The sequence below is a fragment of the Pseudotabrizicola alkalilacus genome, from assembly GCF_003443995.1.
Taxonomy (GTDB): Bacteria; Pseudomonadota; Alphaproteobacteria; order Rhodobacterales; family Rhodobacteraceae; genus Pseudotabrizicola; species Pseudotabrizicola alkalilacus.
Genome location: NZ_QWEY01000001.1, coordinates 451145 through 563218 on the forward strand (window position 1 = coordinate 451145; position 112074 = coordinate 563218).

A 112074-nucleotide genomic window follows, 5' to 3' on the forward strand; every position below is an offset into this window, starting at 1 on the left:
ACTGCCGACCGTGTGCAGTTCCAGCAGTTCACGCGCCAGATTTTCGTTGAGCCCCTTGGCCTGACGTTTGCCAATGCGCGAATTGGGGCCAAGGCTGCGCGACTGATCCAGATACCGCAGCATTGCCGGGTGCTGGACCACCGCTTTCAGCATATCGGCAAAGCGGTCGGTCAGGTGGGGGCGGATCGCCTCTTCCACCAGGGTTGCGGGCAGCGGGCTGTCACGGCGGGCGCGGGCAACGGTAGTGAAATGGTCGGCCCAGAATTGCACCAGACGTTCGCGAAAGCCGTCGGGGGCATCCAGCGCGCGGGCGATTGTGGTTTTGGCAGCCAGCAGGGTGACGCCTTCAAGCTGGGCGATGGCTTGACGGTAATCTTGCCGGGCCACCCTTGCCTCGGCGGCTTTGGCGCGGCGCCAGGTCTGCAGCAAGGTATCGGCCCGCGTCAGGGTGTCGTTCAGATCAGCCAGATGCGGGCCGGGCCAGGTGGCGGCCATGACATCGGGGCCGCGCAGGGCAGCCAGCATCGACGCGGGTTCGGCCGGCGCCTGATCGGGGAGGGGCAGCCCATAGCCAAAGCGAAAGGCGGCAGTGGTCTTGTCCTGAGTCATCGGGCGTCCTTGAGGTGCGGTCAGGATAAAGGCAAACGCGGGCCTTTGCACCGGGGAAAGTCAGTGTCAGAGCGATCCGTCAAAGCTGAACTCGGGGGGATAGCCATGAAAGCCATCGAAATCGCCCTTGCCCAAGGTGATGCCCGACGCACGGAGAGAGGCGTAACCCATTGTCACATGAAAGAAAAAATTCGGAAGACCGTAGAGGAACACGAAATCATGCGCAGGTTGCTGGAGGTCGGTAAAACCTGCGCGATGACTGATGATGCGGTCTGCGGCCCCATCAAACTCGGCGGGTTTCATCGCGCCGAGGGTGGCGCGGGCGACCGCCATGCGCGGGGCAAGGGCGGTGGGCAGGTCGGGCACCGAGCGGCCTGCCAGCGGGCAGGCGATGCGCAGGGTATAGCCTGCGGCAGAGGCAAAATGCTGGCTGGCGGTCAAGCTGTCGGCAATCTGCGCGGTCATCGCCTCCCGCCCCGCTTTGTCCACGATCCCGGCCATCTGGCCGAGGTAGTGGCGAAAAACGGGGACGGTGGCGTGATACATCAGGCGTCCTTGGGCAGCACGCGCAGGCGAAGCTCGCGCAACTGGTCGTTGGTCGGGTCGGAAGGCGCGTTCATCAGCAGGTCTTCGGCGCGCTGGTTCATCGGGAACATGATGACCTCGCGGATGTTGGTGGTGTCGGCCAGCAGCATCACGATGCGGTCGATCCCCGCCGCGCAGCCGCCGTGGGGCGGCGCGCCGTATTTGAACGCCTTGACCATGCCGCCAAAGCGCTTTTCGACCTCGGAGTTGGGGTAGCCCGCCAGCTCAAACGCCTTGAACATGATTTCCGGCTTGTGGTTGCGGATGCCACCCGACAGCAGTTCATAGCCGTTGCAGGCGAGGTCATATTGGTAGGCGTAAACGTTGAGCGGGTCACCGTTGAGCGCGTCCATCCCGCCTTGCGGCATCGAGAACGGGTTGTGGCTGAAGTCGATCTTGCCGTCATCAGTCTTCTCGTACATCGGGAAATCGACGATCCAGGCGAAACGGAAGGTGTCTTTTTCGGTCAGGCCGAGCTCTTCGCCGATCACGTTGCGGGCACGTCCTGCAACGGATTCGAACGCTTCGGGCTTGCCGCCGAGGAAGAAGGCGGCATCGCCGAGGCCGAGGCCGAGTTGTTGGCGGATGGCTTCGGTCCGCTCGGGGCCGATGTTTTTGGCGAGGGGGCCAGATGGCTCAACTCCCGATGCGATCATGGAGCGCAGTGTTCTTTCGCGCTGCAGATCACCCGCCTGAACGGCTTCTGCCAAAGCGTCAAACACTTCTCCCCAATAACCTATCTTGGGTGAGTCTTGGAACCAAATTTGCCACGCTACATCCTTGTAGTGGTTCGGTTCCAGCGCATCCAACTCCGCAAAGCGCCGCTTGGCCTCTTCAGATGTTACCTTCGCTCCAACCTCACGCCAGAAGATATACCCCATACCCGGCAAGCCCTGCTGCTGGGCAAAGGCGTTCATCCGGTCGCAGAATTTGCGGCTGCCGCCTTTGGGGGCGGGGATGGCGCGGATCTGGGTGCCCTCTTGCTCCAAGAGTTTGGCAAAGACGGCGAAGCCGGAGCCTGCGAAATGGTCAGACACGACCTGCATCTTGATCGGGTTGCGCAGGTCGGGTTTGTCGGAGCCGTACCACAGCAGCGAATCGCGATAGGCGATGCGCGGCCAGTTGGCATCGACCGGCTTTTCGGGGGCGAATTCCTGGAACAGGCCCTGAATGACCGGCTGCACCACGGCGAACACGTCTTCCTGTTCGACAAAGCTCATCTCGATGTCGAGCTGGTAGAAGTCGGTGGGCGAGCGGTCGGCGCGCGGGTCTTCGTCGCGGAAGCAGGGCGCGATCTGGAAATAGCGGTCAAAGCCCGCCACCATGATCAGCTGTTTGAACTGCTGCGGGGCTTGCGGCAGGGCGTAGAACTTGCCCGGATGCAGGCGCGAGGGCACGAGGAAGTCACGCGCACCCTCGGGGCTGGACGCGGTGATGATCGGCGTCTGGAATTCGTTGAACCCCATATCCCACATGCGGTTGCGCAACGAGCGCACCACGTTGGAGCGCAGCATCATGTTGCGGTGCATGCCATCGCGGCGCAGGTCGAGGAAGCGGTAGGTGAGGCGGGTTTCCTCGGGGTATTCGGTTTCGCCAAACACCGGCATCGGCAGCTCTGCCGCTTCGCCCAGCACGGTGATGCCGGTGGCGTAGACCTCGATTTCCCCGGTCGGCAGCTTGGGGTTGATCAGCGCGGCATCGCGGGCCTTGACCCGGCCCTCGACCTGAATGACCCATTCGGCGCGGACTTTTTCGATGTCGGCAAAGGCCGGGGAGTCGCTGTCGGCGATGATCTGGGTGATCCCGTAATGGTCGCGCAGGTCGATGAACAAGACGCCGCCATGATCGCGCACCCGGTGCACCCAGCCTGACAGGCGGATGGTGTCGCCGACATGAGCGGTGTTCAGGGCGGCGCAGGTATGGCTGCGATAGGCGTGCATCGGTAGTCCCCTTTCAAGGGTTCGGGCGTCTTCGCGCCGATACACCCCTATCGCCCGGCGAAGTCAAGCTAGTCCTGCTCGAACAGGGCCTCAACCGCCTGCGCATAGCTGAGGGTCGGGTCAAAGGCTCCGGTGCGCAGGAACAGGATGGTCTGGCGCAGCACGAGCGGGTTCATCATCAGGAATGTGTGGGTGGCAGGCAGGGTCAGGTGGGCGGTCATGCCGTCGATCATGGTCGATGCCACGCTGACCTTGCCATCATCTGGGCCGGGGATCAGGCTGGAATACACCGGGTTGAGCGACTGGTTGCCGGCGATGATGCCCAGCGGATAATCGGGCGCGGGCAGGGTGCGCGGGACCGAACCGGCCCCTGTGCCGAGCTGCTGGCCGGCGGGGCCGTTGATCCAGTCAAACACCGGGATGGTGCCGAGTGCATCGACCAGTTCCGAGCCCTGATTGGGCGGGGCCAGCATCACCACGCGGCCAAGCGCCTCGGGGCGGTGATCGGCCAGCAGATAGCGCACAAGGATGCCGCCCATCGAATGGGTGACAAAATGGATCTGCTCATCGGGCGCAAGTGCGCAGGCGGCGATGCCGTCATCGACAAAAGCGGCCAGATCGCGGATCGGCGCAGAGGTCGAGGGGTAGGACTGGTTGACGGTGCGAAAACCCGCGCCCTCCAGCGCCTGTGCCATCGGAATCAGTGACGCTTCGCTGCGTGCCAGCCCGTGCAGCAGCACCACGCAATCGGCCTGCGCGGGGGTGGCGAAAAGGAGGGCAAGGCCAAGGGCACGGATCATGGGCGCAAGATGGCCGCGACGCGCGGTGTTGCCAAGGGGGAGTGGACAAACGGCGCGCAACGTCACAGGCTGCGGGCATGTCACATCGAACCCCCCGTCTTGCCACCCGCGCGCTCATTCTGGCTGATGACCGGCTGCTGCTGGTCAACGCCTATCGCGGCGGGGTGTCGGATCTGTGGTGCGCGCCGGGCGGTGGTGCGGTGGTGGGGCAATCGCTGCATGACAATCTGAAGCGCGAGATCTGGGAGGAGACCGGGCTGACGGTGGCCGTCGGCGCGCCCTGTCTGGTGAATGAATTCCATGACCCAAAGCGCGGGTTTCATCAGGTGGATCTGTATTTCCGCTGCCAGATCGTGGCCGGGCAGATCAATGACGGCTGGCGCGACCCCGAAGGCGTGGTGACCGAGCGGCGGTTTTTCAGCCGCGACGCGCTGCGCGGCATCAGGTTCAAGCCCGACACGCTGCCTTCGGCGGCCTGGGGAGCGGGGGAGAGCCTGTATGATCCGCTGGAGCTGATTGTGCGGTGACGCTGCGCCGGTCCGGTCTGTGCAGCGCGGTCAGAGGTCCATCCAGATCGTGACCGGGCCATCATTGATCAGGCTGACGGCCATATCGGCCCCGAAGATGCCATTGGCGGTGGGGATGCCAAGCGCTGTGACCCGGGTGGTGAAGTATTCGTATAGGCGTTTGCCGGTCTCTGGCTTTGCCGCTGTGGAAAAGCCCGGGCGGTTGCCGCGCAGATCAGCGGCGAGGGTGAATTGCGACACGATCAGCGCTGATCCGGCAATGTCTGTGACCGAGCGGTTCATCTTGCCCTGATCATCCTTGAAGATGCGCAGCTTGGCGATCTTGGCGGCCATGGCATCGGCCTGCGCTTCGGTGTCACCCTCCATCGCGCAGAGCAGGATCAAAAGGCCGGGGCCGATCTCGCCGGTGAGGGTGCCGTCCACGCTGACCGAGGCTTGGGTGACGCGCTGAACGACCGCCCTCACAGCTCGTTGGCCCAGGGCGGGTTGGCACCGGGGCGGCTGACGGTGATGGCGGCGGCGCGGGTGCCGAGCGACAGGGCGGCGTCGAGCGTGGCATCGGGCAGGCTGGTCAGCGCGGCCTTGGTCAGGGCGCCCGCAGCGTGCAGAGCCGAAAGCGCGCCCGCGTTGAAGGTATCGCCTGCACCCACGGTATCGGCGACGGTGACCGGGGTGGCGGCAAAGAACCGGTTTTGCGTAGCCGTCAGGGCACGCGCCCCGGCGGCGCCTTCGGTGATGAACACCAGTTTCGGGCCGGTGGCGATGATCTGGCGCGCAAGGGTGCTGAGATCACCCGCGCCCATCAGCCAGTGCAGGTCTTCGTCCGACAGTTTGACGATGTCGGCGCGGGCGATCATCCGCTCGATGCGGGCGCGATATTCGGCTTCCTTTCCAGCGATGAAGCCGGGGCGGATGTTGGGGTCGATCATGGTGACGCGGGCGGCGGCTTCGCGCGCCTGCAGCGCCTCATAGGTGCTGGCGGCGGGGTCGTTGACCAGAGAGATGCCGCCGAAGAACAGGGTGCTGACCGTGTCGGGCAGGGTCGGAAGCTGACCCGGAGACAGCATGCGCCCGGCGGTGGCCTCGTCATAAAAGGCATAGGTGGCCTGACCGTTCACCAGTTTGACAAAGGCAACCGTGGTGGGCCGGTCAGAGCGCGCAAGATACTGCGTATCGACCTGCGAGGCGGTCAGCGTGTCGGCGAGAATGTCACCCAGCATGTCGGTCGAGACACCGGAAAAGAACGCCGAAGGCGTGCCGAGACGCCCCAGTGCAATGGCGGTGTTGAACACAGCCCCGCCCGCGTAGGGGGCAAAGCACGCCTCCCCTTGGGTCGAGGTGCGCGGCAGCATGTCGATCAGCGCTTCGCCACAGCTGAGAATCATCGGGGCCTCCGGCGGGGTGATGGGGTCTTGATGGGCGGGGACTATACAGGCGAAGGCAGTGTTAGCGCAAACATTCGTTCAGAGCCTCGACGCGGATCAGGAAGCTCAGACAAACCACGGCGACAGATTAGCACGGATGCGGTCCAGCGGGGTGGGGCCAGAGGTATCGCCGTGGAAACTCTGGCCGGTGATCGCCTCATAGGCCCCGACATAGACCCGTGCGGTCTGCGCAATGATCTCGGCAGGGATTTCGGGGATCGGGTCGGTATAGGGATCGCAGCGCGCGGCGACCCAGGAGCGGATGACATCCTTGTCAAAACTGGGCGGGCGGCTGCCAGACTCGAATGCGATGGCATACCCATCGGCCAGCCAGTAGCGGCTGGAATCGGGGGTGTGGATTTCATCTGCAAGCAGGATGCGGCCGCTGGCATCGGTGCCGAATTCGTACTTGGTATCGGCGAGGATCAGCCCGCGCTCTGCCGCCATCTTTTGCCCACGGTCAAACAGGGCGAGGGCATAGGCAGAAACCTGCTCCCATTGCGCGGGCGTCAGCAGACCCTGCGCCAGAATCTCATCAGCGGTCAGCGGCTCGTCATGGCCGCCGTCAAACGCCTTTGATGTCGGGGTGATGATCGGTTGCGGCAGGGGCTGATTGTCGCGCATCCCGTCGGGCAGGGTGTGGCCGTAGAGCTTGCGATGGCCCGCGCGGTACTGGGTCAGCACCGAGGTCGAGGTGGTGCCGGCCAGATAGCCGCGCACCACGATTTCCACCGGCAGGATGGTGACGTGCTGGCCGATCACCACATTCGGGTCCGGGTAGCCCAACACATGGTTGGGGCAAATGTCGGCGGTGTGGTCAAACCAGTAGCGCGCGGTCTGGGTCAGAACCTGCCCCTTGAAGGGGATCGCGGCGAGGATGCGGTCAAAGGCGCTGATCCGGTCCGACGAGATCAGGATGCGCCTGCCGCCGGGATGATCTGCACTTGGCGGCAGGTCATAGCAATCGCGCACCTTGCCGAAATAGGGGTTGGGCAGTTCGGGGATGCGGGCATGCAGCAGAACGCGGGTCAGATCAAGCATCAGAGCCTCCGGTCGGGATGACTAGCGCTATTGCGCGGTCAGCGCGGCAAGTCAACGCCCCGGTGATGCCCCAGTGGTGCCCCGGGGGCCAAAGGTGATCTGAAGGAGCGGCTGCGCCGCATTGTTTTTGTCTCGTCGCGCGCGTGCCGCGCGTCTCCTCGGGGCTGCGCTCCGCGCGGGAGTATTTTGAAAGCAGCAAATGTCAGGACGCGGTCTTGGCATTGCTGCTTTTGAAATACTCTCCGGGGGTTGCCAATTGGGTTCGCCATTGGTTCGAGAACCCAATTGGCTGGGGGGCGGAAAGCCCCCCGTACGCCGGTTCAGCCGCGCAGCATCTGCAGCAGAGAGAGCGTCGGTTCCCCCGTCACGGGCAGGCCGCGCGCGCGTTGAAACGCCTCGATCGCGGCGCGGGTTTTGCCGCCGATGACGCCGTCGCTGCCTTCGGTGTCAAAGCCTGCGGCGGTGAGGCGGCGTTGCAGCTCTTGCCGGTCGGCCATGGTCATGCCGGTGGCATCGGGCGGGAAGCTGCTGCGGATCGGGCCTGCGCCGCGCAGCCGGTCGGACAGGTGGCCGACGCCGATGACATAGTTCACCGCGTTGTTGTAACGGGCGATGGCGTTGAAATTGTTGAAGATCAGGAAGGCCGGCCCATTGGCCCCCTGCGGCAGGATGATCGAGCCTGCGCCGTGGTTTGGCAGGCGGCCGCCGTCGGCGGTGGTGACGCCAAGCGCCGACCATGCGTCAGAGCTGCGGCCCTTGCCGCGCCCGGTGACGGCGGTGTTGAAGCCGGCGGGCAGGCGGATCTCGATCCCCCAGGGCTGGCCCTTGCGCCAGCCGGAGCGTGACAGGTAGGCGGCGGCAGAGGCGAGCGCGTCGGTCGGGTCATCGGCCCAGATGTCGCGGCGACCATCGCCGGTGAAATCGACCGCATATTCCAGATAGCTGGTCGGGATGAACTGGGTGTGCCCCATAGCGCCTGCCCAGCTGCCGGTCATGTTGGCGGGGGTGGTGTCGCCATTTTGCAGGATGCGCAGGGCGGCGGTGAGTTGTTGTTCAAAAAACGCGCCGCGCCGTCCGTCATAGGCGAGGGTGGCGAGCGCCGAGATCACCGGCACGGTGCCGCGCCGTTCGCCATACTGGCTTTCCAGACCCCAGACGGCGGTGACCACCTCGGCCTCGACCCCGTAGCGCGATTCGATGGCCGACAGCGTGCTGCGGTGGCGGGCCAAAGCGGCGCGGCCCTTGGCCACGCGGTCCGGGCTGGCGGCAATGGCGAGGTAATCTTCGAGCGTGCGTTTGAATTCGGTCTGGTTGCGGTCACGCTCGATGACGCCGGGCAGGAAGCCCGCAGAACGAAACGCCGTGTCGATGGTGGATTGCGACAGGCCCCGGCCAGCGGCGCGGGACTTGAAGCCATCAACCCAGGCGTCAAACCCGGCATTGGGGACCGGCGACATGCCAGGTTCGGACGCGCGTGAGACGACAGAGCCGGTGCCGCCGCCGCCGACGCAGGCCGACAGCCACAGGGCACCCAATCCGAATGTGAACGCGCGCCGTTGTGCCTGCATGATCTGCCCCTGTGCTTTTGTGTTTTGCCAATGCTAAACCATTGCAGCCGGGTCCGAAAGGCGGCCCTCCGCTACATCTGGCTCAGATACGCAATCCCGCCGATCACGATTGCGGCGGCGATGACGGCAAAGGCGATTTTCCACGCCGACCAGGGGCGTTCACCCTGCACTTTGCCGGTCTGGCCGTTGACCACAAAGCGATAGCTTTTGCCGTTGTATTTATAGGCCGCCATCCAGATCGGCAGCAGGATGTGCTTGAACGTCTCGGCGCTGAAGTCGGTGTTGATCCGGTCGATGCGCTGCTCGTCCCCGCCGATGTCGTGGCGCACGTCCTGCGCGATCTGCGCCGCCATCACCTCACGCGCGATGGTCTGGCCATCGGTCAGGCTGACGGTATAGCCCTCGGACGTGAAGCCCGCCAGATAATCGGGGGAATAGGGCACAAGCGCGCCCAGATCCCAGGGTGCCAGCGCATCGGTGTAGCGGCGCGGCAGCGAGCCGCTGGCCAGCACCAGCACATCATCGAACCGGCGCGACACCCAGCCCGCAGCGGAATGCCAGCGGGTTTTGCGCACCTGTTCCTGCCGCCGTTCATTCTTGCCGTTGACCTGCACGGTCACGGTGCGGGTCTCATAGTAATACTCCCCCCGCGCCCCGGAATAGCGGCTGCGGGTGGCGGCGTCATAGGTCCAGTACGGCACATAAAGGCCGGACAAGGTGCGGCCCTTGCGGGCGTATTCGACCAGACCATTGGGCGCGAACCACAGGCTGCCGAGCCATTGGCCCATCGCCTCGCGGCCCTGACGTTCGGTCAGGGCAAAGGGCAGCACGGCCTGTGGCTTGATAAGGCGTTGGGTGCCGGTGCCGATGGCGACCGGGGTGGCGCAGAACGGGCATTCGGTGGCGTGCTCGGCCCCCTTGAACTCCACCTGCGAGCCGCAGGACGGGCAGGGCGTGATGCGCACGTCTTCCATGTCGGCGGGCGGCAGGTCGTCTTGCAGCGCGCGGTTCAGGTCAAGCTCTTCCAGCGCCGACTGGCGCGCGGGGAGCGCGTCGGGCAGGGCCTGCACATGGCCGCAATGGTCGCATTTCAGCGACAGGTCGCCGGGCGAGTAGCGCAGGTCTGCGCCACAGCTTTCGCAGGGCCAGCGGTGTTCCTGTTCTGCCATGATTGGTCCCGGTTACGGCGCAGGTGGCGGGGGCGGGACGGAGTCGAGCAGGCGTTTGAGCGCAGTGTCGGCGGCCATTTTCCAGCCGTCCTGTCCGGCAGTCCACACCATTGTCGCGCGCGACAACTCACCCGAGGCGGCCATGGTGGCAAGGGTTTGCGCGTCAAACGGGCCCTTGGTCGCGCCGTTTTCGGCCAGGTGCCAGACGGTTGTGGCGGGCGGCGGCGGTGGGGGGGGCGGCGCAGCGGTGGCGGGTGCGGCGGGGGCAGCTGGTGGTGCGCCCCACGGCCCGGCGGCTTGCGCCATGGCGGCCCCCATGCCAGCGGCCATCCCGGCCCCCATCATCGCGCCTGCGCCTGAGGCGGGGTTGGCGATGCCTTCGGCCGCGTTGAACTGCATGTATTTGTTCAGATCGCCCGCGATGCCGATAGAGGTGCGCTTGTCGAGCACCTTTTCGACGTCTTCCGGCAGGCTGATGTTTTCGATGTAGAATTCCGGCAGGGTCAGGCCGTATTCGGCCACCGTCGGGTTGATCGCGGTGGTGACGATCTGCCCCAGATCGCGGGTGTTGGCGGCCATGTCCAGCACCGGGATGCCGGACTTGGCGATGGTCTGGCTGAACTCCTGCACGATGATGTTGCGGATCTGCATCGACACTTCATCAGCGGTGAATTCGCCATCGGTTCCGACGATCTCGCGCAGGAACAGGGCGGGATCACTGACGCGCATCGAATAGGTGCCAAAAGCACGGATGCGGACCGGGCCGAACTCCGGGTCGCGCGTCATGATCGGGTTCTTGGTGCCCCATTTCTGATCGTTGAACCGGGTGGTGTTGATGAAATACACCTCGGATTTGAACGGGCTGTCAAAGCCGTGGTCCCAGTGCTGCAGGGTGGTCATGATCGGCATGTTGTTGGTTTCAAGCATGTAAAGGCCGGGCCCGAACACATCGGCCAGCTGGCCCTCATGCACGAACACCGCCGCCTGGCCCTCGCGCACGGTCAGCTTTGCGCCGTATTTGATCGCCTGCCCCCGGCGCTCAAACCGCCACACCATCGTGTCGCGGGTGTCATCCAGCCAGGAGATGACGTCGATGAACTCACCCTTGAGGAAATCAAAAACCATTGCCAACACTCCTTTTGCCCGTCAGGGCCGCTTAACTTTCGCCGCCCACAAGGGCACGTGCAAGGGATTCGATGATCGGCCGCGCCTCAGCCTCGGCCATGCCGGTGCGCAGGGCGGGGTTGTAGAGCATGCGCAGCATCAGCTCGTCCTGCCCGGTCAGCAGGGCGAACTCCTCGTCGTCGTTAAAGATCGACGGGCGCGCGCGCGGGCTGTCATTGGCAAGACCCATGGCCTGGGCGATTTCCTCGTGCATGCAGGACAGGCGCAACAGGTCGGGGTGTTCGGCGCGGATCACCGCAAAGGCGCGGCTGTAGCGGCCCGAACTGCCCTCGGACATGGCGTAGACCAGACAATAGGTCGACAGCGGCATGTTGGTGATGCCCCCCACCTCGCCCGACGACAGGCCCGGCAGGGCGGCGGCCACGCTGGGGCCAAGCGCGCGGCGCTCATCCTCGTTCACGATGTAGATGAAAAAGTTCGGGGACTGGTCGTTCAGGGCGATGGGATGGCCGGTCAGACGGCTGAGGCGGGCCAGATAGGACCGGATCCGTGCGGTATCAGTGGCGCGGCTGGACGGGCTGACCGAGGGGCCGAAGTGCAGACCGACGCGGACAGGCACCTCCCACCGGCGCAGGCGGCTGGGGGTTTCGCGCTGGATCGGGCCGCCGGGGCCCCGGACGTATTCATCATACAAAGCAACGCGGATGAAGTTTTCCGCCAGCATCCGGTCGGTAAACGGGGTGTCGCGCCCGCCGCCATCAGTGCGCAGCAGCCCGTTCGACAACAGATCGGCCTGCACCCGCGCGAAATGCTGGCGTACCGCCTGACTCGCGGCAGAGGGCGGCGTTTGCGGCACCGCCACCGCCGCCGGGGTGGGGCGGTTGGGGGCATTGGGCGATGTGCGCGGGGCCTGCGGGCTGGCCACGCAGCCCACAAGCGCCAGACCGCACAGGGCGGACACAGACAAACGAAAGGCGGCGGAAACGCGCATCGGAACGGGTTTATCCTTGAGGCTGCTGGACGGGGCGGCGCGCGGTGGCAGAGGCGAGGGTGTCGCGCAATTCCGCCTCCATCTTCTGCAGCTCGGCTTCGGCGGTGGCGCGGCGGGCCTTGCCCTCATCCGCGATCTGCAGGCTGTCGTTGATGGTGGCGATCAGCTGGTCATTGGCCTGTTTGACCGACGCGATGTCGAACACGCCGCGCTCCATTTCTTCACGCACCACACGGTTGGTTTCGCGCAGATTGTCGGCGTTTTTGGTGAGCAACTCGTTGGTCAGGTCATTGGCCCCGCGCACCGCTTCGGCGGCCTCGCGCGACCGCTGGATGGTGACGGCCTGCGCCAGCTGGGTTTCCCACAGCGGCACGGTGTTCACCAGCGTCGAGTTGATCTTGGTGACCAGCGATTTGTCATTTTCCTGCACCAGCCGGATCGAGGGCAGCGATTGCATGGTGACTTGCCGCGTCAGTTTCAGATCATGCACCCGGCGTTCCAGATCGTCGCGTGCGGCGCGCAGGTCGCGCAGCTCCTGTGCCTTTTTGACCTGATCATTTTCGGACGCTGCCGCCACTACAGCCTCTGCGGCGGGTATGGTGGTGGCATCCAGATCGGCCAGCTTTGCCTCGCCCGCCGCGATATAGAGCGCCAGTTCATCATAGAAGTTCAGCGTTTTCGCATAGAGCATATCCAGCGCGCGGATATCCTTGAGCAGTGTATGCTCATGATGCAGCAGCTCTTCGGTGACCTTGTCGATCTGGCTTTGCACCGTTTCATAACGGGCGACGAAATTGGCAAAGGGCGCGGCGCGCCCCGTCAGCTTTTCCCACCAGCTGCGGTCGCGGCGCAGGTCCAGCTCTTCGGCACCAAAGCCGCGGATGGTGGTGACGATCTTGCGCAGGCTGTCGCCCGCCGGGCCTGCGTCCTTGTTCTTCACATCGGCCAGCATTTCCTGAGAAATGACCTGCAACTCGGCTTGCGCCCTGGAGCCGAACGAGATGATCGACTGGGTGTTGGCCATATCCAGCTCTGCCATGCGGCTGCGGATTTCTCCGGCCTTGTCGCCGGTGGCCGCCGCCAGCGGCACGATCTCACCGCCCGGTTCGGGCAGGATGACGGCGGTGACTTCCTCGATCTGGGTCAGGGCGCGGGCGGCCTGTTCGCGGGTGGTTTCGGTCATGGCGTCATTCTCACTGTTTTCGGGCACTATTCGGGGAATGGATCAGGCTTCGGCTTTCAGCCGGTCGCGCAGGACCGAGATTTCGACATCCAGATCGCTGCGGTTGTCGCTCAGCAGGCGGCGCGAGCGGTCGGCAAAGGTGGTTTCCAGATCATCCAGCAGCGCCAGATAATCGCCGCGCGCCTGCGCATCGCGCGACCGGGCGTACAGATCGGCAAACTTGACCGTCGCATCACGCGCGCCCATCAAATAGACCGACAGGTACTTGCGGGCGGCGGTCAGATCGCGCGGATCTTCCTCGACCGTGCGGAACAGCTGGCGGGCGGCGGCGGTGAACCGGTCCACCCGGCCCTCCAGCTGGCGGTCATTCGCGCGCAGGATGGCATCGCGCATCGCGGTCAGATGCTTTTCCGCCTCATCCACGGCGCGGGCAACACGGTCGGTCTGAAAGGTATCAATCCCTTCGGCCCCCTTGTCGCGCAGCGGATCGGCGCCGAAGGTGTTGAAATGCAGCGCTGCCCCGGCCACGCCGAACAGCAGCGGATACAGCAGCCCGTCATGGTTCATCAGCCCGCCCACGACCAAGGCGGCCCCGGTCAGCACCGAGCCAAAGATCTTGCGCGGAAAGGCGGGGCGGCGGGCAACCTTGCGCTGGTCATAGGCGGCATGGGCCTTCAGCCCCTCACGGGTCAGAAAGGCGGCGGCCAGCAGCAGCGCTGTCGCGCCAAGGCCGAACATCAGCTGTCGCGGGCTGCCGGTAAAGGCGGCGGGCAAAAAGACCAGCGCCGCAATGCCCATAAACCGGGCACGACCCGCGCCTTTGAGCGGTTGCTTGCCGTCAAACGGATGCGCAGGGGGCAAATCCCCCTTTGGGTCGGGGGTGCCGGGGCTGAACTTGCCACCAAAACGCTGCGCCATCTACAGCCCCCCGCCAAAGGCCACATAAGCAACAAGCCCGATGAGCAGGACAAAGGACAGAGTTTGCATCCCGTTTCCGGTCATTTCAGCCTCATTCTGGCAGCGGCGCGGCGACGGGCGGGCCTGCTTCTTTAGTATAGGGTAAGCAAGACTGCCTTGCCAGAGGTGACGCAGGGGGGAACTCATGCAATGCGTTCCCCCCGCGACAGTCACCGGGGTCTACTTCCGGCGCGGCGGTGGTTTCGGGCTGCCACCGCGCGGTGCTGCAGGGCCTGCGTTGCGGGTGCTGGGCTTGGCCGCTGTGGTGGTGCGACCGCGCGGTTTCGGCGCGGCGGTGTCGCCCTCGATCTGCAACGAGGTGGGGCGGCGGGTGGGTTTGGCGGCAGCTTTGGTCGCAGGTTTTGTCGCAGGTTTGGTTGCGGTGGCCCAGCTGTCAGCCAGTTGCCCCAAGGCCTTGCGGCCCCGCGTGCTGGTCATCGCACCCGGAGCCTTGGCCGTGTTGCGGTCGGGCTTGCCCGTGGTGGCACGGGCAGGTTTTGCTGCGTCGTCGCGCGGGGCGGTGCCGCGCACCGGCCTGTCACCTGGCGTTGTCCGCATGGGCCGGGGGCCGGTGCTGCGCGCCGGGCGGTCGTCATCGCCTGCGGTGCGGCTGGTGGTGCGGACCCGCGATTTCGGTTTGGTCGGCACCTCGGAGGCGTCTTCGATCTGGCCCGAGATCAACGCGCCCAACTGGTCGCGCATCACCCGCGCCTTGATCTCCTCGACATCGCCCGGCTCCATCTCGTTCAGGCGGAACGGGCCGTAGCTGACGCGGATCAGCCGGTTCACAGTCATGCCGATGGCGAACATGGCGCGGCGGATCTCGCGGTTCTTGCCTTCGCGCAGGCCGATGGTCAGCCAGGCATTGGCCCCCTGATGGCGGTCGATCTTGACCTCCATCGGCTGAAACCGTTCGCCATCTATGGTGATGCCCTTGCGCAGCGGTTCGATCTCGGGTTCGGTCGGGTTGCCCTTGACCCGCACCCGGTACTTGCGCAGCCAGCCGGTCGAGGGCAGTTCCAGCTGCCGTTTCAGCGCGCCGTCATTGGTCAGGAGCAGCAGGCCTTCGGAATTGAGGTCGAGCCGACCGATCGACATGACGCGCGGCATGTCTTCGGGCAGGTGGTCGAACACCGTGTCGCGGCCCTTTTCATCCGAGGCAGAGGTGACAAGCCCCTCGGGCTTGTAATACAGCCACAGCCGCGCCGGTTCGGGCGCGCCGACCGGCTGGCCGGAAACGGTGATCTTGTCCGCAGCGGTGACGTTCAGCGCGGGGGAGGTGACGAGCTTGCCATTGACCGTAACCTCGCCCGCCTCGATCAGCCGTTCGGCCTCGCGCCGCGAGGAAATGCCGGCGCGGGACAGCACCTTGGCAATGCGCTCGCCTTCGGGCGATGCGGATTTGGGCGCAGCTTTCGGGGTGGCTTTCGGGCGGGGTGGCTTTTCATTTGCGGTCATGACTGTCATCCTTGGCACCGGGTGCCCAGCCTTGGGGGCTGTCTGCGCGCCCAGGCCGATTGGTCTTTCGGACCAATGGCGAACCCGATTGGCTGACCCCGAGAGTATTTGAGCCAGGATGAAAGAGCAACGCGGGTTTACCTCCTTTATGGAGCTGGCGCTGGAAGAGGCCCGGGCGGCGGCGCGGCGCGGCGAGGTTCCGGTGGGAGCGGTGGTGGTGTCGCCGGGGGGCGCAGTGGTCGCGCGGGCGGGGAACCGGACGCGGGAGCTGAGCGATCCGACCGCCCATGCCGAGGTGCTGGCGATCCGCGAGGCCTGCCGGTTGGCGGGGTCAGAGCGGCTGGTGGGGTATGATCTGTATGTGACGCTGGAGCCGTGCGCGATGTGTGCCGCTGCGATCGCGGCAGCACGGGTGGGGCGGCTGTATTATGGGGCCTCGGACCCCAAGAGCGGCGGCGTGGCGGTGGGCGCGCGGGTGTTTTCCCACCCACAATGCCATCATGTGCCAGAGGTTTATGATGGCATCGGGGCGGGCGAGGCAGAGGGGCTGTTGCGGGCGTTCTTTGCCGGGCGGCGGGGGGTGTGACCCCCTGTGTTACAAGTTTCGATTCCCTTTGAAATCAGGGGCTTGACCCATGGATTTCAAGGAAATCTTAACCGTTTGACGTCGGTGCACCACCTGTGAGCGGCGGGGCAATCAGAACCGGATCGGCTCCAGTACCTCTGGTTCGACCAGCCGCACGCCGGGCGGCAGGCCAGCCTTGAGCGCATTTGCATCCTGCGCGAGGATCGGGAAAGTCTTGTAATGGCAGGGGATCACGGTCTTGAAGTTGAAATACCGCCGGGCGGCATAGGCGGCGCGCGCCATATCCATGGTGTAATGCCCGCCGCAGCTTAGAATGCCGATGCTGGGTTTGTGATAATCGGCCATCCAGTCCATATCGGCCATGATGTCAGTGTCGCCCGACACATAGATCACCTGCCCCTCACCGGCGATCATGAAGCCCGCAGCTGAGCCGCCGGGGATCAGGGTGCCATCGGCAAAGTCGATGCTGGCGGAATGGGTGGCATTGACCATGGTGATCCTGGCGCCGCCCGCATCCAGCGTGCCGCCCTTGCCAAAGCCGGTGACGTTTTCCACGCCTTGCGCGGTGAGCCATGTCGCCAGCTCGTGAATCGCCGCAACGGCGGCGCCGGTTTCCTGCGCCAGTTTCACCGCCTCGGATGCGTGGTCGCCATGCGCATGGGTCAGAAAGATATGGGTGACGCCCGACAGCGCTTCGGCCCGGCGGGCATCAGGGAAAGACGGGTTGCCGTTGAGCCATGGGTCGATCAGCAGGACAGCGTTTTCAATTTCGATCCGAAAGCCGGAATGGCCAAGCCAGATGATCTGCATGGGATGCGCCCCTTGTTCTGTGATGTGTTGCAGGGAAACTGAGCGCTGCGCGCGGCTTTGACAAGGGCCGGGGCAGATGCGCGGGCTTGCAGCCTGAAAGACGCGGGGCTAAACGATGCGGGTTATTGCAGGGAAAGGGCCCAAAATGTCCATCGACATCGACACCGCCCGCAAGGTGGCGAAACTGTCCCGTATCCGGGTGGAAGAGGGCGATCTGCCCGCTCTGGCCGAAAAGCTGTCGTCGATCCTTGGGTTCATGGAGCAGCTGAAGGATGTGGATGTGGAGGGCGTAGAGCCGATGACATCGGTGACGCCGATGCGGCTGAAGCGCCGGGTGGACGAGGTGACGGATGGCAGCCAGCAGGCCGCCGTGCTGAAAAACGCGCCCGATGCGCGTGAGGGGTTCTTTGCCGTGCCGAAGGTGGTGGAATGAGCGCGAACATGACGGGTGCAAACGGCTGGACGATTGCGGCGGCGCGCGATGCGCTGCGCAAGGGTGACGTGACGGCGGTCGATCTGACCATGGCCTGCCTGACCGCGATAGATGCGGGCGACGGGCTGAACGCCTTTGTCCACAAAACGCCGGAGCTGGCGCTGGAGCAGGCGCGGGCGGCGGATGCGCGGCTGGCGGCGGGCGATGCCCCCGCGATGTGCGGCATTCCGATCGGCGTGAAGGATCTGTTTGCGGTCAAGGGCGTGCCGACTCAGGCCGGGTCGAACATTCTGCGCGGGTTCAAGCCCGAGTACGAATCGACGGTGACCACCAAGCTGTGGGGCGCGGGGGCGGTTTGCCTTGGCAAGCTGAACATGGACGAATTCGCGATGGGATCGTCGACCGAGTCGTCGTGCTACGGTCCTGCGGTGAACCCTTGGAAGGTGGACGCGCGCAAGCTGACGCCGGGCGGCTCGTCGGGCGGGTCGGCGGCGGCGGTGGCGGCAGATCTGTGTCTGGCCGCGACCGGGACCGATACCGGCGGCTCGATCCGCCAGCCTGCGGCGTTCTGCGGCATCACCGGCATCAAGCCGACCTATGGGCGGGTGTCGCGTTGGGGTGTGGTGGCCTATGCGTCATCGCTGGATCAGGCCGGGCCGATGACCCGGTCGGTGCGCGATGCGGCGATCATGCTGGGCGCGATGGCCGGGCATGATGCCAAGGATTCGACCAGTGCCGATCTGGCGGTGCCTGATTTCGAGGCGGCACTGTCCGGCGATATTCGCGGGAAGAAGATCGGGATTCCACGTGAGTATCGTCTGGACGGGATGCCGGGCGAGATTGCCGCACTGTGGGATCGCGGCATGGACATGATGCGCGATGCCGGGGCCGAGATTGTCGATATCTCGCTGCCACATGCAAAATATGCGCTGCCGACCTATTACGTGATCGCGCCTGCCGAGGCGTCGTCGAACCTCGCCCGCTATGACGGGGTGCGCTATGGCCACCGCGCCAGGCTGGCGCAGGGCGATGGCATCACCGAGATGTATGAAAAGACCCGCGCCGAAGGCTTTGGCCCCGAGACGCAGCGCCGGATCATGGCGGGCACCTATGTGCTGTCGGCAGGGTTCTATGACGCCTACTACAACCGGGCGCGCAAGGTGCGTGCGCTGATCAAGCGCGACTTTGAACAGGCTTTCGCGGCAGGGATTGATGCGATTCTGGCCCCGGCCACGCCGTCTTCGGCCTTTGGTCTGGGCGAGCAGGGCGGGGCGGACCCGGTCGAGATGTATCTGAACGACGTGTTCACGGTGACGCTGAACCTCGCAGGTCTGCCGGGGGTTGCGGTGCCGGTCGGGCTGGATGCCAAGGGCCTGCCGCTGGGGCTGCAACTGATCGGACGGCCATGGGAAGAGGCGGATCTGCTCAATCACGCCTATGTGCTGGAGCGTGCTGCGGGCTTTGTGGCCAAACCGGCGAAATGGTGGTAATTGCGGCGGTTGAATTCACATTTGGGTCTGTCAGATCATGCGCGTTTCCCTGATTTTGCTTTTGCCTTTGACGATCGCGGCCTGCGCGCCTGCGGTGCCCGACAGCGGCGCCGGGGTCGGGTTTCAGGATTACAATTCCTATATGCGCGACCGCGATGCAGCGGCGGGGCGTCCGCAAGCGATTGTCACGCCGGGCTTTTCGCCCGACCAGATCGGCGCTGCGATTGACCGGGCCGACGGGCAGGGCGGCATCGCACCTGCGACGGGGCCGGTGACAGGGTCGGTGATCGGGGCAAGCCCGGCACTGGGCGGCGATACGTCGGCCATCCGCCCGCGCGGCAATGCGCCTGCGGGCATCCGCGAAGAAACCGGCGAGGCGGCGCGGATTGCCAGCCTGGGCGGCGGCGCGCGGATCTCGGACGAGAATGACTTTGACGCCGTCGCCAGCCGTGAGACGATTGAGAGTGACCGCGCCCGCATCGACCGCAACCGCGCGCAGTATCAGGTGATCCAGCCCGGCGCGTTGCCGGTGCGACCGGGTGATGCCGGGCCGAACATTGTCGATTACGCGCTGGCCACCAACCACCCGCGCGGCACGCAGTTGTATAAGCGGTCGTCGTTTGGCGCGGGCAATGCGGCGGGCAAATGCGCAGGCTATGCCTCGCCCGATCTGGCGCAACAGGCGTTTCTGGCGCGCGGCGGGCCAGAGCGTGACCGGCTGGGGCTGGACCCCGATGGCGACGGCTACGCCTGCGCCTGGGATCCGAGCCCGTACCGGCTGCGGTGAGCAGGCTGTCGCCCGGAACGGGTGCGCAGTGGCCGTCGCCGAATTCCTCCGACCGGCGCGGCGGGGTAACCCCGTCGCTGATCGTCATCCATTACACCGCGATGGAAAGCTGCGCCGCCGCCCGCGCGCGGCTGTGTGACCCCGCGGCAGAGGTCTCGGCGCATTGGCTGATCTCGCGTCATGGCGCGGCGGAGGCACTGGTGGACGAGGACAAGCGGGCCTGGCACGCGGGCGCGGGGGAATGGGCGGGTATTGCCGATGTGAACTCGCATTCCGTCGGGATCGAGCTGGACAATCGCGGCAATGAGCCGTTTCCCGAGGCGCAGATGGCGGCGCTGGAGGCCCTGCTGGCAGGCATCATGGCACGCTGGCAGATTCCGGCCCATCGGGTGATCGGCCATTCCGACATGGCCCCCGACCGCAAATCCGACCCCGGCCCGCGCTTTGACTGGCAAAGACTGGCCCGGCAGGGCCTGTCGGTCTGGCCTGACCTGACCGGGACCGATCCCGCGCCCGACTTCCTGTCATCCGCACGCCGCTTTGGCTACCCGGCCCTGAGCAAAGATCTGGTGCTGCGGGCCTTTCGCTGGCGCTTCCGGCCCTATGCTACCGGGCCGGTCACGCCAACCGATGCCGCGCTGGCCGCCGCCCTTGCGTTGCGCTTTGGCGTTGACGCCCCCGCCGCACAGGCGTAAGCCCCGCAACGCGCGGATGGCTGGATGACCGCGGGGGCGCAAGCCTTCGAGGAAAGTCCGGACTCCATGAAGCAAGGGTGCCGGGTAACCCCCGGCGGGGGCAACCCCAGGGAAAGCGCCACAGAGAACAGACTTCCCTGTTGTTTGAGAGGTTCGCCTCTCGCGCGGCAGGGAACAGGTGAAACGGTGGGGTAAAAGCCCACCGCGGGACTGGTAACAGGACCGGCACGGCAAGCCCCACCCGGAGCAATGCCGAATAGGGGCCTTGTGTGGAAAGGTCTGCGACGGTCAAAGGCGCAAGCCCGAGGCGACAGCAGAGACCTCCACAGGGACGCTTCAGCCCAAAGGCCCGGGTTGGCAGCTTGACTGCATCTGGTAACAGGTGCGGCAGAGGAATGGTCATCCAGAGGCGAAAGCCTTGGACAGAATCCGGCTTACAGGCCATCCGCGCAATTCTTGCCAGCGTTGCAAGGGGGCTTTGCCCCCTCGGCTTCGCCTCACCCCCAGGATATTTAGAGACAGAAAATGTGCATTTTCTGTCTGAAAATATCCCCGCCGGAGGCAGTCTGCCCGCCGGTTGCGGCACCGCCGCAGAGGCGGGAAAACAGCGTGCGCGCATCGCGCGCTCCATTGAATCTGAAGAAGATCGGGGGACTTCGCGTTTGGCTGTTGACTCTGCGGTGCGCACGGGTAAAAGGCGGGCTTCAAGGATTTCGCGGGGCAACGGTGTTTCCCCGATGCAGGAGAGACGACTATGGCCAAACCGGCGACGATCAAGATCCGTCTGAACTCGACGGCTGGCACCGGGCATTTCTATGTCACCAAAAAGAATGCCCGGACCATGACCGAAAAGATGACGGTCCGTAAATACGACCCCGTCAAGCGCGAGCATGTCGAGTACAAGGAAGGCAAGATCAAGTAAGATCCTGCTGACCCGTGTCTGAGGGCCGCCTTTGGGCGGCCTTTTGCATTTCAAGCGATGGAGCAGGCGATGCGGCGCATCATGCCATGAATCGTATTATGATCGTCGGCCAGCCGGGGTCGGGGAAATCGACGCTGGCGCGGGCCTTGGGCGAACAGTCCGGGCTGCCGGTGGTGCATATTGATCACATCCACTGGATGCCGGGCTGGATCGAGCGGCCGCGCGATGAGAAGACCCGGCTGTGCCACGCGGCCGAGGCGGGTGAGGCCTGGATCTTTGAGGGCGGGCATTCGGCGACCTGGACCAACCGGCTGGCGCGGGCGGAGATGCTGATCTGGCTGGATCTGCCGCTCTGGCTGCGATTCGGCCGGGTGGTGTGGCGCACGCTGCGCTATCAGGGCCGCAATCGCCCCGACCTGCCCCCCGATTGCCCGGAGGGGTTTCACCGCGAAACGCTGCCGTTCTGGCGCTTTATCTGGCGCACGCGCCACACCTCGCGGGCGGGGATCCAGCGGCTGTGGGACAACGCCCCTGCGAGCAAGCAGCGGGTGCGCCTGACCTCGGCGCGCGCGGTGCGGCGGTTTGTGCGCGGCTTTGGCGATCAGTCGGGGGTGCGATAGGGCGAGTCGGCGGGCTGGCCCTGCAGGTCGGTATAGCGGCGCTGGAGCGGGCTGCGGGTGACGTGCAGCACGCGGTCGTGGTCGGGGTAGGTGACCACGTCCGCAGGGCTACGGGTGCCGATCACCAGATAGCGAGCCTCGGCTATGCTGTGGTTGTGCAGGCAATGGCCCAGCGGCGTACCCGCCTTGAAGGTGGCGGTGTCGCCGGGGCGCAGGAAGGTGGTGGTGTCACCCTCAACCAGCGTGACCTCACCCGCCAGCATATGGATCATCTCATCCTCATGCGCGTGCCAGTGCTTGAGCGAAGAGGCGGAGCCGGGGGGCAGGATTTCGATAAAGGCGCCGAACTGGGTCAGGTCGCCGGTGTCGGACAACAGCAGCGCGCGGTAGGGGCCGCTGGCGGAGTCGGTCCCGTCAGAGCTGTCGGTCAGGGCTTCGGCAAGCGGGAAGTGGGGCATCGCGGCTCTCCTTTGCGGCAGGATGGCCGGGGCGTGGGCAAAAGAAAAGGGCCGCCCGGAGGCGGCCCTGTCGCAGTCAGTTTCTATCGTGTTATTCGCGGTTGCCCATGAACGACAGCAGGAACATGAACATGTTGATGAAGTCGAGGTAGAGCCGCAGCGCGCCCATGATGGCGGATTTGCCGAGCCATTCCTGATCCATCGACATCGAATGCTGGATGTATTCGTTCTTGATGCTTTGCGTGTCATAGGCGGTGAGGCCGGCAAAGATCAGGATGCCGATCACCGAGATGGCGAATTGCAGCGCCGATGAGCCGAGGAAGATGTTGACGATCGAGGCCACGATCAGACCGATCAGACCCATCAGCAGGAAGGTGCCCATGCCGGAGAGGTCTTTTTTGGTGGTGTAGCCATAGAGCGACAGGCCGGCAAAGGCGATTGCGGTCGCAAAGAAGGTCTGCGCGATCGAGATCCCGGTGTAGATGGCAAAGATATAGCTGATCGACAGGCCCATCAGCGCGGCGAAGGTGTAGAAGAACAGCTGTGCTGCCGCAGCGGACAGGCGGTTGATCAGCGCGCCAAAGGCGAACACCATGATCAGCGGGGCGAACATCACCAGCCACTTCAGCGGGGTGCCGAAAATAGCGGCGAGCATCGCGTCATTGGTGCCAACAGCCCAGGCCACGCCGCCCGTCAGCACCATGCCGACGGACATCAGCCCGTAAACCTTGTTCATGTGGGCGCGAAGGCCCTCGTCCAGCTGGGCGGCGCGTACACCTGCGCCGGCTGTACGGATCGTTGTATAGTCAGCCATGTGATAGCCTCCGAATTGACCCCATGCCCCGCGCGGTTCGTCCGCACGGGATTTTATGGTCTTAATATCGGCAAGGATGCCGCCGGTTTCAAGGATTTCCGGTCCATAGCGGTGCCTAAAATCAGAGTTTTCGGCGATAGGTGTCGGTCAGGCCAGAATACGGCCGTTCCAGTTGGCGGGAATATCCCACATCGGGCGTTCGGCCTCGGTCACGGCCTGGTCACGGGTCAGGCCGATATCGGCCAAGGTGCGGTCGTCGAGCCGGGCGAGAAACTGGCGCTGGCGGTGCGCGGCAAGGGCCGAGCGCACGAGCGTCAAAAGGCGCGGGGCGCTGCCAGCCGACTGCACGCGCCGGGTGGCGATCGTGGCGGTGTGGAGCGAGGCAAACATGGTCTTTCCTTTCAGGGTCATCATCAACTGTGACGAAGCGCGCAGCGTTCTCAAATCACTTGCCTCTGATAGCCGAATCATCAACATTAGAAAAGTGAATGCTTTTGAACTCTCACATCAGGATTTGTGATATGGCCCGCAATCTGGACCTGACCGCGCTGCGGTCTTTTGTGGCGGTGGCCGATGCGGGCGGGGTGACGCGGGCCTCGGGGTTTCTGAACCTGACGCAATCGGCGGTGTCGATGCAGATCAAGCGGCTGGAAGAGATGCTGGGGGTCGACGTGCTGGACCGCTCGGGCCGGCAGGTGGCGCTGACAGCGGCGGGGGAGCAGTTGCTGGGCTATGCGCGCAGGATGCTGGCCCTGAACGACGAGGTGATGGAGCGGCTGACGCGCGACCCGCATGAGGGCGAGGTGGTGCTGGGGGTTCCGCATGACATCGTCTATCCGGTGATCCCGCAGGTGTTGCAGCATTTTGCCCGCAGCTTTCCCCGGATGAAAGTGTCGCTGATTTCCTCCTTTACCCGCGTGCTGAAAACCCAGTTTGGCCGGGGCGAGTGTGACATTATTCTGACCACCGAAGACGGGGTTGATCCGGGCGGGGTGACGCTGGCCGAATTGCCGCTGGTCTGGGTCGGGGCACCGGGCGGTGTGGCGTGGAAGGGGCGGCCGCTGAAGCTGGCCTATGAGCACAACTGCATCTTCCGGCAGGGCGTGCAGGCGGCGCTGGACCGGGCGGGCATCGCCTGGCAGATGGCGGTGGAAAGCGACAGCACCCGCACGATCGAGGCCAGCGTCAGCGCCGATCTGGCGGTGCATACCGTGCTGGCCGGATCGGAGCCGCCCTATGTGGAGCGGATCAGCCATGGCGGCACCTTGCCCGACCTGAAGCGGATGAAGGTCAACCTCTATGTCGCCGATCCGGCGCACAGCCCGGCGGTGCTGGAAATGGCGGCGATGATCCAGCGGGCGTATCAGGCGCGCGGCGTGGTGCGGGCGGTGGGATAAGCAGTCCGGGCGCTGCGCGCAGCGTCAGTCTTTGGCAGAGTCGTCCTTGGCAGGGCAGGATCGGCGGGATTTGCGCCACTGGTGCAGCGGCAGGGTGGGGTCGGGTGTCCAGCCCACACGCGTCTTGGCGACCGCGATCCGCTGTGTGCCGTAGATCGAGGCATGGCCCGAGGCGGCATAGGCGGTGAAACAGCCGATGGCCAACGGCACGGCATGGGTGGCGCCGAACAACTCGATCCCCATGATCATGCAGGCCAGCGGCGTGTTGGTCGCCCCGGCAAAGACCGCGACAAAGCCGATGGCGGCCATCAGGTCGGTGGGCACGCCCATCAGCGCGCCCAGTGCCACGCCAAGCGCTGCGCCGATGAAGAACAGCGGCGTCACCTCACCGCCCTTGAACCCGGCAGACAGGGTGATGACGGTGAACAGGAATTTCCAGAACCAGCTGGTGTAATCGGTCAGGCCCGGTTGCAGAAAACCGGTCAGTGTGGGATCGCCGGGGATCGCACTCCAGACGCCAAGGCCCAGATAGGCGCGGGTATCCAGCGCGTAGACCAGCCCGATGATCAGCGCCGAGGCGATGACAGGGCGCAGCGGCGCATAGGGCACAAAGCGCGTCCACAGCGCTGTCAGCCCATGCGACGCCTCGGCAAAGGCGCGGGCGCAGAGGCCAAAGGCCAGTCCGGCCACCGCGACCTTGGCATAAAGCAGGATGTCGACGCCGAACCAGCCGGTGATTTCGCTGGGGATAAAGCTGATCTCGTAATGCACATGACCGACGCCCCAGGCCAGCACGGTCCAGTGACCCACCAGCGCGGCCAACAGCGCGGGCAACAGCGCATCATACTGGATGCGCCCGATCATCAGCACCTCCAGCGCAAAGATCGCCCCCGCCAGCGGCGTGCCAAAGACCGCGCCAAACCCCGCCGCAATGCCGCAGATCAGCAGGATACGCATCGACGGCGCCTCCAGAGACAGCCGCCGCCCCAGCCCCCCGGCCAGCGCGCCGCCGATCTGCACCGCTGTCCCCTCGCGCCCGGCAGAGCCGCCGACCAGATGGGTCAGCACGGTCGAGACCAGAATAAACGGCGCCATGCGCAGCGGCACGCCGCCGCCGGGCTGGTGGATTTCATCCACGATAAGGCTGTTGCCACCACCCGACGCGCCGCCAAACCGCTGATAGGCCCAGACCATCGCAAAGCCCGCCACCGGCATCAGCCAGATCAGCCAAGGCAGATCAAAGCGGGTTTGTGTGGCCCATTCCAGCGACCACAGAAACAGCGCGACCGCCGATCCGACCGCGACCGACAGCGGGACCAGAACCGCCAGCCAGAATGCCAGACGGGACAGCTTGCGCCCTTGCCGGTGAAAAAAGCCGTGATCGCGCATACCCGTGTCTCCGCCGTTAGGTGCAGTCTTGTGCCAGATGGACCGCCGTTTTGTCTTACCTGCCCCATCTTGGCGGACAAGCCCCGGCTTTGGCTGGCGCGGGCCTTTGCGGCGTTCTGCGCAGAGCGGTCACGCCGGAGGAAGGCGTACGCAACTGTTTTGGGTCAGTTGCGGGCAAACGTAAACAAATCCCTAATCTCAAATGCCAAGGGGTTGATTTCAAAGGGTGCGAGCCTGTGTAACACAGTGGGCACGGGCTCTGCCATCACCCGTCACGCGATCCCGATCACCACCTTGCCCGTCGCCTTGCGCCCCTGCAGCAGGGCCAGCCCTTCGGGCAAGGCCTCCATCGGCAGGTGGTGCGAAATATGGGGGCGCAGGCCACCCTCGGCGTACCAGCCCATCAGGGTGGCAAGGCTTTGGGTGACCAGATGCGGCGCAAAGTCAAGGTAAGCGCCCCACCAGAAGCCGATGACCGAGATATTCTTGACCAGCAGGATATTGGCGGCGGGCTTTGGCACCTCACCCCCGGCAAAGCCGATGCAGAGCAGGCGGCCATCGGGGCGGGTGGCGCGCAGGGCGGCGTCAAAGCCGGGGCCACCGACCGCATCATAGACCACATCCACGCCGCCAAGCGCCTTGAGCTGGTCCTTCAGATCGGGCACGTCGCTGTCGATCAGGTGATCCGCCCCGGCTGCCCGTGCCACCGCCAGCTTCTCCGCCCCGCGCGCGGTGGCGATAACCCGTGCCCCCATGCGTTTGCCGACCTCCACCGCCGTCAGCCCCACACCACCTGCCGCGCCGGTGACCAGCAGCGTCTCGCCGGGCTGCAGGCGCGCCTTGTGCCAGAGCGCGAGGTGCGAGGTGCCGTAGGCGATCAGAAAGGCGCTGGCATGGTCATAGGGCATGGCACCCGGAACCGGGATCAGCCGGTCGGCGGGAAAGACGCCATATTCGGCCAGCCCGCCATGCCCGGCATAGCAGGCAACGCGGGTGCCGGGGGCAGGGCCGGTGGTGTCGGGGCCAAGGGCCACGACCTCTCCCGCCAGCTCCAGCCCTGGAGTAAATGGCAGCGGCGGTTTTGACTGATACTTGCCCTCGGCCATCAGCAGATCGGCAAAGTTCAGCGCGCAGGCGTGGATCCGCACCAGCGCCTGACCCGCAGCCGGGGTCGGGAGGGCGGCGTCAATCAGGCGGGCGGGGGTGGAGAGGCTGTCGATCTGCCAGGCGCGCATCAGGGTATCCTTTGGGGGGCTGAGGCAAGACTAATGCGGGGCGGCAGGCGGAACCAGTGGCAAGCGAGTCGCAGGGCTGACGGAGCCGCATTACCCGCCAATCTGCAAATCCGTCGCAAAATGCAAAGCAAAATGCAAAACACGCTGGGCGCGAGTGTCTGGCTTGCGTATTCTTCTGCAGGTAAGCCGGGGCCAATTTTGGTCAGTTGTGCAATTCAGGCAGCGTAATCGGGTTCACAAGGGGCAGACTGTGTAAAAATCTTGGCATGAACGGAAATTTCGTTGCGTTGGCACAAGAGTTGCTTGTGTATATGTAGGGGACTTACAGAGTCGGAGAGTCAAATGAAACACCCAGTCGACGCCCATGTTGGGAAACGGATCCGCCATCGCCGCTGGATGGTGGGTATGACCCAGCAGCAACTCGCGGATAAGGTCGGGATCAAGTTCCAGCAGATCCAGAAGTACGAAACCGGCATGAACCGCGTGAGCGCGTCCCGCCTGTGGGATATCGCCGAGACGCTGGGTGTGCAGATCTCGTTCTTCTTTGAGGGCCTGTCGGCAGAGGGTTCCGTGCCCGCCGCTGCACCCGCTGGCGATTTCTTTGCCGATAAGGAAGCGCTGGAACTGGTGCGGTCCTATTATGCGATTCCCGAAGCGCAGCGCCGCCGTTTGTTCGATCTGGCCCGCGTGCTGAGCGAAGCGGCCTGAGGCCGGGCCACAGTTGGCCCGGACCTGACGATGTTGAACTTGACCCCGGCATGGGGCGGCGGTAGCGCCTGTCATGCCGGGGGCGTGCATGCCCCGTGTGAATCGGGGACTTCATGGCCAATCTGAACACAGAGTTTCATCGTGATCTGATCGCAACCGCGCATGCGCTGGCAGATGCCGCGCGTGAGGCGACGCTTTTGCATTTCCGCAAGCCGGGCTTGCTTGCGGACAGCAAGGAAACCGCGCGGTTTGACCCGGTGACCGTCGCCGACCGGCTTGCCGAAGAGCGGATGCGGGCCATTCTGGCGCAGCGCCGGCCCGAGGACGCGATTCTGGGCGAGGAATACGGCGCAAAAGCGGGTACTTCGGGCCTGACCTGGGTGCTGGACCCGATTGACGGTACCCGTGGCTACCTGTCGGGCACGCCGACCTGGGGGGTGCTGATCTCGGTCGCCGATGAGAGCGGCCCGGTTTACGGCCTGATCGACCAGCCCTATATCCGCGAGCGGTTTGAGGGCGGCTTTGGTCTGGCCCGTGGGCAGGGGCCGTCGGGGGAGTTTGCGCTGGCCTGCCGGGCGGCGCGGCCGCTGGCAGATGCGATCATGCTGTCCACCTTTCCCGAAGTGGGCACGGCGGCGGAGCATCTGGCGTTCCGCCGGGTGGCCGACAGGGTGCGGCTGGTGCGCTATGGCATGGATTGCTATGGCTACGCGCTGATTGCTGCCGGGCAGATTGATCTGGTGATCGAGGCCGGGCTGCAGCCCTATGACGTGCAGGCCCCGATTGCGGTGATCGAGGCGGCAGGCGGCGTGATGACCGACTGGCAGGGCAACCCGTGTCCTCAGGGCGGGCAGGTGCTGGCGGCGGCCAACGCGGCGGTGCACGCCGAGGCGCTGGCGGCTCTGAACGGGTGAAAGGGGGCTTTCAGCCCCCTCGTCGCTGCGCTCCTCTCCCCCTGAGGATATTTTCAGACAGAAAATGGGATGGCTTGCGTTTTGTGAGCCGGTTTTGCTAATCTTTTCTTGCGGTGACCGAGTCCTTTCCCCTTCTGTCGGCCCGCCATAGGTTCCACCGAAGGGGCGGAGGAACCTGTTTTGCGTGATATTCTGATCAGGAATGCGGATGTCGTGGTGACGATGGATGCCACCCGCCGGGAGTTGGCGGGGGCGGATATCTTGCTGCGGGGCGGCGTGGTTGCGGCGGTGGGGCAGGGGCTGCCCGCCGATGGGGCCGAGGTGGTCGAGGCGCGGGGCTGCGTGGTCACGCCGGGGTTGGTGAACACCCATCACCATCTGTACCAGACCCTGACGCGGGCGGTGCCGGGCGGGCAGGATGCCCTGCTGTTTGGCTGGCTTAAGACGCTGTATCCGATCTGGGCGCGGTTCGGGCCGGAGGAGATGTTTGTCTCGGCGCAGGTGGGCTTGGCCGAACTGGCGCTGACCGGGTGCAGCCTGTCGTCGGATCATCTGTATCTGTACCCCAATGGCGCGCGGCTGGAGGATACGATCGAGGCGGCGGCCACGGTGGGTCTGCGCTTTCACCCGACACGCGGCGCGATGAGCATCGGCGAGTCGGATGGCGGGTTGCCGCCCGACAGTCTGGTGGAGCGCGAGGCGGCCATTCTGGAGGATATGATCCGGGTGGTGGATGCGTTTCACGATTCCACCGAGGGTTCGATGGTGCGGGTGGGGCTGGCGCCCTGCTCGCCGTTCTCGGTCAGCCGCGATCTGATGCGCGAGGCGGCGCTGCTTGCCCGTGACAAGGGCGTGATGCTGCACACCCATCTGGCCGAGAATGACGAGGATATCGCCTATTCGCTGGCAAAATTCGGGGTGCGGCCGGGGCAATATGCCGAAGATCTGGGCTGGACCGGGCCGGATGTCTGGCATGCGCATTGCGTCAAGCTGGATGCGGGCGAGATTGATCTGTTTGCCCGCAGCCGCACGGGCGTGGCGCATTGCCCCTGTTCCAATTGCCGCTTGGGCTCGGGGATTGCTCCGGTGCGCGCGATGCGCGATGCCGGGGTGCCGGTGGGCCTGGGCGTGGATGGTTCGGCCAGCAATGACGCGGGCAACCTGATCAATGAGGCGCGGCAGGCGCTGCTGTTGCAGCGGGTGGCACGTGGCGCTGATGCGATGAGCGCGCGTGAGGCGCTGGAGATTGCCACGCTGGGCGGGGCGCAGGTGCTGGGGCGCGGCGATTGCGGCGCGCTGGTGCCCGGCAAACGCGCCGATGTGGCGATCTGGGATATCAGCGGGATCGAGGCGGCAGGGTCGTGGGACGCTGTGGCGGCGCTGGTGCTGTGCGGGCCGGGGCGGGTGCGCGATCTGTTTGTCGAAGGCCGCAGAGTGGTTGCCGGGGGGCAGATGGTTACTGTAGAGCTTCCCCGGATCGTCGAGCGGCAGACCGCTTTGGCGCGCAAGCTGAGGGACTAGCATGGCACATGATTTCGAAGCGCAGCGGCGCGAGACGTTTGACAGTTTTGCCGAGATGAAAAAGGGCGGGGCCACGTTGCCGCAGATGTCGCTGGTGGAGTTCTATCTGCTGGCGGAAAGCGACGAGGCGAACTGGAAGGTTTGCGAAAAAGCGTTGCAGGCCAAGGGCTTTTCCACCCAGCGGGACACGGACGAAGACACGCTGATCGTCACCACCAAGACCCCGTTGCGCATCACCCCCGAGGTGGTGTGGGAGGAAGAGCGCAAGGTGAGTGAGATTGGCGTCGCGTATGATTTCCTGCCTGACGGCTGGGAATTCGGCTTTGACTGAGCGGTTGCGGGCCCCGGCATGTTCGGGGCCTGTGCCGACTTTTCGGGTGCTGATCGCCATTGACGCCGGGTGCATCGACAAAACGCGCTGACGGCCCGTCCGGGGTTTCGAAAGACCATTTTGCGTCAAGCGGTTGCGGCCGGCCTGCGTGATGGGAAGACGTGATGGCCTGCGCAGGCCTCTCTGCGTCTGGCCCGGACAGGTTGCTCTTTGTCGTGGGCGGGCGACAGAAGGGGGCTGGCAATGTGTCAGGGCGCCGCCTTTGGCCTAATCAGCCCCATCGCCTTTGTAGCGATGGCCAGCCGCATCGGTCATGATCTGGAGCCGGCACAGCGTGTTGGCCCCGGATGTTGTTGCAGGACAACGATGGCCCTTCGGGGCAGGGCTAGAGTCTCATCAACACCCACACTGATGAGGAAAGCCCGATGTTCACGCGACGCACTGCACTTTTGGGCGCGGCCCTGATTGCCGCTGCCCCTTTTGTTGTCAAATCCGTCAAGGCCGAGGAGGTGATGGACACATCCGGCGCCGCGCCGGTCGATCTGTCCAGCCTGCCACGCCGCAAGGTCAAGCTGGCAAGACCACCCTTTGTTCATCCGCATGAACAGGTGGCGACCGAAGGGCCCGCGATCATCGAATTCGAGCTGAAGATCATCGAAAAGGAAATGCAGGTCGACGAGGATGCCTGGGTACAGGCAATGACGTTCAACGGTTCGGTGCCCGGCCCGATGATGGTGGTGCACGAGGGCGACTATGTCGAACTGACCCTGTTCAACCCGCCCGAAAACATGATGCAGCACAACATCGACTTTCACGCGGCGACGGGTGCTTTGGGCGGTGGCTCGCTCACGCTGGTCAATCCGGGTGAAAAGGCGGTGCTGCGGTTCAAGGCGACCCGTCCGGGCGTGTTTGTCTATCACTGCGCGCCTGGGGGGCCGATGATTCCGTGGCATGTGGTGTCGGGCATGTCGGGGGCCATCATGGTGCTGCCGCGCGACGGGTTGAAGGATCATCTGGGAAATCCGGTGTCTTATGACCGGATCTATTACATCGGCGAGAATGACTTCTACATTCCGCGCGGGCCGGACGGTGCCTATATGCGGTTTGCCGATGCGGGCGAAAGCTATGCCGACACGCTGGAGGTGATGAACCGGCTGATCCCGTCGCATGTGGTGTTCAACGGGCGGGTCGGCGCGCTGACGGGCGACAGGGCACTGGAGGCCCAGCAGGGCGAGGCCGTGCTGTTTGTTCACAGCCAGGCCAACCGCGACAGCCGACCGCACCTGATCGGCGGGCATGGCGATCTGGTCTGGGAGAGTGGCAAGTTCAACAACCTGCCCGAACGCGATCTGGAGACATGGTTCATCCGGGGCGGATCGGCGGGGGCCGCGCTGTACACCTTTTTGCAGCCGGGGGTCTATGCTTATGTCAATCACAACCTGATCGAGGCGGTCAATCTGGGGGCCACCGCGCATGTGATCGTCGGGGGCGACTGGAACAACGACCTGATGGAACAGGTGGTCGCGCCGTCCGAATATGATGTTCTGCATGAAGGGCGCACAGCGCTGCCATAGCGGCGGGCGCATGCTGGCGGGGTGGCCTGTCGTTTCAGGCCGCCCCGTCATTTTTTCATGATCTGGAGGCGGTGATGAAACGCAGTCTGGCCTTCGGGCTTTTGGCCCCTGTCGTCCTTTTGGTCACTGGCACCATTCTTTATACGCCACAGCCAGAGCCGACAGTGGCTCTGCCCGAGACGGTGCATATCGCAGCAGGCCGGCAGGCCTATCGTCCGCCGGGCGAATTCCGTCAGGGCACCCGGATTGTCGATGCCCCGGTCGGGCAGATGGATGTCGCTGCGCTGGACATCATGAAACATCATGTGTCGCAGGCCGACTACGCCCGATGTGTCGCAGCCGATGCCTGCGCCCCCGCCCCGTCGAACGGGGTGAGCGGGGTGGCGCAAACCTTTGTCAATCATGCCGACGCCACCGCTTATGCCCGCTGGCTGTCTGACCAGACCGGCGAGGTCTGGCGCTTGCCGACCGATGCCGAATGGCTGCGGGCGGCAGCGGAGCGGGGTTTTGACGAAGGTTTTGCCGAAGAGGCCAGCGGGTCAGACCCTTCGCGCCGCTGGATCGCCAGCTACCGCCGCGAGGTTGCCCTGCGGGGTGAGGCCGATCTGGCGCTGCACCCGATGGGCCATTTCGGGGTGAACGCGCTGGGGATTGCCGACATTTCCGGCAATATCTGGGAGTGGACAGAGACCTGTTTTCAGAATGGCACCCTGACGGCGGATGGCAGCAGCATCACCGCGCAGTCGACGTATTGCGGCGTGCGGGCTGTGCAGGGCAAGCATCGGGCCTTTGTCATCGACTTTATCCGCGATGCCCGCTCGGGCGGCTGCGCCGCGGGTGTGCCGCCGGATTATCTGGGGTTCCGGCTGGTGCGGGACTAAGGTCGGACCGTTGCAGATACAGGAAAAGGCGGCCCGACCGGGCCGCCTTTTGTCTTGCGGGCGTTGGTGTTACTGCGCGACCTTACTGCGCGACCTGTTCGAACAGTGGTTCGAACCTTTTCTTGGCCTTGCCCTTTTGTATCACGGCAGCGGCGGCTTCCAGATTGACCGGGGCATCCGCCTGAATCAGCGCAATCATGCCCATGGAGTAGTGCGGCGTGCATTTCACGCCATAAAGCCCTTCGGCTGTCAGGGTCAGGACATAGTCATCGCCCATACCGCTTTTGAATGCTTCGACGCCTTCCGGAAGCATCCCTTTTATGCCCTCGACATTGTGGCCTTTGTCGGTGGAGACGAAGGTGATGGTGTCACCCACGGCGGCCTGCACAAAGGCGGGCTCATACACCATCGCGCCATCGTCCCCCTTGTTCAGCATCTTGACCTCGAAGTTTTCGGCATTGGCCGCCGAAGCCAGCATAAGGGCGGCAAGGCTGGCGGTGATCAGTTTCGGGAACATGTCCTGTCCTTTCAGGTGATTGGTCTTGCCCCCGTTCTAGGCTAAGCTTGCCCTTGGATCGTTGTGCTGTCACAACATTGGAGGCATCGCTTGCCCAAACTCGACGAAAGCCTTCTGGTAAATCTGCCGCCGTTCCGCAGGCTCTCGCGGCCCCAGATCCGCGAGATTCTGGATGCCGCGACACCGCTGCGGTTCGATACCGGCGTGGCGGTTTTCAGCGAGGGGCTGCCGGTGGAGCGGTTCTTTCTGCTGCTGGATGGCCATATCCGGGTGGTGCGGACCACGCCCGGTGGCGACCAGATCATCGCGTTGCACATCGCGCCGGGGCAGTTGTTCGGCATTGGCGCCGCCATCGGGCGCAGCACCTATCCGGCCACCGCGATGACGGCGGATGATTGCGTGGCGCTGGCCTGGCCCAACCGGATGTGGCCGGTCTTTGTCGAGACATACGAAGGCTTTGCAACCGAGACCTACAAGGTCGTGGGCGACCGGGTGGGCGAAATGAACAACCGTATCATCGAGATGGCGACCCAGCAGGTCGAACAGCGCATCGCCAATGCCATCCTGCGGCTGGTGACGCAGGCCGGGCGCAAGGTGGAAGGCGGGATCGAGATCGGCATGCCGATCACCCGGCAGAACCTGTCCGATATGACCGGCACGACGCTGCACACCGTCAGCCGTCTTTTGAGCGGGTGGGAGCGGGACGGGATCGTGCTGTCAGAGCGGCGCAAGATTACAGTGACCGCGCCGCACCGTCTGGTGATGCTCAGCGGGGGTGCGGGGTAGGGTTACGGCGGGCCGGGTTCGGCAGGGTCAGGACTGGCGCAAGACGGACCGCAAAGAGTGCGAAACCGGCGATCCACAGCGTGGCCGCCAGCCATAGCCCCGGCTCTGACGGCACGGTTACGCGCACCAGCGCCGCGCCCAGGACACAGACAAAGGCCAGGGTCAGCGCCCGGCCTGCCTTTAGCTCGCGCCCGGTATGGCCCAGCGAGGCGCGGCTCATCACCGCCAGAGTCATGCCGCCGATGGCACCTATCCCCAGTAGGTGCAGAGCCACGGCAATGGGCAGGTTGCCCAGCACCGCCATGCCAAGCGCCACCAGACCCGCCGGAATGAAGGCATAGGCCAGATGCAACATCAACAGGATCGCGGACCGCCAGACCCGCCACCCGCGCCAGCGTGCCAGACGCAGGATCTGACCTGCCCCGGCCAGAATCAGCGCGATACCCGTCACCTGCGCCTCGGGAAAGGCGACCCAGCACAGAAGCGCCGCCAGCATCAGCACCAGACTGGCAGCGTCGAACCGGCCAAACGGCAGGGGCAGGGGCCCCGGCCCGGCTTTGGCCAGCCAGTTGCGGGTGAAACTGGGAATGATCCGCCCGCCGATCAGCCCGATCAGCAGGACCACCATTGCAAACCCCAGCCGCCGTCCATAGCCGGCGGTGCCGGTCTGTATCACCTCAAGGTGAAAGGTGATATTCGCGGCGAGATACAGCAGCACCGGCACGACCACGCGCAGATTGCTCCAGTTCCGCCCGGCAATGATCTCGACCGAGACCATTGCGCCAATGGCCAGAAGGAAAGCGCAATCCAGCGCCATCACCGCCAGCGGACTCAGCCCGAAAAGCCCGGCGACCGCCAGCCGCCCGGCCATCCACAGGGCGGCCAGCAGCAGCAGCGGCCAGCCACGGGTCGGCATCCGCCCTGTCCAGTTCGGGATCGCCGTGAACAGGAACCCCGCGACCACAGCCGAAGTATAGCCGAACAGCAGTTCGTGGATGTGCCAGTCGGTCGGGGTGAACGGCCCGTCCAGCATCACGCGCCCGGTCCAGACTACCATCCACAACGGGATGACCAGCGCCGCAAAACAGCCGGCCAACAGGAACATCGGGCGGAACCCATAGCTGAACAGGGCAGGGCCGGTGTAGGTTTGATGGGACCGCATATCGGCTTCCTTTGTCAACTCAGGCCACGGTTGCCGCCTGCAGCGCGGCGCGAAAGGTGATCTCATCCAGCCCGTATTCGGCGCAGGCGTCGATCACTGTATGAAACGGCGCGATGGGGCAGCCAAGGCAGGCCATCCCGTGCGCGCGGAAGACGGCGGCCACCTCGGGCCAGTGTTGAAACACCAACCGCAGCGATAGGTCTGGGTCATCCAGTCTGGGCCCGCGCATCGCGCCTCCGTCTTGGCAGTCGTGCCATGCGGTCACTTTCCGGTGGCGAATGTCTTTCGTCTTTGTGCTGGCACAACGTTTGGCGACACGGGGGCCTGTAATCCGGCCCTATCCGCAACAATCGCCAGGACCGACCATGTCAGAGATCCTTACGAAGTCACGGGCCAGGAACATCTTTTACGGAGGCTCGTTGTTCTTCGTCGTGGTGTTCGTGGCCATGACGATCCACTCCCACCGCTATGTCGTGAATGTTTCCACCGCCGGAATGCCGCTTTCGCCCGAGGTCATTCTGGGCAAGCATGTCTGGGAACGGCACAGCTGTATCAACTGCCACACCCTGCACGGCGAGGGCGCGTATTTTGCGCCTGAGCTGGGGAATGTCATGACCCGGTGGGGTGTGATGGACGACCCGGAAACAGCATTTGAAACGCTGGATGGCTGGATGGCGGCCCAACCCAGCGGCATCGAGGGCAGGCGGCAAATGCCGCTGTTCAAGATCACCCCCGAAGAAATGCGCGCTTTGGCCGAGTTTCTGCGCTGGGCCGATCAGACAGACACCCAAGGCTGGCCGCCCACGGATGCGGGCTAGGAGCAAACCATGAAATATCAAACGCAAAAAGTGGCTTACGCCTATTTCCTTGTGGCCATGGGCCTGTTCGGCATTCAGGTGCTGGGCGGATTGCTGGCCGGGTGGGTTTATATCTCACCCAATACTCTGTCCGAGGTGTTGCCGTTCAACATCATCCGCATGATCCACACCAACGCGCTGATCGTCTGGCTGCTCTTGGGCTTTTTCGGCGCGGCGTATTTCCTGATCCCGGAAGAATCCGAGCGGGAAATCTGGTCGGTGAAGCTTGCCTATCTGCAACTGATCATTCTTGTCGTCGGCACGCTTGGCGCGGTCGGCAGCTATCTGGTCGGCATCCACGGCGGGCGCGAGTTTCTGGAGCAACCGCTCTGGGTCAAGTTCGGCATCCTTGTGGCGGCGGTGATCTTCCTTCTGAACATTTCGGTGACCGTGCTGGCGGGGCGCAAGACCGCGATCACCGGGGTTTTGCTGACCGGGCTGTGGCTGTTGTCGCTGTTGTGGATTTTTGCCTTTATCAACCCCGACAACCTGAGCCTGGACAAGATGTACTGGTGGTTCGTCGTTCACCTCTGGGTCGAAGGCACATGGGAGCTGGTGATGGCGGCCATCCTCGCCTTTCTGATGCTGAAGCTGACAGGCGTTGACCGCGAAGTGGTGGAAAAGTGGCTCTACGTCATCGTCGCCACCGCGCTGTTTTCGGGCATTCTCGGCACCGGCCACCACTTTTACTGGATCGGCCTGCCGGAGTACTGGCAGTGGACCGGCTCGATCTTTTCGGCCTTCGAAGTGGTGCCGTTCTTCGCGATGATGTCTTTTGCCTTCATCATGGTTTGGAAGGGGCGGCGCACCCACCCCAACAAGGCCGCTCTGCTCTGGGCATTGGGGTCGGCTGTTGTGGCCTTCTTCGGGGCGGGTGTCTGGGGCTTCCTGCACACGTTCCATGGCGTGAACTTCTACACTCACGGCACGCAGATCACCGCAGCCCATGGCCACCTTGCCTTTTACGGCGCCTATGTTGCGATGAATCTGGCGATCATCACCTATGCCATGCCGCTCTTGCGGGGCCGCGCGCCCTATAATCAGGTGCTGAACATGGTGTCGTTCTGGCTGATGACCGGCGGCATGGCGTTCATGACCTTTGTGCTGACCTTTGCGGGCACTATCCAGACCCACATGCAGCGCATTGTCGGCGACTATTACATGGATGTGCAGGACCAGCTGGGTCTGTTTTATGTGATGCGCTTTGGGGCGGGCATTGCGGTGGTGCTGGGGGCGATCCTGTTCATCTACAGCCAGGTCGTGGTGCGGCGTGAGGTGATCACGCCGAACACGATGCCCGAACCTGTGGGAGAGGCATCATGAACGCCTTGTCCCCGGACCGCTCGGCCCCGTTTTACCGACCCGTCGCGCAGGAGGTCGCGCTGTTTGAAGCGGCCTATGCCAACGGTCTGCCCCTGTTGCTCAAGGGGCCGACCGGCTGCGGCAAGACGCGCTTTGTGGAACATATGGCGGCCCGTCTGGGCCGCCCGCTGTACACGGTTGCCTGCCATGATGACCTGTCGGCTGCGGATCTGATCGGGCGTTACCTTTTGCGCGGTGGGGCAACCGAATGGGTCGATGGCCCTCTGACCCGCGCCGTGCGGGAAGGGGCGATCTGCTATCTGGATGAGGTGATCGAGGCGCGCAAGGATGTGACGGTGGTGCTGCACCCGCTGACCGACAACCGCCGCACCCTGATGATCGACCGCACCGGCGAAGAACTGGTGGCCCCGCCCGGCTTCATGCTGGTGGCAAGCTACAACCCTGGCTATCAGAACATCCTGAAACGGCTGAAACCCTCGACCCGGCAGCGGTTCCTGTCGATCACCTTCGGCTTTCCCGATGCGACAACAGAGGTGGCCGTGGTGGCGCGCGAAAGCGGTCTGGATGCCACGCGTGTGGCCCCCTTGGTGCGGCTGGCCGGGCATATCCGCGCGCTGTCGGGGATGGATCTGGAGGAAGGCGTCTCGACCCGTTTGCTGATCTACGCCGCCAGCCTGATCGCAGGGGGGATGCCGATCGAGCGGGCCTTGCAGGCCGCTGTGGTGGAACCGCTGACCGATGAGCCTGATGTGGCACAGGCGCTGCGCGACGTGATCGCAAGCGTGTATGGCTAAGCCATGACCTTGCATCCGATGGACCTGATGGAGCCGGAAGAAACGGTGGGCAACCTGTGGCACGGGGTTGCCCAGCGGCTGGCGCCGGTCGCAGGCTACCCGGCCCATGCCGTGGCACTGGAAACGGTGCGGCCCGGCGTCACGCTGCTGTTCCGCGCGCTTGGCGGCAAGCCGGGGGTCGAGATTGCCGTCAGCCCCGCCACCGCGTCGCGCCACCGTCGGGGGATGGGCGCATTGCTGGCCGATGCGCGGGTGATGGAGCATGTGGCGGCATTTGACGGCACAACCCTGCGTCTGCCGCCGGTGATGGATACTTTTCCGACCGCTGATCTGAACCGGGTGGCCTATCTGTGGCTGGCGGCTTTGGCTGCAGTCTCCGAACCCCATGCGGCTGCGGGCGATGCCTGTGTAGCCGACCTGCGCCATCTTGCCGAAATGGCAGCGGCAAGCGCGCGTGCGCTGGCGCTTTGTCCCGGCCTGCGCGCCACGCATGCCGCCTTTTGCGCGCATTTGCTGGGCGTGATGCCCGATTTTGCCGCAACAGCGCCCGAACGCACGGTGGCCGCCCATGCCCGCGCCGTGTTGTCTGGCGTGACGCCGCCAGCCATCAACCCCGGCCCGGCCCCGCGCGGTTATGCGCCCTTTGCCCCCGTGCCGATCTGGCTGCGGCTGGACCGTGCCGCACCGGGCCAATCTGCCACCCCGGCAGAAGAGGCGATCAGCGCCCCGCCCGGACTGGCGAGCGCCACCCGCAAACAGGGCAAGCGCGAGGAGAACGAACAGGCCAACCGCACAGACAGTTTCATCATGCACCGGTTCGAGTCGATTTTCTCATGGGTCGAAAGCATGGGCCTGAACCGTGCCACCGATGACGACGATCTGGAAAACGCCCAGAAAGCCGCCGAGGATCAGGACCATATCGCCCTGACCAAACACCACAAACGCGCTGCAACGCGGCTGCGCCTGCACCTTGACCTTGCCCCGCAGGACGCCGACCACGAACGGCTGTCCGATACCTTTACCTACCCCGAATGGAACCACCGCGCCCGCGCCTACATGCCAGACCATACGCGCGTGCTGGAGGTGGAGGGTACGCAAGGCGAAGGCTTTATCCCTGACCCGCATCTGATGGCACGGGTCAGGCAGCAGTTTCAGGCACTGCACCCCCGCCGCATTCTGCTGCCACGGCAGGTGGACGGGGCAGAGCTGGATCTTGACGCACTCATCGCGGCACAGGTCGCGATCCGCACCACCGGGCAGGGCAGTGACCGCATTTTTCGCAATCTGCGGCATGTGGAACGGGATCTGTCGGTGGCGATTCTGATGGATTGCTCGCGGTCCACCGAATCCGTTGTCGGCAGCCGCAGCATCATCGACACCACGCGTGAGGCGCTGGCGGCATTGGCGGGTGGCATCGACGCGGCGGGGGACCGGCTGGCGATCTGGGGGTTTTCCTCGCTGCGCCGTGACCGGGTGTTCCTGACCCGCTGCAAAGGGTTTGACGATTCCATGACACCCGAGGTTACAGCCCGCATCGGTGGCATGCGCCCCGGTCACTACACCCGGCTTGGGGCTGCGATCCGCCATGCCTCTGCGCAGCTTGCGCAAGAGACATCGGCCCGCAAGCTGGTGCTGGTTCTGACCGATGGCAAGCCCAATGATCTGGATCATTACGAGGGCACGCATGGCATCGAAGACAGCCACATGGCCGTGCGCGAGGCCCGCCGCGCGGGGCAGGCGGTGCATGGCGTGGTGGTCGATGCCGACGGGCAAGACTGGTTTGCCCGAATCTTCGGCCGCGCGGGGTTTACTCTGCTGCCCGACCCGGCCCGCCTTGGCCGCGCTCTACCCGACATTTACCGTTCCCTTACGCAGGAGACCTGACATGCGCCTTTTCCTTGTGCTTTTTACACTTGTTGCTCCGTCCGCTGTTCTGGCCGAAGCATTCCAGCGCCCGATCCCGCAGCCGCAGACAGCCGAGGCCGAACTGGCCTATCTTGCCGCCTCGCTGATTTTCCTCGCCGCGCTTGTCGCTGTGCAATGGCTGGTCAGTCGCAGATGAGCCTCGGGCGGCTGACGTTGATGCTGTATCCGTTCGGGGCGGGGGCGATGGCCGTGAACCTGTTCTTTGCCTCGCTGATCTGGTCATGGGTGGGCTGGCCTGTGCTGACGCCGGTACAGGCGCTGGCAGGCGGTCTGGTGCTGGGTGTTCCGGTAACAGTGGCCTTTGCGCGCCATATCCGCGCCCTGATGGCAAAGGCAGACCGACAGCCATGATGGCCTGGACGGAGTTTGCGCTGGCCTGGCTGATGTTCCTGCTGTCGCATTTCCTGCCGTCGCTGGGTCTGCGCGACAGGTTGATTGGGGCGATGGGGCGTCGCAGCTATTTTGCGGTTTATGGGCTGGTATCGGTGCTCAGCCTTGTCTGGCTGATCGGTGCCGCCGCACGTGCGCCGTATCTGGAGCTTTGGTCGCCTGAACCCTGGTCCCGTTGGGTGCCGGTCCTGATCATGCCCTATGCGATTTTTCTGGCGACTTTTGCCATCGGAAGCCGATACCCCTTCACGCTCGGTGGTCGTCGCGCAGCGTCGTTTGACCCTGCATCGCCAGGACTTGCCGCGCACAGCCGCCATCCTTTGCTTTTGGCGCTGGTGCTGTGGTCCGGCGCACATCTGCCCCCAAATGGCGATCTGGCACATGTGCTACTGTTTGGCAGCTTTGCCGCACTTGGTCTTGCCGCAATCCCGATGTTCGACCACCGCGCGCGCATGGCTTTGACTGCCGACGAAACCGCAGCCATGTTTCGCGCGGCCCCGATCCTGTCGCTGAAGGTGTGGATCACGGGCGCATGGCTTTGGGCGAACCGCAGGCCGCTTTTGTGGCGCATGACAGGGTCGGCGTTTGTGGTTGCGCTGATCACCCTCGGCCACGGACCCGTCATCGGAGTCTCGCCCTTGCCGTAACGTCAGGAGTTCGCCGCCTTGCTTTGCAGGTTTCAGCTGCCGTGAATGCGGGCCCCTGCGACCCACGTGGCGCGGATGGCGCGGTCGTCGCCCATCATGATGGTGGGGAACAGCGCCTGCCAGATGTCGTCTGCGCGGCGGGTGGCCTGTTCGATGGCGGGGGTCGAGGCGAGGTCGACGATGACCAGATCCGCCTCCATGCCTGGCGCGATGTTGCCGATGAGGGCATCGGCGTGCAGGGACCGGGCGGAGCCTTGCGTGGCCAGCCACCACAGTTCGGCCGGATGCAGGGCGCGGCCTGCGAGCTGGCCGACCTCATAGGCGGCGGCCATGGTGCGCAGCATTGAAAACGACGAGCCGCCGCCGGTGTCGGTGGCAAGGCCGATGCGCTGGCCTGCGGCCTTCAGCCCGCCCATATCGAACAGGCCGGAGCCGATGAAGGTGTTCGAGGTCGGGCAATGGATCAGGCTGGCCCCGGCCTCCTTGAGCCGGGATTTTTCCCGCTCGGTCAGGTGGATGGCATGGCCGTAGATCGCGCCTTCGCGCAACAGGCCCTGGGATTCGTAGGTATCAAGGTAGTCGCGCGACTGGGGGAACAGGTCTTTGACCCAAGCGATTTCATCGGTCTGTTCCGACAGGTGGGTTTGCATCAGGCACTCCGGATGCTCGCGCCAGAGCGTGCCGAGCGCGTGCAACTGTTCGAGCGTCGAAGTCGGCGAAAAGCGCGGGGTGATGACGTAGGAGGCGCGACCCTGTCCGTGCCATTTGTTCAGGAGCCGCTTGCTGTCGTCGTAGGCGGATTGCGGCGTGTCGCGCAGACCTTCGGGTGCGTTGCGGTCCATACAGGTCTTGCCGGCCCAGACCCGCTGGTTGCGGGTGGCGGCGGCGGTAAAGAAGGCATCGACGCTTTCGGGGTGGATGGTGCAATACGAGCAGACCGAGGTGGTGCCGTTCGAAACTGTCAGGTCGAAGTAGCGGTTTGCCACGTCTTGCGCATAGGAAAGGTTCGAAAACCGCATTTCCTCGGGGAAGGTGTAGCTGTTCAGCCAGTCGATCAGGCGCTTGCCCCAGGACGCGATGATGGCGGTTTGCGGGTAATGCACATGGGCGTCGACAAAGCCGGCGCTGATCAGGCTGCGGCCGTAATCGGTGACGCGGGCTTGTGGGTACTGGCGGCGCAGTGCCTCGGCGGTGCCGACGGCGATGATCTTGCCCGCGTCGATCACCAGCGCCTCATCCAGCCGGGCGGCGCTGAGGCCGTGGTCAAAGGGATCGGCGGTGAAGTGGAGCACCTGGCCCAGCAAAAGATCGCTCATGGTTGTCCCGCCGTTGGTTGACTGTGATTTGCGCAGCCTATCGTCTTTCATCCTTTGGGTAAATTTGCGAGGTGCCCCCTGTTTGCCGGAAACAGCTTTCGCTACTGTCGGGGTAATCGGACGGGGTTGGTATGGCAGATGATGGGCGCAAGGACGACGAGGATGGGCTGGACACGCGCCGCGTGGCCGCCATTCTTGAGGCCGTAGAGGCAGGTGATACGTCGGAGCTGACGCGGCTGCTGCAACGGATGCATGCCGCCGACGTGGCCGACCTTTTGGAACAGATCAGCGGCGAGCAGCGCCGGCAGTTGCTGGCGATGTGGTCGGGCGAGATCGACGGCGACATCCTGTCGGAAATCTCGGATGCGATCCGCGAAGAGGTGATTGAATCGCTGCCCGCATCGGTGGTGGCCGAGGCGATGCGCGATCTGGATACCGACGATGTGGTTGATATCCTTGAGGATCTGGAAGAACCCGCGCAAGAGGCGATCCTGTCGACGCTGGACAAGGCGGACCGGCTGGCGGTGGAGCAGGCGCTGGCCTATCCGGAATATTCCGCCGGGCGTCTGATGCAGCGCGAAGTGGTGACCGCGCCCGAGCATTGGACCGTGGGCGAGATGATTGACCATCTGCGCTCGGTCGACTGGCTGCCGGATCAGTTCTACCATGTGATTCTGGTCGATCCCCGACTGAAGCCGGTGTCTTATGTGACGCTGGGGCGGCTGTTGTCGGCGCGGCGCGATGTCGGGCTGAAGGCGATTGTTGAAGAAAGCTTTCGCATCATCAAGGCTTCGGACGCCGAGGCGGATGTCGCCTATCTGTTCAACCAGTATCACCTGATTTCCTGCCCGGTGGTGGATATGCATGGCCGCCTGGTCGGTGTGATCACCATTGATGACGCGATGAACGTGCTGGACGAGGAGCATCAGGAAGACATGCTGCGTCTGGCCGGGGTCAGCGATGATGCCAGCGTGGCCGATGGGGTGTTTGAAACCTTGCGCGGCCGGTTGCCCTGGTTGTTCGTGAACCTGCTGACCGCCAATCTGGCGGCCTTTGTGATCTCGCGCTTCGAGGCGACGATTTCGGCGATTGTGGTTCTGGCGGCGCTGATGCCGATCGTCGCCTCGATGGGCGGCAATGCGGGGACGCAATCGCTGACCGTGGCGGTGCGGGCGCTGGCGACGCGGGATCTGACCTCGTCGAACGCGCTGCGGGTGGTGCGCCGTGAGGCGACAGTGGGTCTGCTGAACGGTGCGGTGTTCGCGGTGCTGATGGGGCTGGTGGGCTGGCTGGTGTTTGGCTGGCCGATGCTGGGGCTGGTGCTGGGAATCGCCATGATCATCAACCTGTTGGTGGCGGCTTTGGCCGGGGTGGTTGTACCGTTGACGATGAACAAGCTGGGGGCCGACCCGGCGCTGGCGTCGGGAACTTTTGTGACCACGGTGACGGATGTCGTGGGGTTCTTTGCTTTTCTGGGGTTGGCGTCATGGATGCTGTTGTAAAGGCTGCGGCCCGACAGGCCGCCTTTGCCGTGCGCAAGGCGGCCTTTGCCGCCGGTCAGGGGCAGGCGGCGGAGTTGCTTGCGGATGTGCTGGCGGCGTATCGCGGCGCTGTGCTGGCCGGCTATATGCCGATGCGGACCGAGATTGACCCCTTGCCCGCAATGGCGGCGCATCAGGGACCGGTCGGGGTGCCGGTGATTCCGGGCGCGGCACAGCCGTTGCGGTTTCGCGAATGGTCGACAGGGTGCGCGATGGTGGCGGGGGCGTTCGGCGCGCTGATCCCGGAGGAGGGTGCTTGGCTGGAGCCGGAGGTGCTGATCGTGCCGCTGCTGGCCTTCGATGCGCGCGGCTATCGGCTGGGCTATGGCGGCGGCTTTTATGACCGCACGCTGGAGGGCTTGCGCGCGCGGCACAAGGTGCTGGCGGTGGGCTTTGCCTTTGCGGCGCAGGAGGTGGAGGCGGTGCCGATTGATGCGACCGATCAGCGGCTGGATATGATCGTGACCGAGCAGGGGGTGCGGCGGTTCTGACCGGCGCGCGCGTTTTCTGCGAAAACGCGTTGGGGCGAATTTTCTGCGAAAATTCAGGAAGGAGATCCTTCGCAGAAGGATCGTATCGGGATTTTTCGCAGAAAAATCGTCAGCGTGCGATTTTCTCTTCGCGCACGAACATGTTTTCCCAGGCGCGGTCGATCAGATCGGGGCGCATCTGATAGGCGATGCCCTCGAACTCGCAGATGGCGATCATCTGGTCGATCAGAAACGTCGGCTGGTAGTTGGCAAAGTTGTTCTGGATGGTCGGGTATTTGGTTTTGAGCATGTGCAGCAGCGTTGCCTCATCCAGCGGCATCTTTTTCTTGCGCGCGACCATGGCGAAAATCTTCAGGAACATTTCCTGATTGGGGCCATCGACCTTGATCTTGAAAAAGATCCGGCGCAGGGCCGCGCCGTCAAAAATCTCATTCGGGTGGAAGTTGGTGGAAAAGATCACCAGCGTGTCGAAGGGCACTGTGAATTTCTCGCCCGATTGCAGTGACAGGATATCGCGTGCCTCTTCCAGCGGGACAATCCAGCGGTTGACCAGCTTTTGCGGCGACTCGGCCTGGCGGCCAAGGTCGTCGACGATAAAGATCCCGCCCGAGGCCTTGAGCTGCAGCGGGGCCTGGTAGGTGCGGGCGACGGGATTGTACTTGAGATCCAGCATGTCGAGCGTCAGCTCGCCGCCGGTGATCACGGTCGGGCGATCGCAATAGACATAGCGGGTGTCGAACCGGCCCGAGGTGCGGCGCAGGGCGTTCGGGTCATCGACCGACTCTTCGGCCGAGGAATGCACGATGGGATCATAGACCGTGATCACCTGACCGGAATAGGCCAGGGCGCGGGGGATATAGATCTTGTCCCCCATTGCGGCGCGGATGCCGTTGGAGATCGAGGATTTGCCGTTGCCGGGCGGACCATAAAGCAGGATCGACCGGCCCGAAGTGATGGCCGGGCCGAGGTTGCCCAACAGGTCGGGCGGCAGGATCAGGTGGCCCATCGCCCCCATCAGCTGCGCCCGGGTCAGCCGGATGTTACGCACCGATTGCCGTTTCATCTGCACAGCATAAGACGCCAGCGGCACCGGCATGGCCCCGAAATATTCCGATTGCGACAAGGCATCCAGCGCGCGCGCTTTGCCCGCATCCGTCAGTTGATAGCCCATTTCATTGCCGGAGGTGGCGTGCAGCGTGCCCGTCGCCTCGATCAGCTTTTGCCCGCGGGCGATGTCGATCAACTCTTGCGTCAGCTGTGGCGACAGGGCGATCACGCGGGCAATGTCTGACACCAGGTCGATGTTCATGCGGAAGACAGTCTTCAACAGGATGTCGCGCATCATGACCAGCGACAGGCCGGTTTCGGCCAGCGACTTTGGCGCCGGCGGGGCTATCACATTCGGTGTGATCGGCATGTTCATGCGGGGCACTCGGGTTAAAGGACAAGGAACGGGCGGCTGGGGGTAAATCCCGCCCGCTGGCCGGAGCCTGTCCTAGAATGCACCCGAAATTGTGAGCAAAAGATGGAAAATCAGTGTTCCGGCGAGGGCGAGGCCCATCGGAAAATCCTTGCTGGTCCAGCTGACCCAATCCGGGGTGGCGCGGCGGACAAAACCAAGCGTGCGGATGGTGCGATGCGCGATAAAGGCCGTGATCAGACAGCCTGCGGCAATGACAAACACGCTGCGCCAGTCAGCCCCGACGAAAAACGGTGCCATGGCGGTGGCGAATTTCGCGTCGCCCCCGCCGACCAGACGCATGGCATTGGCGACAAAGCCCACGACCAGCGTGACGGCCGCCAGCGCCCAGCCCCAGGCCCAGGAGGCAAAGGGCAGGCCCGTGAGCCAGACCGCCGCCAGCCCCACCACCAGCCAGACCGCCAGCAGGGCCATCATGCATGTGTTGGGGATTTTCATGAACTTCATGTCTGACCATGCCACCCAGCCCCCGATGGCAAGGGCAAAGGGCAGAAAGGCGATGGCGGCCCCGACAGTCAGGGGGGCGAGGGTCGGAAGAAACTCCATGCCTCAGGCCTCCAGTGCGGCCAGCGCGCGGGCGGCGGTCTCAAAGTGCTGCGGATGGGTCTCGACGGCTTCGCGCAAGAGCTGCTTGCCGGTGCTGACATCGCCCTGTTTGATCGCGGTCAGCGCCATGGTGTAGAGGAGTTCGGCCTTTTCCGACTGGCTCATCTTGACCACGGGCAGTTCGTATTTGCGCTGGGCACCACGGGCCAGAACCAGATTGTTCTTGGTGGTGAACATGGTCGGGTCAAAGGTCAGCGCCTGCACGAACAGCCGCTCGGCGCCGGGGGCGTCGCCCCGGGTCAGCTTGGAAAAGCCCCAGTTGTTCAGCACGCCAGAGGGTTTGGTGGTGAGACCGGCGGCGATTTCGTAAAAGCTGTCGGCCTTCTTCCAGTTCTTCTTGCTGTCGGCGACCATGGCTTCCAGCCGGTAGCGTTCATAGGTTTCGTGGGTTGGCGGAACCTTGTTCAGCTCGGCTTCGGCGGCGGGCCATTCATTGGCGCGGATCAGGGCGTCGGCCAGCGACACGCGGTCATCATTGGTGACCTGCGGATGGGCAATGACGGTGCGCCACACCGAGGCGGCTTCGGTCGGACGACCGGCGCGGACCAGCGATTTGCCAAGGCCGCGTTTCAGGTCGATCCGGTCAGGGTTCTGTTCGGCGGTGCGCTGGAAGTAGTTCACGGCCTCATCCGGATCGCCCACGGTGAGCATGATGTCAGAGAGGTTGGATTCGTCGATCACGTTCACGTCTTTCAACGCGCGCTGCACTTCGGCATCGGCTGATCTTTGGCAAGCGCTCAGAACCACAGCGCCCGAAAGGCACAGTGCCACAACGATCTGTCGGCGCATTTATGCGTCCTTTTTGACTGCTCCGGCCCTTGCCCCGTTACAGTTCGGACAACAGCTCATAGGTGCTGTAGCCGCGCCGGACGAGGGTGAACCGTGATGTTTCCTCGGGGACAACATACACAGCATCTTCGCTTTTTGCGATGGCACGCATCAGGTTTTCACGGATCATGTCCGTTTGGCCACTATCGGCCGCAAAAGCGCGCTGAAAGAACAGCCGCGCCTCGCCATAGGTGCCGCGTTCCATCAGCACGACGCCCAGATTGTTGAGCGCGGGGACGAAATTCGGGTCTTCGCGTACGGCGTCGCGCAGCAGCTTTTCGGCCTGATTGAGCCGGCCCAGATGCAGGTTGGCCGAGCCGAGTGCCGAGAGCACATCGACGGTAAAACCCTGCTCGCCCGCGGCGCGCAGATAGGCCTTGAGCGCAAGGTCGTATTCGGCAGCCGCCATCAGCCGGTGGCCGACGATCAGCCCGTCAACCGACTCTTCACGCGGGTTGACCCCAAAGGGAGAGGTGCGGGTGCTGTCAGCCTGACCGCCAAACAGCCCAGCACCGCCGGTGGAGCCACAGGCGGCGAGGCAGAGTGTCAGGGCCAGAGCGGGGCCTGGATGAAAACGGATGTGCGGAATCTCAGCCTCCACCCCCCATCTGACCGGCGAATTTGGCAAGCGAGGGTCCGATCAGAATAACCAGAAGCGGCGGCAGGGTGAAGAGCATTGTGCCCAGAGTCAGCTTGGTCGGGATGGTGTTGGCCTTTTCTTCGGCGCGCATGATGCGTTTGTCCCGCATTTCCGACGAATAGACCCGCAGCGCATCGGCGATCGAGGTGCCAAAGCTGGCAGACTGGATCAGCGTGGTCACGAAAGAGGTGATGTCGGGCAGGCCGACCCGTTCGGACAGATCGCGCAGAACGGTGACGCGTTCTTTGCCGGCCTTGACCTCTTGGGCCACGGTTTCAAATTCTTCGGCCAGAGCGGGGTAGTCGTTGCGCGCCTCGTTGCCGACGCGGATGATGGATTGGTCGAGTGATTGCCCGGCCTCGACGCAGACCAGCATCATGTCGAGCGCATCGGGAAAACCTTCGGTGATCTGCTGCTGGCGCATGCCGATGCGACGGGTGACCCAATAGACCGGGGCGTAATAGCCGATGGCGGCGGGCAGGATGGTGTAGAGCACCATCATCTGCGTGGTCATCTCGGTCTGGGTCGATTTGAGCAGGGCATAGAGCATACCCAGCACCAGCACCCCGATGCCCAGCGAAAATTGCGAAAAGTGGAACAGCCGCACCGCGTTTTTGCCGCGATAACCGGCGCGCAGCAGCTTGAGCTTGGTCGCCGACAGTTCTTCGGCGCTTTGCGGTTCAAGATAGGTGGCAAAGCGTTCCAGTTTGTCGGCCTTGGACGGGCCGCCCCGGCGCAGCTTTTCGACCGCGACGGTCTTGCCGGTGCGCAGGGCCCGGATGCCGTCGAGCGGGTCTTTTTCCTTTTTCAGCATCGAGGGCAGGGCGGCGACGATCAGCACGATGCCAAAAAAGCCAAGTGCCAGCAAAGGCCCCATTTCGCCCAGCGTATCGGTCAGCATCGTATTGATCTGGTTGATGATTTGCATGGCCTGCCTCAGACTTTGATCGTCGTCATGATTTTCATGTAGATGATGTTGAAGGTCAGCATGACCGCGACAAAGATGCCCGCCGGGACAAAGGCGGTGGAATCCTTGACCTCTTCGTAATAGTTCGGATCCACGATGTTGATCCCGACCAACGCGACCAGCGGAAAGGCCGACAGGAACATGCCGGACCATTTCGCCTCGGCGGTGATGGCCTTGACGCGGCGGAACAGTTTGTAGCGGGCGCGCACCACTTTGCCCAGACCTTCGAGGATTTCGGCAAGGTTGCCGCCCGATTGCTGCTGAATCGCGACGGCGACGGCCAGAAAGCGCAGATCCTGATTGTCCATCCGTTCGGCAAAGGATTTCAGGCTGTCGGCAACGTTGCGGCCATAGGCAGCCTCATCGGCGATCAGGCCGAATTCGGTGCCCAGCGGATCGGGGACTTCCTTTGCCACGATGCCGATGGCCGAGGCAAAGGGGTGGCCGACGCGCAAGGAGCGCACCATCAACTCCACCGCTTCGGCCAGCTGTTCCTCCATCATGCTGACGCGTTTCTTGGCCTTTTTGTTGACCCAGAAATACACACCGCCCACACCCATGATGGCCGCGATGGCGATGCGGACCGGGGTATCGACGGCGGTGCCGATGGTCAGGCCGACAAAGGCAAAGACGCTGACCAGCGCCATGATGCCGATCAACTGTTTGGGCGAAAACGCGATGTTGGCCTTTTGCGCCTTGTCCGCCAGCAGCGAATACAGCGGTATCCCGCGTGATGACATGTGCTGGCTCATCTCCTTGCGGAGCTGTTCCAGAACCTGTTCGCGGTTGCCGTTTTTCTGCATCAGCGCCAGACGGCGGCTGACGCGGCTGTCCATGCTGATGGATTTGCCGAACACGGTCAGGTACAGGCCTTCGACCAGCACCACGACGGCTACGAAAATCAGAATGTAGATCAGCGGTGCGGCTGAGATTTCCATGGTGCTGACCCTTACACGATCGGTTCGTAGATGGATGCCGGAAGGTCATAGCCCCACTGGCGGAAGCGGTCGGAATAGGCAGACCGGATGCCGGTGGCGTTGAAGCGGCCGATGATCTTGCCATTGGGTTCGGTGCCAAGGCGTTCGTAGCGGAAGATTTCCTGCATCGAGATCACCTCGCCCTCCATCCCGGTGATCTCGGTGATGCTGACCATGCGACGTGAGCCGTCCTGCAAGCGGCTGGCCTGTACGATCAGGTTCACAGCCGAGGAAATCTGGCTGCGCATCGCCTTGATGGGCATTTCGATGCCCGACATGGCGATCATGTTTTCCAACCGGCTGATGCCATCGCGCGCCGAGTTGGCGTGGATCGTGGTCATCGACCCGTCATGGCCGGTGTTCATCGCCTGCAGCATGTCGATGACTTCTTCGCCACGGGTTTCGCCGACGATGATCCGGTCGGGGCGCATCCGCAGTGCGTTGCGCAGACAGTCGCGTTGGGTGACGGCGCCCTTGCCCTCGACGTTGGGCGGGCGGCTTTCCATGCGGCCGACATGAACCTGTTGCAGCTGAAGTTCGGCGGTGTCTTCGATGGTCAGGATGCGTTCGTCGTTGGCGATGAACGATGACAGCGCGTTGAGCGTGGTGGTCTTGCCTGACCCCGTGCCGCCCGACACGATCACGTTCAGCCGGGTGGCGACGGCGGCTTGCAGATAGGCGGCCATTTCTTCGGTAAAGGCACCGAATTTCACCAGATCGGAGATGGCGAGCTTGTCTTTCTTGAACTTGCGGATCGACACCAGCGAGCCATCGACGGCCACCGGCGGCACCATGCAGTTAAAGCGCGAGCCATCGGCAAGGCGGGCGTCGCAATAGGGGTTGGATTCGTCGACCCGGCGACCCACGGCAGACACGATCTTGTCGATGATCCGCAGCAGGTGGCGTTCGTCCTTGAAGGTGATGTCGGTCAGTGTCAGCTTGCCGCCGCGTTCCACAAAGATGCGCTTGGGGCCGTTGACCAGAATATCGTTGACGGTATCGTCCTTGAGCAGAGCCTCCAGCGGGCCAAGGCCCATCACCTCATCGTACAGTTCCTGGTGCAGGATCTGGCGGTCTTGCGCGTTGAGCGCCACGCTCATCTCATCCAGCGCTTCGGCGGTGATCGAGGCGATTTCCTGTTTCAGGCTGGCCTCGGACGCTTTTTCCAGCGCCGACAGGTTGAGGTTATCGAGCAGGCGCTTGTGCAGCTCGACCTTGAGCTCCATCAGCTTGTCTTTGCGCTTTTTCTCCTTGTCCGCTGCCAGTGCTTCGGCCGGAGTTTTCGGCGGCGGGGCGGCGGGGGCGGGGCGCGAGATTGCAATCGGTTTGGCTGTGGCGGCGGCCAGCGGGGCCACCGGACCGGATGAGGTCACGGGTTTCAACCCGGCGGGTGCCGGGCCGGTCTCGGGTTTCTTGAATCGCGAAAACATCGTGGTGCCCCCTTGGCCCGGTCAGGCCTTGCCTGTCTCCACGCCCTTGTTCAGGTCGTGCAGCGATTTGGCGAGTTTCTGGATTTCCTTGCGCAGCGGATTCTTTGCGGCGGTCTCAGACAGGGGCAGGCCATGGTCATTGGCCTGCGTGACCTGTGCGCTGCCATCGGGCAGTTGCACCTCGATGGCGATGTCCAGGCTTTCGGCCATGCGTTTGACGCGGCTTTTGCCCGACAGATCGGTGAATTTCGGTGCGCGGTTCAGCACATAGCGCAGCTTTTCATGCGGCAGCGCCTCGGCCTTGAGCGCGCGGATCAGGCGCAGCACGTTCTGTGCCGAGCGCAGGTCAAGCTCCAGCAGCGCGAAATAGACATGCGCGCGCGTCAGGACGGATTCGGTCCAGGCGACGATGGTTTTGGGCATGTCGATGATGACATAGTCAAAATTCGCCGCTGCCATGTCGATCACCCGGCCAATGTCTTCAGGCCCCAGAATGTCGAGCGGCAGCATGTCGGCAGGTGCGGTAAAGACATGCAGACGCTCGTTGAAGGTCAGCATGGATTGCAAAAAGGTGTCGCTGTCGATGTTGGCGGTATCGGACAGAACCTCGAACACAATCTCCTTGCGCGGCAGGTCCAGATAGGTGGCCGCAGAGCCGTATTGGAAATCAAGGTCCAGCAGACATACGCGCGGGGCGTCGGTTTTGGAGATGGTCGCCAGTTCCCAGGCCAGATTGACGGCAAAGGTCGATGACCCGGTGCCGCCGGCCAGACCATGCACCGGCAGGACCACGCCTTCGCGGTCGCCCTTGGCCTTGAACTTCGGGGTGGCGACGGCCTCGGTCTCGGCCGGGGGTTCGGTCACCACCTGTGCGGCAATACGGACCGGCTCGGGCTTGCGCAGGCGTTCGATGGCCTCGTTCAGCGCACCATCGGGCAGCGGATAGGGCACAAAATCATCAGCCCCAAGTCGCAACAGCTGGTGCAGGGCAATCGGGCTGAGCTGATCGGCGATCAGCACCACCTTTATGCTGCGCGCCTTGGCCGTGCGGATGATGTCCGAGATCCGGGTCAGATCGGCCTCGTCCTCGGCATCAACGGCGATGGCGACAAATTCTAGTGTGGAGGCTTCGGGCTGACCCAGAAACAGCAAGGCATCGTCAAAGGAAAGATCCCCCCAGCTTTCGCCAAGGGCGTTTTCCATGTCGTCGATCAGCATTTCGAAGTTCTGCACATCCCGGGAGATGGTGCAGGCTAAGATCGGCGCGGGATCGGGTTGCAGGGTTGCCACACTCGTCATCTCGTCTCTTGTCCTTCCAGAAGACGACTCACAGGGCAGGGTATCGGCAACATGCTGACACCACAGAAAAATTGCCCCGGAACCGTGCAGGGGCTGCCCCCCGCGACTGTTTCCATTGGCCAAGGAATGCTGGGAAATGGTGGCAGGATTGGGGCTAAAAGATCGTGATTCTTTGATTTCTCGCGGGCGGGTGCGGTCTGTCGGTCGCAACAGAGGCCCTATAGGATACAGGGGGCAGACTTGCTGCCCCCTGTATGGGTCGGGTCCGGCCAGATAATCCGGCGCTTTGCAGTGGCGTTACTCGCCCGGATTGACCTGCGTTGTGATGGTGCTGTTGACCGGGTGAGGCCGGGCAGCACTCTCGACATATTCGCGGAAGATCACTTCGGCATATTTTCCATTCAGCGGCGCGCTGCTGCGTTTGTGGAAGCCTGCCACCTCGGTCACGGTGCGGCGGTTGGCCTCTTCTGGCCCTTGCGTCGCCACAACGGGGCGGGTCTTGCCGTACGACACCAGCGCCTCCAGCCGGTTGCGGCTGATGCCCTGGCTGGCAAAGAACGCCACCACAGCTTGCGCCCGGCGTTTGCCAAGCGTCTGGTTGTAGCTGTTGGAACCGACCAGATCGGTGTGGCCATAGACCGAGAAACGCAGTTCAGGGAACTGGCGTATCCAGTTGGCCTGTTGCGCCAGAACGCGCCGCGCCTCGGGGGTCAGCACCGCGCTGTTGAAGGCGAAGGTGACCGTGCTGGGCACCTCGGCCTGAAAGCGGGTGTTCAGCTGTACCGTGGCGTTGATTTCGCCCGACATGATGCCTGTGTTGTTGCGGGTCACCGCGCCATAGCCGTTTTCGTCAATCTCGGAGCCGAGTTGCTTGTCAAAGCCGGGCGAGGCGGTGCAGGAGGCCAGAGCGGCGGTCAGCAGCAGGGTGATCAGGGCTGTGGATGTCTTGAGCATGGTCTTACTCCATCACATAGCCATAAGAGGTGCTGAAATCCTGCCGCGCCACTTCGCCGGCGGCCCCGCGTGGGGCGTTGGCGACAGTGCCGTTCAGGAAAAACTCCCGTTCGGTCGGCAGGCGGACCCGGTCGGTCGGCAAGGCGTAGACATCGCCGCGCGTCGGGGTCACCAGATGCGGGGTGATGATGATCACCAGTTCGGATTGGTTGCGCTGATAATCGGCGCTGCGGAACAGCGCGCCAAGGATCGGCACATCGCCGATCCACGGCAGCTGGGTGTTGAGGTTGCGGAAATCGTCCTGCAACAGACCGGCGACGGCAAAGCTTTCGCCATCGCGCATTTCCACGGTGGTCGAGGTTTCGCGGCGTTTGAAGGCGTTGATCGAAAAGCCGCCGGATTCGATGGTCACTGTGGTGTCGATCGACGACACGGCGGCGTTGAGCTGCAGGTTGATGATATCGCCATCCACCACGGTCGGGGTAAAGTTCAGCTCCACCCCAAAGGGTTTGTAGTCGATCACTACGCCGTCAGAGGTCAGCACCGGGATCGGGTATTCGCCGCCGCCCAGAAACCGCGCCTCTTGCCCCGACAGGGCGGTGAGGTTTGGTTCGGCCAGCGTGCGCACGACCCCTTTGGATTCAAGCGCTTCCAGCAGCACCGCGAATTGCACCGATCCGGCGGTGAAGCCCAGACCAAGCGCGCCCCGGGTGCCGGGGGCGGTGGTGATCGGGTTGCCGATGGCGTTGTTCCCCGACAGCCAGGTGCCGGTTTCGCCGGCGATGCCGATCTTCTTGCCACCCTGAGCCGCCAGCGACACACCCAGATTTTTTGCGACAGACCGCTGCATTTCGGCAAAGCGGACCTTGAGCATCACCTGCTGGGTGCCGCCGACGCTCATCAGATTGGAGACGCGTTCGGGGGCATAGCGATTGGCCAGATCCAGCGCGCGGTCGAGTTTGGCGGTGGAGGACACGACTCCCGACAGCACGATGCCGTCATTGGCGGTGCGCACCTCGATCGGCTCACCCGGCAGGATCTGTTGCAGCCGTTCCTTGAATTCAGCGATATCGGGGGTGACATGCACGTCGACGTTTGAGATCAGCCGCCCGTCGGGGCCCAGCAGCGTCAGCGTGGTGCGGCCAGGCGTTTTGCCCAGCACATAGATCGACCTGTCAGAGAGGGTCGAGATGTCGGCGATACCGGGGTTGGCGATGGACAGTTCAGCAAAGGGCGTGTCGCTTTCGACCACCACCGCGCGGTTCATCGGAACTTGGAGCGGTGCAGAAACGGAGCCCCGCATCACCCGGAGGGTTTCTGCTGACGCGACGCCGCTCAGCGCCGTCGTGGCCAAGGCTGCGGCCATCAGGCCCGCCTTGAAAAGGATGTTCATGCTCATGTGACCTGCCCTTTCGATCACGCCTCGTTCCGGGTCTTTTTGCCCGTATTGTCAGAGAACATGCCTGCAAAGCCGTTTTTTTGCAAGAATCAAACGCTTATTCGCCAAAGCTTATGTGGATAAGTTGCAACAGCCCGCAACAGATCGGCAAAGGCGAGCGGGCGGCCACCAGATGCGGTGCCGCCCATGTCATTTTTCTGCGTCAGTTTGTGCAGGGGATCGGCACTTCGACGCGTTCACTGCCGTTGCGCTGAATGATCGTGCAGACCTTTTCAGCCTCGACCTGCACCACTTCCTGCTTCTGGATGTTCAAAAGCGCGCTGCTGTTCACCTCGATGGTGCCGGTGATCGAGTCATCGCCCGAGCCGACCAGCGACAGCGCCAGACGGCCAGTGGCCTGCGCCTGCGCCAGACGGGCGACCTGTTCCGGGGTGGCGGCCACGGTCACGGTGCGCGCAACCATCGCGCCGCCCAGAGCGTCAGATTGCTGGTCCACCGCGATGATGCGGGTAGAGCTTTCGATCAGGCGGGTCAGTTCGCCGCCGGTGCCGTCCACCGCGCCGGTCCAGTAGACATCAACGCGGTCGCCGGGCTGTACAAAGCCCGACACGCCCGACGCGACATCGACCTTGATGGCAAAGGCGCGCATGCCCTTGGCAATCTGCCCGGTCAGGCCTGCACCCTGACCCGGATCGGTGACTTTGGTGGCGAGGATCGGTTCAAACTTGTCCATCTGGCGCAGGATGTAGCGGCTTTCCTTGATTCCGGTCGGAAAGAGCTTTGCTTCGTCCATGAACACGCCTTCGGGCAGCGAGTTCTGGGGCCAGTAGACGAGTTGCACATCTTCGGGCGTCAGCTCTTCGCCGTAATTCTTGGTCTTGGTGACGACATAGACCTGGGTGATGGGGCCAACCTTTTCACGCAGCTGGCGTTCCTGTTCCAGTTGCGTCTGGGTCTGGCCGATATAGCCCTGTGCCATATAGACCGCGCTGCCCGCGAGGGCGACACCCGCCACAAGTACCAGTCCGAACATGCCGCGCATGATTTAACCCTTTTCCACCTGAGGGCGGCGCATCGCGTTGTGCAACCGCTGCCCGTCGTTTCCGGGTGCCTTATGGCCGCACCCTGGCCTCATCGAGATAGGACACCACTGTCACACCCACCGCCTCAAAGATCTGGGGCGTGAAGAATGTTGCGACCATGATTGCCAGACCGGCCACAGCGGCGGTCAGCACAACCCAGTCAACGGTGATGGCACCTGACTCGTCATTCCAGAATTGGCAGAGGCGACGGCGGTTTGAGGTCTGATAAAACTTCATGACACTGGCCTTGTTCTGCGTGGTCAGCTGCTGCCGCGGACCCGCCGCATGGTGAATACTCTCTACCGGGTACATCTGCGTGCCCGCCTTGGGCTGCCCGCAGATGCGAAGAGGGCGCGAGCCGATAGATCGGTCCGCGCCCGCCGTTCTAGTCTGGCAAGGCTGTTGCCTTAAACCTTATGGTGCGGTGCGCTGAGCAGCGGTGGTCAGGTCGGTGGCCAGAACGGCACCAGCGTTGGTGATGCCCGGACGGACAGCGTTGACGACGATCAGGCCCAGGCCCACAACGGCGGCGGTCAGAACCACCCAGTCAACAGTCACAGCGCCGGATTCGTCGTTTTTGAAGTTCTGGATCATGTTCAGCATGGTATATCTCTCTTTCACGTGTTGCTTTGGTTTGTTTCAACCGCTCGGCGTCTTTTTCGGTCTGGCCTCTGTTCCGTTCCGTCTTCCGTTCGGTATGAGCATGTTTTCACCTTTCACGGTGGCAACTTCTGGGCGGAGATCGGGTGTTTTTCAGACAAATGAAAATATCTGAAGAAAACTTTTAACATACTGAATTGTCAGAATTTTAGTTTTTAATTTTGTCGGCGAGCGCATGGGCAGGCCCGTCCAGCCCCTGCAATTGCGGCAAATTCGCCAGAATTGGGGGCCGATTTGCGCGGGTGGATAGCCCAAAGCGCGGATTCGTGCGAAGGTGCAGGCAATAAAAACAACAGACAGGCATCGAGCAGCGATGCGATTCATTGCAGGATTACTGGCCGCGGGAATCAGTCTTGCGCCCGTTGCGGGTGCGGCTGAGGGGCTGACGGGCGAACGCGACTTCTCGTTCAAGCGGGTCAAGGTCGGCGAAGGCATGGGCAAGCGCAAGATCGTGCAGATCGACCCGGCCGAGCAGGCCCGGCTGCTGGCGCTGGCCCCCAAGGTGAAACCGCGCGAGCCGACGCCCGAGCCGGATGCGGTGACGGCGGTGGCCGGTGCCGTGGCCTCGCCGGGCGCGCTGACGCAGGTGGTGCCGAAATCCTCCAGCTATGACTGGTTCTGGCAGACCGTGCCCACCAGCCGGGGCGCGGTGGCAGACCGGTTCCCGCTCGCGATGGCCACATTGTCGAAAGGGCCTAAGGGGACCGGCGTGGCCGCGCCCCGGATGCAGCACATGCAGGGTATTGCCGAGAAATACGGCAAGCACATCCTTGCGGCCACGATTGGCACCGATGTCTCGCCCGCGCTGGTGCTGGCGGTGATCGGGGTGGAAAGTGCCGGTCGCGCCGATGCGGTGTCAACGGCGGGCGCGCAAGGGCTGATGCAGCTGATCCCCGCAACGGCGACGCGGTTCGGGGTCACGGATTCGACCGACCCCGCGCAGAATATCAAGGGCGGGGTGGCCTACCTCAACTGGCTGTTGAAAGAGTTCAACCGCGATCCGTTGATGGTGCTGGCTGCCTATAACGCGGGCGAGGGCGCGGTGCGGGCCAACGACGGGGTGCCGCCCTATGCCGAGACGCGCGACTATGTGCCAAAGGTGCTGGCGGCCTGGCAGGTCTCACAAGGTCTGTGCCTGACGCCGCCGGAACTGGTGACGGACCCGTGTGTGTTCAAGGTGATTTCCGCAGGCGGCTGAGGCTGCGGTTGGGGCTGGCGGTGCAAAGGGGGGCTTCCGCCCCCCTCGTCGCTTCGCTCCTCACCCCCCGAGGATATTTAGGGACAGAAAATGGGCGTCAGGTGGCGAAGGCATCGGCCCATTCGGGGTGTTTCCGGCGCTGGGCGTTTACGAAGGGGCAGAGCGGCACGATCCTGATGCCGCGCGCCCGCACGTCACCCACCATGTATTCGACCAACGCCACGCCCGCGCCGGTGCCGCGCAGGGCATCGGGCACGCCGGTATGGTCGGCGATGATCAGGGTGGGGGTGGTGACCGAGAAGGTGATCTCGGCCTCCGCCCCATCTTGTGTCAGCACATAGCGGCCTTTGGAGCCGTGATCCTCGCGGCGGAAGGAGGCGTCAGTTGACAAGTGTCGCCTCCGTCGCGGCGCGCAGCTCGGCCTCGGACACGCCCTCGGCCAGTTCCACCAGCTTCAGCCCGCCGGGCACGACATCAAGCACGCCAAGGTTGGTGATGATGCGGTCCACCACCGCCTTGCCGGTCAGCGGCAGGGTGCAGGCCTTGAGCACCTTGGACTCGCCGTGTTTCGAGGTGTGGTCCATCACCACCACCACGCGGCCCACCCCGGCCACCAGATCCATCGCGCCGCCCATGCCCTTGACCAGCTTGCCCGGGATCATCCAGTTCGCCAGATCGCCGTTTTCGGCCACTTCCATCGCGCCAAGGATCGCCATGGTGATCTTGCCACCCCGGATCATGGCAAAGGATTGGGCGCTATCGAAAAACGCGGTCTGCGGCAGTTCGGTGATCGTCTGCTTGCCCGCGTTGATCAGGTCGGCATCTTCTTCACCCTCAAACGGGAACGGCCCCATGCCCAGCATGCCGTTTTCTGATTGCAGAGTGACGTTGACACCTTCGGGAATGTAGTTCGACACCAGCGTCGGGATGCCGATGCCAAGGTTGACATACCAGCCATCCTGCAGCTCTTGCGCCGCGCGGGCGGCCATCTGGTTGCGGTCCCATGCCATCAGACGGACTCCTTCTTGCGCACGGTGCGCTGTTCGATGCGTTTTTCGTGCTGCCCTTGGATGATGCGGTGCACATAGATGCCGGGCAGATGGATGGTGTCGGGGTCAAGTGCGCCGAGCGGCACGATCTCTTCGACCTCGACCACGCAGATCTTGCCGCAGGTGGCGGCGGGCGGGTTGAAATTGCGGGCGGTCTTGCGAAAGATCAGGTTGCCCGACGGATCGGCCTTCCACGCCTTGACGATCGACAGGTCGGCGACGATGCCGCGTTCCATGATGTAATCCTGACCATCAAAGCTCATCACCGGCTTGCCTTCGGCAATCACCGTGCCCACCCCGGTTTTTGTGTAAAAACCGGGGATGCCGGCCCCCCCGGCGCGCATCCGTTCGGCCAGCGTGCCCTGTGGGTTGAATTCCAGCTCCAGCTCTCCGCTCAGGTACTGGCGCATGAATTCGGCGTTTTCACCGACATAGGACGAGATCATCTTTTTGACCTGACGCGTCTCCAGCAACACGCCAAGGCCGAAACCATCAACGCCCGCGTTGTTCGACGCGACGGTGAGATTTTTGGTGCCTGCGTCGCGGATCGCGGCGATCAGCAGTTCAGGGATACCACACAGGCCAAACCCCCCCGCTGCGATGAGCATTCCGTCAAACAGCACCCCGTCGAGTGCCGATCTGGCATCCGGATAGACCTTTTTCATGCTGACCCTTTCCGCAAAAACATGCTGTCATAAAGCGGGGGAACCGGGGCGGTGTCAATTGCCGCAGGGCGGCATTGGGGGCAAGGCGAGCAGAGTCACAGCCCCCCTTTTCCCCGCCGTCTGCTTCGCTATGCTGGCGACGCGCTGCCCGCGTGGTGAAATGGTAGACACATGAGACTTAAAATCTCCCGATCGCAAGGTCGTGCCGGTTCGAGTCCGGCCGCGGGCACCAGCTTTTCCTGACCGGGGACGGGTCAGATCGGGCTTTCCTTCACCGATTCCATCGCCACATAGGTGGAGGTGCTGGTGACGTGGGGCAGGGCGCTGATGCGTTCGGCCAACACGCGGCGGTAGGCCTGAATGTCGGCGGTGCGCACCTTGAGCAGGTAATCAAAGCGGCTGGCGATCATGTGGCATTGCTCGACCTCGGGCACGGTCAGTACCGCCTTGTTGAAGGCCTGCAACGCGGCTTCGCGGGTGTCGGACAGCTTGACCTCGACAAAGGCGACATGGGCCTGACCCATCTTGATCGGGTCCAGACCGGCGCGATAGCCGGTGATCACCCCCAACTCTTCGAGCCGTTTCATGCGGGCCTGGGTCGGGCTTTTCGACAGCCCGATCCGGCGCGCGAGTTCGACGGCACTGATCCGGCCTTCGGACGACAGGATGCGCAGGATGGCGTGGTCGAAACGGTCCAGATCAGGTTGGGCAGTTGACATGGGCAATTCCCTGATTTGCGGGCAGAATGGCTTTTCGGGGCATGATAATCGGGAGAACAACCTTTGAATAGCGCGGTATCATGGGCCAAACAGGAGATGCCCCATGCCGCAACCGCCCCACACCGCCCCCTTTACCATCATCCGCAATGAGGCGCTGCGTGACGAGGCGTCGCTGGTGCAGGCACTGAGTGCCGAAGCAGACCTTTCCTCCGAGGCGCGGACGGCGATTTCGGCGCAGGGCGCGGATCTGGTGACCCGCATCCGCAAGAGCGCAAAGCCGGGATTGATGGAGGTGTTCCTCGCCGAATATGGCCTTTCGACCGATGAGGGCATCGCGCTGATGTGTCTGGCCGAGGCGCTGCTGCGGGTGCCGGATGCCGAGACCATGGATGCGCTGATCGAGGACAAGATCGCGCCGAGCGACTGGGGGTGGCATCTGGGACGGTCGGCGTCGTCGCTGGTCAATGCCTCCACCTGGGCCCTGATGCTGACCGGCAAGGTGCTGGATGACCGTGAGCCGGGCGTGGCGGGGCATTTGCGTGCGGCGGTGAAACGGCTGGGCGAGCCGGTGATCCGGGGGGCTGTGGCCCGCGCGATGAAAGAGATGGGCCGCAATTTTGTGCTGGGAGAGACGATTGAGCGCGCCATGGACCGTGCGCGCGAGCTGGAGGGCAAGGGGTACAGCTACAGCTATGACATGCTGGGCGAGGCGGCGCGCACCGAAGGCGACGCCCGGCGCTATCATCTGGCCTATTCAAAGGCGATCACCGCGATTGCCGGCGCGGCCAAGGGCAATGACATCCGCGCCAATCCGGGGATTTCGGTCAAGCTGTCGGCGCTGCATCCCCGGTACGAGGTGGCCAAGCGGGCGCGGGTGATGGCGGAACTGGTGCCACGGGTGCGGGCGCTGGCCGGTCTGGCGCGCGCGGCGGGGCTGGGGTTCAACATCGACGCCGAAGAGGCCGACAGGCTGGAGCTGTCGCTGGAGGTGATCGAGGCGGTGCTGGCGGATGCGTCTTTGGCGGGCTGGGATGGCTTTGGCGTTGTGGTGCAGGCCTACGGTCGGCGTGCGGGTCCGGTGATCGACTGGTTGCATGATATCGCCGAGCGGCTGGACCGAAAGCTGATGGTGCGGTTGGTCAAGGGGGCGTATTGGGATGCCGAGGTCAAACGTGCGCAGGTGCTGGGGCTGGAATCCTTTCCGGTCTTCACCCGCAAAGAGGCGACGGACGTGTCCTATATCGCCAATGCCCGCAAGCTGCTGGGGATGACCGACCGGATCTATCCGCAGTTTGCCACCCACAACGCGCATACGGTGGCGGCGGTGCTGCATATGGCTGGCGAGATGGGGGTCGATGCGATGGGCTATGAATTCCAGCGGTTGCACGGCATGGGTGAGCGGCTGCATGACATTGTGCTGACCGAACGCGGCACCCGCTGCCGGATTTACGCACCCGTGGGGGCGCATCGTGACCTGTTGGCCTATCTGGTGCGGCGCTTGCTGGAGAACGGGGCGAACAGCAGCTTCGTCAACCAGATCGTCGATGAGGATGTGCCGCCGCTGCGGGTGGCCGCCTGCCCGCTGACGGCGGTGGAAGGGCTGAGCCTGCCCAACAAGGCGCTGCTGACCGGGCCGGAGCTGTTCGGCGCGCGGCGCAATGCGCGTGGCTTTGATCTGACGGCAGCGCCTGATTTGGCGGAGATTGAAGCGGCCCGCGCGCCATTTGCCGACGCGGTGTTTGACGCAGGGCCGATGCTGGCCGGACGCACGGCGGGCGGGCTGCGGCACGAGGTGCTGAACCCCGCGACGGCCGCGCGGGTGGGCTTTGTCACCGATGCGGCGGCCCCGGATGTGGAAACCGCGCTGCGGCTGGCCGAGCCCTGGGCGGCAGAGGCTGCGGTGCGCGCCGAGGTGCTGCGCCGAGCGGCGGATCTGTATGAGGGCGAGTTCGGGCCGATCTTTGCGCTCTTGGCGCGTGAGGCTGGGAAGACGCAGGCCGATGCGGTGGCCGAACTGCGCGAGGCGGTGGATTTCCTGCGCTATTATGCCGACGGGGCCGGGGCGCTGGCGCATCCGGCGCGAGGGGTCTTTGCCTGCATCAGCCCGTGGAACTTTCCGCTGGCGATTTTCACCGGGCAGATCGCGGCGGCGCTGGCGGCGGGCAACGCGGTGCTGGCCAAGCCTGCGGAACAGACGCCCTTGATTGCGGCGTTTGCGGTGGGCTTGCTGCACAAGGCGGGGGTGCCGGTGACGGCGCTGCAATTGCTGCCCGGCGACGGCGCAGTGGGGGCGATGCTGACGCGCGATGCGCGGGTGGCGGGGGTGGCCTTTACCGGCGGCACCGACACGGCACTCAAGATCCGCGCCAGCATGGCCGACCATCTGGCCCCCGGCGCGCCCTTGATCGCGGAAACCGGCGGGCTGAATGCGATGGTGGTGGATTCGACCGCTCTGCCGGAACAGGCGGTGCGCGACATTCTGGCGTCAAGCTTTCAGTCGGCGGGCCAGCGCTGCTCGGCGCTGCGCTGTCTGTATGTGCAGGAAGATATCGCGGCGACCGTGCTGGAGATGCTTTTCGGCGCGATGGACGATCTGGCCTTGGGCGATCCGTGGGATCTGGCGACCGATGTGGGGCCGGTGATCGACCGCGACGCACAGGCGGGGATTGCGGAGTATGTCGCAAACGCGCGGGCCGAAGGGCGTGTGCTGAAAGAGATGACAGCACCGCAGGGCGGCACCTTTGTCGCGCCCACGGTGATAAAGGTGCCGGGCATCGCAGCGATGGCGCGCGAGATCTTTGGCCCGGTGCTGCATGTGGCGACATTCCGGGCGGCAGAGCTGGATCGGGTGATCGCGGCGGTGAATGCCACCGGTTACGGCCTGACCTTCGGGCTGCACACACGGATTGATGACCGGGTGCAGCAGATGGTCGGCGCGCTGCGGGTGGGCAATATCTATGTCAACCGCAACCAGATCGGTGCCGTGGTAGGTAGCCAGCCCTTTGGCGGCGAAGGGCTGTCCGGCACCGGGCCAAAGGCGGGCGGGCCGCATTATCTGCACCGCTTTACCGCAGCCCCTGCGCCGGAGGCGGATGAGGGCACTGTCGCGGTGACCACCAGTGTGGCGCAACTGCGCGCAACGCTGCAGGCACCGCAGGCCACGCCTGCGCCGGTCACGGTGGACCTGCCCGGCCCCACCGGCGAATCGAACCGGCTGACCTCGGTGGCGCGGCCGCCGATCCTGTGTCTGGGGCCATCCCCGGCGCAGGCGATGGCACAGGCCACGGCAGTGCGCGCGCTGGGCGGGCTGGCGGCAGAGGTGCCGGGTCTGGTGCCGGAGGCGCTGCGCACAGAGACGGGCTTTGCCGGGGCGATCTGGTGGGGCGATGGTGCCACCGCCCGCGCCTGTGCGCAGGCACTGGCGGCACGCGAGGGGCCGATCCTGCCGCTGATCACCGGGATGCCCGACGCGGCCCATGCGACGCTGGAGCGTCACGCCTGCATCGACACCACGGCGTCGGGCGGCAATGCCCAGCTTTTGGCCGAAGTCGCGGGCTGAGGCGGCGGATCTGAAGGAGCGGCTGCGCCGCGTTGTTTTTTGTCTCGTCGCGCGGCTTCGCCGCGTCTCCTCGGGAGTGCGCTCCGCGCGGGAGTATTTTCAGAAGCAGCAATGCAAAGCCCGGTTCTTTGGATTGCTGCTTAGGAAATACTCCGGGGGTTAGCCAATTGGTTTCGCCATTGGTCCGAGAGGCCAATTGGCTTGGGGGGCTGGCCACCGGGGGTGACGCTGGTGCCGTCTTAGCAAGACCGCCGCGCGGGCTTGACGAGGGCGGGGTGATGCGAAAGGTTGGCGCATGTTTCCCATCCGCGATCATAACCCGTCGGGGCGCAGGCCCTATGTCACCTGGCTACTGATCGCTGCGAATGTGGCGGTGTTTGTGCTGTTCAATCTGTCGCTGGACGAACAGCAGCTGGCCTATTTCTTTTACGACTGGGGCTTTGTGCCGCGGTTCGTGACCGAAGGGGTCAGCCTGCACGGGATTGTCAGCCATATGTTCCTGCATGGCGGCTGGATGCATCTGTTGGGCAATATGCTGTTCCTGTTCATCTTTGGCGACAATATGGAAGATGAGATGGGGCATTTCGGTTTTGCCCTGTTCTACCTGCTTGCCGGGCTGGCGGCGGTCGGGCTGCAATACGCGGCAGATCCCTGGTCAGAGATTCCGATGGTCGGGGCCTCGGGCGCGATTGCCGGGGTGATGGGGGGGTATCTTTTGCTGTTTCCCAAGGCGCGGGTGGATGTGCTGATCATCTTCGTGATCTTTTTCCGCATCTTCCCGATCCCGGCCTGGATCGTGCTGGGGGTCTGGTTTGCGTTGCAGCTGTTCAATGGCGCGGTCACGCCGCTGGAGGGCGGCGGGGTGGCCTATTGGGCGCATACCGGCGGCTTTGTCGCCGGTGTTGCCATGACGCTGCCACTCTGGCTGCGGCGGGGCGGGTTCGGGTTCTGGAACCGCACCCACGGCGTGCCACCGCATCCGGAGGCGCGCTATCCGCTGGCGCGGTCACGGGTACCACAGGTGCCGCGGCGGCCGCGTTAGGAGGCAGGCCGCGTCCCCGTCTCAGCTGTCGTTGCGGATGATCTTGCGGAACGCCTCGAACAGGCCCTCGTTGCCAGCGATCAGGCTGCCGTCTTCGAGCGGGTCTTGCGTTTCGCGGATGCCGGTAACCATGCCGCCGGCTTCCTTGACCAGCAGGATGCCTCCAGCCACGTCCCACGGCGACAGCTCACGCTCCCAGTAGCCCTCGTAGCGGCCTGCGGCGACGTAAGCCAGGTCGAGCGCGGCAGAGCCCCAGCGGCGGACCCCGGCGCAGGCGGGCATCAGGCGGGCGAGGTCTTGCAGCGTGGCGGGCAAGGTCTTTTTGGCCCCGAACGGGACGCCGGTGGCGAACACAGCCTCACTCATCGTGCGGCGGCCCGAGACACGGATGCGGCGGCTGTCGTTGAGCCAGGCGCCCGAGCCTTTTTCTGCCCAGAACATCTCGTCCTTGGCCGCGTCATAGACCACCGAGGACACGATTTCGCCCTTGTGCTCCAGCCCGATCGAGACGGCCCAATGCGGCATGCCGTGCAGAAAGTTGGTGGTGCCGTCGAGCGGATCGACGATCCAGCGGCGGGTGGGGTCGGCACCGGCGGCGGCGCCGGTTTCTTCGCCCAGCCAGCCATAGGTGGGGCGGCCGCCCATCAGGTCTTCGCGGATCATCCGTTCGGCCTCACGGTCGGCCTTGGTGACAAAGTCGCCGGGGCCTTTGGTCGAGACCTGAAGGTTTTCAACCTCGCGGAAGTCTTTCACCAGAGAGCGGCCTGCGCGACGCGCCGCCTTGATCATCAGGTTGAGGTTGGCACTGCCTTGCATCGTGAGGACTCCGTTCCGCTTAAGCGCCCGCGTATAGGGCCGACGGGTGCGCAAGGGAAGGGGGGATGGGTGTTTCCCTGTATTCCGGCGCGTTTCGGGCGGCTGCGAGGGGGCAGCGGCGGGACATCCCCCTACTGGCCTGTCAGCGGGAGGTTAGCGGACCACGGTGACGCGCAGATTGTCCTTGCCCTCGGCGCGGACCATGTTGAACAGGATCTTGGCATTGGCCGTGTGCAGGCGGACGCATCCGGCGCTGGCGGGGCGACCGAGTTTCCTGACCTGATCGGTGCCGTGGATCGCGTAATTGCCGTTGTAGAACACCGCAAACGGCATCGGTGCATTGTTGTAGAGGCTGGAGCGGTGGTTGCGCGACAGCCATTGCGCGCCGTTCCACGCGCCGGTCGGCGTGATCTTGCCCTGACGCGCGGTAGAGACCGGCCATTCGTGGATTTTGCGGCCCTCGTGAAACACTTCCATCACCTGTCGCGAGATCGAGACGCGGACCACGATGCGGGCCGGTGGCTCTGCTGCCTGAGCTTCGGGGGCGGGCGGCAGGATCTGGGCGGCCAGAGCGGGCAGGCTGGTGCAGGCCATGAGGGCAAGGGTCAGGGCGGCAATCAGACGGCGCATCACATCCTCCGGCAAGGGGTCTCCGACGCTCGGCAGGGTTCCGCCGATCGGGGGGCAAGTCAAATGATTTGCGCGGCGCGCAGGGTCAGGTATTCCTGTCCTGCGCTGAAAGAGGCACGGAATTTCCGCCGCTTGGTTGAGCGTCGGGGTCAGTCGCGTTGCAGTTTGACCGGCTCTGACCGGCACAGGCGCAGGAAATGCGCCATGAAGGGTTTGGCGGCATCCTCGTCGCGGGTGGCGGCAGACAGGCGCTTGGTCACGGTATCGGGGCCGAGCGGGCGGGTGATGTAGTCGGCATTGCTTTTGATGTCGCGCAGCACCCAGTCGGGCAGCACCGACACGCCGCGGTTGGAGCCGACCAGCATCAGGATCACCGCCGTCAGTTCCACCGGGCGCTGGCCGCGCGGCTCGACCTTGGCCGGGGTCAGCAGTTCGGTGAACACGTCGAGTTTGTCGCGCCCCACCGGATAGGTGATCAGCACCTGATCGCGGAAATCCTCGGCGGTTATGAAGGGTTTGGCTGCGAGGGGGTTCTGGGCCGAGGCCAGAAACACCGGGTGATAGTCGAACAGCGGGTTATAGGTGATGCCGGTCAGCGGTTCGGGGTTCGAGGTGATGACCAGATCCACCTCTTCACGCAGAAGCGCCGGAAAGCTGTCAAACGCGAGGCCGGCGCGGATGTCGACATCAACCTCGGGCCAGGCGTGGCGGAACATCTCCAGCACCGGGAACAGCCAGTCAAAACAGGCGTGGCACTGGATGGCGATGTGCAGCCGCCCGGTCTTGCCCGAGCGCAGGGCGCGGAATTCTTCCTCCATCAGCTCGATTTCCGGCAGGATGCGGTCGGCGGCGCGCAGCATGCGGATGCCGGCCGCCGAGAGCCGCATTGGCTTGGAGCGGCGCACGAACAGCTCCATCCCGGCCTGATCTTCCAGATTGGCGACCTGATGCGACAGCGCCGATTGCGTCATGTTCAACAGGTCAGCGGCGCGGGCAAGGCCGCCCGCCTGATGAATGGCGCGGATGGTGCGCAGGTGGCGGAGTTCGATATACATGAGGTTCACCACAAGATCATCGTGAAGATTATGAATTTGTCTCACATCACAGACTCTGCGACAAGGGGACATCAAAAGGAGACGATTATGGCCACGCCGCGCATCTCGTTCGAGTTCTTCCCCCCCCAGACGCTGGACGCGTCGTTCCGTCTTTGGGAGACCGTACAGGCGCTGGCCCCGATGCAACCGGAGTTTGTCTCGGTCACCTATGGCGCGGGCGGCACCACCCGCAAGCTGACGCATGAGGCGGTGACGGCGATCGGCAAGAATTATGGACTGAACGTGGCGGCGCACCTGACCTGTGTGGACGCCACCCGCGCCGAGACCATGGAAATCGCCGCGGCCTATGCCGAGGCAGGCGTGACCGAGATTGTCGCCCTGCGCGGCGATGCGCCCAAAGGGGCGGAGCGGTTTACGGCGCATCCCGACGGGTTTGCTTCGTCGGTGGAGCTGATCGAGGCGCTGGCCGCGACCGGGAAGTTCAAGCTGCGCGTGGGCGCATATCCTGAGCCGCACCCGGATGCGGCGGACAGCCTTGCCGATGTGCGCTGGCTGAAGCGCAAGATCGACGCAGGGGCGACCAGTGCGATCACCCAGTTCTTCTTTGATGCCGACACGTTCTTTCGCTTCCGCGATCTGTGCGTGAAAGAGGGCATCACCGCGCCGATCATTCCGGGCATCCTGCCGATCACCAGTTGGGCGGGGGCGAAGAAATTTGCGCTGCGCTGCGGGTCTGACGTGCCGGCGCGGCTGGATGAGGCGTTTACCACCGCCGCTCGTGACGGGCGCGAGGAGTTGTATGCGCTGGCCCATTGCACCCAGCTTTGCGACAACCTGCTGCAAGGCGGGGTCGAGGATCTGCACTTCTACACTCTGAACCGCCCGCATCTGACCCGCGAAGTCGTGCGCGCGCTGGGGATCCAGCCCGAACTGGTGCCCGAACTGGTTCTTGAAAAGGTTGCCTGACCACAGGTTTACGGCGTCTCCCTGAGGCCCTTGCCGATTGCGGCTTGGGCCTCCTTTTTTGTGGGGCGCGGGCCGCCCTGTTTGCCCCGGCTGCAGAGCAGCCTGTGCAAATGCGGGTTTCCTGTGGCGCCCGGTCTGGATAGCATGGCGCGACTTGCAAAGAGGACGCCATGGCCCAGCCTGACCAAACCAAGCCCATTTATATTCTGAACGGTCCCAACCTGAACCTGCTGGGCCTGCGCCAGCCCGAGATTTACGGGCGCGAGACGCTGGATGATGTGGCGGCGGCCTGTACCGCTCTGGCGGCGGAGCTGGGGCTGGAACTGCGCTTTCACCAGTCCAACCATGAGGGCGCGCTGATCGACTGGATCCACGAGGCGCGCGGCGCGGGCGCGGGGATCATCATCAACCCCGGCGCGTTCACCCATACTTCGGTCGCCATTCTGGACGCGCTGAACGCTTTTGACGGGCCGGTGCTGGAGGTTCATATCTCGAACGTGCACAAGCGCGAGGCGTTCCGGCATCATTCCTATGTGTCGCTGCGCGCCGAAGGGGTGATCGCCGGGTTCGGAACCGAGGGCTATCTGCTGGCGTTGCGGCGGATGCGGACGCTGGTTGCGTCCTGAGCGCGGTCGCGGGCGGCGCGCGGCGGATGCCTCCGGCGGGAGTATTTGGGCAAGCAGCAAAGCCATGGTTTCAGTGGCATGATCAGGCACGGCTGATCGGGCCTGACGGGGGCGAGGTGCCGCGTGGGGTTGTGTTTACGGCGCAGGTGCCGGATCGTCCGGGGGGTGCGGCGCTGGCGGCTGTTCTGGCGGGGCGGGGGGCTGGGTTCCGGGTTGGCGGGGCAGGCGAGGTTGCGGCTGGGGAGGGCTGTTTCGAGACCTTGACGGGCGGCTCTTTGGGCGGGTCGCGGCGGGTGGTGCGGACGCAAGCCTCATGGCTGGCGAGTTTTGCGGTGAATGCGCGGTTGTTCGGCATTGGTCCCGGCCTGCGGGTGGCGGTGCCGGGGCGGTTGTCACAATCGCTGGCGCTTTATGCGGCGCTGGAGGGGTTGGTGCTGGGGGCCGAGGTGCATCTGCTGGACGGGCTGCGGCCCGACCGGATGGCGCAGGCGCTGGCGCAGCGTCGGATCGGGGTGATTTATGCGACGCCGGTGCATCTGGCGCAGATGGTGGCGTGCGGTGTGGCGTTGCCCGATCTGCGGCTGGTGCTGGTGGGGGGGGCCAAGCTGGAGGCGGGGTTGCGCGCTGAGTTACGCGCGGTGGCTCCTGCGGCGGTGGTGCGCGAGTTTTATGGCGCGGCGGAGGCGAGTTTCATCACCCTTGCCGGGCCGGAGGATGGGGTGGAGACGGTGGGGCGGGTTTATCCGGGCGTGGAGCTGCGGATCTGTGATGCCGACGGTGCGGATCTGCCCGAGGGCGCGGTGGGCGAGGTCTGGGTGCGCAGCCCTTATCTGTTTCAGTCCTATGCCGGGGAGGATGCGGGCTCGGCCCGGTGGCGGGATGGCTGGCTGACGGTGGGGGAGATCGGGGCGCTGACGCCTGCCGGGCTGGTGTTGCGCGGGCGGGCCGGGCGGATGCTGACGATTGCGGGGCAGAATGTGTTTCCCGAAGAGATCGAGCGCTTTCTGGCGGGGCTGCCGGGGGTGGCGCGGGCGGCGGTGCTGGCGCGGGCGGATGCGTTGCGCGGGCATGTGCTCTGGGCGGTGCTGATGGGCGAGCAGGCGCGGGAGCGTGAGATTCTGGTAGCGGCGCGGGCGGGGTTGGGGCCGATGCTGGCACCGCGTCGGGTGATCTGGCGGCAGGACTGGCCGGTGCTGGGGTCGGGCAAGACCGACTTTGGGACGTTGCGGCGGGAGGTAGATGCGTGGCGGTGATCCTGTCGGCCCGGCGGACCGGGATTGTGCCCAAGGGCGGAGCCTTTGCCCGGTTGTCACTGGAGGAGCTGGCGGTGCCGGTGGTGCGGGCCTGTCTGGCGGATGCGGGCGTTCAGGGGGTGGATGAGGTGGTCTGCGCCAACGCCATCGGGCCGGGGGGCAATCCGGCGCGGCGGATTGCGCTGGCGGCGGGCTTGCCGGAGCGGGTGGCGGGACTGACGATTGACCGGCAATGCGCGGGGGGCCTCGATGCGCTGCTGCTGGCGGCGGCGCTGGTCGATTCGGGGCGGGCGGATCTGGTGCTGGCGGGCGGGGTGGAGAGTTTCTCGCGCCGACCGCTGAGGTTTATGATTGACCCGGAGGGCGGGGCGCCGGTGGCCTATGACGAGGCGCCGTTCACGCCCTGGCCTGCGCGCAATCCGGCGATGGCGGATGCGGCGGCGGCTTTGGCGCGGGCCTGCGGATATGATCGTGCGGCGCAGGAGGCTTGGGCGGTGGAGAGCCATGCCAAGGCGCTGGCGGTGGCGGAGTGGCCGGAGATTGTGCCGCTGGCGGGGGTGGCGCGCGATGTGTTTGCCCGTCGCCTGACCCCGGCGCTGCTGGCGCGGGCGCCGGTGGTGGCGGGATCGGTCACCCGGACGACGGCGGCGGTGGCGGCGGATGGGGCGGCGTTTTGTCTGGTCGCGGCGGATCGCTTTGCCGGGGCGGGCGCGCTGCGTATCGCAGGCGGGCGCACGCTGGGGGCGGACCCGGAGCAGCCGGGGCTGGCCCCGGTTCCGGCGATTGCGGCGGCTCTGGCGGCGCTGGGGTTGTCAGCGCAGGATGTCACGCAGTGCGAGGTGATGGAGGCCTATGCCGCGCAGGCGATGGCCTGTGTTGGGCGTGCGGGGCTGGACCCGGCGCGGGTGAATTTGCAGGGCGGGGCGCTGGCGCGCGGGCATCCGATCGGGGCCTCGGGGGCGGTGCTGGCGGTGCGGCTGTTTCACAGCCTGGGCCAAGGTATCGGCCTTGCCGCCATTGCCTCGGCCGGGGGGATCGGCACGGCGCTGGTGGTGCAGCGCTAGCCGGCTCAGGCGCGGGCCAGCAACGCGCCGGGGCGGGCGCGGGCGATGCCCTGGGTCACCAGACCGGCCAGCACGGCCTTGATCATATCGCCGGGCAGGAAGGCGAGACCCAGCAGCGCAGCCTCGGCCAGCGTTTTGTCGAGCACGATGGCCATGCCGGTGATGCCACAGACATACATCACGCCGATGCCACCGATGACCCCGCCCGCCGTTGCGGCCCAGAACGGCGGCAGCGTGGTGCGCTCCATGATCCAGCCCGCGACAAAGGCGGCGAGGGGGAAGCCGACGAGATAGCCGACAGAGGGGCCGACGAACACGCCAAGGCCACCGCGACCGCCCGACAGCAGCGGCAGGCCAAGCGCCACCAGCAGCAGGAACAGCAGCACCGCCAGCGCGCCGCGCCGGGCGCCCAGCACGGTGCCGCAGAGCATGACCCCAAGGGTTTGCGCGGTGACCGGAACGGCACCGGCCAGATAGAGCGGCGGCACAAGGCCCAGCACCGCGATCAGGGCGGCGAACAGGGCGATATGGGTCAGGCTGCGTTCCATCGGATCCTCCGGAGTTTGCAGGGTCTTATCCTGCGCCGCCGCGCGCGCGCAAGGCCTGGGCGACGCATTCGGCATCATCGAGGGCGGCAAGGGCCACTGGCGCAAACAGACGCCAGCCGGGGGCGCGGCCAGAGCGGGCGCGGTAGGCCAGTGACAGCTGCGCCGCGCGTTCGGACAGGACCGGAATAAACCGGATCACCAGTGCCAGCGCCAGCGCCAGCCGCCGGGGCGGCAGGAGGGGGGAGAGCGGGCGGGCCAGCCGCTCCAGTACGGTGATCATGTCTGACAGCCGGGTGGTCATGGTGACCAGATTGGCCGCCGCGACCGCTGCAACCATCCGCAACAGGACCACGGCCCCGCCGTACAGGTCATCCTGCCACAGATGCCAGAGTGCAATCACGGCGATAAAGGGCCACAATGGGCGCATCATGCGCGCGCCGTGGCGGGCGAATGTGGTGCCGCCCATCAGGTACAATGCGATGACCAGAACCAGCGCAAGGCCCAGCCAGAGCGGTGACACGCTCCAGAACAGGGCAAAGGTGAACAGGGCAAGCGCGGCGAGTTTCAGCCCTGCCCGCAGCCGGTGGAGCGGGGTTTCAACCGGCGAGGTCAGCGTCAGCATCAAGACCCCCCAGACGCTGCATCTCGGCCTCAAACAGCGGCAGCACCTGTGCGGGCGGGCCATCGGCGGCCACGGTGCCGCCTTCCAGCCAGATCACGCGGTCGCAGCCGGACAGGCTGGCCGGGTCATGGGTGATGGTGATCAGGCGCTGCGGCAGGGCGGCAAAGGCGCGGGCCAGCCGGGTCTGCGTGGGCAGGTCCAGCCCGGCGAGCGGTTCATCCAGCAGGATCGTGCGCGGCTGCATCAGCAGCACCGCCTGCAGGCAGAGCCAGTGGCGTTGCCCCTGTGACAGGGTGGCGACCGACACGCCGCGCCACTGGCTGCGGCCATGGCGGGCAAGATGGGCGGTGACCTGCGCCTGCGCGTCGGATTTTGGAACTCCCATTTGCAGGAGGCCAAAGGCCAGTTCCTCATCAACCGTCGGAAACAGGATCTGGTGATCGGGGTTCTGGAACAGGATGCCCAGATGCGACAGCATCTGCTTGCGCGCGCGGGTAGGGTCAACGCCTTCGACCCGCACCGTGCCGTGGTCGGGGGCGATCAACCCGGCCATCAGCCGCATCAGCGTGGATTTGCCCGACCCATTGCGCCCGATGATGCCGATCCGCTGCTCGTGCAGATGCAGGGAGAGGTTGTGCAAAACCGGCCTTCCGGTCAGCGTGACACAGGCCCCCGTCAGAACGATGCCGTCAGTGGCTGCTGTGGTGGGTCTGGTCATGCGGCGGTGCCCCGGCTGTGCGTGGTCCGCTCATATCGGCTGGGGGGCGGGCTGAAAAGGCCGGATGGCAGTCAGGGGCTTGTACGGTGCCGGAATGAAAAAGGGCGGGACCGGCATAGCGGTCCCGCCCCATATCTAACCGAGAGCCAGATCAGCAGTTGGCAACGAAGCGGTTGCCGTTTGCGTCGCGGTAGTAGCATTGACCACGCTGTTGGGCCGGTCCGATCAGGGTGGATGCAGCAACACCCGCAGCCGCACCGATCAGCGCGCCGGTGGTGCGGTCCGACCCGGACGACAGCGCCGCCCCGACAGCTGCCCCGCCCAGACCGCCAAGTGCAGCGTTCTGATTGGAGGTCTGGCAGGCTGCCAGCGACAGCGCGACAGCGGAGAGTAGGGCGAATTTTTTCATGGGAAGCCTCTTTAGGGTTAGCCGGATTCTCTAGATATGCATCATAACGCGCCAAACAGCGAATTGGTTCCAGTCAGGAAAGCGTGACCTGGCAAAAAACCGGCGGAAGCCGCTCGTTAGAGTTTCTGGACACCAGAAATCGCGTCAGGAAGCAGATATCAGGGCCGCGTTCAACTCGCTTGCAAGGTCATCCAATGCGGGAAGAAGATAGGTTTTTACCGCATCAGGACGCGCGGCATCAGACAAGGAGCAGATCTGAGTGCAGATTGTCTCGATGCGTTGCGATTGTCTGCCCAGAGCGCCAAAGCCAAAGCTGGCGGCGGTGCCGGCGATCTTGTGCGCGATCTTGCCGATCTCGTGCGTGGCGGAAAGCGGGTCATCGCCCGCTTCCAGATTGCCACGCTCGATGTCTATCTCGATCTGACGACTGGCCGTCAGATCGAGAAATTGCGGCAAGAGCGCCCGTGTCCACGGGTCTGCCGACTCTGTTTGCGCTGTCATCTCTGCGCGCACCTTAGCCCGCCATGAATTGCATCGGATAGCCTGACTGGCCGCGCACTGACGCGCGGGCACGCCCCAACATGGTCTTGACCGCCGAGGTCGAGAACAGGCCCGAGGTTACCGTGGCCCCGATCCGCACTTCCAGCATGGGCAGGCCCAGGCTGTCGTAAACCGCGTCATAGACCATCAGTTCTGACGACAGTTCCTGTTCCAGTTCCAGCATATCGACAGGGTGCGCCCGGTTCAGGATACACACGAATTCGCCACTGCCGGCATAGGCCAGCAGAAAGGTCTGGCGTTTCATGCAGGCCGCGATGGCAGAACCGACATCGGCCATGCAGTCCAGAAACTCCATCCGGTTGAGCCGCTTGAACAGCGACGCGCCGCCCACTACCTGAAACGCCAGCGCGGTGTGAGAGTGCAGCTTGAGCCGGCTGAGGGTCAGCAGGTGGTTTTCCAGCGCCAGATAGTCGATCAGCGAGCCACATTTCGGCAAGGTCACCGCGTCTTCGAAGCCAAAGCCAAAGCTTTCCACGTCATCCATCGATTCCATGGCAAACTGCAGCGAGCGGGCATTGGCATGCTCTTTGACCAGCCGGTCCAGCATGCCAAGTCGGGCCTGAAGCTCGATCCGGTTGATCGGCTTGGTCAGGTAATCCGTCGCCCCGACTGCAAAGGCCTGATCGACAAATTCCCGCCCGTTCATGGTCGTGACCATCATGATCGGCGTGTCGCTGTGATGCGGCATCGCGCGGATATGCTGGCAGGCCTCGATTCCATCCATTCCCGGCATCTGGATATCCAGAAGAATCGCGTCGAACTGTTCGTGCGGATCGGCCAGATACTTCAGAGCTTCGACAGCAGAGATGGCACAGACCGGCGGCTGATACCCAAGCTGGGTCATCATTTTCGTCAGAACAAAGTGAAAGGCCGGATCATCATCAACGGCTAGGTATCGCATATTGGCTGACATCATCACCACCTTTGGTTGTTTGATACAACCTAAGCCGGAGTTTGCGGCAGAATTTGGGCGTTAACCGAAAATTTTGCGTGCCTCGGGCTCAACCCCACGACCCAGCAGGCGCAGAACGGTGTTGCGGAACACTTCGCTCTGGATCGGTTTCGGGATGACAGCATCCGCCTGATCGCCGGGACGCGGGTTTGTGGAGGTGCGGTCCGCATCTGCGGTGAACTGGATCATCGGGGTTGCAGTGTTGATCGTGCGGGCGGCCTTGAGATGACGGATCACCCGGTCACCCGAGATCAACGGCATGTTCCGGTCAAAGATCATCAGGTCAAAAGGCTGAGATATCGCTGCTTCCAGCGCCACTTTGCCATCACCGGCAATCACGAGATCGATAAACGGAAAATCCGCCAAAAGATGACGGACGATCTGCTGATTGATTTCATCATCTTCTGCCAGCAAAACAACAGCTGGCGACTGGTCCCCACTTTGGGTCATCGCTGTAAATTCCCCACGACTCTTACTCCACTTCATCCTGCGGCAACGGTGCCGGGATGAATGAACTCCTAACATATTTCATCAGATTGTGGCTGCACAAAGGACGAAAGATGTCGATTCACGTGCAGTTTTCCCGACATGAGTGAGGTGGTCTTTGCGGGCGCAATCTTGGGTTGCAATTGTATCCTCTGAGTTGTGCTAATCTCTTGTCAACAGTGTGGAAACTGCGTGCAGCAGCTCGGCCTGACGGAAGGGTTTGGGCACGTGCGAATCGAATCCTGCCATGATGTATTCGGACACCTGATGGGACATCGCATTTGCGGTCACCGCGATGGCCGGAACCTGCGATCCCGCGAGGTTGGTTGCGCGAATGGCCTGCAGAGCGCCGGTGCCGTCCAGCACCGGCATGGCAATATCAAGGATCAGCATATCAAACGGCGTGCCATCCTGTGCGCGTTGCCGCCAGACATCGACCGCTTCGGCCCCGTTGATTGTCAGCACGATCTCGGCGCCGGTGTCCTTGAGCATCTCGCTGATAACCATCCTGTTGGTCGCCGAATCATCCGCGATCAAGAGGGAGACGCCGGCCAGTGACCGGATCTGTGTCTTGTCAGGCAGGGTGGGTTCTGTCACCGCCGCTTCGGTCGTTTCGGCCAGCGGCAGGGTAATCCTGACCTTTGTGCCCACGCCTTGGGTACTGGTCACTGCAATCGTGCCGCCCATCAGCTCGACCAGATTGCGCACGATCGGCATGCCCAGCCCAGTGCCGCCGAACCGGCGGGTGGTGCCGCCGTCAGCCTGTTCAAAATTGTCAAAGATCCGCCCGATCTGATCGGGGGACATGCCGATTCCTGTGTCGCTGACCTCGATGGTCAGTGGTTTGCCCTCACGCGCGGACATGGTCAGTGCGATGGAGCCGGATTCAGTGAATTTGATCGCGTTGCTCAGCAGGTTGTTCAGGATCTGCTGGATACGGAACGAATCGCCCAGGCGCGGGCGTTCGGCACCGGAATTTGTGAGCACCTCGAAATCGAGACCTTTTTCTTCGGCACGCAGCCCATGCAATGGTTCAACCTGTCGGGCGATTTCGGCGGGTGTAAACGGAATGAGCTCGATCACCATCTTGCCGGCCTCGATCTTTGACATGTCCAGAACCTCGTTCAGGACATTCAGCAACACCTCGCCAGAGCGGCGGATGGTTCCGATCATTTCCTTTTCGCGCGGAGCCGTGATCAGCCCGTCCAGCAACTCGGCCATGCCAAGCACCCCGTTGAGTGGGGTACGGATTTCATGGCTCATATTGGCCAGAAAGGTCGACTTTGACTGGCTGGCGGCCTGTGCCTGCAACAGCGCATGCTCCAGCCGCGACGCTTTGTTCAGGTCTTCGGTGATGTCGACAAACGAGGCAATGACCAGCTTTTCCGCGTCGGACTGATCAGGCTGATGATGCGGAACGGCGTTGACCGACAGGATGCGGCGCGTCCCGTCAGCCCATTCGATGGCCATGCGGACATCCCGCACGATTTCGTCTTCGTCGAGAGCTTTGCGGCAGGGCAGGGCGTGGACGCTGATCGGACCACCATCCGCAGCCGTGATCCGCCAGATCGGATCGGTGAAGGTCAGCCCTTCGATTGTTGAGCGTTCACGGCCAAGAATGCGTTCAGCCTCGGCGTTCGCGTAGGTGATGCGGTCCTGGCTGTCCATGACCACAATGGCGGAAATCGAGGCATCCATCACTTCGGTCAGAAACGCCTGATTGCTCATCACCAGATCTTCAAGCGCCTTGCGTTCAGTGATGTCGAGATGAATGCCGACAACTGACCTGTGTTTTCCGTCGGGCAACCGCTCGGTGACCGCAGAGCGCGACAGAATCCACGCCCAGCTGCCGTCCTTGCGTCGCATCCGTAGCTGGTGTTCGCGCACGATTTCGCGGCCACCCGGCAGCGGGGCAAAATCCTGCACCTCGGTTGCATCCAGCCGTGCCAGATCTTCGGGGTGCACCAGCGAGCGGAACATCGCATCCGACGCTTCGCCCAGGTCTTCCGGGGTATAGCCCAGCATTTCGGCATAATGCCCGCCGATCCGAAGCGCGCCGGTGTCGACATGCCAGTTCCACGTGCCCACATCCGCGCTTTCGATGATCTGTGCCAGTGAGTCGCGGGCCTCGGCCAGTGAGCGGTGGGCTTCGTCCAGCGCCATCAACTGCCGGTGGCGTTCTGTGGTGTCGATCCGTACCGCAATGCGCCCACCGTCCGGGGTGCGCAGGTCAACCCGCCTGATCCAGCGGTCATTCGCGCGTCTCACTTCGTCAATGTTCGGGTTGCGGTAGCGTTCCCATTGTTCGGCCATCCACTCTTCTTCGCGGCCGATTGCTTCGGGAAAGGCTTTGTGCTGAACACCAAACCGCAGCAGCTCTTCCTGCGAAACGCCCGAAACCAACATATCAGCCGCTTCGGGGTACATCCGTTTGTAGGCTGAGTTGGCAAAGACCAGACGTTCGTTCGAATCCCAGATCAGAACGCCGTCGGGCAAGGTTTCGATGGCATTGTACAGTTGCGCGCGCATCCTGTCGGCCTCATCCGCCAGCTGCGCCATCTGTGCCTCGCCCTCTTTCTGGGCAGTCACATCGGTTTCGATCGAGACATATCCGTTCACATTGCCGTCGCGGTCATGCAGCGGCAGGATGTTGAAATCTATCCAATAGGCATTGTGGTGCCGGTCAAAGTTTATGGTGGCGCCATGATAGGGTTCGTTTTGCGCGATGGCCCTTGCCACCTCGGCTTCGTTCCTTGGGTCCCGATGCCTGCCACGGACCACATCGGCAAGCTTGCGCCCCAAAACCTCGTCCACCGCCCAGCCGGTGCGGCGTTCCCATGCCTTGTTGGCCCAGGTGATGTTCTGGTCAATATCGACCACGGCCACCAGATTCGACATGTTCTCCACGACGCGGCCCAGACGCCCCAGATCTTCGGATTTCTGCATGTCTTTGGTCACGTCGCGGACGACAAAGATCACAGTCGGCTGTTCATCCGGCTTGTTGGCCAGCTTTCGTGCGCCCGTGGATTCATACCAGCGCATGCCAAGCGGCGAGGGCAGTCTGAAACGAGTCTGCGGGCTGCGGCCGCTGCGCAGCGCCTCTTCCAGCGCGGCTCTGCTTCTGAGGGCGACATCGGGGGGCAAGACATCTTCCAGCAGGCGGCCGGGCAGGCTGGTGTGGGCATCGCCCAGCAGATCCATCGGGCCAGCGATGAAGTCGGTATAGCGCCCGTCCGCGGTGATCTCGAACACAAGGTCAGGCAACACATCCAGAATCGCTGTCAGCCGTTCATAAGCTGCGATTGCACTGTGTTCCTGTTCCGTCGGATCGGGCCGCTCTGAGCTGACGCCCGAGTAGCCGAGAAACATGCCAGATGCATTGTGACGCGGCGTGCCACTGCTGCGCAGCCAGCGCTGGCTGCCATCGGGCAGCGTAACGGCGTGGATCAGGTTGCGGAAGGGAACGCGCTGCGCCAGCCGCGACTGCACTGCCGTCCAGTCCGCCCCGGACCAGTCTTCCTGACGCAGTGGTTTGCCATCGGGAGCGCAGCCGGTGCCATCCGGCATCGGGGCGGACAGGTGGGTCAACTGTCCCTGCGCGTCGATGTCCCAGATCCAGATCCCGAACAATGCAGCAAATTCTGTCAGCCGGTCAGAGTTGTGGCGGGCAAACAACCCCTCGACAAAGAGACGCAGAATGGATCGCAGTCCGTCGAGCGCGCCTGCGACCTCGTCCGGCAGGGGCTGCGTGCCGAGTGTCAGCAGCAGCACCGCCGGCTGGCCGCCAACCGTTCCCAGTGCCAGCTTGCGGATGTTGCCTGCCGCCGGATCGTCGGAGACCTGGCCTGAGGCAAGCGCCGCGCACAGACACGCCTGCTCAGACTCCGGCCTGGCAACCCGCAGGCGTGCGGTCGTATCAGGTGGTCCAACGACCAGCAGACCGGAGGTTGCACCGCTGCGGCGCACAAGCCAGGACAGAATTTCGCCCGCTTTGTCGTGATCTGGCAGCTTTTCGATTGTCTGGAGGAGCTCTGCGGTAAACGACATCAACTTCGGTATACTTCCGGCATGCAGGGTGTTTTGGTATTTCCCCTACATCTACAACCCATTTGCGGGAGTTTGCTACAAGTTCCGCAACTGCAAGCGCTTATTTGCCCGCAGGGGCCTCGGATTCGATCAGATCGCCAGAGCCTGTTACGCGGTGATGGCGTGCCTGATGGCCTGTGTTGCGGCTGGCGGAACCGGGCTGCGGATGCGGTGGCAGGACACGTGGGCGCTGTCCGGCCGACCGGATGGGAGCCAGCCCCCACCCGATTTTTCAAGATGCTATCGCCCAAAGCCTGATGCGGGCGAGGGGCCACACGCGGGTCAGCCGTTGCGGGCCGCGGCGACCGAGGCTTCCAAGATATCCAGCCCTTCGGCAAAATGCGCGTCGGGAATGGTGATCGGCGCAAGGAAGCGCACGACATTGCCGTAAACGCCGCAGGTCAGCAGGATCAGCCCGCGTTTCTGTGCTTCGGACCGCACACGGGCGGTAAAGCCTGCATCGGGTTCGTGCGTGCCGGGGTTGGCAAATTCCACCGCAACCATGAAGCCGGGGCCCCGGATGTCGATGATCTCGGGCGTGGTGGCGCGGATCGATTCCAGCCGTTGTTTCAATCGGCTGCCCAGCTCATTGGCGCGGGCACACAGATCTTCGTCCTCGATCACATCCAGCACCGCATTGGCGGCGGCAATGCCCAACGGGTTGCCGGCATAGGTGCCGCCCAGACCGCCGGGGTTGGCCGCATCCATCAGTTCCGCCTTGCCGGTGACGGCGGCCAGCGGCAGGCCACCCGCAAGACCCTTGGCCATGGTGGTCAGATCGGCGGCAACGCCATAAGCCTCCATCGCAAACAGATGGCCGGTGCGGGCAAAGCCTGTCTGCACCTCATCGGCGATCATCACGATGCCATGTTTGTCGCACAGGGCGCGGATGGCTTTGATCAGATCGGCGGGCGCCGGGTAAAAGCCGCCTTCGCCCTGCACCGGCTCGAAGATGATGGCGGCGACGCGGGCGGGGTCCAGATCGGATTTGAACAGCTTTTCAATGCCTGCCATCGCATCCTTGGTCGAGATGCCATGCGGCTCCATCGGGAAGGGGACGTGGAACACATCCGGCATCATCGCGCCAAAACCCTTTTTATAGGGTTCGACCTTTCCGGTCAGCGACATACCCATGAAAGTGCGGCCATGAAAGCCGCCGCCAAACGCGATCACCGCATTGCGCCCGGTGGCGATGCGGGCGATTTTCACCGCGTTCTCGCAGGCTTCGGCCCCGGTGGTGACAAAGATGGTCTTTTTCTTGAAGTCGCCCGGCACCTTGTCGTTCAGACGCTCGGCCAGACGGATATAGTTCTCATAGGGCATCACCTGATGGCAGGTGTGGGTAAAGCGGCCCAGCTGTTCGGTCACGGCGGCCATGACGCGCGGGTGGCAATGGCCGGTGTTGACCACGGCGATCCCGGCAGCAAAGTCGATATAGCGGTTGCCCTCGATGTCCCACACTTCGGCGTTCAAAGCGCGGTCGGCGTAAATCTGGGTCATCATCCCGACCCCGCGCGAGATGGCGTCATCACGGCGGCGGGCAACTTCGGCGTTCAGCATGGCTTGGGGCTCCCTTTGGCCCGACATGGGCCTTTGCGCGATATTTGATCAAACTTTTGTCGCTTCGTCCATCTCCTTACCGACCTTGCCCTGGCAGTTTTCGTCAGCGGCGAAGAAAACCCGGCAGAAGGAGCTTTGGCGTTTAGCGATTCACCTGCTGTTAACCTTACCCGGTGCAGGGTGACGGTGCGAATGAGGCGAGGCGGACATGGGACTGACATCCAAACCCACACCCCACCCCACACCCCTGGACGATGACCCGGTGGATTGTCTTCGTCTCATTCGTTCCCGCAGGGTTGGCCCGGTCACCTGGCATCGGCTGCTGGCCGAGCATGGATCGGCCCGCGCAGCGCTGGCGGCTTTGCCAGACGTGGCCCGCGCGGCTGGGGTCGAGAATTACGCCGTCTGCCCTGTTGAGGTGGCCCGGCATGAGCTGGCACAGGGCCGTGCCGCCGGAGCGCAGCTGATCGTCTGGGGGACGGGCGCATACCCGCCACCGCTTTGCGACCTGCCCGATGCGCCGCCGGTGCTCTGGGTGCTGGGCGATGCTGCGCTGTTGCACCGCCCGCTGGTGGCGATGGTCGGCGCGCGCAATGCCTCATCCCTGGGTCTGCGCATGGCGCGGCGGTTGGCCGATGGCGTGGCGCAGGCCGGGTTTGCGACCGTATCCGGTCTGGCGCGCGGGATCGACACGGCGGTGCATGAGGCGACGCTGATCACCGGCACTGTGGCGGTGCAGGCGGGCGGGGTCGATATTGCCTACCCCGAGGAAAACAGCCGGCTGATGGCACAGATTGGCGAACAGGGCTGTCTGGTGTCGGAACAGCCGCTGGGTCTGCAACCGCAGGCCCGCCATTTTCCGCTACGCAACCGGATCGTGTCGGGCCTGTCGCGTGCCGTGGTGGTGGTCGAGGCGGCGGCGCGGTCTGGCTCGCTGATTACCGCAAAGACCGCGCTCGATCAGGGCCGGGATGTGCTGGTGGTGCCCGGCCACCCGTTTGATGCACGTGCGGCGGGCTGCAACATGCTGCTGCGCGACGGGGCCACACTGATCCGCGGCCCCGCCGATGTGCTGGAGGCGATCGGCGCGCAGGTGCTGCCTTTTGCGCCAGAGGCGGAGCCGGAGGTTGAGGCCGCGCCGCTCCCCGGCCCGACTCCGGCACGCCGCCCGTTGGCCGACATCGCGTCGGTCCACAGCCAGATCCTGGCCCGGCTTGGCCCCAGCCCGCTGGCCGAGGATCAGCTGATCCGCGATCTGTCGATGCCGCCTGCGACGGTGGCCCAGCATCTGCTGACACTGGAGCTGGATGGCCGGGTTCACCGCGCGCCTGGCGGGCTGCTGAGCCGGATGGACTGAGCGGCACTGCATTCACCCTGGCAAAATACTCCCGCGGCAGGCGTCCGCAGGCCCGCTGAAGCTGCGCCTGATGTGTTGCGCAGATTGTTGCGCAGATTGTTGCATTGACATTCTGGCCGCTTCGCCCACATCTTGCCGCGCCTCTCGGGGCTTCGTGCAAAAAAAGGGTATTTCATGGCCGTCGTCGTAGTCGAATCTCCTGCCAAGGCCAAGACAATAAACAAATATCTTGGCTCCGAGTTCACGGTTCTGGCCTCTTACGGCCATGTCCGCGACCTGCCACCAAAGGATGGTTCGGTCGATACCGAGCATGATTTCGCGATGAAATGGGAGGTGGCGGCCGACTCGAAAAAGCACATTCGCGCCATCACCGAGGCGCTGAAAACCGACGACACCCTGATCCTCGCAACTGACCCTGACCGCGAGGGGGAGGCGATTTCGTGGCACCTGCGTGAGGCGCTCGCCGGCAGCCTGAAGAAGGGCAAAACCGTATCCCGCGTCACCTTCAACGCCATCACCAAGGATGCGGTGACGCTGGCGATGAAGAACCCGCGCGAGATCGACACGCCGCTGGTGGAGGCGTATCTCGCCCGCCGCGCGTTGGACTATCTGGTCGGCTTCACGCTGTCGCCCGTGCTGTGGCGCAAGCTGCCGGGGTCGAAATCGGCAGGCCGCGTGCAATCGGTCTGCCTGCGTCTGATCGTCGAGCGCGAGATGGAGATCGAGGCGTTCCGCGCCCGCGAATACTGGACGGTCAAGGCGGTGCTGGTCACCCCGCGCGGTCAGGAGTTCGAGGCTCGGTTGACCGTGCTGGGCGGCAAGAAACTGGACAAATTCGACATTACCACCTCGGAAGCGGCGGAACTGGCGGTTCAGGCTGTCACTTCCCGAACCTTGACCGTGCAGAGCGTGGAGGCCAAGCCTGCCACCCGCAACCCCTATCCGCCGTTCATGACCTCGACCCTGCAGCAAGAGGCGAGCCGCAAGCTGGGCATGGGTGCCAAGCAGTGCATGAGTACCGCGCAGCGGCTCTATGAGGCGGGGCACATCACCTATATGCGGACTGATGGCATCGACATGGCGCCGGAGGCGGTGACGCAGGCGCGCGAGGCGATCAAGGATCGTTTCGGCGCGGCTTATGTGCCCGACCAGCCGCGGATCTACAAGAACAAGGCCAAGAACGCGCAGGAAGCCCACGAATGTATCCGCCCGACCGAACTGGCGGCGGCCCCGGAAAAGCTGCGTCTGGCGGAAAAGGATCAGGCCAATCTGTATGATCTGATCTGGAAACGCACGATTGCCAGCCAGATGGCGGCGGCGCGGCTGGAACGCACCACGGTGGATGTCGGCAGCGCTGACGGTCAGGTGACTCTGCGTGCCACGGGTCAGGTGGTGCAGTTTGACGGTTTCCTCAAGGTCTATGACGAAGGCCGCGACGACGAGGATGAAGAGGGCGGGCGTCTGCCGCAGATCATGCAAGGCGAGCCTGCGCAAAAGCAGTCGGTCGCGCCCGAGCAGCATTTCACCCAGCCGCCGCCACGCTATACCGAGGCCACGCTGGTCAAGCGCATGGAAGAGTTGGGCATCGGCCGTCCCTCGACCTATGCCTCGGTGCTGTCGACGATTCAGGACCGCGAATATGTCCGCAAGGACAAGAACCGGTTGATCCCCGAGGACAAGGGGCGTTTGGTGACGGCGTTCCTGACCAACTATTTCCGCAAATATGTGGAGTATGACTTTACCGCCGATCTGGAAAACCAGCTCGACGAGGTGTCAGCGGGGGCGCTGGATTACAAGGATGTGCTGGAACGGTTCTGGCGGGATTTCTCGGCTGCCGTGGCAGAGACCTCTGACCTGCGCATCGGTGAGGTGCTGGAAAAGATTGATGATTTCCTGTCGCCCCACCTGTACCCGCTGCGCGCCGATGGCTCTGACCCGCGCTCGTGCCCGACCTGTGGCACCGGGCGGCTGCATCTGAAAACGGCGCGCTCGGGGTCGGCCTTTATCGGCTGTGGCAACTATCCCGAATGCCGCTACACCCGCCCGATTTCGGGCGGGGAAGATGCGGGCGGGGCCGATGGGCGTATCCTTGGCAACGACGAAAACGGCCTGCCGATTTCACTGCGCGCGGGCCGGTTCGGGCCTTACGTGCAGCGCGGCGAGGCGACCGAGGACCAGCCCAAGCCCGACCGCGCCAGCCTGCCCAAAGGTTGGGGCGCGGACAGTCTGACACTGGAACGCGCGTTGGAGTTGCTGTCGCTGCCACGCCTGATCGGCCAGCATCCCGAAGACGGCGAGCCGGTTGAGGCGGCGATTGGCCGCTATGGGCCATATGTCAAGCACGGCAAGGTCTATGCGAATATCCCCGATGTGGAAGAAGTGTTCACCATCGGCATGAACCGCGCGATGGAAGTGCTGGCACTCAAGGCCAGCCGGGGCAGGGGGGCGGCGGCCCCGGCCGAGCCGATCAAGGCGCTGGGTGATCACCCCGATGGTGGGGCGATCACGGTGATGCCGGGCCGTTATGGCCCGTATATCAAGTGGGAAAAGATCAACGCGACGATTCCGAAAGAGATCACGCCCGAAGAGATCAATCTGGATCAGGCGCTGGAACTGATCGCTGAAAAGGCCGCCAAATCGCCGGGCAAGAAAAAGGCCGCGCCGAAGAAAGCCGCAGCCAAGAAAGCCGCGCCCGCAGAGAAAGCCGCCAAACCGGCGGCAAAGAAGGCCCCCGCCAAGAAACCGGCAGCCAAAAAGCCCGCCGCGAAAAAGGCGGCCCCAAAAGCCGCCGAGTGATCAGCCCGTGTTGATCAACCCGTCCGCGGGTTGATCAGCCGCCCCATCACGGCCCCGGCGCGCAGCACTCCGATGCGCGCGCCGTGCTCCTCTACCGCCATCTCGCCCGCGCCGTCGCGCATCATGGCCATGATCTCGCGCACCGGGGTTTCCGCCGCGACGGCATGGGCGGCAGAGGTCTCGCCCGCCACCATCACATCGCGGGCGGTCAGCACCGACAGCGGGTTCATATGGGCCACGAACTCCTGCACATACTCATCCACCGGATTGGCGATGATTTCGCGCGCGGTGCCGATCTGCACGATCCGCCCGCCCTCCATCAGCGCGATCCGGTTGCCGATCTTGAACGCCTCGTCCAGATCATGGCTGACGAAAATGATCGTGCGTTTCAGCTTGGCCTGCAGATCCAGCAACTCATCCTGCAACTTGGCGCGGATCAGCGGATCGAGCGCCGAAAATGGTTCGTCCATCAGCAGGATCGGCGCTTCGGTGACAAAGGCGCGGGCAAGGCCGACGCGCTGCTGCATACCGCCTGACAACTCGCCCACCTTGCGCTCGGCCCATTGCGTCAGGTTCACCAGCTCCAGCTGCTCATCCACCTTTGCCCGCCGCTGCGCCGCAGATTGCCCGGCAAGCTCCAGCCCCAGCCCGACATTCTCGCGCACCGTGCGCCAGGGAAGCAGGCCAAAGGCCTGAAAGACCATGGCAATGCACTCGCGCCGCACCTTCAGCAATTCAGCCGGTGGGGCGCTGGCGACATCACAACTCCAGTCGCCATCGCGCACCATCACGGCTCCGCGCACGACAGGATTCAGCCCGTTGACGGCCCGCAATAGGGTAGATTTGCCCGAGCCGGACAGCCCCATCAGCACCAGAATCTCGCCCGTCGCCACGCTCAGGCTGCAATCATGCACCCCCAGCACCTGCCCGGTTTTCGCCTGCACTTCGGCCCGGCTCAGGCCCTGATCCATCAGCGGCAGGGCGCGTTCGGGGTGGTCGCCAAAGACGATCGACACCCGGTCAAATTCTACTGCGTTCATTGCCGCACCCTCAGCATCCGGTCCAGAATGATCGCCACCACGACGATGATGAAGCCGGATTCAAACCCCAGCGCGGTGTTCACCGTGTTCAGCGCCCGCACCACCGGCACGCCAAGGCCATTGGCCCCGACCAGCGCTGCGATCACCACCATAGATAGCGACAGCATGATGGTCTGGTTCAGCCCCGCCATGATCTGCGGTAGCGCATAGGGCAGTTCCACCTTCCACAGCCGCTGGCTTGGCGTTGCGCCAAAGGCGGTTGCGGCCTCCAGCAGCGGCGTCGGTGTCGACGAGATCCCCAGATGCGTCAGCCGGATCGGGGCGGGCAGCACAAAGATCACCGTCGCAATCAGCCCCGGCACCATGCCGAGGCCAAAGAACACAATCGCCGGGATCAGATAGACAAAGGTGGGCAGGGTCTGCATCAGATCCAGCACCGGCGACAGCGTGGCATAAAGCCGGGGCCGGTGCGCGGTGGCGATCCCGATCGGCACGCCTAGCCCCATGCACACCACACAGGCCGACAGGATCAGGGTCAGGCTTTCCATCGTCGCCATCCAGTAACCCTGATTGAGGATGAACAGAAAACCGACAAACACCCCCAGCGCCACCGTCCAGCGCCGCTGCAAGACCCAGGTCAGCGCCACAAAGATCGCGACAATCACCAAGGGATGCGGGGTCGACAGACACCACAGGATCGCGGCGATCATCGCCTCCATCCCGTCTGAGATGGTGTCGAACACCCCCGCCATATTGTCGTTCAGCCAGTCGAACACCGCTTTCGCGCTGCGTCCGACGGGAATCTTATGATCGGTCAGCCAATTCATGCGTCCGGCCCGCCCTTTGCACCGTTTGAAAATACTCCGCGGGTGAGCCGCCGGTCCGCCACCGGTCCGAGGACCGGCGGCTTGGGGGGCGCGAAGCCCCCGGCGCTTTCCACAAGCCCCCCGTCAGGTCGCTATCGCGGCTCAGTTCAGCGCTGCGCTCACGGCCGCCTTGGCGTCGCCGCCGTCCTTGGTCGTCACCCCGTCCAGCCAGGCCTCCCAGGTGGCCGGGTTCGCGGCCAGCCAGGTCTTTGCCGCCGCTGCCGGGTCTTCGCCGTCGTTCAGGATCGCGGCCATGATCTCGTTTTCCATGGCCAGCGTGAACGACAGGTTTTCCAGCAGCTTGCCGGTGTTCGGGCATTCCGCGACATAGCCCTTGCGGGTGTTGGTTGCCACCACCGCGCCGCCCAGATCGGGGCCGAAGTAGTCATCGCCGCCGGTCAGATAGGTCATGGTGAAATTGGCATTCATCGGATGCGGCTCCCAGCCCAGGAACACGATCGGCTTTTCGTCACGGTTGGCCCGCGCCACGGCCGACAGCATGCCCTGTTCCGAGGATTCCACGATCTTGAACCCGTCCAGCCCGAACGGCCCGCCTTCGATCATGTCGAGAATCAGGCGGTTGCCATCATTCCCCGGCTCGATGCCATAGATCTCGCCACCCAACGCGTCCTTGTGCGCCGCGATGTCCTTGAAATCGGCGATGCCCAGCGCGGCACCGGCCTCATTCGTGGCGAGGGTGTATTTCGCGCCTTCCAGATTGGTGCGCACCGTATCCACCGTGCCTGCCTCGCGATAGGGGGCGATATCGGCTTCCATCGTCGGCATCCAGTTGCCGAGGAAGACGTCGATATCGTTGCCCGCCAGCCCGGTATAGGTCACCGGCACCGACAAAAGCTTGATCTCGGTCTGATAGCCCAGCGCGTCCAGCACCACCGTTGTGGCGGCAGTGGTGGCTGTGATGTCGGTCCAGCCGACATCCGAGAAAATCACCTTGTCACAGCTGGCGGCAAAGGCGCTCCCGGCGATGGCAAAGGTGACAGTGGTGGCCAGCAGGCCGGAGCGGAGGCTGTTACGAAGGGTCATGAGGCTTCCCTGTTTTTTGTTGATTGACGAGTCAATGAACTTCAAGCTTACTTGGTTTGGCAAGAAATTTCCACAAGGTCACAGCAGAAATGCCCAAACTCGGGATGGAGCCTATCCGAAAGGACGCGCTGGTCAAAGCCACGATCACCGAGATCGGGCGGGCCGGGTCTCTGGACGTGACTGTCAGCCAGATCGCGCGGCGGGCGGGCATGTCGCCGGCCTTGGCGCACCATTACTTCGGCTCCAAGGAAGAGATGTTTCTGGCCGCGATGCGCCATGTCCTGTCGCTGTACGGGGCCGAGGTGCGCGGTGCGCTGGCCGCCACCCAAGGGCCGCAGGCCCGGCTGGAGGCGATTTTACGCGCCAGTTTCAGCCCAGGCAACTTCCGCCGTGAGGCGGTGGGGGCCTGGCTCAACTTCTGGGTTCTGGCGCAGACCGTGCCGCAGGCGCGGCGCTTGCTGGCGATCTACCAGCGGCGGTTGCGGTCGAACCTGATGTCCTGTCTGCGCCCGCTGGCCGGGGCCAAAGCGCCTGCGCTGGCCGATGGTCTGGGCGCGCTGATCGACGGGCTTTATCTGCGCGAAGTGCTGAAATCCGGCCCGCCTGATGGCGAGGCGGCGGTCAGCATGGCGCTTAATTATCTGAATTCACATCTAACGGGGGATGACGCATGAAAGCGCAACCAACCGCCAGCCATTTCATCGACGGCGCTTATGCCGAGGACACCGCAGGGGCGGTGATCGAGGTGATTTATCCTGCCACCGGCGAAGTGATCGCCCGTCTGCACGAGGCAACGCCGGCCCTGATCGACCGGGCTTTGGCTTCCGCCAGTCGCGCGCAAGCGGATTGGGCTGCCACCCGCCCGGTGGACCGTGCCCGCATCCTGCGCCGCGCTGCTGACATGATCCGCGATCAGGGCGAAGCGCTGGCACAGCTGGAGACGCTCGATACCGGCAAGCCGATTCAGGAAACCCGCGTGGCCGACTGGCCATCGGGGGCCGATGCGCTGGAATATTTCGCGGGCCTTGCCCCCACGGTGACGGGTGAGACCATCCCGCTGGGCCGCGATTTTGTGTATACGATCCGCGAGCCTTTGGGCGTCTGTGTCGGCATCGGCGCGTGGAATTACCCCAGCCAGATTGCCTGCTGGAAATCCGCGCCTGCGCTCGCCCTCGGCAATGCGATGGTCTTCAAACCGTCGGAAGTCACCCCCTTGGGTGCGCTGAAACTGGCGGAGATCTATATCGAAGCCGGGCTTCCCGCTGGCCTGTTCAATGTGGTGCAGGGTAGGGGGGCCGTGGGTGGCGCGCTGGTCACTGACCCTCGGGTGGCCAAAGTCTCGCTCACCGGATCGGTGCCGACCGGGCGCAAGGTCTATGCCGCTGCTGCGGATGGTATGCGTCATGTCACGATGGAGCTGGGCGGCAAATCGCCTCTGATCATCTTTGACGACGCCAGCCTGGAGGATGCGGTGGGCGCGGCGATGATGGCGAATTTCTACTCCGCCGGGCAGGTGTGCAGCAATGGCACCCGCGTTTTCGTGCAGAAGGGGCTGAAAGATGCCTTTCTCGCCCGCTTGAAAACCCGGTCAGAGGCGATTGTGCTGGGCGATCCGCGGGATGATGCGACGCAAATGGGCCCGCTGGTGTCTGACCCGCAACTGACCAAGGTGATGGGCTATATCGACACCGCGAAAGCCGAAGGTGGCCGCCTGATCACCGGCGGGGCGCGTGCGGCGCTGAACACCGGCTATTACGTGCAGCCCACCGTGTTTGCCGATGTCACCGACGACATGACCCTCGCGCGGGAAGAGGTGTTCGGCCCGGTCATGGCAGTGCTGGATTTCGACACTGAAGACGAGGCGATTGCCCGCGCCAATGCCACCGAATTCGGGTTGGCTGCGGGTGTGTTCACCGCCGATCTGACCCGTGGCCACCGTGTCATCGGCCAGTTGCAGGCCGGAACCTGCTGGATCAACGCCTATAACCTGACCCCGGTTGAAGCGCCGTTCGGCGGCAGCAAAGCCTCGGGTGTGGGTCGCGAAAACGGTCATGCAGCGGTCGAGCACTATACGCAGATCAAATCGGTCTATGTCGGCATGGGCCCCGTAGACGCCTCTTTCTGAAAATAAAGTCAAAGACATGCACGCGGATTACATCATCATCGGGGCAGGGTCTGCCGGTTGCGCAATGGCCTATCGTCTGGCCGAGGCCGGACGACGCGTGACCGTGATCGAGGCGGGCGGCTCGGATGCCGGGCCGTTCATCCAGATGCCGGCGGCGCTGTCCTATCCGATGAACATGGGGATCTATGACTGGGGCCTGCAATCGGAACCCGAGCCGCATCTGGGCGGCAGGCGGCTGGCAACCCCGCGCGGCAAGGTCATTGGCGGGTCCAGCAGCATCAACGGCATGGTCTATGTGCGCGGCCATGCCCGCGATTATGACTCCTGGGCCGAGATGGGTGCCGATGGCTGGGGCTACGCCGATGTGCTGCCCTATTTCAGGCGGATGGAGCATTCACACGGAGGATCGGGCCCGGAATACCGTGGCTCCGACGGCCCATTGCACATCACCCGTGGCCCGCGCGACAACCCGCTGTTCAACGCCTTTATCACGGCGGGCGAGCAGGCGGGCTATCCGGTGACCGATGATTACAACGGCCATCAGCAAGAGGGCTTTGGCCCGATGGAGGCGACCATTTACAAGGGTCGCCGCTGGTCGGCTGCCAATGCCTATCTCAAACCTGCGATGGCGGGCGGCAATGTGCACGTGTTGCGCGGGAATGCCCGCCGCGTGGTGATCGAAAACGGTCGCGCCACCGGGGTCGAGGTGGATCAGGGCGGTGCCGCCTTTGTGGTGCAGGCCGGGCGTGAGGTGATCATCGCCGCCTCCTCGCTCAACAGCCCGAAGCTGCTGATGCTGTCAGGCATAGGCCCTGCGGCAGAGCTTGCGCGCCACGGCATCCCGCTGGTCGCCGACCGGCCCGGCGTGGGGGCGAACCTGCAGGACCATCTGGAGATCTATTTCCAGTTCGCCGCCTCGCAGCCGATCACCTTGTACAAACACTGGAATATCTGGAGCAAGGCGCTGATCGGGGCGCAATGGCTGTTCACCGGCAAAGGGCTGGGGGCATCCAACCAGTTCGAGGCCTGCGCCTTTATCCGGTCGCGCGCCGGGATCGACTATCCAGACATCCAGTATCATTTCCTGCCGATTGCGGTGCGCTATGATGGCAAGGTCGCGGCGGGCGGGCATGGGTTTCAGGCCCATGTCGGGCCGATGCGGTCGAAATCGCGCGGCTCTGTCACGCTGCGCTCGGCTGACCCTGCGGACAATCCGGTGATCCGATTCAACTACATGTCGCATCCCGACGACTGGGCCGAATTCCGCGCCGCCATCCGGCTGACGCGGGAGGTGTTTGCCCAGCCCGCGATGGCCGCTTTTGTCAAAGGCGAGATCCAGCCGGGGCCGGATGTGAACAGCGATGACGAGATCGACGCCTTTCTGCGCGAGCATGTCGAATCGGCCTACCACCCCTGCGGCACCGCCCGCATGGGGCGGCGCAGCGATCCGATGGCGGTGGTTGATCCCGAATGCCGGGTGATCGGGGTTGAGGGTCTGCGTCTGGCCGACAGTTCGGTGTTTCCGCAGGTGACCAATGGCAATCTGAACGCGCCCTCGATCATGGTGGGGGAAAAGGCGGCGGACCATATCCTTGGCCGTGCGCCGCTTGCCCCGATGAACCTTGGCCCGTGGATCAACCCGGCGTGGCAGGTCGCGCAACGCTGACCCGGATTGGCAACAGCGGGTTCCGGCGTTAACCTTTCGTTAACTTTTGCCTTGCACCCCCGGGCATAATCCCCGATTTCGGGGGCATGTTAACTTTTCGTTCCCTTCTCGTTCTGGTTGCCCTGTCGCTTGCCGCGCCCGTCGCCGTCGCCCTCACCCGTGAGGGGGCGGTGCGGGTCATAGACGGCGACACGCTGGAGTGGCAGGGCCAGCGGGTGCGCCTGTTCGGCATCGACGCGCCAGAGCGCGGCCAAGGCTGTGACCGCGCCGGGCAAAGCTGGGACTGCGGCGCATGGTCGGCGACCATGTTGACCCGCGCCATCGCCAACGGCCCGGTGACCTGCACGCGCGAAGACACCGACCGCTATGGCCGCATGGTTGCCACCTGCAGGGCGGGGGGCGTGGATCTGTCGCGCGCGCAGGTGCAGACAGGGGCGGCGCAGGCCTATGCCCGCTATTCCGACCGCTATACCGGCGATGAGGCCGTTGCCAAAGCGGCGGGCCATGGCCTCTGGGCCGGGCGCATGACGACCCCCGAAGTGCACCGTCGCCGTGCAGCCCCAGCAACCCAGACCGCGCCAGCGGGCTGTGACATCAAAGGCAATATCGGCGCGTCCGGCGGTATTTACCACCGCCCCGGCCAGCGCGATTATGCCGCGACCCGCATCGACCCTGGCAAGGGCGAGGCGTGGTTCTGCCGTGAAGAAGATGCAAGGGCCGCAGGCTTCCGCCCGGCGCGGCGCTGACTTGATCCGTGTCAAGGTGACTGGACCTGCGCCGAGCTATTCTTGTGGTTGACGCAAGCAGCAGGAGGCGCAGATGTCCAACACCCCGCATGATCTGGCAGAGGAATTCCCCGGCCAGGCCGAAAAAATCCACGCTCTGAAAATAGCCGATGCCCATTTTGCCAGCCTCCTGGCGCATTACACCGAAATCAACCGCGCCGTGCACCGGGCCGAGACCCGCATCGATGCCCTGTCAGAAGAGGCCGAGGCCACGTTGCGCCGCCAGCGGCTACACCTGAAAGACCACATCGCCCATCACCTTGCGCATGGCGCTGACAGCCACGGCTGATCCTGTCCGTTCGCAAAAAGGGGGGCGTTGCCCCCCGCCTTCGGCTCCCCCCAGAGTATTTTCAAAGCAGCAAGCCACAGGAGATGCGCTTTGCATTGCTGCTCGCCAAATACTCCCGCGCGGATCGCGCAGGCCAGCCACGCGCGATCCGCTCTGATCAGCCAAGAATTTCATAGGGCAGCACATCGCGGCGGTCGGGGTTGACCCGCAGCCGACGCTCCAGCGGCGGCACCGAGCGCTGGTGGCAATCGGGGCGTTCGCAGATCCGGCAGGAAATACCGATCGGCTCGAACCGGCCCTTGAGGTCCAGCCCGTCGGAATAGACCAGCGCGCCCGCGTGCTGCACCTCGCAGCCCAGCCCGATCGCATAGCGCCGGGTGGGGGCGTGGAACGAGCCGCCGGGTTTGGACACATCACGCGACAGGCACAGATAGCGCACCCCATCGGGGGTTTCGGCCAGCTGGCGCAGGAAACGGCCCGGTGTCTCAAAGGCCTGATGTACGTTCCACAACGGGCAGGCCCCGCCAAAGCGCGCGAACTGCAGCCGGGTGGCGGAGTGGCGCTTGGTGATGGTGCCGGCCTGATCGACCCGCACGAAAAAGAACGGGATGCCCTTGGCGCCCGGTCTTTGCAGAGTCGACAGCCGGTGCGCCACCTGTTCGATGCTGGCGCCGAACAGGTCGGCCAGCCGTTCCAGATCGTGCCGCGTGCTGCCCGCGGCATCGAGAAAGGTGCGGTAGGGCAGCAGCGCCGCCCCGGCGAAGTAATTGGCGAGGCCGATTTTGGCGATCTCACGCGCTTCCGGCGTGTGGAAGCGGGCGAGGTCTAGGGTGGCGTCGAGCAGGTCGTTCTGGGTGATCAGGGCGACCTGATGCAGCAGCTGAAAGCGCTGGGTCGGCTCTGACGACCGGGCCGAAACATCCAGACGCTTTGCCACCGGATCATAACGCCGCATCGCGCCGGTGTCGCTGAAATGCAGGCTGATCCCGCGCCGCTCCAGCGCCTCACGCGCGACCTGAATTACATCGCGGCGACCTTGCGGGCCGGTGACGAAGTGCTCGGCGGCGCGGTCTACCGCATCAAGGTAATTGTCGCAATAGTGAAAGAAATCGCGGACTTCTTCCCAGGGAGAGGGCCGCAATGCAGCATCTTCACGCCCCAGTGCCTCATCCAGCGAGGCCAGGCGCTCATGGGTCTGGCGGTAGGCGCGGTGCAGGTCCAGAAAGGCGCGGGCCAGCGCCGGGGCGTTGGAGGCGGCCAGACGCAGATCGGCAAGCGGAGGGTTGGCCGCGCCAAATACCGGGTCGGCGAGCGCCTCTTTCATGTCGCTGACCAGCCGTTCACTTTCGCCGACGGTCAGTTCGGTGACATCCAGCCCGAACTCTTGCGCCAAGGCCAGCACCACGCCGGCCGAGACTGGCCTGTGGTTGTTTTCCATCTGGTTCAGGTATGGCAAAGATACCGACAATTTGTCGGCAAACAGCTTTTGCGTCAGCCCCAGACGCCCGCGCATCTCGCGCAGCTTGGCGCCCGCGTAGAGCTTTTGAGTGGCCATGCCGTCCCCCCGGTTTTGCAAAGCCATCTTCGCCTTTGCAAAGCCGCCGTCAAGCGGTCAGACCGACAGGCCCAGCGCCCGGGCTCGCCGCATCACCCAGAGGATCGACAGCAGAGAGCCACAGGCCGAGGCCAGCATCAGCAGAACCAGCGGCGTTTCGGTTGCACCCGGCCCCAGCAGCACCCCGGCGAGTGCCGCCAGCGCTGCCCCGCCGCCGATCATGATCGCCCCGCCCAGACCCGAGGCGGTGCCCGCCAGTTCCGGCTTGATCGACAACAGCCCGGCATTGGCATTGGGCAGGGTCATGCCATTGCCAAAGCCGACAAAGGTGGTGAAGCCAAAGAACACGAAGGGAGAATGCACGCCCGCCAGCGTCACCGCCGCCAGCGTGGCCAGCCCGCCCAGCGTGACCAGCGCGCCGATATAGACCATCCGGTTCATCCCGATCCGCACCGAGAACCGACCGGCAACAAAATTACCCACCGCATAGCCCACGGCGGTCAGTGCAAACAGCGCCCCCACGCCCGAGGCCGAGAGGTTGAACACTTCGGTCCCGACATAGGGCGCGCCACCCAGATAGGCAAAGAACGAGCCCGAGGCAAAGCCCGCACAAAGCGCATAGCCCCAGAACCGCTGCGAACGCAGCAGCTGCGGATATTGCCGCATCTGTGCGGCCAGTGACACCGGGCGCAGCGTTGCGGTTTCGCCCAGATCGGCCCAGGTCAGCCACAGAGTGAACAGGCCCAGCACCAGCAGCAGACCAAAGTTGGCCTGCCAGCCGATCAGCTCTTCCAGCACGCCACCGAGCACCGGGCCGATCATCGGCACAATGCTCATGCCCATGGTGACATAGCCGATCATGCTGGCGGCCTGCGCATCGGGAACCATGTCGCGCACCACGGCGCGGGACAGGACCATGCCCGCCGCGATCACCGCCTGTGCCATGCGGAAGATCAGAAACAGCGTCGCATTCGGAGCCAGCAGCGTGCCCAGGGTGGCAATCAGGAACAGCACCAGCGACCCCAGCAGCACCTTGCGCCGGCCATAGCGGTCGGAAATTGGCCCGATGGCGATCTGCAACACAGCCGACAGCGCCAGATACAGCGCGACCGACATCTGCATCACGCTATAGGGCACCCCGAACCATGCCGCCATTCCGGGCAGCGAGGGCAGGAAGATGTTCATGGACAGGGCCGAAAGCCCGGCAAGCAGGATCAGCGTCGCAATATGCGGCGGGGTCCGTCGATCAAGATAGATGCTGTCAGCCATCCCGCCTTGCTATGCCGGTGCGCATCCACTGTCCACGCCGTTCGCGCAGGGGCATCTGTGCGCCGGTGCTGTTTCGCCGAGGGGGTGTTCCTCCGGTCGCCCCGCTCAGCTCAACGCACGGATCCGGTCGCGGAAGCGTTCGGCGCCGTTGACGATGTGATCCAGCACCACCTCGACCGCCCAGTGTTTTTCGGTGATGTCATAGGGGATGGTCCGGCTGTGAACGCTGTCAAAGGTGCCGATCCGGCGGTGGTAGTGCTTGGCGAGCTTGGGATAGCCCATGCCCTCGGACATCGCGGCAAGCACCATGAAGGTGTCCAGCTCTGCCGCAAGCTCCGGGTGCGCGCGGCCATGGTCCATCAGCCAGCGGTAAAGATCGGGGTGGAAGTTGTTCATCACGCCCGAAAATCCGTGCCCGCCAGCCTGTATCGCAGGCCAGGCAATCGCGGCATTGGCGTTGTTGATCGCCAGCGGCGTGCCCTCTACCAGCGTCAGGCGGCGCTTGACGTGCTCCAGATCGCAGGTGACATCCTTGAGAAAGGCAAAGCGGCCGCTGTGCGCGCACCAGCTGACCTCGTCATCGGTGAGCAGCCGCCGATAGGGGGCAGGGCATTCGTACAGCCCCAGCGACAGATCAGACGGCAGCGCGCTGAGCAGATCATCCATCCGGGCGCGGAACTGGGTGCTGTTCTCGTCTGCCGCCGCCAGCCGGTTGGTGACCAGCACCACCGCATCCACCCCGGTGTCTGCCACCGCGCGCAGCTCGGTCTTTTGATCCGCCATGCTGTCCGAGATATGGCCAGAGGCCACCACCGGCACCCGGCCTGCGACCTGTTTGACGGTGAACCGCGCCAGAGCGACCCGTTCCTCCAACGACAGGAACAGCATTTCGGACGACTGGCACACCGCGAACAACCCGTGCGAGCCATTGTCGATGTACCATTCGATCAGGCGGGCGTACCCGTCCCAGTCGATGGTGTTGTCGGCATGAAACGGCGTGATCACGACCGGAAAGATACCTTGCATGGCATGCGGCATGGGGATTGGTCCTTGAAGCGTTAAGATGTGTCAGCCGTCGTAGCCAAAGGCGCGGGGCAGCATCAGGGTGATGTCGGGAAACAGGATCAGCGCCAGAAGTGCGGCCACCAGCACGCCAAGGAACAGCCAGATCTCGTTGATGATTTCGGCCAGCGGAATGCGGGTGACGGCGTTGATGACGAACAGCAGGATGCCATAGGGCGGGGTGATCAGCCCGATCATGCAGTTGATGACGGCAACGACCCCGAAATGCACCAGATCAATCCCGAGTTCGCGGCAGCTGGGGATGAACAGCGGGATGATGACCAGAATGATGGTGGTGGCGTCCAGAAAACAGCCCAGCAGCAAAAGCAGCAGATTGATGCACAACAGGAACACCAGCGGATGAATGTCGAGGCCGACCAGAGCCGAGGCCACGACGCCCGGAATGTTCTCGGACGCAACCACATAATTCAGGATCAGCGCGCCGCCGATCACCAGACCCACCGCCGCCGAAGACCGCGCCGAAGTCACCAGAATGTCGTAAAAGCTGCGCAGGGACAGCGAGCGGTAGAACACCGCCGCCAGCATCAGCGCATAAAACGCCGCGACCGCTGCCGCTTCGGTCGGCGTGGTGACGCCGCCGTAGATGCCATAAAGCAGGATCGCCGGCATGAGCAGGGCAGGCCCCGCGTTCAGGGTCACACGCGGCAGGTCGCGCAGCGGCACCGGCGCATCCTTGGCAAAGCCGCGTTTGTGCGAGATCAGCGCGTTCATCAGCATCAGCACCGCGCCCATCAGCAGGCCCGGCACAATGCCTGCCAGAAACAGGAAGCCGATCGAGGTGTTGGAGACCAGCGCATAGAGCACCATCGGAATCGACGGCGGAATGATCGGCCCGATCGTGGCCGAGGCGGCGGTGATCGCCGCCGCGTAGCCTCGGGTATAGTGGCCCGATTTCACCATCATTTCGATGATCAGCTTGCCGATCCCGGCGGCATCGGCCACAGCCGAGCCGGACATGCCCGAAAACACCAGGGAGGCCAGCACGTTGACATGGCCCAGGCCCCCCCGGAACCGCCCGACCATCGCGATGCAGAATTGCAGCAGCCGGTCCGAAACCGTGCCTGCGTTCATAATGTTGGCCGCCACAATGAACAGCGGCACCGCCAGCAGGATAAAGCCCTGATACATGCCATCCATCAGGATCTTGCCGCTGACCCCGATGCTTTGCCCTGCCGCCGCCAGATAGATCAGCGAGGCGATCATGATCGCGTAGGCGATGGGTGTGCCGATGGCGGCAAGACCCAGCAGGCTGACGAGGCACAAAAGAAATTCAAAGCTCATGGGTTTGGCCGCTTCTCGGTTGGCAACACGGGCTCTTCGACCCCGTAGCGAAAGGCATGCCAGACCATCCACAGATAGCGGGCAGCGACGGCGAACAGAAAGACGATGTAGATCATATAGATGTCCCGCATCCTGATCCAGTCGCCGAACAGATCGCCCAGCGTTGCGGTCTTTTTCAGCCGCAGCACCATAAAGCGGTCCCAGGTCGGCGAGATCGAGGCCAGAAGCCCGATGGCAATCGCCAGCCCGGTCACAATCGCAAAGCCACGGCGCACGCGGGGCGGGACGGCCAGATACAGGATGTCAAAGGTCACATGATCCTGATTGCGCACAACAAAGGCGTTGCCCCAGAAGATCAGCCAGACCCAGATCGCCAGACAGAATTCCAATGTCCAGCTGAAGTTGATCGGTTGCAACCACGGCAGGTTGACCGCGACCCATTCGATCCGCGCGGTATAGCGGATCAGAACCTGAAGGATGAATGTGCCGAACATGGCCGCCATCAGGGCTGCCGCGACCGCTTCGGTCAGGGTGCGGAACAGGGACTGGATGCGGGACACGCCTACACCTCCGGCAAGCCGCACCAAGGGCGCGGTGATGTGGGAAAAACGGGCCGGGGATCGCCCCCGGCCCGGATGTCAGAGCGGATCAGTCGCCCAGAGCGTTGATCTGGTCCAGAACGCCTTCGGGCCAGGCTTTGGCAAACTCGGAGCCGACGTATTGCGCCTGAACATGGCTGCGGAATGCGGCCAGATCGGGTTCGTACACGTCAAGTCCTTGTTCCGTCAGAAAGGCGACAAGCTCTTCCTCTTTCGCCAACTGGCCCTGACGTGCCGTTTCTGCCGTATCATCGGCGGCTTTCTGCACAGCGGCCTGCTGTTCGGCTGTCAGCCCATCCCAGACTGATTTTGAAAGGGCGATGTAGTTCAGGTCAACAAGGTGGGCGGTCAGGCTGACCTGTTTCGTCACCTCGTAGAACTTGGCATCCACCACGGTCGGCAGCGGGTTGTCCTGCCCGTCAACCGCGCCGGTCTGCAGGGCGGTGTAGATCTCGGTGAACGCAACGGGTGTCGGGTTGGCCCCGATCGCCTTGCCCAGGAACATCCATGCGTCGCTGCCCGGCATCCGCAGGTTGACGCCGGCCAGATCGGCCGGGGTCATCACGTCGCGTTCCGAACGCGGAAAGCGCAGGTTCACGTGGCGCTTGCCCAGATACATCACGGCCAGCAGCTTGACGCCCAGCTCATCCTCGACCTTTTGCTTGAACGGGTCCATCAGCGGGTCGCCAAACACCTTGACCTGATGCGCAGCGCTTTGGTGGATATAGCCGGTGGCAAAGATCGAGAATTCGGGGAAGAAGTTTGCAAGCTCTTGTGCCGAGGTGATCGACATTTCCAGATCGCCCGAGGCAATCGCCTCCAGTTCCGATCCTTGGGCAATCAGCGAGCTGTTGTAATGCGGCTGATAGCTGGCAAATTCGGCAATGGCGGGGCCAAAGACCGTGGCCAGCGCCACCGAGCGCTGATCGGTGTCAGAGGCCGGGGTGGACATGCGGATCACCGGCTTGTCCTGTGCCATCAGGTCTTGCGGCGCAAAGCTGGCCGCAAACAGCGCCAATGCGCCGGTCGTCGCCAGAAAGACCCGGCGCGTCATCAGTTTTGTCATCTGTTTATCTCCTCCCAGAGTCAGTGTGCGAGCGCGGGTCTGTCAGCTGCGGTTCCTGGCCATTCTTGGTGCGGCCATGCGTGGGGTTGCGGTCTCTGACAGGTTTGCGCTTACTATCCTTCGACTAACATGTTAGTCTGATGTTAGCAACGGGTATCGGACATCAGAATGCCAGAACCGACAATGACGCAAAAGCCAACCTCGACACGGAATGCGGCGGGCGGGGAAACGTCGCTGCGCCAGATCGCCTATGAGCGGATCGAAGATCTGCTGAACTGGGGCAGGCTGCGGCCCGGCCAGATCATCTCGCAACGCGAGTTGGTGGAAATGACCGGCGTGACGCTGGGTTCGGTCCGTGAAGCGATTCCGCGTTTCGAGGCCGAGGGTCTGTTGCAGACGGTGCCGCAGCGCGGGCTGATGGTGCCCAGCCTTGATGTGGCTTTTGTGCGCGAGGCCTATCAGATGCGTCGTCTGATCGAGCTTGGCGCCGTGCCGGATTTATGCGGCCGGCTGGAAAAATCGGTGGTTCAGGGCTGGATCGACTGGCATCTGGACGCCCGTGCAAGGTTGGGGCAGGATGAGGTTGACAGCCTGAGCGGATTTTTGCGCGACTTCCAGCTTTTTGACTGGCAGATGCACAGTCATATGGTTGAGGCGATGGAAAACAAGCTGATTTCCAATGTGTACCGTGTGACGGCGATAAAGATCCGCATGGCCGCGCAATCGCGGGTCCGTGTCACCCGGCAGAACGCCACGCGGGTTATCTCGGAGCACCTTGATTTTCTGACGCCTCTTTTGCAGGGCCAATGCGATGCCACAGCGCAGGCGCTGTCACGACATATCAACCAATCTTTGACCCTTGCACTTGGCGGCACCATTCCGGCCTGACGGGTCAGCGGCAGCCGGTTTTGCTCCCTGTGTCGACGCGGATCATGGCTGCCGGTCAGGATAATGTGGCTCTTTTGCGCAGGTGACGCGATATGGCCCGCATTTGCCTTTTCAACGCGCTCTGCACCATCGTAAGCTGGTGCGAATGGAGACTGATTTGAATGTGGTTCAGTGATGAATGATGTGATGATGGACTTGGCACAGAGTCTGAATAGTGCAGAGATCAATGGGATCATCCTGCATATCGGTGCTGGCCAAGGCGCTCAGCTTGACAGCTGGCTGGCAACCCGTGCCAAGCAGATTTACCTTGTGGAGCCGAATTCACAACTGGCCGAAAACCTGACCCGCCGTGCAGGATCCGAGCCGCGGCTGACCGTCCTTGCCGCCGCTGTTGCGGAAAACAGCGGGACGGTGCCGCTGAACATCTTCAATTTCGCCGAGCTTTCCAGCATTCGCGAACCGGGAGACATCCTGAAGCTGTTTCCCGGTCTGCGGGTAAGTGCGCGACCGATGGTTGCCGCCGTGACCATGAACGATCTGCTGGCACAGCTGCCGCCACCGTCTGCGGACGACGATCTGTTGGTGATCGAAGCGCCGGGGGCCGAGGGCATCGTGCTGAAAGGGCTGGCTGACCTTGACGGCTTGCGGCGCTTTTCGCGGATCATTCTGCATTGCGGAACCGATGCGCTGTATCAGGGGGCGCCGGGGGCCGCTGAGCTGAGCCGTGACCTGATTGCGCAAGGCTACGCCCAGGTGCCACTGACCACCGATGACCCTGATTTCGTGACCAGCCTGTTTACCTTTGACCGTGCAGCCTTTGCGCAAAAGGAAACGCAGGCGCGGTTGCAGGCCGCCGAAGGTCAGGCCGCGGCTTTGCAGCGGCAACTTGGCGAACTTGGAGTCGAGGTAGCGCTGAAGAACAACCTGCTGGAGCAGATGCAGACCGCCCTGGCCGAGATGACGGCAAGCGCACAGGCTCAGGGTGACTACAGCAGAAAGCTGGAGACGCAGGTTGCCGAGCATGTGGCAAGCCGAAAGGAAATCGACGCCAAGGTCGAATGGCGCGGAAACCGCATCAAGGAACTCGGTGCCGAACTGGAAGGGATGCGCACCACTATGGCAGCTGCGGCTGCCCAGCAATCCGCCCGCATTGCCGCGCTTGAGACCGATCTGGCCGCGCGTGACGTGGCACTGACCTCTGCGGCAGATGCGACAGAGCAACTCGCCACCCGCGCCATCGCGCTTCAGGCCGAACTTGACAGCCTGCGGGCTGAAACGACAGCGGTTTCTGCCCGGCAAACTGCCCGCATCGCGGAACTGGAAGCGGAGCTTTCGTTGCGTGAGGCGGCACTGGTCTCGGGGGCGCATGCCGCCGAGCAAGAGACTGCGCGGGCCACATCGCTGGCGGCTGAACTGGAAAGCCTGCGCGATGACATGGCGGCGGCGGCAGACCAACAGGCAGCTCGTATTGCGACGCTGGAGGCTGATCTGGCCGAGCGCGAAGCAGCGCTTGCTGCAGGCGCGCATGCCGCCGAGCAAGAGACTGCGCGGGCCACATCGCTGGCGGCTGAACTGGAAAGCCTGCGCGATGACATGGCGGCGGCGGCAGACCAACAGGCAGCTCGTATTGCGACGCTGCAGGCTGATCTGGCCGAGCGCGAAGCAGCGCTTGCTGCCGGGGCCACATCCGCCGATCAACAGGCCGGTCGGATTGCGACGCTGGAGGCCGATCTCGCGGCGCGTGACACAGCCCTGGCAGCGGGCACGGAAGCGGCCGAACAGCAGGCCGCACGGATCGCCGCGCTGAAGACGGAACTGGAGGCAAGCCTGCCTCGGGCCCGCCATAATGAGCATGTGGAGGCGTTGAAGAAGGCAATTGCAGAGCGTGACGCAAGCCTGAACAGTCTGCGGTCCGAAATGGCAGCGGCAGCCGAGACCCAAGCCAGGCGCATCGCCACGCTTGAGGCTGATCTGGCGGGGCAGCAGGCAGCGCTGGCCAAGGGCGAAAGTGCGGCCGAAGAACTGGAAGTGCAGATCGCCACACTGGAGGCTGATCTGGCGGGGCAGCAGGCAGCTCTGGCCAAGAGCGAAAGTGCGGCCGAAGAGCTGGAGGTGCAGATCGTCCGGCTGGAGGCTGATCTGGCCGAAAAACAGGCAGCTCTGGCCAAGAGCGAAAGTGCGGCCGAAGAGCGGGAGGCGCAGATCGCCACGCTGGAGGCTGATCTGGCCGGGCGCGACGAGGCTTTGGCCAATGCTGCGACCACGGCAGAGCAGCAGGCCGCACGGATCGCCGCGCTGAAAACCGAACTGGACGCAAGCCTGCCTCGGGCCCGCCATAATGAGCATGTGGAAGCGCTGAAAAAATCCATTGCAGATCGGGACGCAAATCTGAGCAACTTGCGGACGCAGATGGCAGCGGCGGCAGAGACCCAAGCCAAGCGGATCGCCACGCTGGAGGCTGATCTGGCGGAACAACAGGCAGCTCTGGCCGGGGGCGAAAGTGCGGCGGAAGAGCAGGCAGAACGGATCAGCAGGCTGGAGGCAGATCTTGTATCGCGCGATGATGCGCTGACAAAGCACAGCGAAGACGCAACGCAGCAGGCCGAGCGGATCACCACGCTGGAGGCCGAACTGGCGGCAAGCATTCCCGCCGAGACCCACTCACAACAGTTGGAAAAACTGAAAGCGTCACTGGCCGAGCAGGCCGCGGAGATGAAGGCGGGGCATCAGCAGGAAACCACGCTTTCGCTGCGGATGCTGGCGCTGCGTGACGCTGATCTGGCGGATCTGCGGTCGCGTTATGCGCGGTTGCAATCGGACAAAGAGGAGCAGGATCAGTTGTTGCAGGATCTGACGGTCCGGCTGACCGAGGCCTCTTATTACCTTCAGGAACTGGAACGCGATGCGCCGGCCAGCCTGATGCCGATTGCGCAGGCCTCTGTCAGCAAGTCCGCGGCCAGCAAGGCCACGGTCGGCAAGGCTTCGACCCGCGAATCCGGGCACAAGGCAAAGAAGCGCAGCAAATGAGCAGGCCGGACCCCCGCAGACAGGATCTGCACGATACAATCCGCACGACGCTGACGCTGCTCAACGCGCGCATGGCCGACCGGCCAAAGCGGGATCTTCCGGCACAGGCGCTGCCCAGCCTGCTGGAGCGGTGCCGTCAGATGACCGAAGACACCGCAAGACGTGGCCCGCCACCGGTGCGGTTGGTGCACCACCTGGCTTGCACGGGTGGCACACTGATCAGCCGTTGTCTGGCTGCCCTGCCCAACGTGCGGCTGCTCAGCGAAGTGGACCCTCTCAGCCAGTTGGGCGACGGGATAAAGTTTGCTCCGACAGATATGATCCGGCTTTCGCGCAAGGGCTCTCGCCCGGTAACCCGCGAGGTGGAGATGAAAATCTTTCGCGCCGGTGTCGAGGTGGTGCGTCAGGATTGCCGGACACTGGGGCTTGATCTGGTGCTGCGCGATCATTCTCACAGCGCGTTCAACCATCGCAGCTACCAGCCAGACCGCCCCACGCTGCGCGAGGTGCTGCAAGACCACATGCCGCTGCGCTCACTGGTGACGGTGCGACATCCGATTGATTCCTATCTGTCGATGATAAAGCTGGGATGGGACAAGCATTTCAAACCTGCCACGCTTGATGAATATGCGCGGCGCTATCACCTGTTCCTCGACCGTCATGCGGCGTTTGACATGCTGCGCTACGAGGACTTTGTACAAGACCCTCACGCACATCTGCGACGGGCATGCGACACGCTTGATCTGACCTATTCCGACGGTTTTGCCGAGCTGTTTCAGGCCTTCACCCTGTCGGGCGACAGTGGCCGGAGCAGCGGTCGCATTGGCTCCCGCCCGCGCCAACCAATCCCGGCACAGCTGGAGGAAGAGCGCCAGCGCAGTGAAACCTATGCGAAACTCTGCGCAAGGCTGGGGTATGAGGGGTAGGTGACCCGGCATGGTGCCGATGGGTCATAGCCCAATCGGCACCATGCCGGACCGCGCGCAATAGATCAGCCCTCCAGGCTGACCGGCACGTCGTAGCCATGGGTGCGAAGCAATGCGTGGCGTTGGGCGGATTTCAGGTCATGTGCCACCATCTCGGCGCACATCTCCTGCGCGGTGATTTCCGGCACCCAGCCGAGTTTGGTCTTGGCCTTGGTCGGGTCGCCCAGCAGGGTTTCCACTTCGGCGGGGCGGAAATAGCGTGGGTCGATCCGCATCAGCACGTCGCCGGGCTTCACTGCAGGAGCCTTGTCGCCGGTCACCTGCGTCACGGTGGCGACTTCCTCCACTCCCGTCCCGGTGAATTCCAGCGAGATGCCCAATTCCGCCGCTGTCCAGGTGATGAACTCGCGCACTGAATATTGCACGCCGGTCGCGATGACGAAATCGTCGGCGGCCTCCTGCTGCAGCATCATCCACTGCATCCGGACATAATCCTTGGCATGGCCCCAGTCGCGCAAGGCGTCGATATTGCCCATGAACAGGCAGTTTTCCAGCCCTTGTGCGATGTTGGACAGACCGCGCGTGATCTTGCGGGTCACAAAGGTCTCGCCCCGGCGCGGGCTCTCGTGGTTGAACAGGATGCCGTTGCAGGCATACATGCCATAGGCTTCGCGGTAGTTCACCGTGATCCAGTAGGCGTACATCTTGGCCACCGCATAGGGCGAGCGGGGGTGGAACGGCGTGGTCTCGCGCTGCGGGATTTCCTGCACCAGACCGTAAAGCTCTGAGGTGGAGGCCTGATAGAACCGGGTCTTTTTTTCCAGCCCGAGAAAGCGGATTGCCTCCAAAAGACGCAGAGTGCCCATTCCGTCAACATCTGCAGTATACTCGGGGGCCTCGAAGCTGACCGCGACATGGCTCTGGGCGCCCAGATTGTACACCTCGTCGGGCTGCACTTCCTGCAGAATCCGGGTCAGGTTCGAACTGTCGGTCAGGTCGCCATAATGCAGCCGGAACCGGGCATTGTCGATGTGCGGATCCTGATAGATGTGGTCCACCCGCTGGGTGTTGAACAGCGAGGCGCGACGCTTGATGCCGTGTACCTCATATCCCTTTTCCAAAAGAAATTCAGCGAGATAGGATCCGTCCTGGCCGGTTACGCCGGTGATCAAGGCCTTTTTTGTCATGTCAAATCCTGCATGGGTCAATTCGTCGTCAAACACGCCGTTCTGCTGTGCACAGGTCACCCCTCAAGAGGGCCCCGCACAAGAAGCACAATGTGCCATCGCAGCCATAGCAACTGCCCGCGTCTTCGGCAACTGTTGCTGCCGCCTGCCACCTGCGGCACAGGTATCCATTGCGGGAATCTCTGGCGATTGGTACATCGTGCGGCGATTAAGAGATTTTCCCTACCCTCCGTTTTACAGGCGTACAGTTCATATGATCCCCACAATTTATATCGTGACGCCCAGCTTTAACGCGGCAGAAACGATCGACCGAACGCTGCTCAGCGTCCTGTCACAGGCGGGGGATTTCCGCCTGCGCTACCATGTGCAGGATGGCGGCTCGACGGATGATACGGTGGATCGTCTGCGTGGCTGGAAGGCGCGACTGGACGAAGGCCGGTTCCCACTTCAGAATCGGGGGGTTTACTTTTCCTATGCGTCGGAACCCGACTCCGGGATGTATGACGCTCTGATCCGTGCGTTCGACACACTCCATCCGATCCCCAAGGCAAGCTTTATGGCGTGGATCAACGCCGACGATGTGCTGATGACCGGCTCATGTGCCTTTATCGCGGGCGTTTTCAGGCAATTCAGCCATAGCGAAGCTTCATGGGTCGGTGGCGCCATTGCAATCATCCGCGATGACATGATCGTGTCGACATACGATCGACACATCCCGCGTGAGGCCCTTCGCAATGGGCTGTCAGACGGGCAGCATTGGCCCTTTGTGCAACAAGAGGGCACATTTTTCAGGAAATGGCTTTGGGATGCCGCAGAGCCACATAAGAACCTTTTGCCAATGCGCCTGGCGGGCGACTGGAATCTCTGGCGCATTTTTGCCCAACATGCCTCTCTTGTTCAGGCCCCTCAACCTTTGGGCGGGTTCCGCATCAGAGATCAACAGCTGTCTTCCAAGCACAGAGATAAATACATTGGCGAGATGGATACGCTTGTCTCACCCAATGAACGCGCCCGAAAACTGAAGGAAATGGTTGAACGCGGGGATATCCTGCGCCGTAAGGTCCGCGGAAAATACAACACCGAGATTCTTTCAATTTACGAAGACAGTGCTTATGAGGTGGGTCGCTCCTGCTATAAGACTGTTTTCAAATCTGACCCCCCCGTACCGAGCCATCCTCAAAAGGGGGGGGAGCGACTGGTAAAGGAAGGTCAGATGCGCCCTTATACCGGGCGCAGGGCCGAAGAGTTTGCGGCGCATGCCTCCTATCACGAGGCATATTCCATTCTGGACGATGGGTGGCAGTTTCCGGCGATCACCGAGCATCACTCGGCAAAGATGATCCGCGACAGTATTCAGAAATCTGAGGATGTCCTCTATGTCGCCTATCCCTGGGCCAACCTGATTGACAAGGCAGAAGGCGGCGCAGCCGATGTAGAAGCGATCCTGACCAGTTTCCGGGATTTTTGTCGTCGCCTGCCCACTGGTCGTACAAGAATTACCGTCTGTCAGCATATCCACGCCCGACGCTATATCAATCTGTTCAAAGAGGCCGGAATATCCGAAGTGTTCTGGCCGCATGCAACGCTGTCAGATGTGGAAAAAGCCCCTGAAGGGTCTGTCCGGTTCCGGCCGTTTCCGCTCTATCCTGTGCAAGTGGTGGAAGCCCTGCCAGAGGCTTCCCCGGAGAATGATGCGGTCAAAAGGCGATATCTTTTCTCCTTCATCGGGGCGCGCGCCAATCAGCATTACCTGCGCAATACCAGAAACATCATCATCGACGAATTGTCCTCTGATCCGCGTGGCCTCGTGATTGGCCGCGACGGATGGCATTATCAGAAAGTCGTCTATGACCTTCAGATTGCGGGGAAGGGGGCTGCGGCAGAGTCCAGCGCCTTTGTGGATGTCTCTGCGGGGGATGCTTTCCGGCAGTCGCTGATCGACTCGACTTTTTCGCTCTGCCCGGCGGGGTCCGGGCCCAATTCGATCCGGCTTTGGGAATCGCTGGGGGCCGGGTCGATCCCGGTCATTCTGGCCGATACCTGGGCCCCGCCCGGCGACCGGCGGTTGTGGGAGCAGGCGGCTGTGTTCTGCAAGGAGTCTCCGGAAGAGATCAAGGCCCTGCCGGACCGGTTGGCCGCCCTTGCCGCCGATCCGGCGCGTCTGGCGCAGATGCGCCACGCCATGCGCCAGCTCTGGCTGCTGTATGGCCCCGACAGCTTTGTCACCGATGTTCAGCTGTTCCTGCTGGGGCAGCCCGAGACCGACGCGCCGCTTGCAGACCAGGGCAGCGCGCCCGTCGCTGACCGTGAACCGGCCACAGCAGAGGTGCCAGAGCGGGTGCTGATGCAGGGCGCGAACCTGCTGCTGCTTGACCCTGCGCAGACCCTGACGCGGCTGGCACATGACCCCGCCTTTGCCGGTGCCATCGCCCGCGCCTGTGCCGGCATGCCCGCCGGGTCCGCCGTCTTGCGCCATTACACCGGCGTCCTGGACCATGCTCGCCAGACCAGCCGCAGCATCACCGGCATTGCCCTTGCCCCGTTACCAGTCCCTGCGCCCCTGTCCGTCCCTGCCACGCAGCATCGGGCTGTGCCAAAGGTCTGCCTGCTGGGCCGACACGCGCACCGGACCCCGCTCAGCTATGCGCCGATCCGTAGGCTGGTCGGTGACCGGATCACAGTGGTTGATACGGCAGATCAGGCCGATCTGATCGTGACCGGCTTCAACATCGACCTGCGCGAGAACGCCGAGACCTTGCAGCCCCTGCTGCAGCGCGCCCGCCCGCCGAAACTGGTGATCCTGTCCGAAGAACCGCTGTGGGACATCACCTGGAGCGGGCCGTTCACCGGCAGAACCGGGTCGGTCACGGTGAAGGATGCCGTCCTGCCCTATACGTTCCTGGGGCATGAGACCTCCGGCATCTACGATTTCCGGAAGATTCCGTATTTCGTGCTGACCTCAGACACCTACCCGGTCCGCTACGCCAATCTGATGGCCCGTTTTGCAGCACTCTCCCCGGCAGAGCTGTTGCACCGATGGTCGCAGGCCAGCGTGGGGGCAGCCTTTGTCGCGGAGCATCGCAAAGGCGACAGCTACCAGCTGGCTTTCCCCGCGCGAAAGGTTTTCGCACTGAGCGATTACCGCACCCAGGTCGCCGAGCGCAGCGCGGCCAAGGGCGTGATCCGGGCGGGCAAAGGCTGGGGTGAGGCCCCGCGTCGGCAAGAGCTGAGCGACTGGCATCTGGACAAGCTGGCGCTGCTGGATGGCCGGACCCGGATCCTGTCCGCCTATGAGAATGTGCATCACCGGCTCTACATCTCGGAAAAGATCTTTGATGCCTTTGCCATAGGGGCCATTCCCGCCTATTGGGCCGGGCCGGAGCATCGGGTTTTTGACCTCGTGCCGGCATCAGCGATGATCAACACTTTTGACTGCCCGCCCGAGACCGCTGCCGAGCGGCTGCAAAGCTTTCAGCCGGATACCACGTTTGCGCGGGACTGGCTGGCCACCGCTGCGGCGCTCGCCCGGCAGTTCAGAGACGTTACCGCGATAAAAGCTGACCGCCGCCGCATCGCGGATGCTCTGGTGCAGGAACTGGCCGCCCTGTTCTGAGGGCGGTGGCGCATGCCTTGCCGGATCTGGCCCGCCGCGGTAGGGTGAGCCTTTGGAGACCCGCACCCCGGCGGCAACCGGATCGTGGAAGCGCTTGCCTTCACCAGCGCGGGTGCGGGGGGCATGCTTGATCAGGGCGGTCATTGATCAGCCCTCCTGCATCGCATTGCGGTTCTTGATGAAGTCTTCGGGAGACTGCCCCATCCGGGAGGCGACCTGCCGCTCCAGTTGATCGAGCGTGTCGCCGGTGACCTTGGGCGGCAGCTTGCCTGCCAGCTGGCGGCGTCCGAGATCGACGCGGACCGGTGCGACCTTCAAGATCTATAGCTGCTTTGTCAGCAAGGCAGGCACACCCAGACCCAGCAGGATCAGCGCCAGCGGCAGGGAAAAGAAGAACCCCACATGGCTGTAACCCACAGCGCCAACGATTCCGCCCCCCAGAAAGGAAAACACCAGCTGCAACAGAATCCTGAGTTTGGCAGCATCAACCCGGAGACCTGCCTGGGGTCGCAGCACGCAAAACACGGCACGGCCAAGCTCGATCCCAATATCGGTGATCATGCCGGTAGCATGGGTGGTTCTGATGCGTGCGCCCGAGATCTTGGTGATCGTGGCATTCTGCATCCCCATGATGAAGCACAGACAGGATAGTGCAAACAGGCGGCCGATATCACCGGTTAGAACGCCTCCGAAGGAGAAGCACAGCATGAAGCTGCCCTGCATTGCCAGCGGCCAGGCGTACTGCTGGCGGCTGGCACGGTTGCGCGCCCAGTTGATCAGGACCGTGCTGAACCCTGCCCCCGCGACAAAGGCCGAAATGGCCAACAGGCTGAGGCCGATCACCCAGAGATTCAGGATGGCGATATTATCTGCAAGCTGGGACAGATAGCCGGTCATATGCGAGGTGTAGTGCCCCAGCGCAAAGAAACCTCCGGCATTCGCGGCCCCTGCAATCGCGGCGAGGATGGTCGCCAGAATCAGATCATTTCCCGGTGACCGACGCCGCGCAACCAGAGCACGTGCGAAGCTGTGGGGGTGGAAGAAACGCCGTGTGGTTTTCATGCGGGGCCAGATCCCTGTGCTTTTGCATCCTTGCCCCCATTCTATGCGACAGGCCAGACCTGCGCACCATCACCGAATGACTTCGGCAGGCATGGGGCCTCACCGATGATGTGGCCCCGATGCTGTGGAAGGGGCAGGTCACGCTGGGGCGGATGCTGCAGGCCAATGCTGCTGTCGCATCCCTGCGTGCAGCAGCAGAGGCGGCGTTTGGCGATCTGCTGGGCAATATCTCGGAGCCGGTCATCCCGCGCCTGTTGGCGCTGGATACCGCGATGGACAGCCGGATTGCGGACATCGCGCGGATCGACGTTGACCGGGCGTTGCAGGTGCCGCGCGAGATTGAGACCGGCAATGCGATCGACACCCTGTCGGAGCGGCTGGCCAGTCTGACGCTGCAGCTGTCGCGGCTGCGGTCGGACGTGACGGACGCGGGCATCTACATTGATCCCGAGCTGGGTCTGGCGCGGATCGAGGCGGTGGCGCGGATCGACGGCTCGATCTCCGAGGTCGTGGTGCTGGTCGATGCCTTACGCAACGAGATCAGCCTGCGCGCGACCTATGATGAAGTCTATGAGGTGGTGACGGCGGCGCAGCTTGACCCCACCACACTGCCGGTCATCACCGAACTGTTGGGCCGTCTGTCGGAGGCAGAACTTGCGGTCAGCGGCCTGCTGGGGGCGATCACGGCCAAGGCCGATACCTTGGTGCTGGACGGCGTGTCGCTGCGTGTGACTGAGGCAGAAGCCGCGATTGACAGCCTTGAAGAGCAGATTGTCCTGCGGGTTGAGACCACCACATTTGACGCGCTGGAAGAGCGGGTCGGATCGGCAGAGGTCACGCTGGGCACCATCGACGCACCTTCAATCGGCTTTGCGGTGCAGGATGCCCGCGCCGCAGCGCTGGCCGAGGATGAGCTTTCCAGCCTGACCCTGCAACAGATGATGCAGACCAT

109 protein-coding genes, 1 tRNA gene and 1 other RNA gene (2 of these 111 only partly in view) are annotated in these 112074 nt (G+C 63.8%); 46 read left to right on the plus strand and 65 right to left on the minus strand.

Features of this window, described 5'->3' with window-relative positions:
* The 4 genes from D1012_RS02190 to D1012_RS02205 all read right to left on the minus strand — a co-directional run.
* On the minus strand, positions 1-609 hold the start of the coding sequence (locus D1012_RS02190; protein WP_118149678.1) for a DUF1800 domain-containing protein. It extends 753 nt beyond the left edge of the window; 609 of the gene's 1362 nt are visible here — the first part of the coding sequence; its start codon is at positions 607-609; its stop codon lies off the left edge, out of view.
* A 66-nt stretch (positions 610-675) separates the two neighbouring features.
* On the minus strand, positions 676-1155 hold the full coding sequence (locus D1012_RS02195; protein WP_118149679.1) for a DUF1993 family protein: 480 nt from the start codon (positions 1153-1155) through the stop codon (positions 676-678).
* Positions 1155-3134, minus strand: a complete 1980-nt coding sequence (aspS, locus tag D1012_RS02200) for an aspartate--tRNA ligase (protein WP_118149680.1) — start codon at positions 3132-3134, stop codon at positions 1155-1157. Before aspS ends, D1012_RS02195 begins: the two co-directional genes overlap by 1 nt.
* Positions 3135-3202: 68 nt before the next feature.
* Complete coding sequence (locus D1012_RS02205) at positions 3203-3934, minus strand: esterase/lipase family protein (protein ID WP_118149681.1); 732 nt, start codon at positions 3932-3934, stop codon at positions 3203-3205.
* 77 nt (positions 3935-4011) lie between these two features.
* Between D1012_RS02205 and D1012_RS02210 the strand changes: the two genes are divergently transcribed.
* The gene (locus D1012_RS02210; RefSeq protein ID WP_118150031.1) at positions 4012-4461 is read left to right on the plus strand and encodes an NUDIX domain-containing protein; all 450 of its coding nucleotides are present in this window, start codon (positions 4012-4014) and stop codon (positions 4459-4461) included.
* Between the two features lie 30 nt (positions 4462-4491).
* On the opposite strand, the gene dtd is transcribed toward D1012_RS02210, so the two are convergent.
* The 10 genes from dtd to D1012_RS02260 all read right to left on the minus strand — a co-directional run bounded on the left by dtd (position 4492) and on the right by D1012_RS02260 (position 15377).
* Positions 4492-4926, minus strand: coding sequence for a D-aminoacyl-tRNA deacylase (dtd, locus tag D1012_RS02215; protein WP_118149682.1), 435 nt, complete (start codon positions 4924-4926; stop codon positions 4492-4494).
* Complete coding sequence (locus D1012_RS02220; RefSeq protein WP_118149683.1) at positions 4923-5846, minus strand: carbohydrate kinase family protein; 924 nt, start codon at positions 5844-5846, stop codon at positions 4923-4925. Before D1012_RS02220 ends, dtd begins: the two co-directional genes overlap by 4 nt.
* A gap of 105 nt (positions 5847-5951) precedes the next feature.
* A complete protein-coding gene (locus tag D1012_RS02225) occupies positions 5952-6926 on the minus strand; it encodes a phosphoribosylaminoimidazolesuccinocarboxamide synthase (RefSeq protein ID WP_118149684.1) in 975 nt (324 codons plus the stop codon).
* 320 nt (positions 6927-7246) lie between these two features.
* Positions 7247-8494: a lytic murein transglycosylase gene (locus D1012_RS02230; RefSeq protein ID WP_118149685.1), complete on the minus strand. Its 1248-nt coding sequence runs from the start codon at positions 8492-8494 to the stop codon at positions 7247-7249.
* A 71-nt stretch (positions 8495-8565) separates the two neighbouring features.
* A complete protein-coding gene (locus D1012_RS02235) occupies positions 8566-9663 on the minus strand; it encodes a TFIIB-type zinc ribbon-containing protein (RefSeq protein WP_118149686.1) in 1098 nt (365 codons plus the stop codon).
* Between the two features lie 12 nt (positions 9664-9675).
* On the minus strand, positions 9676-10788 hold the full coding sequence (locus tag D1012_RS02240) for an SPFH domain-containing protein (protein ID WP_118149687.1): 1113 nt from the start codon (positions 10786-10788) through the stop codon (positions 9676-9678).
* Between the two features lie 31 nt (positions 10789-10819).
* Complete coding sequence (locus D1012_RS02245) at positions 10820-11779, minus strand: DUF2927 domain-containing protein (protein ID WP_118149688.1); 960 nt, start codon at positions 11777-11779, stop codon at positions 10820-10822.
* Positions 11780-11789: 10 nt separating this feature from the next.
* Positions 11790-12962 (minus strand): toxic anion resistance protein, encoded by a 1173-nt coding sequence (locus D1012_RS02250; RefSeq protein WP_118149689.1) that lies wholly within the window; start codon positions 12960-12962, stop codon positions 11790-11792.
* Positions 12963-13004: 42 nt separating this feature from the next.
* Complete coding sequence (locus tag D1012_RS02255; RefSeq protein ID WP_118149690.1) at positions 13005-13880, minus strand: 5-bromo-4-chloroindolyl phosphate hydrolysis family protein; 876 nt, start codon at positions 13878-13880, stop codon at positions 13005-13007.
* Between the two features lie 219 nt (positions 13881-14099).
* Positions 14100-15377, minus strand: a complete 1278-nt coding sequence (locus D1012_RS02260) for a pseudouridine synthase (protein WP_118149691.1) — start codon at positions 15375-15377, stop codon at positions 14100-14102.
* Between the two features lie 118 nt (positions 15378-15495).
* Between D1012_RS02260 and D1012_RS02265 the strand changes: the two genes are divergently transcribed.
* Positions 15496-15963 (plus strand): nucleoside deaminase, encoded by a 468-nt coding sequence (locus D1012_RS02265; RefSeq protein WP_118149692.1) that lies wholly within the window; start codon positions 15496-15498, stop codon positions 15961-15963.
* Positions 15964-16074: 111 nt separating this feature from the next.
* Here the strand turns inward: D1012_RS02265 and D1012_RS02270 are convergent, their stop codons facing one another.
* The gene (locus tag D1012_RS02270; RefSeq protein WP_118149693.1) at positions 16075-16773 is read right to left on the minus strand and encodes a metal-dependent hydrolase; all 699 of its coding nucleotides are present in this window, start codon (positions 16771-16773) and stop codon (positions 16075-16077) included.
* Between the two features lie 145 nt (positions 16774-16918).
* Here D1012_RS02270 and gatC point away from each other — a divergent pair, with 145 nt between their 5' ends.
* From gatC to D1012_RS02305, 7 genes are all read left to right on the plus strand, one after another.
* Entirely contained in the window at positions 16919-17206 is a 288-nt protein-coding gene (gene gatC, locus D1012_RS02275) for an Asp-tRNA(Asn)/Glu-tRNA(Gln) amidotransferase subunit GatC (protein ID WP_118149694.1), read from the plus strand.
* Between the two features lie 8 nt (positions 17207-17214).
* The gene (gene gatA, locus D1012_RS02280; RefSeq protein WP_118150032.1) at positions 17215-18696 is read left to right on the plus strand and encodes an Asp-tRNA(Asn)/Glu-tRNA(Gln) amidotransferase subunit GatA; all 1482 of its coding nucleotides are present in this window, start codon (positions 17215-17217) and stop codon (positions 18694-18696) included.
* Positions 18697-18733: 37 nt separating this feature from the next.
* Positions 18734-19483 carry a hypothetical protein gene (locus D1012_RS02285; protein ID WP_118149695.1) on the plus strand — a complete coding sequence of 250 codons (750 nt, stop codon included), beginning with the start codon at positions 18734-18736 and terminating at the stop codon, positions 19481-19483.
* Positions 19480-20178, plus strand: a complete 699-nt coding sequence (locus tag D1012_RS02290) for an N-acetylmuramoyl-L-alanine amidase (protein WP_233516991.1) — start codon at positions 19480-19482, stop codon at positions 20176-20178. The genes D1012_RS02285 and D1012_RS02290 overlap by 4 nt, the downstream gene beginning before the upstream one ends.
* Positions 20179-20190: 12 nt before the next feature.
* Positions 20191-20631, plus strand: an RNA gene (gene rnpB, locus D1012_RS02295) — RNase P RNA component class A.
* Positions 20632-20932: 301 nt separating this feature from the next.
* Positions 20933-21100 carry a 50S ribosomal protein L33 gene (gene rpmG, locus D1012_RS02300; protein WP_100197186.1) on the plus strand — a complete coding sequence of 56 codons (168 nt, stop codon included), beginning with the start codon at positions 20933-20935 and terminating at the stop codon, positions 21098-21100.
* An 86-nt stretch (positions 21101-21186) separates the two neighbouring features.
* Positions 21187-21720: an AAA family ATPase gene (locus tag D1012_RS02305; RefSeq protein ID WP_118149696.1), complete on the plus strand. Its 534-nt coding sequence runs from the start codon at positions 21187-21189 to the stop codon at positions 21718-21720.
* Here D1012_RS02305 and D1012_RS02310 read toward each other — a convergent pair.
* From D1012_RS02310 to D1012_RS02320, 3 genes are all read right to left on the minus strand, one after another.
* Complete coding sequence (locus D1012_RS02310) at positions 21702-22178, minus strand: cupin domain-containing protein (RefSeq protein ID WP_118149697.1); 477 nt, start codon at positions 22176-22178, stop codon at positions 21702-21704. The two genes, D1012_RS02305 and D1012_RS02310, sit on opposite strands and share 19 nt — an antisense overlap.
* 91 nt (positions 22179-22269) lie before the next feature.
* On the minus strand, positions 22270-22992 hold the full coding sequence (locus tag D1012_RS02315) for a Bax inhibitor-1/YccA family protein (protein WP_118149698.1): 723 nt from the start codon (positions 22990-22992) through the stop codon (positions 22270-22272).
* A 147-nt stretch (positions 22993-23139) separates the two neighbouring features.
* The gene (locus D1012_RS02320; RefSeq protein WP_435530891.1) at positions 23140-23403 is read right to left on the minus strand and encodes a DUF1127 domain-containing protein; all 264 of its coding nucleotides are present in this window, start codon (positions 23401-23403) and stop codon (positions 23140-23142) included.
* Between the two features lie 110 nt (positions 23404-23513).
* Here D1012_RS02320 and D1012_RS02325 point away from each other — a divergent pair, with 110 nt between their 5' ends.
* Entirely contained in the window at positions 23514-24389 is an 876-nt protein-coding gene (locus D1012_RS02325) for a LysR family transcriptional regulator (RefSeq protein WP_118149699.1), read from the plus strand.
* A gap of 24 nt (positions 24390-24413) precedes the next feature.
* Here the strand turns inward: D1012_RS02325 and D1012_RS02330 are convergent, their stop codons facing one another.
* Together D1012_RS02330 and D1012_RS02335 are read right to left on the minus strand one after the other, a co-directional pair.
* On the minus strand, positions 24414-25778 hold the full coding sequence (locus D1012_RS02330) for a voltage-gated chloride channel family protein (protein ID WP_118149700.1): 1365 nt from the start codon (positions 25776-25778) through the stop codon (positions 24414-24416).
* Positions 25779-26050: 272 nt separating this feature from the next.
* On the minus strand, positions 26051-27013 hold the full coding sequence (locus tag D1012_RS02335; RefSeq protein ID WP_118149701.1) for an NADPH:quinone oxidoreductase family protein: 963 nt from the start codon (positions 27011-27013) through the stop codon (positions 26051-26053).
* A 342-nt stretch (positions 27014-27355) separates the two neighbouring features.
* Here D1012_RS02335 and D1012_RS02340 point away from each other — a divergent pair, with 342 nt between their 5' ends.
* The 6 genes from D1012_RS02340 (at position 27356) to D1012_RS02365 (ending at position 32942) form a co-directional block, all read left to right on the plus strand.
* Positions 27356-27721 carry a helix-turn-helix domain-containing protein gene (locus D1012_RS02340; protein ID WP_118149702.1) on the plus strand — a complete coding sequence of 122 codons (366 nt, stop codon included), beginning with the start codon at positions 27356-27358 and terminating at the stop codon, positions 27719-27721.
* 113 nt (positions 27722-27834) lie between these two features.
* A complete protein-coding gene (locus tag D1012_RS02345) occupies positions 27835-28635 on the plus strand; it encodes an inositol monophosphatase family protein (protein WP_118149703.1) in 801 nt (266 codons plus the stop codon).
* Positions 28636-28815: 180 nt separating this feature from the next.
* On the plus strand, positions 28816-30156 hold the full coding sequence (locus D1012_RS02350) for an 8-oxoguanine deaminase (RefSeq protein ID WP_118149704.1): 1341 nt from the start codon (positions 28816-28818) through the stop codon (positions 30154-30156).
* Position 30157: 1 nt separating this feature from the next.
* Positions 30158-30487 carry a ribonuclease E inhibitor RraB gene (locus tag D1012_RS02355; RefSeq protein ID WP_118149705.1) on the plus strand — a complete coding sequence of 110 codons (330 nt, stop codon included), beginning with the start codon at positions 30158-30160 and terminating at the stop codon, positions 30485-30487.
* A gap of 425 nt (positions 30488-30912) precedes the next feature.
* Entirely contained in the window at positions 30913-32061 is a 1149-nt protein-coding gene (gene nirK, locus D1012_RS02360) for a copper-containing nitrite reductase (RefSeq protein ID WP_118149706.1), read from the plus strand.
* Positions 32062-32135: 74 nt separating this feature from the next.
* Positions 32136-32942 carry an SUMF1/EgtB/PvdO family nonheme iron enzyme gene (locus tag D1012_RS02365; RefSeq protein WP_118149707.1) on the plus strand — a complete coding sequence of 269 codons (807 nt, stop codon included), beginning with the start codon at positions 32136-32138 and terminating at the stop codon, positions 32940-32942.
* Between the two features lie 82 nt (positions 32943-33024).
* Here D1012_RS02365 and D1012_RS02370 read toward each other — a convergent pair whose 3' ends face one another.
* The gene (locus D1012_RS02370; RefSeq protein ID WP_118149708.1) at positions 33025-33459 is read right to left on the minus strand and encodes a pseudoazurin; all 435 of its coding nucleotides are present in this window, start codon (positions 33457-33459) and stop codon (positions 33025-33027) included.
* 90 nt (positions 33460-33549) lie between these two features.
* Here D1012_RS02370 and D1012_RS02375 point away from each other — a divergent pair, with 90 nt between their 5' ends.
* Complete coding sequence (locus D1012_RS02375; RefSeq protein ID WP_118149709.1) at positions 33550-34245, plus strand: Crp/Fnr family transcriptional regulator; 696 nt, start codon at positions 33550-33552, stop codon at positions 34243-34245.
* On the opposite strand, the gene D1012_RS02380 is transcribed toward D1012_RS02375, so the two are convergent.
* Both D1012_RS02380 and D1012_RS02385 read right to left on the minus strand, forming a co-directional pair.
* Positions 34226-35407 carry an NnrS family protein gene (locus D1012_RS02380; RefSeq protein ID WP_118150035.1) on the minus strand — a complete coding sequence of 394 codons (1182 nt, stop codon included), beginning with the start codon at positions 35405-35407 and terminating at the stop codon, positions 34226-34228. The genes D1012_RS02375 and D1012_RS02380 overlap by 20 nt on opposite strands.
* Positions 35408-35426: 19 nt before the next feature.
* A complete protein-coding gene (locus D1012_RS02385) occupies positions 35427-35636 on the minus strand; it encodes a DUF1858 domain-containing protein (RefSeq protein WP_118149710.1) in 210 nt (69 codons plus the stop codon).
* A gap of 136 nt (positions 35637-35772) precedes the next feature.
* On the opposite strand from D1012_RS02385, the gene D1012_RS02390 reads away from it, so the two are divergent.
* The 7 genes from D1012_RS02390 to D1012_RS02415 are packed head-to-tail and all read left to right on the plus strand — an operon-like array spanning position 35773 to position 41344.
* Positions 35773-36225 (plus strand): c-type cytochrome, encoded by a 453-nt coding sequence (locus D1012_RS02390; protein WP_118150036.1) that lies wholly within the window; start codon positions 35773-35775, stop codon positions 36223-36225.
* Positions 36226-36234: 9 nt separating this feature from the next.
* Positions 36235-37587, plus strand: a complete 1353-nt coding sequence (locus D1012_RS02395; RefSeq protein ID WP_118149711.1) for a cbb3-type cytochrome c oxidase subunit I — start codon at positions 36235-36237, stop codon at positions 37585-37587.
* Positions 37584-38381, plus strand: a complete 798-nt coding sequence (locus D1012_RS02400) for a CbbQ/NirQ/NorQ/GpvN family protein (RefSeq protein ID WP_118149712.1) — start codon at positions 37584-37586, stop codon at positions 38379-38381. Before D1012_RS02395 ends, D1012_RS02400 begins: the two co-directional genes overlap by 4 nt.
* A 3-nt stretch (positions 38382-38384) precedes the next feature.
* Positions 38385-40265, plus strand: coding sequence for a nitric oxide reductase activation protein NorD (locus D1012_RS02405; RefSeq protein WP_118149713.1), 1881 nt, complete (start codon positions 38385-38387; stop codon positions 40263-40265).
* Position 40266: 1 nt separating this feature from the next.
* On the plus strand, positions 40267-40443 hold the full coding sequence (locus tag D1012_RS22775; RefSeq protein WP_199489426.1) for a hypothetical protein: 177 nt from the start codon (positions 40267-40269) through the stop codon (positions 40441-40443).
* The gene (locus D1012_RS02410; protein WP_118149714.1) at positions 40440-40658 is read left to right on the plus strand and encodes an NnrT protein; all 219 of its coding nucleotides are present in this window, start codon (positions 40440-40442) and stop codon (positions 40656-40658) included. Before D1012_RS22775 ends, D1012_RS02410 begins: the two co-directional genes overlap by 4 nt.
* Positions 40655-41344, plus strand: coding sequence for an NnrU family protein (locus D1012_RS02415; RefSeq protein ID WP_118149715.1), 690 nt, complete (start codon positions 40655-40657; stop codon positions 41342-41344). Before D1012_RS02410 ends, D1012_RS02415 begins: the two co-directional genes overlap by 4 nt.
* A gap of 32 nt (positions 41345-41376) precedes the next feature.
* Here the strand turns inward: D1012_RS02415 and guaD are convergent, their stop codons facing one another.
* Positions 41377-42660, minus strand: coding sequence for a guanine deaminase (guaD, locus tag D1012_RS02420; protein WP_118150037.1), 1284 nt, complete (start codon positions 42658-42660; stop codon positions 41377-41379).
* Positions 42661-42791: 131 nt separating this feature from the next.
* Here guaD and mgtE point away from each other — a divergent pair, with 131 nt between their 5' ends.
* Both mgtE and D1012_RS02430 read left to right on the plus strand, forming a co-directional pair.
* The gene (gene mgtE / locus D1012_RS02425) at positions 42792-44162 is read left to right on the plus strand and encodes a magnesium transporter (protein WP_118149716.1); all 1371 of its coding nucleotides are present in this window, start codon (positions 42792-42794) and stop codon (positions 44160-44162) included.
* Positions 44147-44692, plus strand: a complete 546-nt coding sequence (locus D1012_RS02430; protein WP_118149717.1) for a 5-formyltetrahydrofolate cyclo-ligase — start codon at positions 44147-44149, stop codon at positions 44690-44692. The genes mgtE and D1012_RS02430 overlap by 16 nt, the downstream gene beginning before the upstream one ends.
* A gap of 109 nt (positions 44693-44801) precedes the next feature.
* Here D1012_RS02430 and D1012_RS02435 read toward each other — a convergent pair whose 3' ends face one another.
* The 13 genes from D1012_RS02435 to D1012_RS02495 form a co-directional block, all read right to left on the minus strand.
* Positions 44802-46115, minus strand: a complete 1314-nt coding sequence (locus D1012_RS02435) for a DUF8689 domain-containing protein (RefSeq protein WP_435530892.1) — start codon at positions 46113-46115, stop codon at positions 44802-44804.
* 72 nt (positions 46116-46187) lie between these two features.
* Positions 46188-46718, minus strand: coding sequence for a prepilin peptidase (locus tag D1012_RS02440; protein ID WP_118149718.1), 531 nt, complete (start codon positions 46716-46718; stop codon positions 46188-46190).
* Positions 46719-46721: 3 nt separating this feature from the next.
* Entirely contained in the window at positions 46722-47567 is an 846-nt protein-coding gene (locus tag D1012_RS02445; protein ID WP_118149719.1) for a tetratricopeptide repeat protein, read from the minus strand.
* A 37-nt stretch (positions 47568-47604) separates the two neighbouring features.
* Positions 47605-48186, minus strand: a complete 582-nt coding sequence (locus D1012_RS02450) for a tetratricopeptide repeat protein (protein WP_435530897.1) — start codon at positions 48184-48186, stop codon at positions 47605-47607.
* A gap of 10 nt (positions 48187-48196) precedes the next feature.
* Positions 48197-49174 carry a type II secretion system F family protein gene (locus D1012_RS02455; RefSeq protein WP_118149720.1) on the minus strand — a complete coding sequence of 326 codons (978 nt, stop codon included), beginning with the start codon at positions 49172-49174 and terminating at the stop codon, positions 48197-48199.
* 8 nt (positions 49175-49182) lie between these two features.
* Positions 49183-50151, minus strand: a complete 969-nt coding sequence (locus tag D1012_RS02460) for a type II secretion system F family protein (RefSeq protein ID WP_118149721.1) — start codon at positions 50149-50151, stop codon at positions 49183-49185.
* An 11-nt stretch (positions 50152-50162) separates the two neighbouring features.
* A complete protein-coding gene (locus D1012_RS02465; RefSeq protein WP_118149722.1) occupies positions 50163-51620 on the minus strand; it encodes a TadA family conjugal transfer-associated ATPase in 1458 nt (485 codons plus the stop codon).
* Positions 51621-51641: 21 nt separating this feature from the next.
* Entirely contained in the window at positions 51642-52919 is a 1278-nt protein-coding gene (locus D1012_RS02470; protein WP_118149723.1) for a CpaE/TadZ family protein, read from the minus strand.
* Between the two features lie 297 nt (positions 52920-53216).
* On the minus strand, positions 53217-53873 hold the full coding sequence (locus tag D1012_RS02475; protein WP_118149724.1) for an OmpA family protein: 657 nt from the start codon (positions 53871-53873) through the stop codon (positions 53217-53219).
* A gap of 4 nt (positions 53874-53877) precedes the next feature.
* Positions 53878-55272, minus strand: coding sequence for a type II and III secretion system protein family protein (locus D1012_RS02480; protein WP_118149725.1), 1395 nt, complete (start codon positions 55270-55272; stop codon positions 53878-53880).
* A gap of 202 nt (positions 55273-55474) precedes the next feature.
* Positions 55475-56314: a Flp pilus assembly protein CpaB gene (cpaB, locus tag D1012_RS02485; protein ID WP_118149726.1), complete on the minus strand. Its 840-nt coding sequence runs from the start codon at positions 56312-56314 to the stop codon at positions 55475-55477.
* Between the two features lie 70 nt (positions 56315-56384).
* A complete protein-coding gene (locus D1012_RS02490) occupies positions 56385-56591 on the minus strand; it encodes a Flp family type IVb pilin (RefSeq protein WP_147335611.1) in 207 nt (68 codons plus the stop codon).
* 177 nt (positions 56592-56768) lie between these two features.
* The gene (locus tag D1012_RS02495; RefSeq protein WP_118149728.1) at positions 56769-56957 is read right to left on the minus strand and encodes a Flp family type IVb pilin; all 189 of its coding nucleotides are present in this window, start codon (positions 56955-56957) and stop codon (positions 56769-56771) included.
* 370 nt (positions 56958-57327) lie between these two features.
* On the opposite strand from D1012_RS02495, the gene D1012_RS02500 reads away from it, so the two are divergent.
* Positions 57328-58212: a lytic transglycosylase domain-containing protein gene (locus D1012_RS02500; RefSeq protein ID WP_118149729.1), complete on the plus strand. Its 885-nt coding sequence runs from the start codon at positions 57328-57330 to the stop codon at positions 58210-58212.
* Positions 58213-58309: 97 nt separating this feature from the next.
* On the opposite strand, the gene D1012_RS02505 is transcribed toward D1012_RS02500, so the two are convergent.
* From D1012_RS02505 to D1012_RS02515, 3 genes are read right to left on the minus strand one after another with little or no spacing between them, the layout of a single operon-like run.
* Positions 58310-58603 (minus strand): GNAT family N-acetyltransferase, encoded by a 294-nt coding sequence (locus D1012_RS02505; RefSeq protein WP_118149730.1) that lies wholly within the window; start codon positions 58601-58603, stop codon positions 58310-58312.
* Positions 58593-59222: a 3-oxoacid CoA-transferase subunit B gene (locus tag D1012_RS02510; RefSeq protein ID WP_118149731.1), complete on the minus strand. Its 630-nt coding sequence runs from the start codon at positions 59220-59222 to the stop codon at positions 58593-58595. The genes D1012_RS02505 and D1012_RS02510 overlap by 11 nt, the downstream gene beginning before the upstream one ends.
* Entirely contained in the window at positions 59222-59926 is a 705-nt protein-coding gene (locus D1012_RS02515) for a CoA transferase subunit A (protein WP_118149732.1), read from the minus strand. Before D1012_RS02515 ends, D1012_RS02510 begins: the two co-directional genes overlap by 1 nt.
* Before the next feature lie 146 nt (positions 59927-60072).
* Here D1012_RS02515 and D1012_RS02520 point away from each other — a divergent pair.
* Positions 60073-60158: transfer RNA gene (locus tag D1012_RS02520), tRNA-Leu, on the plus strand.
* 22 nt (positions 60159-60180) lie between these two features.
* On the opposite strand, the gene D1012_RS02525 is transcribed toward D1012_RS02520, so the two are convergent.
* On the minus strand, positions 60181-60645 hold the full coding sequence (locus tag D1012_RS02525) for an Lrp/AsnC family transcriptional regulator (protein WP_118149733.1): 465 nt from the start codon (positions 60643-60645) through the stop codon (positions 60181-60183).
* 103 nt (positions 60646-60748) lie between these two features.
* Here D1012_RS02525 and putA point away from each other — a divergent pair, with 103 nt between their 5' ends.
* The gene (gene putA, locus D1012_RS02530) at positions 60749-64204 is read left to right on the plus strand and encodes a bifunctional proline dehydrogenase/L-glutamate gamma-semialdehyde dehydrogenase PutA (RefSeq protein ID WP_118149734.1); all 3456 of its coding nucleotides are present in this window, start codon (positions 60749-60751) and stop codon (positions 64202-64204) included.
* 295 nt (positions 64205-64499) lie between these two features.
* Positions 64500-65246 carry a rhomboid family intramembrane serine protease gene (locus D1012_RS02535; RefSeq protein WP_118149735.1) on the plus strand — a complete coding sequence of 249 codons (747 nt, stop codon included), beginning with the start codon at positions 64500-64502 and terminating at the stop codon, positions 65244-65246.
* 21 nt (positions 65247-65267) lie between these two features.
* On the opposite strand, the gene D1012_RS02540 is transcribed toward D1012_RS02535, so the two are convergent.
* The 3 genes from D1012_RS02540 to D1012_RS02550 form a co-directional block, all read right to left on the minus strand.
* Positions 65268-66062, minus strand: a complete 795-nt coding sequence (locus tag D1012_RS02540) for an inositol monophosphatase family protein (protein WP_118149736.1) — start codon at positions 66060-66062, stop codon at positions 65268-65270.
* 153 nt (positions 66063-66215) lie between these two features.
* Positions 66216-66692, minus strand: coding sequence for a L,D-transpeptidase (locus D1012_RS02545; protein WP_118149737.1), 477 nt, complete (start codon positions 66690-66692; stop codon positions 66216-66218).
* Between the two features lie 149 nt (positions 66693-66841).
* On the minus strand, positions 66842-67747 hold the full coding sequence (locus D1012_RS02550; RefSeq protein ID WP_118149738.1) for a LysR family transcriptional regulator: 906 nt from the start codon (positions 67745-67747) through the stop codon (positions 66842-66844).
* Between the two features lie 87 nt (positions 67748-67834).
* On the opposite strand from D1012_RS02550, the gene metF reads away from it, so the two are divergent.
* The 4 genes from metF to D1012_RS02570 all read left to right on the plus strand — a co-directional run bounded on the left by metF (position 67835) and on the right by D1012_RS02570 (position 71656).
* Positions 67835-68713 (plus strand): methylenetetrahydrofolate reductase [NAD(P)H], encoded by an 879-nt coding sequence (metF, locus tag D1012_RS02555; protein ID WP_118149739.1) that lies wholly within the window; start codon positions 67835-67837, stop codon positions 68711-68713.
* 170 nt (positions 68714-68883) lie between these two features.
* Positions 68884-69339, plus strand: a complete 456-nt coding sequence (aroQ, locus tag D1012_RS02560) for a type II 3-dehydroquinate dehydratase (protein ID WP_118149740.1) — start codon at positions 68884-68886, stop codon at positions 69337-69339.
* 116 nt (positions 69340-69455) lie between these two features.
* The gene (locus D1012_RS02565) at positions 69456-70592 is read left to right on the plus strand and encodes an AMP-binding protein (RefSeq protein WP_158569164.1); all 1137 of its coding nucleotides are present in this window, start codon (positions 69456-69458) and stop codon (positions 70590-70592) included.
* On the plus strand, positions 70583-71656 hold the full coding sequence (locus D1012_RS02570) for a thiolase family protein (protein ID WP_118149742.1): 1074 nt from the start codon (positions 70583-70585) through the stop codon (positions 71654-71656). The genes D1012_RS02565 and D1012_RS02570 overlap by 10 nt, the downstream gene beginning before the upstream one ends.
* Before the next feature lie 5 nt (positions 71657-71661).
* On the opposite strand, the gene D1012_RS02575 is transcribed toward D1012_RS02570, so the two are convergent.
* The 9 genes from D1012_RS02575 to D1012_RS02615 form a co-directional block, all read right to left on the minus strand.
* Positions 71662-72204: a biotin transporter BioY gene (locus D1012_RS02575; RefSeq protein ID WP_118150040.1), complete on the minus strand. Its 543-nt coding sequence runs from the start codon at positions 72202-72204 to the stop codon at positions 71662-71664.
* Between the two features lie 25 nt (positions 72205-72229).
* The gene (locus D1012_RS02580) at positions 72230-72826 is read right to left on the minus strand and encodes an energy-coupling factor transporter transmembrane component T family protein (protein ID WP_118149743.1); all 597 of its coding nucleotides are present in this window, start codon (positions 72824-72826) and stop codon (positions 72230-72232) included.
* Positions 72801-73544 (minus strand): energy-coupling factor ABC transporter ATP-binding protein, encoded by a 744-nt coding sequence (locus D1012_RS02585; protein ID WP_118149744.1) that lies wholly within the window; start codon positions 73542-73544, stop codon positions 72801-72803. Before D1012_RS02585 ends, D1012_RS02580 begins: the two co-directional genes overlap by 26 nt.
* Positions 73545-73695: 151 nt before the next feature.
* Positions 73696-73953 carry a YMGG-like glycine zipper-containing protein gene (locus D1012_RS02590; protein ID WP_118149745.1) on the minus strand — a complete coding sequence of 86 codons (258 nt, stop codon included), beginning with the start codon at positions 73951-73953 and terminating at the stop codon, positions 73696-73698.
* A gap of 144 nt (positions 73954-74097) precedes the next feature.
* The gene (locus tag D1012_RS02595; protein WP_147335612.1) at positions 74098-74454 is read right to left on the minus strand and encodes an Hpt domain-containing protein; all 357 of its coding nucleotides are present in this window, start codon (positions 74452-74454) and stop codon (positions 74098-74100) included.
* A gap of 13 nt (positions 74455-74467) precedes the next feature.
* Entirely contained in the window at positions 74468-75427 is a 960-nt protein-coding gene (locus D1012_RS02600; protein ID WP_158569166.1) for a response regulator, read from the minus strand.
* A gap of 60 nt (positions 75428-75487) precedes the next feature.
* Positions 75488-75991, minus strand: coding sequence for a response regulator (locus D1012_RS02605; protein WP_118149748.1), 504 nt, complete (start codon positions 75989-75991; stop codon positions 75488-75490).
* 123 nt (positions 75992-76114) lie between these two features.
* Positions 76115-79999: a PAS domain-containing hybrid sensor histidine kinase/response regulator gene (locus tag D1012_RS02610; RefSeq protein WP_118149749.1), complete on the minus strand. Its 3885-nt coding sequence runs from the start codon at positions 79997-79999 to the stop codon at positions 76115-76117.
* Positions 80000-80320: 321 nt separating this feature from the next.
* On the minus strand, positions 80321-81598 hold the full coding sequence (locus D1012_RS02615) for a 4-aminobutyrate--2-oxoglutarate transaminase (protein WP_118149750.1): 1278 nt from the start codon (positions 81596-81598) through the stop codon (positions 80321-80323).
* 208 nt (positions 81599-81806) lie between these two features.
* On the opposite strand from D1012_RS02615, the gene dprA reads away from it, so the two are divergent.
* Positions 81807-82955, plus strand: a complete 1149-nt coding sequence (dprA, locus tag D1012_RS02620) for a DNA-processing protein DprA (protein ID WP_118149751.1) — start codon at positions 81807-81809, stop codon at positions 82953-82955.
* A 174-nt stretch (positions 82956-83129) separates the two neighbouring features.
* Positions 83130-85751, plus strand: coding sequence for a type I DNA topoisomerase (gene topA, locus D1012_RS02625; RefSeq protein WP_118149752.1), 2622 nt, complete (start codon positions 83130-83132; stop codon positions 85749-85751).
* 14 nt (positions 85752-85765) lie between these two features.
* Here the strand turns inward: topA and choV are convergent, their stop codons facing one another.
* The 3 genes from choV to choX form a co-directional block, all read right to left on the minus strand.
* Positions 85766-86791, minus strand: coding sequence for a choline ABC transporter ATP-binding protein (gene choV, locus D1012_RS02630; RefSeq protein WP_118149753.1), 1026 nt, complete (start codon positions 86789-86791; stop codon positions 85766-85768).
* On the minus strand, positions 86788-87618 hold the full coding sequence (choW, locus tag D1012_RS02635) for a choline ABC transporter permease subunit (protein ID WP_118149754.1): 831 nt from the start codon (positions 87616-87618) through the stop codon (positions 86788-86790). Before choW ends, choV begins: the two co-directional genes overlap by 4 nt.
* A gap of 141 nt (positions 87619-87759) precedes the next feature.
* Positions 87760-88701 (minus strand): choline ABC transporter substrate-binding protein, encoded by a 942-nt coding sequence (gene choX / locus D1012_RS02640; RefSeq protein WP_118150041.1) that lies wholly within the window; start codon positions 88699-88701, stop codon positions 87760-87762.
* 89 nt (positions 88702-88790) lie between these two features.
* On the opposite strand from choX, the gene betI reads away from it, so the two are divergent.
* From betI to D1012_RS02665, 5 genes are all read left to right on the plus strand, one after another.
* Positions 88791-89375, plus strand: coding sequence for a transcriptional regulator BetI (gene betI, locus D1012_RS02645; RefSeq protein WP_118149755.1), 585 nt, complete (start codon positions 88791-88793; stop codon positions 89373-89375).
* Entirely contained in the window at positions 89372-90826 is a 1455-nt protein-coding gene (betB, locus tag D1012_RS02650) for a betaine-aldehyde dehydrogenase (RefSeq protein WP_118149756.1), read from the plus strand. The genes betI and betB overlap by 4 nt, the downstream gene beginning before the upstream one ends.
* Before the next feature lie 16 nt (positions 90827-90842).
* Complete coding sequence (gene betA / locus D1012_RS02655; RefSeq protein ID WP_118149757.1) at positions 90843-92492, plus strand: choline dehydrogenase; 1650 nt, start codon at positions 90843-90845, stop codon at positions 92490-92492.
* Positions 92493-92578: 86 nt separating this feature from the next.
* On the plus strand, positions 92579-93238 hold the full coding sequence (locus D1012_RS02660) for a thermonuclease family protein (RefSeq protein ID WP_118149758.1): 660 nt from the start codon (positions 92579-92581) through the stop codon (positions 93236-93238).
* 73 nt (positions 93239-93311) lie between these two features.
* The gene (locus D1012_RS02665; protein ID WP_118149759.1) at positions 93312-93566 is read left to right on the plus strand and encodes an HP1242/YdcH family protein; all 255 of its coding nucleotides are present in this window, start codon (positions 93312-93314) and stop codon (positions 93564-93566) included.
* 157 nt (positions 93567-93723) lie between these two features.
* Here the strand turns inward: D1012_RS02665 and D1012_RS02670 are convergent, their stop codons facing one another.
* The 6 genes from D1012_RS02670 to dctP all read right to left on the minus strand — a co-directional run bounded on the left by D1012_RS02670 (position 93724) and on the right by dctP (position 100419).
* Entirely contained in the window at positions 93724-95121 is a 1398-nt protein-coding gene (locus D1012_RS02670; RefSeq protein WP_118150042.1) for a helix-turn-helix domain-containing protein, read from the minus strand.
* 57 nt (positions 95122-95178) lie between these two features.
* Entirely contained in the window at positions 95179-96390 is a 1212-nt protein-coding gene (locus D1012_RS02675) for a multidrug effflux MFS transporter (RefSeq protein ID WP_118149760.1), read from the minus strand.
* A gap of 105 nt (positions 96391-96495) precedes the next feature.
* Positions 96496-97428 carry a dihydrodipicolinate synthase family protein gene (locus D1012_RS02680; protein WP_118149761.1) on the minus strand — a complete coding sequence of 311 codons (933 nt, stop codon included), beginning with the start codon at positions 97426-97428 and terminating at the stop codon, positions 96496-96498.
* 30 nt (positions 97429-97458) lie between these two features.
* The gene (locus D1012_RS02685) at positions 97459-98754 is read right to left on the minus strand and encodes a TRAP transporter large permease (RefSeq protein WP_118149762.1); all 1296 of its coding nucleotides are present in this window, start codon (positions 98752-98754) and stop codon (positions 97459-97461) included.
* Positions 98751-99314 carry a TRAP transporter small permease gene (locus tag D1012_RS02690; protein ID WP_118149763.1) on the minus strand — a complete coding sequence of 188 codons (564 nt, stop codon included), beginning with the start codon at positions 99312-99314 and terminating at the stop codon, positions 98751-98753. The genes D1012_RS02685 and D1012_RS02690 overlap by 4 nt, the downstream gene beginning before the upstream one ends.
* An 88-nt stretch (positions 99315-99402) precedes the next feature.
* Positions 99403-100419 (minus strand): TRAP transporter substrate-binding protein DctP, encoded by a 1017-nt coding sequence (gene dctP / locus D1012_RS02695; RefSeq protein ID WP_118149764.1) that lies wholly within the window; start codon positions 100417-100419, stop codon positions 99403-99405.
* A 168-nt stretch (positions 100420-100587) separates the two neighbouring features.
* On the opposite strand from dctP, the gene D1012_RS02700 reads away from it, so the two are divergent.
* The 3 genes from D1012_RS02700 to D1012_RS02710 all read left to right on the plus strand — a co-directional run bounded on the left by D1012_RS02700 (position 100588) and on the right by D1012_RS02710 (position 105260).
* Positions 100588-101307 carry a GntR family transcriptional regulator gene (locus tag D1012_RS02700; RefSeq protein ID WP_233516992.1) on the plus strand — a complete coding sequence of 240 codons (720 nt, stop codon included), beginning with the start codon at positions 100588-100590 and terminating at the stop codon, positions 101305-101307.
* Positions 101308-101496: 189 nt separating this feature from the next.
* Positions 101497-104334, plus strand: a complete 2838-nt coding sequence (locus D1012_RS02705; protein ID WP_147335613.1) for a hypothetical protein — start codon at positions 101497-101499, stop codon at positions 104332-104334.
* Positions 104331-105260 (plus strand): sulfotransferase, encoded by a 930-nt coding sequence (locus D1012_RS02710; protein ID WP_118149766.1) that lies wholly within the window; start codon positions 104331-104333, stop codon positions 105258-105260. Before D1012_RS02705 ends, D1012_RS02710 begins: the two co-directional genes overlap by 4 nt.
* Before the next feature lie 65 nt (positions 105261-105325).
* Here D1012_RS02710 and gmd read toward each other — a convergent pair whose 3' ends face one another.
* A complete protein-coding gene (gene gmd / locus D1012_RS02715; RefSeq protein WP_118149767.1) occupies positions 105326-106447 on the minus strand; it encodes a GDP-mannose 4,6-dehydratase in 1122 nt (373 codons plus the stop codon).
* A gap of 253 nt (positions 106448-106700) precedes the next feature.
* On the opposite strand from gmd, the gene D1012_RS02720 reads away from it, so the two are divergent.
* Entirely contained in the window at positions 106701-110060 is a 3360-nt protein-coding gene (locus D1012_RS02720) for an exostosin domain-containing protein (RefSeq protein WP_158569168.1), read from the plus strand.
* A 147-nt stretch (positions 110061-110207) separates the two neighbouring features.
* Here D1012_RS02720 and D1012_RS22575 read toward each other — a convergent pair whose 3' ends face one another.
* Together D1012_RS22575 and D1012_RS02725 are read right to left on the minus strand one after the other, a co-directional pair.
* On the minus strand, positions 110208-110378 hold the full coding sequence (locus D1012_RS22575; protein WP_158569170.1) for a hypothetical protein: 171 nt from the start codon (positions 110376-110378) through the stop codon (positions 110208-110210).
* A gap of 3 nt (positions 110379-110381) precedes the next feature.
* Complete coding sequence (locus D1012_RS02725) at positions 110382-111122, minus strand: YoaK family protein (RefSeq protein ID WP_118149769.1); 741 nt, start codon at positions 111120-111122, stop codon at positions 110382-110384.
* Between the two features lie 119 nt (positions 111123-111241).
* Here D1012_RS02725 and D1012_RS02730 point away from each other — a divergent pair, with 119 nt between their 5' ends.
* Positions 111242-112074, plus strand: partial view of a hypothetical protein gene (locus tag D1012_RS02730; protein WP_118149770.1) — the 5' portion only. Its footprint extends 1360 nt past the window's final position; only the first 833 of its 2193 coding nucleotides appear in the window; it begins with the start codon at positions 111242-111244; the stop codon falls past the right edge of the window.

What these genes read in the sequence shown, in the direction of transcription:
- D1012_RS02285 (WP_118149695.1), top strand. Translation starts at nt 18,734, where the DNA reads ATGCGCGTTTCCCTGATTTTGCTTTTGCCTTTGACGATCGCGGCCTGC.
- D1012_RS02235 (WP_118149686.1), bottom strand. Translation starts at nt 9,663, where the DNA reads ATGGCAGAACAGGAACACCGCTGGCCCTGCGAAAGCTGTGGCGCAGAC.
- D1012_RS02500 (WP_118149729.1), top strand. Translation starts at nt 57,328, where the DNA reads ATGCGATTCATTGCAGGATTACTGGCCGCGGGAATCAGTCTTGCGCCC.
- betI (WP_118149755.1), top strand. Translation starts at nt 88,791, where the DNA reads ATGCCCAAACTCGGGATGGAGCCTATCCGAAAGGACGCGCTGGTCAAA.
- cpaB (WP_118149726.1), bottom strand. Translation starts at nt 56,314, where the DNA reads ATGCGCGGCATGTTCGGACTGGTACTTGTGGCGGGTGTCGCCCTCGCG.
- D1012_RS02330 (WP_118149700.1), bottom strand. Translation starts at nt 25,778, where the DNA reads ATGCGCGATCACGGCTTTTTTCACCGGCAAGGGCGCAAGCTGTCCCGT.
- D1012_RS02475 (WP_118149724.1), bottom strand. Translation starts at nt 53,873, where the DNA reads ATGCTCAAGACATCCACAGCCCTGATCACCCTGCTGCTGACCGCCGCT.
- D1012_RS02545 (WP_118149737.1), bottom strand. Translation starts at nt 66,692, where the DNA reads ATGCGCCGTCTGATTGCCGCCCTGACCCTTGCCCTCATGGCCTGCACC.
- D1012_RS02445 (WP_118149719.1), bottom strand. Translation starts at nt 47,567, where the DNA reads ATGCGCCGACAGATCGTTGTGGCACTGTGCCTTTCGGGCGCTGTGGTT.
- D1012_RS02340 (WP_118149702.1), top strand. Translation starts at nt 27,356, where the DNA reads ATGAAACACCCAGTCGACGCCCATGTTGGGAAACGGATCCGCCATCGC.
- D1012_RS02355 (WP_118149705.1), top strand. Translation starts at nt 30,158, where the DNA reads ATGGCACATGATTTCGAAGCGCAGCGGCGCGAGACGTTTGACAGTTTT.
- D1012_RS02510 (WP_118149731.1), bottom strand. Translation starts at nt 59,222, where the DNA reads ATGGCATGGGACCGCAACCAGATGGCCGCCCGCGCGGCGCAAGAGCTG.
- D1012_RS02455 (WP_118149720.1), bottom strand. Translation starts at nt 49,174, where the DNA reads ATGCAAATCATCAACCAGATCAATACGATGCTGACCGATACGCTGGGC.
- metF (WP_118149739.1), top strand. Translation starts at nt 67,835, where the DNA reads ATGGCCACGCCGCGCATCTCGTTCGAGTTCTTCCCCCCCCAGACGCTG.
- betA (WP_118149757.1), top strand. Translation starts at nt 90,843, where the DNA reads ATGCACGCGGATTACATCATCATCGGGGCAGGGTCTGCCGGTTGCGCA.
- dprA (WP_118149751.1), top strand. Translation starts at nt 81,807, where the DNA reads ATGGGACTGACATCCAAACCCACACCCCACCCCACACCCCTGGACGAT.
- topA (WP_118149752.1), top strand. Translation starts at nt 83,130, where the DNA reads ATGGCCGTCGTCGTAGTCGAATCTCCTGCCAAGGCCAAGACAATAAAC.
- aroQ (WP_118149740.1), top strand. Translation starts at nt 68,884, where the DNA reads ATGGCCCAGCCTGACCAAACCAAGCCCATTTATATTCTGAACGGTCCC.
- nirK (WP_118149706.1), top strand. Translation starts at nt 30,913, where the DNA reads ATGTTCACGCGACGCACTGCACTTTTGGGCGCGGCCCTGATTGCCGCT.
- D1012_RS02720 (WP_158569168.1), top strand. Translation starts at nt 106,701, where the DNA reads ATGATCCCCACAATTTATATCGTGACGCCCAGCTTTAACGCGGCAGAA.
- D1012_RS02440 (WP_118149718.1), bottom strand. Translation starts at nt 46,718, where the DNA reads ATGGAGTTTCTTCCGACCCTCGCCCCCCTGACTGTCGGGGCCGCCATC.
- D1012_RS02230 (WP_118149685.1), bottom strand. Translation starts at nt 8,494, where the DNA reads ATGCAGGCACAACGGCGCGCGTTCACATTCGGATTGGGTGCCCTGTGG.
- D1012_RS02320 (WP_435530891.1), bottom strand. Translation starts at nt 23,403, where the DNA reads ATGACCCTGAAAGGAAAGACCATGTTTGCCTCGCTCCACACCGCCACG.
- D1012_RS02390 (WP_118150036.1), top strand. Translation starts at nt 35,773, where the DNA reads ATGTCAGAGATCCTTACGAAGTCACGGGCCAGGAACATCTTTTACGGA.
- D1012_RS02685 (WP_118149762.1), bottom strand. Translation starts at nt 98,754, where the DNA reads ATGAGCTTTGAATTTCTTTTGTGCCTCGTCAGCCTGCTGGGTCTTGCC.
- D1012_RS02430 (WP_118149717.1), top strand. Translation starts at nt 44,147, where the DNA reads ATGGATGCTGTTGTAAAGGCTGCGGCCCGACAGGCCGCCTTTGCCGTG.
- D1012_RS02465 (WP_118149722.1), bottom strand. Translation starts at nt 51,620, where the DNA reads ATGTTTTCGCGATTCAAGAAACCCGAGACCGGCCCGGCACCCGCCGGG.
- D1012_RS02550 (WP_118149738.1), bottom strand. Translation starts at nt 67,747, where the DNA reads ATGTATATCGAACTCCGCCACCTGCGCACCATCCGCGCCATTCATCAG.
- guaD (WP_118150037.1), bottom strand. Translation starts at nt 42,660, where the DNA reads ATGAGCGATCTTTTGCTGGGCCAGGTGCTCCACTTCACCGCCGATCCC.
- D1012_RS02395 (WP_118149711.1), top strand. Translation starts at nt 36,235, where the DNA reads ATGAAATATCAAACGCAAAAAGTGGCTTACGCCTATTTCCTTGTGGCC.
- D1012_RS02225 (WP_118149684.1), bottom strand. Translation starts at nt 6,926, where the DNA reads ATGCTTGATCTGACCCGCGTTCTGCTGCATGCCCGCATCCCCGAACTG.
- D1012_RS02705 (WP_147335613.1), top strand. Translation starts at nt 101,497, where the DNA reads ATGGACTTGGCACAGAGTCTGAATAGTGCAGAGATCAATGGGATCATC.
- choX (WP_118150041.1), bottom strand. Translation starts at nt 88,701, where the DNA reads ATGACCCTTCGTAACAGCCTCCGCTCCGGCCTGCTGGCCACCACTGTC.
- D1012_RS02325 (WP_118149699.1), top strand. Translation starts at nt 23,514, where the DNA reads ATGGCCCGCAATCTGGACCTGACCGCGCTGCGGTCTTTTGTGGCGGTG.
- choW (WP_118149754.1), bottom strand. Translation starts at nt 87,618, where the DNA reads ATGAATTGGCTGACCGATCATAAGATTCCCGTCGGACGCAGCGCGAAA.
- D1012_RS02205 (WP_118149681.1), bottom strand. Translation starts at nt 3,934, where the DNA reads ATGATCCGTGCCCTTGGCCTTGCCCTCCTTTTCGCCACCCCCGCGCAG.
- D1012_RS02495 (WP_118149728.1), bottom strand. Translation starts at nt 56,957, where the DNA reads ATGCTGAACATGATCCAGAACTTCAAAAACGACGAATCCGGCGCTGTG.
- D1012_RS02335 (WP_118149701.1), bottom strand. Translation starts at nt 27,013, where the DNA reads ATGCGCGCCTGGCAGATCGACAGCCTCTCCACCCCCGCCCGCCTGATT.
- gatA (WP_118150032.1), top strand. Translation starts at nt 17,215, where the DNA reads ATGACGGGTGCAAACGGCTGGACGATTGCGGCGGCGCGCGATGCGCTG.
- dctP (WP_118149764.1), bottom strand. Translation starts at nt 100,419, where the DNA reads ATGACAAAACTGATGACGCGCCGGGTCTTTCTGGCGACGACCGGCGCA.
- D1012_RS02710 (WP_118149766.1), top strand. Translation starts at nt 104,331, where the DNA reads ATGAGCAGGCCGGACCCCCGCAGACAGGATCTGCACGATACAATCCGC.
- choV (WP_118149753.1), bottom strand. Translation starts at nt 86,791, where the DNA reads ATGAACGCAGTAGAATTTGACCGGGTGTCGATCGTCTTTGGCGACCAC.
- rpmG (WP_100197186.1), top strand. Translation starts at nt 20,933, where the DNA reads ATGGCCAAACCGGCGACGATCAAGATCCGTCTGAACTCGACGGCTGGC.
- D1012_RS02260 (WP_118149691.1), bottom strand. Translation starts at nt 15,377, where the DNA reads ATGACCGCAAATGAAAAGCCACCCCGCCCGAAAGCCACCCCGAAAGCT.
- D1012_RS02270 (WP_118149693.1), bottom strand. Translation starts at nt 16,773, where the DNA reads ATGCAGATCATCTGGCTTGGCCATTCCGGCTTTCGGATCGAAATTGAA.
- D1012_RS02615 (WP_118149750.1), bottom strand. Translation starts at nt 81,598, where the DNA reads ATGCTGAACGCCGAAGTTGCCCGCCGCCGTGATGACGCCATCTCGCGC.
- D1012_RS02680 (WP_118149761.1), bottom strand. Translation starts at nt 97,428, where the DNA reads ATGCCGCATGCCATGCAAGGTATCTTTCCGGTCGTGATCACGCCGTTT.
- D1012_RS02345 (WP_118149703.1), top strand. Translation starts at nt 27,835, where the DNA reads ATGGCCAATCTGAACACAGAGTTTCATCGTGATCTGATCGCAACCGCG.
- D1012_RS02585 (WP_118149744.1), bottom strand. Translation starts at nt 73,544, where the DNA reads ATGACCAGACCCACCACAGCAGCCACTGACGGCATCGTTCTGACGGGG.
- D1012_RS02385 (WP_118149710.1), bottom strand. Translation starts at nt 35,636, where the DNA reads ATGCGCGGGCCCAGACTGGATGACCCAGACCTATCGCTGCGGTTGGTG.
- mgtE (WP_118149716.1), top strand. Translation starts at nt 42,792, where the DNA reads ATGGCAGATGATGGGCGCAAGGACGACGAGGATGGGCTGGACACGCGC.
- D1012_RS02310 (WP_118149697.1), bottom strand. Translation starts at nt 22,178, where the DNA reads ATGCCCCACTTCCCGCTTGCCGAAGCCCTGACCGACAGCTCTGACGGG.
- D1012_RS02595 (WP_147335612.1), bottom strand. Translation starts at nt 74,454, where the DNA reads ATGACAGCGCAAACAGAGTCGGCAGACCCGTGGACACGGGCGCTCTTG.
- betB (WP_118149756.1), top strand. Translation starts at nt 89,372, where the DNA reads ATGAAAGCGCAACCAACCGCCAGCCATTTCATCGACGGCGCTTATGCC.
- D1012_RS02415 (WP_118149715.1), top strand. Translation starts at nt 40,655, where the DNA reads ATGATGGCCTGGACGGAGTTTGCGCTGGCCTGGCTGATGTTCCTGCTG.
- D1012_RS02210 (WP_118150031.1), top strand. Translation starts at nt 4,012, where the DNA reads ATGTCACATCGAACCCCCCGTCTTGCCACCCGCGCGCTCATTCTGGCT.
- putA (WP_118149734.1), top strand. Translation starts at nt 60,749, where the DNA reads ATGCCGCAACCGCCCCACACCGCCCCCTTTACCATCATCCGCAATGAG.
- D1012_RS02490 (WP_147335611.1), bottom strand. Translation starts at nt 56,591, where the DNA reads ATGAAGTTTTATCAGACCTCAAACCGCCGTCGCCTCTGCCAATTCTGG.
- D1012_RS02245 (WP_118149688.1), bottom strand. Translation starts at nt 11,779, where the DNA reads ATGCGCGTTTCCGCCGCCTTTCGTTTGTCTGTGTCCGCCCTGTGCGGT.
- gmd (WP_118149767.1), bottom strand. Translation starts at nt 106,447, where the DNA reads ATGACAAAAAAGGCCTTGATCACCGGCGTAACCGGCCAGGACGGATCC.
- D1012_RS02470 (WP_118149723.1), bottom strand. Translation starts at nt 52,919, where the DNA reads ATGACGAGTGTGGCAACCCTGCAACCCGATCCCGCGCCGATCTTAGCC.
- D1012_RS02575 (WP_118150040.1), bottom strand. Translation starts at nt 72,204, where the DNA reads ATGGAACGCAGCCTGACCCATATCGCCCTGTTCGCCGCCCTGATCGCG.
- D1012_RS02515 (WP_118149732.1), bottom strand. Translation starts at nt 59,926, where the DNA reads ATGAAAAAGGTCTATCCGGATGCCAGATCGGCACTCGACGGGGTGCTG.
- D1012_RS02265 (WP_118149692.1), top strand. Translation starts at nt 15,496, where the DNA reads ATGAAAGAGCAACGCGGGTTTACCTCCTTTATGGAGCTGGCGCTGGAA.
- D1012_RS02590 (WP_118149745.1), bottom strand. Translation starts at nt 73,953, where the DNA reads ATGAAAAAATTCGCCCTACTCTCCGCTGTCGCGCTGTCGCTGGCAGCC.
- D1012_RS22775 (WP_199489426.1), top strand. Translation starts at nt 40,267, where the DNA reads ATGCGCCTTTTCCTTGTGCTTTTTACACTTGTTGCTCCGTCCGCTGTT.
- aspS (WP_118149680.1), bottom strand. Translation starts at nt 3,134, where the DNA reads ATGCACGCCTATCGCAGCCATACCTGCGCCGCCCTGAACACCGCTCAT.
- D1012_RS02660 (WP_118149758.1), top strand. Translation starts at nt 92,579, where the DNA reads ATGTTAACTTTTCGTTCCCTTCTCGTTCTGGTTGCCCTGTCGCTTGCC.
- D1012_RS02250 (WP_118149689.1), bottom strand. Translation starts at nt 12,962, where the DNA reads ATGACCGAAACCACCCGCGAACAGGCCGCCCGCGCCCTGACCCAGATC.
- D1012_RS02700 (WP_233516992.1), top strand. Translation starts at nt 100,588, where the DNA reads ATGCCAGAACCGACAATGACGCAAAAGCCAACCTCGACACGGAATGCG.
- D1012_RS02255 (WP_118149690.1), bottom strand. Translation starts at nt 13,880, where the DNA reads ATGGCGCAGCGTTTTGGTGGCAAGTTCAGCCCCGGCACCCCCGACCCA.
- D1012_RS02195 (WP_118149679.1), bottom strand. Translation starts at nt 1,155, where the DNA reads ATGTATCACGCCACCGTCCCCGTTTTTCGCCACTACCTCGGCCAGATG.
- gatC (WP_118149694.1), top strand. Translation starts at nt 16,919, where the DNA reads ATGTCCATCGACATCGACACCGCCCGCAAGGTGGCGAAACTGTCCCGT.
- D1012_RS02365 (WP_118149707.1), top strand. Translation starts at nt 32,136, where the DNA reads ATGAAACGCAGTCTGGCCTTCGGGCTTTTGGCCCCTGTCGTCCTTTTG.
- D1012_RS02525 (WP_118149733.1), bottom strand. Translation starts at nt 60,645, where the DNA reads ATGTCAACTGCCCAACCTGATCTGGACCGTTTCGACCACGCCATCCTG.
- D1012_RS02460 (WP_118149721.1), bottom strand. Translation starts at nt 50,151, where the DNA reads ATGGAAATCTCAGCCGCACCGCTGATCTACATTCTGATTTTCGTAGCC.
- D1012_RS02675 (WP_118149760.1), bottom strand. Translation starts at nt 96,390, where the DNA reads ATGGCTGACAGCATCTATCTTGATCGACGGACCCCGCCGCATATTGCG.
- D1012_RS02370 (WP_118149708.1), bottom strand. Translation starts at nt 33,459, where the DNA reads ATGTTCCCGAAACTGATCACCGCCAGCCTTGCCGCCCTTATGCTGGCT.
- D1012_RS02535 (WP_118149735.1), top strand. Translation starts at nt 64,500, where the DNA reads ATGTTTCCCATCCGCGATCATAACCCGTCGGGGCGCAGGCCCTATGTC.
- D1012_RS02405 (WP_118149713.1), top strand. Translation starts at nt 38,385, where the DNA reads ATGACCTTGCATCCGATGGACCTGATGGAGCCGGAAGAAACGGTGGGC.
- D1012_RS02380 (WP_118150035.1), bottom strand. Translation starts at nt 35,407, where the DNA reads ATGCGGTCCCATCAAACCTACACCGGCCCTGCCCTGTTCAGCTATGGG.
- D1012_RS02580 (WP_118149743.1), bottom strand. Translation starts at nt 72,826, where the DNA reads ATGCTGACGCTGACCTCGCCGGTTGAAACCCCGCTCCACCGGCTGCGG.
- D1012_RS02670 (WP_118150042.1), bottom strand. Translation starts at nt 95,121, where the DNA reads ATGGCCACTCAAAAGCTCTACGCGGGCGCCAAGCTGCGCGAGATGCGC.
- D1012_RS02400 (WP_118149712.1), top strand. Translation starts at nt 37,584, where the DNA reads ATGAACGCCTTGTCCCCGGACCGCTCGGCCCCGTTTTACCGACCCGTC.
- D1012_RS02540 (WP_118149736.1), bottom strand. Translation starts at nt 66,062, where the DNA reads ATGCAAGGCAGTGCCAACCTCAACCTGATGATCAAGGCGGCGCGTCGC.
- D1012_RS02600 (WP_158569166.1), bottom strand. Translation starts at nt 75,427, where the DNA reads ATGTCAGCCAATATGCGATACCTAGCCGTTGATGATGATCCGGCCTTT.
- D1012_RS02220 (WP_118149683.1), bottom strand. Translation starts at nt 5,846, where the DNA reads ATGATTCTCAGCTGTGGCGAAGCGCTGATCGACATGCTGCCGCGCACC.
- D1012_RS02605 (WP_118149748.1), bottom strand. Translation starts at nt 75,991, where the DNA reads ATGTTAGGAGTTCATTCATCCCGGCACCGTTGCCGCAGGATGAAGTGG.
- D1012_RS02480 (WP_118149725.1), bottom strand. Translation starts at nt 55,272, where the DNA reads ATGAGCATGAACATCCTTTTCAAGGCGGGCCTGATGGCCGCAGCCTTG.
- D1012_RS02410 (WP_118149714.1), top strand. Translation starts at nt 40,440, where the DNA reads ATGAGCCTCGGGCGGCTGACGTTGATGCTGTATCCGTTCGGGGCGGGG.
- D1012_RS02435 (WP_435530892.1), bottom strand. Translation starts at nt 46,115, where the DNA reads ATGAACATGCCGATCACACCGAATGTGATAGCCCCGCCGGCGCCAAAG.
- D1012_RS02240 (WP_118149687.1), bottom strand. Translation starts at nt 10,788, where the DNA reads ATGGTTTTTGATTTCCTCAAGGGTGAGTTCATCGACGTCATCTCCTGG.
- D1012_RS02315 (WP_118149698.1), bottom strand. Translation starts at nt 22,992, where the DNA reads ATGGCTGACTATACAACGATCCGTACAGCCGGCGCAGGTGTACGCGCC.
- D1012_RS02305 (WP_118149696.1), top strand. Translation starts at nt 21,187, where the DNA reads ATGAATCGTATTATGATCGTCGGCCAGCCGGGGTCGGGGAAATCGACG.
- D1012_RS02725 (WP_118149769.1), bottom strand. Translation starts at nt 111,122, where the DNA reads ATGAAAACCACACGGCGTTTCTTCCACCCCCACAGCTTCGCACGTGCT.
- D1012_RS02665 (WP_118149759.1), top strand. Translation starts at nt 93,312, where the DNA reads ATGTCCAACACCCCGCATGATCTGGCAGAGGAATTCCCCGGCCAGGCC.
- D1012_RS02610 (WP_118149749.1), bottom strand. Translation starts at nt 79,999, where the DNA reads ATGTCGTTTACCGCAGAGCTCCTCCAGACAATCGAAAAGCTGCCAGAT.